General features: G+C 61.0%; 103 protein-coding genes, 3 tRNA genes and 1 pseudogene (2 of these 107 cut by a window edge). 51 read left to right on the top strand and 56 right to left on the bottom strand.

Annotated features, from left to right (window positions below; all coding sequences use genetic code 11):
* From fabZ to rpsB, 12 genes are all read right to left on the bottom strand, one after another.
* Positions 1-455 carry the 5' portion of a 3-hydroxyacyl-ACP dehydratase FabZ gene (gene fabZ / locus F506_RS11715; protein WP_053197646.1) on the bottom strand. The gene continues 10 nt to the left of window position 1, outside the view, so 455 of the gene's 465 nt are visible here — the first part of the coding sequence; it begins with the start codon at positions 453-455; its stop codon lies off the left edge, out of view.
* Positions 448-1,512: a UDP-3-O-(3-hydroxymyristoyl)glucosamine N-acyltransferase gene (gene lpxD, locus F506_RS11710; protein WP_053197644.1), complete on the bottom strand. Its 1,065-nt coding sequence runs from the start codon at positions 1,510-1,512 to the stop codon at positions 448-450. The genes fabZ and lpxD overlap by 8 nt, the downstream gene beginning before the upstream one ends.
* A 117-nt stretch (positions 1,513-1,629) precedes the next feature.
* Positions 1,630-2,151: an OmpH family outer membrane protein gene (locus F506_RS11705; protein WP_407638182.1), complete on the bottom strand. Its 522-nt coding sequence runs from the start codon at positions 2,149-2,151 to the stop codon at positions 1,630-1,632.
* A 45-nt stretch (positions 2,152-2,196) separates the two neighbouring features.
* Positions 2,197-4,569 (bottom strand): outer membrane protein assembly factor BamA, encoded by a 2,373-nt coding sequence (gene bamA / locus F506_RS11700; RefSeq protein WP_053197642.1) that lies wholly within the window; start codon positions 4,567-4,569, stop codon positions 2,197-2,199.
* 113 nt (positions 4,570-4,682) lie between these two features.
* A complete protein-coding gene (gene rseP, locus F506_RS11695; protein ID WP_053197640.1) occupies positions 4,683-6,041 on the bottom strand; it encodes an RIP metalloprotease RseP in 1,359 nt (452 codons plus the stop codon).
* 10 nt (positions 6,042-6,051) lie between these two features.
* The gene (ispC, locus tag F506_RS11690; protein WP_053197638.1) at positions 6,052-7,224 is read right to left on the bottom strand and encodes a 1-deoxy-D-xylulose-5-phosphate reductoisomerase; all 1,173 of its coding nucleotides are present in this window, start codon (positions 7,222-7,224) and stop codon (positions 6,052-6,054) included.
* Between the two features lie 7 nt (positions 7,225-7,231).
* Complete coding sequence (locus tag F506_RS11685; RefSeq protein WP_053197636.1) at positions 7,232-8,047, bottom strand: phosphatidate cytidylyltransferase; 816 nt, start codon at positions 8,045-8,047, stop codon at positions 7,232-7,234.
* The gene (uppS, locus tag F506_RS11680) at positions 8,047-8,805 is read right to left on the bottom strand and encodes a polyprenyl diphosphate synthase (RefSeq protein ID WP_083457787.1); all 759 of its coding nucleotides are present in this window, start codon (positions 8,803-8,805) and stop codon (positions 8,047-8,049) included. Before uppS ends, F506_RS11685 begins: the two co-directional genes overlap by 1 nt.
* A gap of 93 nt (positions 8,806-8,898) precedes the next feature.
* Positions 8,899-9,459, bottom strand: a complete 561-nt coding sequence (frr, locus tag F506_RS11675) for a ribosome recycling factor (RefSeq protein WP_053197634.1) — start codon at positions 9,457-9,459, stop codon at positions 8,899-8,901.
* Positions 9,460-9,509: 50 nt separating this feature from the next.
* The gene (gene pyrH, locus F506_RS11670; protein ID WP_053197633.1) at positions 9,510-10,226 is read right to left on the bottom strand and encodes a UMP kinase; all 717 of its coding nucleotides are present in this window, start codon (positions 10,224-10,226) and stop codon (positions 9,510-9,512) included.
* Positions 10,227-10,455: 229 nt separating this feature from the next.
* On the bottom strand, positions 10,456-11,340 hold the full coding sequence (gene tsf, locus F506_RS11665; RefSeq protein ID WP_053197630.1) for a translation elongation factor Ts: 885 nt from the start codon (positions 11,338-11,340) through the stop codon (positions 10,456-10,458).
* A 155-nt stretch (positions 11,341-11,495) separates the two neighbouring features.
* Positions 11,496-12,245: a 30S ribosomal protein S2 gene (gene rpsB, locus F506_RS11660; protein ID WP_053197629.1), complete on the bottom strand. Its 750-nt coding sequence runs from the start codon at positions 12,243-12,245 to the stop codon at positions 11,496-11,498.
* A gap of 388 nt (positions 12,246-12,633) precedes the next feature.
* On the opposite strand from rpsB, the gene map reads away from it, so the two are divergent.
* The 3 genes from map (at position 12,634) to F506_RS11645 (ending at position 16,880) form a co-directional block, all read left to right on the top strand.
* On the top strand, positions 12,634-13,458 hold the full coding sequence (gene map / locus F506_RS11655; RefSeq protein WP_053197627.1) for a type I methionyl aminopeptidase: 825 nt from the start codon (positions 12,634-12,636) through the stop codon (positions 13,456-13,458).
* Between the two features lie 35 nt (positions 13,459-13,493).
* Entirely contained in the window at positions 13,494-16,046 is a 2,553-nt protein-coding gene (locus F506_RS11650; RefSeq protein WP_053197625.1) for a [protein-PII] uridylyltransferase, read from the top strand.
* An 87-nt stretch (positions 16,047-16,133) separates the two neighbouring features.
* Positions 16,134-16,880: a pseudouridine synthase gene (locus F506_RS11645; RefSeq protein ID WP_053197623.1), complete on the top strand. Its 747-nt coding sequence runs from the start codon at positions 16,134-16,136 to the stop codon at positions 16,878-16,880.
* Between the two features lie 69 nt (positions 16,881-16,949).
* Here F506_RS11645 and F506_RS11640 read toward each other — a convergent pair whose 3' ends face one another.
* The gene (locus F506_RS11640; protein ID WP_053197621.1) at positions 16,950-17,441 is read right to left on the bottom strand and encodes a cyanophycin metabolism-associated DUF1854 family protein; all 492 of its coding nucleotides are present in this window, start codon (positions 17,439-17,441) and stop codon (positions 16,950-16,952) included.
* Complete coding sequence (locus tag F506_RS11635) at positions 17,438-19,711, bottom strand: cyanophycin metabolism-associated ABC transporter (protein ID WP_053197620.1); 2,274 nt, start codon at positions 19,709-19,711, stop codon at positions 17,438-17,440. The genes F506_RS11640 and F506_RS11635 overlap by 4 nt, the downstream gene beginning before the upstream one ends.
* A gap of 423 nt (positions 19,712-20,134) precedes the next feature.
* On the opposite strand from F506_RS11635, the gene F506_RS11630 reads away from it, so the two are divergent.
* Together F506_RS11630 and cphA are read left to right on the top strand one after the other, a co-directional pair.
* Positions 20,135-22,333, top strand: coding sequence for a cyanophycin synthetase (locus F506_RS11630; RefSeq protein WP_053197618.1), 2,199 nt, complete (start codon positions 20,135-20,137; stop codon positions 22,331-22,333).
* A gap of 100 nt (positions 22,334-22,433) precedes the next feature.
* Entirely contained in the window at positions 22,434-25,004 is a 2,571-nt protein-coding gene (cphA, locus tag F506_RS11625; RefSeq protein WP_053197616.1) for a cyanophycin synthetase, read from the top strand.
* A gap of 125 nt (positions 25,005-25,129) precedes the next feature.
* Here the strand turns inward: cphA and def are convergent, their stop codons facing one another.
* The 7 genes from def to F506_RS11595 form a co-directional block, all read right to left on the bottom strand.
* Positions 25,130-25,666 (bottom strand): peptide deformylase, encoded by a 537-nt coding sequence (gene def, locus F506_RS11620; protein WP_053197614.1) that lies wholly within the window; start codon positions 25,664-25,666, stop codon positions 25,130-25,132.
* 25 nt (positions 25,667-25,691) lie between these two features.
* Complete coding sequence (gene galU / locus F506_RS11615; RefSeq protein WP_053197612.1) at positions 25,692-26,579, bottom strand: UTP--glucose-1-phosphate uridylyltransferase GalU; 888 nt, start codon at positions 26,577-26,579, stop codon at positions 25,692-25,694.
* Positions 26,580-26,669: 90 nt separating this feature from the next.
* Positions 26,670-28,751, bottom strand: coding sequence for an NAD-dependent DNA ligase LigA (gene ligA, locus F506_RS11610; RefSeq protein ID WP_053197609.1), 2,082 nt, complete (start codon positions 28,749-28,751; stop codon positions 26,670-26,672).
* A gap of 31 nt (positions 28,752-28,782) precedes the next feature.
* Entirely contained in the window at positions 28,783-30,141 is a 1,359-nt protein-coding gene (locus F506_RS11605; protein ID WP_053197607.1) for a cell division protein ZipA C-terminal FtsZ-binding domain-containing protein, read from the bottom strand.
* A complete protein-coding gene (locus F506_RS23410; RefSeq protein ID WP_158443129.1) occupies positions 30,138-30,311 on the bottom strand; it encodes a hypothetical protein in 174 nt (57 codons plus the stop codon). The genes F506_RS11605 and F506_RS23410 overlap by 4 nt, the downstream gene beginning before the upstream one ends.
* Before the next feature lie 285 nt (positions 30,312-30,596).
* Positions 30,597-34,124, bottom strand: coding sequence for a chromosome segregation protein SMC (gene smc / locus F506_RS11600; RefSeq protein ID WP_083458260.1), 3,528 nt, complete (start codon positions 34,122-34,124; stop codon positions 30,597-30,599).
* Between the two features lie 252 nt (positions 34,125-34,376).
* Positions 34,377-36,110, bottom strand: coding sequence for a methyl-accepting chemotaxis protein (locus F506_RS11595; RefSeq protein WP_053197605.1), 1,734 nt, complete (start codon positions 36,108-36,110; stop codon positions 34,377-34,379).
* Between the two features lie 235 nt (positions 36,111-36,345).
* On the opposite strand from F506_RS11595, the gene dapC reads away from it, so the two are divergent.
* From dapC to F506_RS11555, 8 genes are all read left to right on the top strand, one after another.
* A complete protein-coding gene (dapC, locus tag F506_RS11590; RefSeq protein ID WP_053197603.1) occupies positions 36,346-37,554 on the top strand; it encodes a succinyldiaminopimelate transaminase in 1,209 nt (402 codons plus the stop codon).
* 102 nt (positions 37,555-37,656) lie between these two features.
* Positions 37,657-38,493, top strand: a complete 837-nt coding sequence (gene dapD, locus F506_RS11585; protein WP_007875794.1) for a 2,3,4,5-tetrahydropyridine-2,6-dicarboxylate N-succinyltransferase — start codon at positions 37,657-37,659, stop codon at positions 38,491-38,493.
* A 122-nt stretch (positions 38,494-38,615) separates the two neighbouring features.
* The gene (locus F506_RS11580) at positions 38,616-38,978 is read left to right on the top strand and encodes an ArsC family reductase (protein ID WP_053197601.1); all 363 of its coding nucleotides are present in this window, start codon (positions 38,616-38,618) and stop codon (positions 38,976-38,978) included.
* 15 nt (positions 38,979-38,993) lie between these two features.
* Positions 38,994-40,121, top strand: a complete 1,128-nt coding sequence (dapE, locus tag F506_RS11575; RefSeq protein WP_053197599.1) for a succinyl-diaminopimelate desuccinylase — start codon at positions 38,994-38,996, stop codon at positions 40,119-40,121.
* Between the two features lie 61 nt (positions 40,122-40,182).
* Positions 40,183-41,076, top strand: a complete 894-nt coding sequence (gene prmB / locus F506_RS11570) for a 50S ribosomal protein L3 N(5)-glutamine methyltransferase (protein WP_053197597.1) — start codon at positions 40,183-40,185, stop codon at positions 41,074-41,076.
* Positions 41,077-41,147: 71 nt separating this feature from the next.
* Positions 41,148-43,163 (top strand): ATP-binding cassette domain-containing protein, encoded by a 2,016-nt coding sequence (locus F506_RS11565; protein ID WP_053197595.1) that lies wholly within the window; start codon positions 41,148-41,150, stop codon positions 43,161-43,163.
* A 163-nt stretch (positions 43,164-43,326) separates the two neighbouring features.
* The gene (locus tag F506_RS11560) at positions 43,327-44,142 is read left to right on the top strand and encodes a cystine ABC transporter substrate-binding protein (RefSeq protein ID WP_053197593.1); all 816 of its coding nucleotides are present in this window, start codon (positions 43,327-43,329) and stop codon (positions 44,140-44,142) included.
* Between the two features lie 66 nt (positions 44,143-44,208).
* Positions 44,209-44,868 carry an amino acid ABC transporter permease gene (locus F506_RS11555; protein WP_053197591.1) on the top strand — a complete coding sequence of 220 codons (660 nt, stop codon included), beginning with the start codon at positions 44,209-44,211 and terminating at the stop codon, positions 44,866-44,868.
* A gap of 93 nt (positions 44,869-44,961) precedes the next feature.
* Here the strand turns inward: F506_RS11555 and F506_RS11550 are convergent, their stop codons facing one another.
* Positions 44,962-45,291 carry a hypothetical protein gene (locus tag F506_RS11550; RefSeq protein WP_235471135.1) on the bottom strand — a complete coding sequence of 110 codons (330 nt, stop codon included), beginning with the start codon at positions 45,289-45,291 and terminating at the stop codon, positions 44,962-44,964.
* 124 nt (positions 45,292-45,415) lie between these two features.
* On the opposite strand from F506_RS11550, the gene ompR reads away from it, so the two are divergent.
* The 3 genes from ompR to F506_RS11535 are packed head-to-tail and all read left to right on the top strand — an operon-like array spanning position 45,416 to position 48,128.
* Positions 45,416-46,171 carry an osmolarity response regulator transcription factor OmpR gene (gene ompR, locus F506_RS11545; RefSeq protein WP_029363066.1) on the top strand — a complete coding sequence of 252 codons (756 nt, stop codon included), beginning with the start codon at positions 45,416-45,418 and terminating at the stop codon, positions 46,169-46,171.
* A complete protein-coding gene (locus F506_RS11540) occupies positions 46,171-47,580 on the top strand; it encodes a sensor histidine kinase (RefSeq protein WP_235471134.1) in 1,410 nt (469 codons plus the stop codon). The genes ompR and F506_RS11540 overlap by 1 nt, the downstream gene beginning before the upstream one ends.
* Before the next feature lie 2 nt (positions 47,581-47,582).
* Entirely contained in the window at positions 47,583-48,128 is a 546-nt protein-coding gene (locus F506_RS11535; protein WP_144424041.1) for a flagellar protein FlhE, read from the top strand.
* A gap of 42 nt (positions 48,129-48,170) precedes the next feature.
* On the opposite strand, the gene radA is transcribed toward F506_RS11535, so the two are convergent.
* Together radA and alr are read right to left on the bottom strand one after the other, a co-directional pair.
* Positions 48,171-49,547, bottom strand: coding sequence for a DNA repair protein RadA (gene radA / locus F506_RS11530; RefSeq protein ID WP_053197587.1), 1,377 nt, complete (start codon positions 49,545-49,547; stop codon positions 48,171-48,173).
* A gap of 1 nt (position 49,548) precedes the next feature.
* Positions 49,549-50,637 (bottom strand): alanine racemase, encoded by a 1,089-nt coding sequence (gene alr, locus F506_RS11525; RefSeq protein ID WP_053197585.1) that lies wholly within the window; start codon positions 50,635-50,637, stop codon positions 49,549-49,551.
* A 279-nt stretch (positions 50,638-50,916) separates the two neighbouring features.
* Between alr and lplT the strand changes: the two genes are divergently transcribed.
* A complete protein-coding gene (lplT, locus tag F506_RS11520) occupies positions 50,917-52,185 on the top strand; it encodes a lysophospholipid transporter LplT (RefSeq protein WP_053197583.1) in 1,269 nt (422 codons plus the stop codon).
* A gap of 75 nt (positions 52,186-52,260) precedes the next feature.
* Here the strand turns inward: lplT and F506_RS11515 are convergent, their stop codons facing one another.
* Genes F506_RS11515 through tsaB form a run of 4 tightly spaced genes read right to left on the bottom strand, consistent with a single transcriptional unit; the run spans position 52,261 to position 55,373 of the window.
* On the bottom strand, positions 52,261-53,274 hold the full coding sequence (locus F506_RS11515; protein WP_053197581.1) for a DUF1853 family protein: 1,014 nt from the start codon (positions 53,272-53,274) through the stop codon (positions 52,261-52,263).
* Positions 53,255-54,178 (bottom strand): uracil-DNA glycosylase, encoded by a 924-nt coding sequence (locus F506_RS11510; RefSeq protein ID WP_053197579.1) that lies wholly within the window; start codon positions 54,176-54,178, stop codon positions 53,255-53,257. Before F506_RS11510 ends, F506_RS11515 begins: the two co-directional genes overlap by 20 nt.
* Positions 54,175-54,666 (bottom strand): ribosomal protein S18-alanine N-acetyltransferase, encoded by a 492-nt coding sequence (gene rimI, locus F506_RS11505; protein ID WP_053197577.1) that lies wholly within the window; start codon positions 54,664-54,666, stop codon positions 54,175-54,177. The genes F506_RS11510 and rimI overlap by 4 nt, the downstream gene beginning before the upstream one ends.
* A complete protein-coding gene (gene tsaB / locus F506_RS11500; protein WP_053197575.1) occupies positions 54,663-55,373 on the bottom strand; it encodes a tRNA (adenosine(37)-N6)-threonylcarbamoyltransferase complex dimerization subunit type 1 TsaB in 711 nt (236 codons plus the stop codon). Before tsaB ends, rimI begins: the two co-directional genes overlap by 4 nt.
* Positions 55,374-55,492: 119 nt before the next feature.
* On the opposite strand from tsaB, the gene F506_RS11495 reads away from it, so the two are divergent.
* A complete protein-coding gene (locus F506_RS11495; protein WP_053197573.1) occupies positions 55,493-55,924 on the top strand; it encodes a thioredoxin family protein in 432 nt (143 codons plus the stop codon).
* 15 nt (positions 55,925-55,939) lie between these two features.
* Here F506_RS11495 and F506_RS11490 read toward each other — a convergent pair whose 3' ends face one another.
* Positions 55,940-56,848: a LysR family transcriptional regulator gene (locus F506_RS11490; protein ID WP_053197571.1), complete on the bottom strand. Its 909-nt coding sequence runs from the start codon at positions 56,846-56,848 to the stop codon at positions 55,940-55,942.
* A gap of 174 nt (positions 56,849-57,022) precedes the next feature.
* Here F506_RS11490 and F506_RS11485 point away from each other — a divergent pair, with 174 nt between their 5' ends.
* From F506_RS11485 to F506_RS11475, 3 genes are all read left to right on the top strand, one after another.
* Entirely contained in the window at positions 57,023-57,295 is a 273-nt protein-coding gene (locus tag F506_RS11485) for a DUF4148 domain-containing protein (protein ID WP_053197569.1), read from the top strand.
* 360 nt (positions 57,296-57,655) lie between these two features.
* Positions 57,656-58,909: an aspartate kinase gene (locus tag F506_RS11480; RefSeq protein WP_053197567.1), complete on the top strand. Its 1,254-nt coding sequence runs from the start codon at positions 57,656-57,658 to the stop codon at positions 58,907-58,909.
* 134 nt (positions 58,910-59,043) lie between these two features.
* Positions 59,044-59,137 (top strand) — tRNA-Ser (locus tag F506_RS11475).
* Between the two features lie 294 nt (positions 59,138-59,431).
* Here the strand turns inward: F506_RS11475 and F506_RS11470 are convergent.
* Positions 59,432-60,706 (bottom strand): amidohydrolase family protein, encoded by a 1,275-nt coding sequence (locus F506_RS11470; RefSeq protein WP_053197565.1) that lies wholly within the window; start codon positions 60,704-60,706, stop codon positions 59,432-59,434.
* A 126-nt stretch (positions 60,707-60,832) separates the two neighbouring features.
* Between F506_RS11470 and F506_RS11465 the strand changes: the two genes are divergently transcribed.
* Positions 60,833-61,903, top strand: a complete 1,071-nt coding sequence (locus tag F506_RS11465) for an extracellular catalytic domain type 1 short-chain-length polyhydroxyalkanoate depolymerase (RefSeq protein ID WP_083457784.1) — start codon at positions 60,833-60,835, stop codon at positions 61,901-61,903.
* A gap of 46 nt (positions 61,904-61,949) precedes the next feature.
* Here the strand turns inward: F506_RS11465 and F506_RS11460 are convergent, their stop codons facing one another.
* The 5 genes from F506_RS11460 to F506_RS11440 form a co-directional block, all read right to left on the bottom strand.
* A complete protein-coding gene (locus F506_RS11460; RefSeq protein WP_053197564.1) occupies positions 61,950-62,933 on the bottom strand; it encodes a bile acid:sodium symporter family protein in 984 nt (327 codons plus the stop codon).
* A gap of 104 nt (positions 62,934-63,037) precedes the next feature.
* Positions 63,038-64,378 carry a 4Fe-4S binding protein gene (locus F506_RS11455; protein ID WP_053201503.1) on the bottom strand — a complete coding sequence of 447 codons (1,341 nt, stop codon included), beginning with the start codon at positions 64,376-64,378 and terminating at the stop codon, positions 63,038-63,040.
* Between the two features lie 57 nt (positions 64,379-64,435).
* Positions 64,436-65,308 carry an FTR1 family iron permease gene (locus F506_RS11450; RefSeq protein ID WP_053197562.1) on the bottom strand — a complete coding sequence of 291 codons (873 nt, stop codon included), beginning with the start codon at positions 65,306-65,308 and terminating at the stop codon, positions 64,436-64,438.
* Positions 65,309-65,362: 54 nt separating this feature from the next.
* Positions 65,363-65,719 carry a cupredoxin domain-containing protein gene (locus F506_RS11445; RefSeq protein WP_053197560.1) on the bottom strand — a complete coding sequence of 119 codons (357 nt, stop codon included), beginning with the start codon at positions 65,717-65,719 and terminating at the stop codon, positions 65,363-65,365.
* A 104-nt stretch (positions 65,720-65,823) separates the two neighbouring features.
* Entirely contained in the window at positions 65,824-66,366 is a 543-nt protein-coding gene (locus tag F506_RS11440; RefSeq protein WP_053197557.1) for an iron transporter, read from the bottom strand.
* A gap of 427 nt (positions 66,367-66,793) precedes the next feature.
* Between F506_RS11440 and F506_RS11435 the strand changes: the two genes are divergently transcribed.
* The 3 genes from F506_RS11435 to F506_RS11425 all read left to right on the top strand — a co-directional run bounded on the left by F506_RS11435 (position 66,794) and on the right by F506_RS11425 (position 69,922).
* Positions 66,794-67,360, top strand: coding sequence for a phosphonate degradation HD-domain oxygenase (locus F506_RS11435; protein WP_053201501.1), 567 nt, complete (start codon positions 66,794-66,796; stop codon positions 67,358-67,360).
* A gap of 17 nt (positions 67,361-67,377) precedes the next feature.
* Positions 67,378-68,196 carry an inositol monophosphatase family protein gene (locus tag F506_RS11430; protein ID WP_053197555.1) on the top strand — a complete coding sequence of 273 codons (819 nt, stop codon included), beginning with the start codon at positions 67,378-67,380 and terminating at the stop codon, positions 68,194-68,196.
* A gap of 151 nt (positions 68,197-68,347) precedes the next feature.
* Positions 68,348-69,922 (top strand): methyl-accepting chemotaxis protein, encoded by a 1,575-nt coding sequence (locus tag F506_RS11425; protein WP_053197554.1) that lies wholly within the window; start codon positions 68,348-68,350, stop codon positions 69,920-69,922.
* Positions 69,923-69,945: 23 nt separating this feature from the next.
* Here the strand turns inward: F506_RS11425 and F506_RS11420 are convergent, their stop codons facing one another.
* From F506_RS11420 to F506_RS11390, 7 genes are all read right to left on the bottom strand, one after another.
* Positions 69,946-70,176 (bottom strand): hypothetical protein, encoded by a 231-nt coding sequence (locus F506_RS11420; protein WP_053197551.1) that lies wholly within the window; start codon positions 70,174-70,176, stop codon positions 69,946-69,948.
* A 69-nt stretch (positions 70,177-70,245) separates the two neighbouring features.
* Positions 70,246-70,322 (bottom strand) — tRNA-Arg (locus F506_RS11415).
* Between the two features lie 69 nt (positions 70,323-70,391).
* Positions 70,392-70,817, bottom strand: a complete 426-nt coding sequence (locus F506_RS11410; RefSeq protein WP_053197549.1) for a CopD family protein — start codon at positions 70,815-70,817, stop codon at positions 70,392-70,394.
* Positions 70,817-71,167 carry a DUF3817 domain-containing protein gene (locus tag F506_RS11405; RefSeq protein WP_053197547.1) on the bottom strand — a complete coding sequence of 117 codons (351 nt, stop codon included), beginning with the start codon at positions 71,165-71,167 and terminating at the stop codon, positions 70,817-70,819. Before F506_RS11405 ends, F506_RS11410 begins: the two co-directional genes overlap by 1 nt.
* Before the next feature lie 17 nt (positions 71,168-71,184).
* Positions 71,185-71,445, bottom strand: coding sequence for a hypothetical protein (locus F506_RS11400; protein ID WP_053197546.1), 261 nt, complete (start codon positions 71,443-71,445; stop codon positions 71,185-71,187).
* 11 nt (positions 71,446-71,456) lie between these two features.
* Entirely contained in the window at positions 71,457-71,807 is a 351-nt protein-coding gene (locus F506_RS11395) for an ArsR/SmtB family transcription factor (protein ID WP_053197544.1), read from the bottom strand.
* Between the two features lie 171 nt (positions 71,808-71,978).
* Positions 71,979-72,055 (bottom strand) — tRNA-Arg (locus tag F506_RS11390).
* A 217-nt stretch (positions 72,056-72,272) separates the two neighbouring features.
* Between F506_RS11390 and F506_RS11385 the strand changes: the two genes are divergently transcribed.
* From F506_RS11385 to F506_RS11375, 3 genes are all read left to right on the top strand, one after another.
* Positions 72,273-72,962 carry a sensor histidine kinase gene (locus F506_RS11385; protein WP_053197541.1) on the top strand — a complete coding sequence of 230 codons (690 nt, stop codon included), beginning with the start codon at positions 72,273-72,275 and terminating at the stop codon, positions 72,960-72,962.
* A gap of 33 nt (positions 72,963-72,995) precedes the next feature.
* Positions 72,996-73,655 carry a response regulator gene (locus F506_RS11380; RefSeq protein WP_200907667.1) on the top strand — a complete coding sequence of 220 codons (660 nt, stop codon included), beginning with the start codon at positions 72,996-72,998 and terminating at the stop codon, positions 73,653-73,655.
* 225 nt (positions 73,656-73,880) lie between these two features.
* Positions 73,881-75,446 (top strand): GGDEF domain-containing protein, encoded by a 1,566-nt coding sequence (locus F506_RS11375; RefSeq protein WP_053197539.1) that lies wholly within the window; start codon positions 73,881-73,883, stop codon positions 75,444-75,446.
* A 19-nt stretch (positions 75,447-75,465) separates the two neighbouring features.
* Here the strand turns inward: F506_RS11375 and pnuC are convergent, their stop codons facing one another.
* Positions 75,466-76,107, bottom strand: a complete 642-nt coding sequence (gene pnuC, locus F506_RS11370; protein WP_235471133.1) for a nicotinamide riboside transporter PnuC — start codon at positions 76,105-76,107, stop codon at positions 75,466-75,468.
* A 257-nt stretch (positions 76,108-76,364) separates the two neighbouring features.
* Here pnuC and F506_RS11365 point away from each other — a divergent pair, with 257 nt between their 5' ends.
* Positions 76,365-77,333, top strand: coding sequence for a sugar-binding transcriptional regulator (locus F506_RS11365; RefSeq protein ID WP_053194934.1), 969 nt, complete (start codon positions 76,365-76,367; stop codon positions 77,331-77,333).
* Between the two features lie 53 nt (positions 77,334-77,386).
* Positions 77,387-78,289: a carbohydrate kinase family protein gene (locus F506_RS11360; RefSeq protein ID WP_053194933.1), complete on the top strand. Its 903-nt coding sequence runs from the start codon at positions 77,387-77,389 to the stop codon at positions 78,287-78,289.
* A gap of 696 nt (positions 78,290-78,985) precedes the next feature.
* On the opposite strand, the gene F506_RS11355 is transcribed toward F506_RS11360, so the two are convergent.
* Positions 78,986-79,504, bottom strand: coding sequence for a cell division protein FtsI (locus tag F506_RS11355; RefSeq protein ID WP_407638181.1), 519 nt, complete (start codon positions 79,502-79,504; stop codon positions 78,986-78,988).
* Positions 79,505-79,731: 227 nt separating this feature from the next.
* On the opposite strand from F506_RS11355, the gene F506_RS11350 reads away from it, so the two are divergent.
* The gene (locus F506_RS11350; RefSeq protein WP_053197535.1) at positions 79,732-80,169 is read left to right on the top strand and encodes a hypothetical protein; all 438 of its coding nucleotides are present in this window, start codon (positions 79,732-79,734) and stop codon (positions 80,167-80,169) included.
* Here the strand turns inward: F506_RS11350 and F506_RS11345 are convergent, their stop codons facing one another.
* Together F506_RS11345 and F506_RS11340 are read right to left on the bottom strand one after the other, a co-directional pair.
* The gene (locus tag F506_RS11345; RefSeq protein WP_053197533.1) at positions 80,170-81,438 is read right to left on the bottom strand and encodes a D-amino acid dehydrogenase; all 1,269 of its coding nucleotides are present in this window, start codon (positions 81,436-81,438) and stop codon (positions 80,170-80,172) included.
* A gap of 122 nt (positions 81,439-81,560) precedes the next feature.
* Entirely contained in the window at positions 81,561-82,328 is a 768-nt protein-coding gene (locus F506_RS11340) for an SDR family NAD(P)-dependent oxidoreductase (protein WP_053197531.1), read from the bottom strand.
* Between the two features lie 312 nt (positions 82,329-82,640).
* Between F506_RS11340 and F506_RS11335 the strand changes: the two genes are divergently transcribed.
* The 3 genes from F506_RS11335 to F506_RS11325 are packed head-to-tail and all read left to right on the top strand — an operon-like array spanning position 82,641 to position 84,562.
* Entirely contained in the window at positions 82,641-83,309 is a 669-nt protein-coding gene (locus F506_RS11335) for an amino acid ABC transporter permease (RefSeq protein ID WP_053197528.1), read from the top strand.
* 4 nt (positions 83,310-83,313) lie between these two features.
* A complete protein-coding gene (locus F506_RS11330; RefSeq protein ID WP_053197527.1) occupies positions 83,314-84,087 on the top strand; it encodes an amino acid ABC transporter ATP-binding protein in 774 nt (257 codons plus the stop codon).
* A gap of 28 nt (positions 84,088-84,115) precedes the next feature.
* Positions 84,116-84,562 (top strand): Lrp/AsnC family transcriptional regulator, encoded by a 447-nt coding sequence (locus tag F506_RS11325; RefSeq protein WP_053197525.1) that lies wholly within the window; start codon positions 84,116-84,118, stop codon positions 84,560-84,562.
* 101 nt (positions 84,563-84,663) lie between these two features.
* On the opposite strand, the gene F506_RS11320 is transcribed toward F506_RS11325, so the two are convergent.
* The gene (locus F506_RS11320; RefSeq protein WP_053197522.1) at positions 84,664-85,506 is read right to left on the bottom strand and encodes a transporter substrate-binding domain-containing protein; all 843 of its coding nucleotides are present in this window, start codon (positions 85,504-85,506) and stop codon (positions 84,664-84,666) included.
* 391 nt (positions 85,507-85,897) lie between these two features.
* Here F506_RS11320 and F506_RS11315 point away from each other — a divergent pair, with 391 nt between their 5' ends.
* The 3 genes from F506_RS11315 to F506_RS11305 all read left to right on the top strand — a co-directional run bounded on the left by F506_RS11315 (position 85,898) and on the right by F506_RS11305 (position 88,197).
* Positions 85,898-87,046 carry a saccharopine dehydrogenase family protein gene (locus F506_RS11315; RefSeq protein WP_083457781.1) on the top strand — a complete coding sequence of 383 codons (1,149 nt, stop codon included), beginning with the start codon at positions 85,898-85,900 and terminating at the stop codon, positions 87,044-87,046.
* A 122-nt stretch (positions 87,047-87,168) separates the two neighbouring features.
* Positions 87,169-87,534, top strand: a complete 366-nt coding sequence (locus F506_RS11310; protein ID WP_053197520.1) for a hypothetical protein — start codon at positions 87,169-87,171, stop codon at positions 87,532-87,534.
* Positions 87,535-87,666: 132 nt separating this feature from the next.
* Positions 87,667-88,197 (top strand): ankyrin repeat domain-containing protein, encoded by a 531-nt coding sequence (locus tag F506_RS11305; protein WP_053201495.1) that lies wholly within the window; start codon positions 87,667-87,669, stop codon positions 88,195-88,197.
* A gap of 2 nt (positions 88,198-88,199) precedes the next feature.
* Here the strand turns inward: F506_RS11305 and F506_RS11300 are convergent, their stop codons facing one another.
* The 6 genes from F506_RS11300 to F506_RS11275 all read right to left on the bottom strand — a co-directional run bounded on the left by F506_RS11300 (position 88,200) and on the right by F506_RS11275 (position 94,802).
* Positions 88,200-89,441, bottom strand: coding sequence for a DUF2863 family protein (locus F506_RS11300; RefSeq protein ID WP_053197517.1), 1,242 nt, complete (start codon positions 89,439-89,441; stop codon positions 88,200-88,202).
* A gap of 72 nt (positions 89,442-89,513) precedes the next feature.
* The gene (locus F506_RS11295; protein WP_053201493.1) at positions 89,514-90,824 is read right to left on the bottom strand and encodes an MFS transporter; all 1,311 of its coding nucleotides are present in this window, start codon (positions 90,822-90,824) and stop codon (positions 89,514-89,516) included.
* Between the two features lie 102 nt (positions 90,825-90,926).
* Positions 90,927-92,288: a glucarate dehydratase gene (gudD, locus tag F506_RS11290; RefSeq protein ID WP_053197516.1), complete on the bottom strand. Its 1,362-nt coding sequence runs from the start codon at positions 92,286-92,288 to the stop codon at positions 90,927-90,929.
* A 171-nt stretch (positions 92,289-92,459) separates the two neighbouring features.
* A complete protein-coding gene (locus F506_RS23650) occupies positions 92,460-93,164 on the bottom strand; it encodes a substrate-binding domain-containing protein (RefSeq protein ID WP_083457778.1) in 705 nt (234 codons plus the stop codon).
* Between the two features lie 19 nt (positions 93,165-93,183).
* Positions 93,184-94,509, bottom strand: coding sequence for a type II toxin-antitoxin system HipA family toxin (locus F506_RS11280; protein ID WP_053197514.1), 1,326 nt, complete (start codon positions 94,507-94,509; stop codon positions 93,184-93,186).
* Positions 94,506-94,802: a helix-turn-helix transcriptional regulator gene (locus F506_RS11275; protein ID WP_053197512.1), complete on the bottom strand. Its 297-nt coding sequence runs from the start codon at positions 94,800-94,802 to the stop codon at positions 94,506-94,508. Before F506_RS11275 ends, F506_RS11280 begins: the two co-directional genes overlap by 4 nt.
* A gap of 154 nt (positions 94,803-94,956) precedes the next feature.
* On the opposite strand from F506_RS11275, the pseudogene F506_RS11270 reads away from it, so the two are divergent.
* The 7 genes and pseudogenes from F506_RS11270 to F506_RS11240 form a co-directional block, all read left to right on the top strand.
* A pseudogene (locus tag F506_RS11270) lies at positions 94,957-95,145 on the top strand (hypothetical protein); the annotation flags it as partial.
* Positions 95,146-95,410: 265 nt separating this feature from the next.
* Positions 95,411-96,286 (top strand): fumarylacetoacetate hydrolase family protein, encoded by an 876-nt coding sequence (locus F506_RS11265; RefSeq protein WP_053197510.1) that lies wholly within the window; start codon positions 95,411-95,413, stop codon positions 96,284-96,286.
* A gap of 73 nt (positions 96,287-96,359) precedes the next feature.
* Positions 96,360-97,412 carry a gentisate 1,2-dioxygenase gene (gene gtdA / locus F506_RS11260; protein ID WP_053197508.1) on the top strand — a complete coding sequence of 351 codons (1,053 nt, stop codon included), beginning with the start codon at positions 96,360-96,362 and terminating at the stop codon, positions 97,410-97,412.
* 81 nt (positions 97,413-97,493) lie between these two features.
* Positions 97,494-98,699, top strand: coding sequence for an FAD-dependent oxidoreductase (locus F506_RS11255; protein ID WP_053197506.1), 1,206 nt, complete (start codon positions 97,494-97,496; stop codon positions 98,697-98,699).
* 129 nt (positions 98,700-98,828) lie between these two features.
* The gene (locus tag F506_RS11250; RefSeq protein WP_053197504.1) at positions 98,829-99,929 is read left to right on the top strand and encodes a porin; all 1,101 of its coding nucleotides are present in this window, start codon (positions 98,829-98,831) and stop codon (positions 99,927-99,929) included.
* A 103-nt stretch (positions 99,930-100,032) separates the two neighbouring features.
* A complete protein-coding gene (locus F506_RS11245; protein ID WP_083457772.1) occupies positions 100,033-101,394 on the top strand; it encodes an MFS transporter in 1,362 nt (453 codons plus the stop codon).
* Positions 101,395-101,488: 94 nt separating this feature from the next.
* Positions 101,489-103,192 (top strand): methyl-accepting chemotaxis protein, encoded by a 1,704-nt coding sequence (locus F506_RS11240; protein WP_144424039.1) that lies wholly within the window; start codon positions 101,489-101,491, stop codon positions 103,190-103,192.
* Positions 103,193-103,243: 51 nt separating this feature from the next.
* Here the strand turns inward: F506_RS11240 and F506_RS11235 are convergent, their stop codons facing one another.
* Positions 103,244-103,954 carry a TetR/AcrR family transcriptional regulator gene (locus tag F506_RS11235; RefSeq protein ID WP_053197501.1) on the bottom strand — a complete coding sequence of 237 codons (711 nt, stop codon included), beginning with the start codon at positions 103,952-103,954 and terminating at the stop codon, positions 103,244-103,246.
* A gap of 425 nt (positions 103,955-104,379) precedes the next feature.
* Between F506_RS11235 and F506_RS11230 the strand changes: the two genes are divergently transcribed.
* Complete coding sequence (locus tag F506_RS11230; RefSeq protein WP_053197499.1) at positions 104,380-105,534, top strand: branched-chain amino acid ABC transporter substrate-binding protein; 1,155 nt, start codon at positions 104,380-104,382, stop codon at positions 105,532-105,534.
* 105 nt (positions 105,535-105,639) lie between these two features.
* Complete coding sequence (locus F506_RS11225; protein WP_053197497.1) at positions 105,640-106,884, top strand: ABC transporter substrate-binding protein; 1,245 nt, start codon at positions 105,640-105,642, stop codon at positions 106,882-106,884.
* Positions 106,885-106,917: 33 nt separating this feature from the next.
* On the opposite strand, the gene F506_RS11220 is transcribed toward F506_RS11225, so the two are convergent.
* A complete protein-coding gene (locus F506_RS11220; protein ID WP_053201490.1) occupies positions 106,918-108,141 on the bottom strand; it encodes a GGDEF domain-containing protein in 1,224 nt (407 codons plus the stop codon).
* A 354-nt stretch (positions 108,142-108,495) separates the two neighbouring features.
* Here F506_RS11220 and F506_RS11215 point away from each other — a divergent pair, with 354 nt between their 5' ends.
* The 5 genes from F506_RS11215 (at position 108,496) to F506_RS11195 (ending at position 113,015) form a co-directional block, all read left to right on the top strand.
* Positions 108,496-108,912, top strand: a complete 417-nt coding sequence (locus F506_RS11215; RefSeq protein ID WP_053197495.1) for a DUF4148 domain-containing protein — start codon at positions 108,496-108,498, stop codon at positions 108,910-108,912.
* Positions 108,913-109,022: 110 nt separating this feature from the next.
* Positions 109,023-109,265, top strand: coding sequence for a hypothetical protein (locus F506_RS11210; RefSeq protein WP_053197493.1), 243 nt, complete (start codon positions 109,023-109,025; stop codon positions 109,263-109,265).
* The gene (locus tag F506_RS11205) at positions 109,262-109,516 is read left to right on the top strand and encodes a type II toxin-antitoxin system YoeB family toxin (RefSeq protein WP_053197490.1); all 255 of its coding nucleotides are present in this window, start codon (positions 109,262-109,264) and stop codon (positions 109,514-109,516) included. The genes F506_RS11210 and F506_RS11205 overlap by 4 nt, the downstream gene beginning before the upstream one ends.
* Positions 109,517-109,786: 270 nt before the next feature.
* Complete coding sequence (locus F506_RS11200) at positions 109,787-110,992, top strand: porin (protein WP_053197488.1); 1,206 nt, start codon at positions 109,787-109,789, stop codon at positions 110,990-110,992.
* 325 nt (positions 110,993-111,317) lie between these two features.
* Positions 111,318-113,015: a methyl-accepting chemotaxis protein gene (locus F506_RS11195; RefSeq protein ID WP_053197486.1), complete on the top strand. Its 1,698-nt coding sequence runs from the start codon at positions 111,318-111,320 to the stop codon at positions 113,013-113,015.
* A gap of 109 nt (positions 113,016-113,124) precedes the next feature.
* Here the strand turns inward: F506_RS11195 and F506_RS11190 are convergent, their stop codons facing one another.
* A protein-coding gene (locus F506_RS11190) for an HlyD family efflux transporter periplasmic adaptor subunit (RefSeq protein WP_083457766.1) crosses the window boundary here: on the bottom strand, positions 113,125-114,006 show its 3' portion. The gene runs 1,221 nt beyond the window's last position; 882 of the gene's 2,103 nt are visible here — the last part of the coding sequence; its start codon lies off the right edge, out of view — the gene reads right to left on this strand; the stop codon is at positions 113,125-113,127.

The following is a 114,006-nucleotide window of genomic DNA, read 5'->3' as shown; positions in this document are numbered from 1 at the left end:
TGGCTGGCGTCGTTGGCGTTACGCATGGTACACATCAGGTCGCCTTCGACGGCCACCTGGCCGTCGACGGTCGCGACAGCCCTGTATTTCCAGATACCACGTGCACGACGCGTGATCTCCACGTGCATCTTCAACTGGTCGCCCGGTTCAACCGGACGCTTGAAGCGCGCATTGTCGATACCGACGAAATACACTACGGTGCTGGCGTCCGGCTTGCGGCCTTCGGTCAGAAACGACAGCAGCGCGGCGGTCTGTGCCAGCGCTTCGATCATCAGCACGCCCGGCATCACCGGCTTGTGGGGGAAATGGCCGTTGAAGAACTCTTCGTTCACGGTCACGTTCTTGATGGCGGTAATGTCCTTGCCGCTTTCCCATTCGAGGACGCGGTCCACCAGCAACATGGGATAGCGGTGCGGGAGGTATTCTTTGATTTGATTGATGTCGAGACTAGTCATTTTTTTGCTCAGTAGGCTGCGCTGTAAGCGATTTGATCGTTTTTTCCAACGCACGGATTTTCTCACGCATTGTGCCCAGATTGCGCACCAATGCTGCTGATTTTTCCCATTCTCCGTGCTTGGCGATGGGATAGAAGCCGGTATATTGTCCCGGCTCCAGAATGGAACGCAATGCCAGCGTGCCGGCCGACACATGCACCCGGTCGGCAATGGTGATGTGACCGTGGATCATGGCAGCACCGCCGATCGAGCAATATTTGCCGATTTTGGCGCTGCCGGCGATGCCGGCGCAAGCCGCAATCGCCGTATGCGCGCCGATATGGCAGTTGTGCGCAATCTGGATCTGGTTGTCGAGCTTGACGCCGTCTTCCAGCACCGTATCGGACAAGGCGCCGCGGTCGATGGTGGTGTTGGCGCCGATTTCGACGTCATTGCCGATCACTACTCTGCCCACTTGCGGAATCTTGACCCAGACGCCGCTCTCGTTGGCGAAGCCGAAGCCGTCGGCGCCGATCACGGCGCCGGAATGGACAATGCCGCGTTCGCCGATTTCGCAATCGGAATGGAAGGTCACGCGCGCATAGAAATGCGTATCGGCGCCGATACGCGCATTGCGGCCGATGTAGCTACCGGCGTCAATGACAGCGCGCTCGCCGATCACGGCGCCGGCTTCGATGACGACCTGCGGACCGATCACGGCGCTCGCCGCCACCCTGGCGTCAGGATCAACGCAAGCGCTGGAGTGGATTCCGGCTGCAACCGGAATCGCAGCCTGGGCCGCAAACAGCTGAGCCGCCTTGGCGAAATACGCGTAAGGATTCCTGGTGACGATGCGCGCGCCCTGATAGGCGACAATGGCTTCATCGTCCGCTTCGGACAAAATCAGTACCGCAGCCTGCGTCTGCTCTGCCTGTGCGCGAAACTTGGGATTGGAGAGGAACGTCATGTGCGACGATGTCGCGGCGTCCAGAGGAGCAATGCCGCCGACCTCGATCTGCGCATTGCCTTTAAGCTGGCCACCCAAGCGTTCGACCAACTGTTCTAGCCGAATACTCATGCTGGCCTTCGTAGATTATTCCGTTACCTGCTCAGGCAACGCAGATTGAAGAGATCTTCTCGGTACAATCTGCGCGCCTGGGGTGAACATGTGATGAATTGCGTTCGAATTACGGTATTACTTCGACAGTTCTTTCAGAACCTTGTCAGTAATGTCGATGCGCTTGCTGGCATAGACAGCTTCCTGGAACACGATGTCGTACTTTTCTGCTTCAGCGATCTGGCGGATCACCTTGTTCGTACGCTCCAGGACCACCGACAACTCTTCGTTACGGCGCTGGTTCAGATCTTCGCGGAATTCACGCTGCTTGCGCTGGAATTCCTTGTCCAGGTCGCCCAGGTCGCGCTGACGTTTTACACGGTCCGATTCAGACAGGATTGCAGCGTCCTTGTCGAGCTTGTCAGACTGCGCCTTCAAACGTGCAGCCATGTCGGCGATATCCTTTTCGCGCTTGGCGAATTCGGCTTCCAGTTTGGTTTGCGCCGCCTTGGCAGGCACTGCTTCGCGGAAAATACGCTCGGTACTGACGAACGCGATTTTCGACTCCTGGGCTTGCACGTTTGCAAACGACAGCACGCCAGCGACCAGCGTCGCAGCCTGCATCGACAACAATGATTTGGTAATAAACTTCAAGGTCATTCTCCGTAATACAGATTTCAATTATGCCACTGACTGATCCTGCGATCAGAAACCGGTGCCGAGCTGGAACTGGAAGTTCTGGGACTTGTCACCCTGCTTCAAGTTCAACGGCTTGCCATAGCTCAACTTCAATGGACCGATCGGCGAGATCCAGCTGATGCCCAAACCTGTCGAATAGCGCAGATCGTTGATCTTGATGCGTTCACGGTCTGCAAATACGTTACCGCCGTCAAGGAAGGTGAACCAGCGCAGGCTGCGATCCTGACCCGAACCAGGGAACGGGAATTGCAATTCTACGCTACCGATGAGCCGCGAGGCGCCACCCATCGAATCGCCGTACTGGTCTTTCAGGTTACCCAGCGATGACGCTTCGTAGCCACGTACAGTACCGATACCACCGGCATAGTAATTCTTGAAGATAGGATAAGGCTTGCCGCCAATGCCCTTGCCGTAATCAACTTCGCCGTTGAACGCAATCGTTGCGGCGTTCGCCCAGAAAGGCTGGAAGTACTGGTGCTGGTAGCTGGCGCGATAGTACTTCAAGGTACCGACGGCGGACAACTCCAGATTGGCACGCTGGTAACGCCCCTTGGTCGGCACCAATGCGCTGTCGCGGCTGTCGCGCTGCCACGCTGCAGTCAGCGGGAAGCTGGTGGTCGACGCAGTACCCACGCCGCAGGAGCCGTCGTTCACGACATCGCAGCCCGCCACGCCACCGGCGCCGAAGTCGCGCACGTATTGGCGGTACAGACTCGGGCTGGTGCTGTCGGTATCAACCTTGGTATTTTCGATACCAACGCCGAAGAAGATGCGGTCCAATTCGGAGAACGGCACGCCGAACTTGACGTTGCCGCCGATCGTCTTCACGCGATAATCGCCGGTGGTGTACGCGGAAGGACGAATCGTACGCAGGAATACTTCGTACGTGCGGCTGACGCCGTCATCGGTAAAGTAAGGATTCGTCTGCGACACGGCGATCGTACGATAGCGCGAGCTGGTATTGACTTCGATACCGACTGTGTTGCCGCTGCCGAAGGCATTTTCCTGCGAAATCGAACCGGTCAGGCTCAGCTTGTCGGTTTGCGAGAAGCCGGCGCCGATCATGATGTTGCCGGTCGGCTTTTCTTCGACCTTCATGTTGACGTCAATCTGATCGCTGCTGTTCGGTACTTCCGGCGTCTCGATGGTGACTTCCTTGAAATAGCCGAGACGGTCGACGCGATCGCGCGACAGCTTGATCTTTTCGCCGTCGTACCACGAGTCTTCAAACTGGCGGAATTCGCGGCGGATCACTTCGTCGCGGGTCTTGGTGTTGCCGGCGATGTTGATATGGCGCACGTAGACGCGCTTGCCCGGATCGACCATGATCGTGAAGGCGACTTCCTTCTTCTCGCGATCGACGTTCGGATTGGCGTTGACGTTGGCGAAGGCGTAGCCGAAGTTGCCGAGGCGTTCGCTGATTTTCTTGGTGCTGTCGGTCAGTTTGGAACCGGAATAGATATCGCCCTTCTTCAACTGTACCAGCCCGGCCAGATCGCCTTCCATGCCGAACATTTCACCATCGAGCTTGATGTCGGAGACGGTGTACTTCTCGCCTTCGTTGATATTGATGGTGATGTAGATGTCTTTCTTGTCGGGCGTGATCGAGACCTGGGTCGATTCGATCTGCATTTCAAGATAGCCGCGGTCCAGATAGTAAGAACGCAGCGATTCGATATCGCCGGCGAGCTTCTGCTTGGAATATTGATCGGCCTTGGTGTACCAGGTGAACCAGCCTGGTGTGGTCAGCTTGAGCTGATCACGCAGCGTGCCGTCCGAGAACGCCTTGTTGCCGACCACGTTGATTTGCTTGATGCGCGACACGTCGCCTTCGTCCACTGCAAACGTGACGGCGACGCGATTGCGCTCGACCGGCGTGATGGTGGTGGTGACCTTGGCGCCATACAAGCCGCGCGACAGGTATTGACGCTTCAGCTCCTGTTCGGCGCGATCCACTTGCGACTTGTCGAAAATGCGTGACTCCGCGACGCCGATTTCCTTCAGCGCCTTGGTCAATTGTTCCTTGTCGAATTCCTTGATGCCGGAGAAGTCGACGCTGGCGATGGCCGGACGTTCTTCAACTTGCACCACCAGCACGTCGCCTTCTGCTTCGACGCGCACATCCTTGAAGAATCCGGTGGCGTACAGCGCCTTGATCGCGGCAGTACCCTTTTCATCCGTGAACGTGTCCCCTACCCGCACCGGCAGATAGCTGAAAACGGTGCCTGCTTCAGTACGCTGAATGCCTTCGACACGAATGTCTTTGACCACGAACGGCTCGACGGCAAACGCCTGGCCTGTACAAAGGGTCAACGCTGCGGCGGCGATCAGGCTACGGGAAAAGATCGGTGCAGGGAAATGCGCGGAATGTAATTTCATTAGCTATCTTATGAACTATGTTTTTTGCCGGTCGCTTCACGAAGCGCTGAAATGACCGAACATATGTAAAGTCAAAAGCCATCCGGGCGACCCGGACGGCTTGGAACGAACCCTTAAAACATCAGACGCACAATGTCGTTGAATGCGGCCACGAGCATCAGCATCATCAGAATACCCATACCGGCGCGTTGAGCAATTTCCCCAAAGCGCTCAGAAACAGGACGGCCGGTCAAAATCTCCAGCGAATAATACAGCAAATGCCCGCCATCTAAAACCGGGATGGGCAGCAGGTTCATCACTCCCAGACTGATGCTGATGAACGCTATGAAGCTCAGGTAGCTGACCAGGCCGACTTTGGCGGTCTGGCCGGCGTAATCTGCTATGGTAATCGGGCCGGTGATATTTTTCCATGAAACTTGCCCGACGATCATTTTTCCGATCATCTTGAGCGTCATGGCGCTGGTGTCCCAGGTCTTTTCCGCCCCCTTGGTAATGGCCGTCCAGGGTGGATCGCTGACTACCGTCATTTCGGGAGCCAGCGGTACTTCGACCTTGATGCGGCCGATGGTCTGGCCATTGTCGGTGAGCGTATCGGGCGTCACCGTGACATGGAATTCGCTCTGGCCGCGCAGGCCATGCAGCGCCAGCGGCTTGCCCGGGGAAGCGCGCACCAGCTCGACCAGCGCCAGGCCATCTTTGACCGGCGCACCGTTCACGGCGAGGATCAGGTCACCCTTTTGCAGACCGGCCTGCATGGCCGGACCGTCCATGATCTTGCCCAGGATCGCCTTCGGACGCGCCAGCGACAAGCCCAGCTTGGCCAGGAAGTCGCCTTCCAGATCTTCGGTGGATATGCCGTCGAGCGGCAACCTGACGGTATTGATCAGCTTGCCGCCGTTTGGAGCATCGCTTTCGACGTCGAGACGCGCCGGCGTCTTTTCCAGCACGTGCTGCATCAATTGCCAGCGCACTTCGGTCCACGCGTGTACCGGCTCGCCATTGACTGCGGTAATGGTTTCGCCGCCACGCAAGCCCGCCTGGTAAGCAGCACTCTGCTCCGCCATGGCGCGCAATTTGGGAAGAGGTTCCGGAATACCGTGCATGAACAGTCCGGCGAACAACAGGATGGCGAGGATGAAATTGGCCAACGGACCCGCAGCGACGATAGCGATGCGGCGCCAGACGGATTGGCGCGTGAATTCGCGCTTGAGATCTTCCGGCGCCATCTCGCTGACATCCTGCTCGCGCGCGTCGAGCATCTTGACATAGCCGCCCAGCGGCAGGATGGACAAGGCCCATTCGGTCTGGTCCGGGCCAAAACGCCGCGACCACACAATACGTCCCATGCCCACCGAAAAACGCAGGACCTTGACCCCGCAAAGCCGCGCCACCCAATAGTGGCCGAGCTCATGGACAACTACCAGTGTGCCGAGTGCAACAACAAAAGCCAGCAAGGTGTGCAACAGGTTCATGACGTAGAAATCATAGAGTCAGGCAGGATTGCGCCACGGAACGCGCGATCTTGTCCTGCTCGATCAGCGCATCGATATCGGTGACCGGACCGTGGGGCAGCTTATCCATGACACGAGCGATCACTTGATCGATCATGCGGAAGCCGATTTCCTGATTCAGGAATGCCTCCACGGCAACTTCGTTGGCGGCGTTGAGGATCGCCGCCGAGCTGCCACCGGCGTGCAGTGCATCATACGCCAGTTTGAGACACGGAAAACGCGCCAGGTCGGGACGTTCGAAAAATAGTTGGCCGATCTGCGCCAGATCCAGCTGGGCCACCCCGGAGGCGATGCGTTCCGGGTAGGCCATGGCATTGGCGATGGGCGTACGCATGTCGGGATTGCCCAGTTGCGCCAGCACCGAGCCGTCGATGTAGGACACCATCGAATGGATCACGCTCTGCGGATGAATCATGACTTCGATCCGGTCTGCCGGCGCACCGAACAGCCAGTGCGCCTCGATGACCTCCAGCCCCTTGTTCATCATGGTCGCGGAGTCGACCGAGATCTTGCGGCCCATGACCCACTTCGGATGTGCCACCGCCTCGTCCGGCGTGACGCTGTCGAGCGTTTCGACCGCCCGCTTGAGGAAAGGTCCGCCGGATGCCGTCAACAGGATCTTGGCGATGCCGCCATCGTCCAGCGAACGCCTGAAATCGTGCGGCAGGCACTGGAAAATCGCGTTGTGCTCGCTGTCGATCGGCAGCAGCGTGGCCTTGTGTTCGGCCACCGTGTCGATCAGTAGCTGGCCCGACATGACCAGCGCTTCCTTGTTGGCGAGGAGAATTTTTTTGCCGGCGCGTGCTGCAGCCAGCGTCGAAGCCAGGCCGGCAGCACCGACGATCGCCGCCATGACCATGTCGCAGCCGGCTGCGCCGGCGACATCGCACAGCGCCTGCGGGCCGTAAGCGACCTCGGTACGCAGCCCTTGCGCACGCAGTTTTTGCTGCAGCCGGGCGGCGGCTTCGGCAGTGCCGACTACGGCAACCTGCGGATCGAAGCGCAGGCATTGCGCCGCCAGTTCGTCAACGCGCGAATGCGCAGTCAATGCATACACCCGATAACGCTCAGGGTGACGCCCGACCACGTCCAGGGTCGAAACGCCGATGGAACCAGTGGAGCCGAGAACGGAAATTGCCTGCATGAAACTCCTACAACCAGAGATCGATCAACGCCGCCAGCGGCAGGACGGGGATCAGCGCATCGATCCGGTCCAGCACGCCGCCATGTCCCGGCAGCAAATTGCTGCTGTCCTTGAAGCCGGCGCGACGCTTGAGCTGCGATTCGAACAGGTCGCCGACGACGCTGGCAGCCACCAGCACGCTCATGACGGCGATGAAACCGAGCCAGCCGAAACGCTCGTACAGCCGTCCGGAGAAGGTGTCGCCGTCCAGGTACATCACCGTCGCCGCAGCCGCAACCAGCACCGCCAGCCAGCCGCCGACCGCGCCTTCCCAGGACTTGCCCGGAGAAATCGACGGCGCCAGCTTGTGGCGGCCGAAGCCTTTCCCGGCGAAATACGCACCGATGTCGGCAATCCAGACAATCGCCATGACCGACAGCAAATACAGCGGAGAATGTTGAAACAGGGAAACGATGGCAATGAAGCAACCCAGCAAGGCCAGCGTATAGGTAATGCTGAGCAGGCGATTGGCGGGCGTCTTCAGTGGCGGCAAGCCCAATTTCAGCGCGGGAACAAAACGGATCACCCACAGTGCCACGCACACCGCGAACAGGCTGCGTACGCTTGGCAAGCCGCTGACGAACACCACCACGGCGTAGCCGACCGTCCAGAAACCGGCCCACAGCTCAGCGCGCGAATAGCGGAACAGCCGCAAGCTTTCCCAGGCGCCGGCAGCGAAGAACGCCACCGTGACGGTAGCAAAAGCAAAAAAATTATTCAGGAAGAGTACAGGCAATAAGATTGCCAGGAGAACCAACGCCGTGATGACACGCGTTTTTAGCATCAGGAAGCCTTTTTCTGCTCGACCAATTGCTCGCTGGTCCGACCGAAGCGCCGCTCGCGCTGGCGATACGACTCGATCGCCTTGTCCAGCTCGGCCCCATCGAAATCGGGCCAGTACGTTTCGGTGAAATACAGTTCGCTATAGGCCAGTTGCCACAGTAGGAAATTGGAAATGCGCTCTTCGCCACCGGTGCGGACGAACAGATCCGGTTCGGGCGCGTAAGCCATCGCCAGATGGGGAGTCAACTGCTCTTCGGAAAAATCGGTCGCGCCGGGCTGCTCGCGAAGCATCTTGCCGACCGCCTGCATGATGTCCCAGCGGCCGCCGTAATTGGCGCAGATGGTCAGCGTCAGACGCGTGTTGCCGGCGGTCTGCGCCTCGGCCTTGGCCACCATGTCCTGCAGCTTGGCGTCAAAACGGCTGAGGTCGCCGACTACGCGCAGACGAATGCCGTTGGCGTGCATCTTGCTGACCTCGCGCTCCAGCGCCGTCATGAACAGGCGCATCAGCAGCGATACTTCATCGGCCGGACGGCGCCAGTTCTCGGAGCTGAAGGCAAACAGCGTCAGGTATTCGATGCCGCGCTGGGAACATGCCTCGACGATGTCGCGCACGGCATCGACGCCCTTGACATGCCCCGCCACACGCGGCAGGAAGCGTTTGGTCGCCCAACGTCCATTGCCATCCATGATGATGGCGACGTGGCGCGGCACCGATGAAACCTGGGGCACCGCCTGGGTTGAGCTTTTATGAGTCATACAGTGTAAAAATCCAGATGCGCGATGATGTCGACATCAGCCCGAAACGCAGCCGATCCCTTCATCATCGCATAAACAACAGCGATAACGCGCTTACACCGTCAACACTTCTTTTTCTTTTTCGACCACTAGCTTGTCGACTTCGGCGACGAACTTGTCGGTCAGTTTCTGGATATCTTCCTGACCACGGCGCTCGTCGTCTTCGGAGCAAACTTTGTCCTTGACGAGCTTCTTCAGGCTTTCGTTCGCGTCGCGACGGATGTTGCGGATCGAGATCTTGGTGTCTTCGGCTTCGCCCTTGACCAGCTTGACCATTTCCTTGCGGCGTTCTTCGGTCAGCGCCGGTGTCGGCACACGGATCAAATCGCCCTGAGTCGCCGGATTGAGGCCCAGGTCGGCTTCACGGATAGCCTTCTCGATGACGGCCAGCATCTTCTTGTCAAACGGCTGGACGCCGATGGTACGGGCGTCGATCAGCGTCAGATTGGCGACTTGCGACAGTTGCGTCGGCGAGCCGTAGTACTCCACCTGGACGTGATCCAGGATGCCCGTGTGGGCGCGACCGGTACGCACCTTGGCCAGGTCGGCGCGCAGCGAGTCGATCGACTTGCTCATTTTTTGTTCGGTGTTTTTCTTGACGTCAGCGATGGTCATGCTGCTCTCCTATCTAAAACCAATTTGTAACAGTGTTCGGAAACGTGAATTTATACGTGGACCAGCGTGCCTTCATCCTCGCCCAGGACTACGCGCTTGAGCGCACCGGGCTTGACGATGGAAAACACCTTGATCGGCAGTTTCTGGTCGCGGCACAACGCGAATGCGGTGGCGTCCATGACCTGCAGGTGCTTGGAAATCGCTTCGTCGAAGGTGATGGTGCTGTAGCGTGTGGCAGCCGGATCCTTCTTGGGATCGGCGGTGTAGACGCCGTCGACCTTGGTGGCCTTCAGCACGATCTGGGCGCCGATTTCCGAGCCGCGCAACGCCGCTGCGGTATCGGTGGTGAAGAATGGGTTGCCTGTGCCGGCGGCGAACACCACGACCTTGCCTTCTTCGAGGTATTGCAGCGCCTTGGGGCGAACGTAAGGCTCGACCACCTGTTCGATGGCGATTGCGGACATGACGCGTGCCGTGAGGCCGGCCTGGCGCATGGCGTCGGCCAGCGCGAGCGAGTTCATGACCGTTGCCAGCATGCCCATGTAATCGGCCGTGGCGCGGTCCATGCCCTGCGCTCCAGGTGCGACGCCGCGGAAGATATTGCCGCCGCCGATCACGATCGCCAGTTCGACGCCCAATTGGGTTACTTCCGCCACGTCGGCGACCATGCGCTCGATGGTGGCGCGGTTGATGCCGTAGGCATCGTCGCCCATGAGGGCTTCGCCGGAAAGTTTGAGGAGTACGCGCTTGTAAGCTGGTGTCGTCATGTGCTGGGCTCCGTTTGCTATCCGATTGACTTGTAATTCCGTGCGCCTTGCCTCTTGCTGCTGTAAGGAAAGGACGCCATTGTATGCTGCCGTACTCTGCTGCCGGGATTTGGTTACATGTTGAAATGCCTGGCCATCGACCTGACAAATCTTATCCAAAGTCCCTGAAACCAGTCGAAAGTTCCGACAGGCTTAAAAAAACGGGCCTCTCGGCCCGCTTCCTTGTTGCTTACTGCGCTTGCTTGGCGGCAGCAACCTGGGCTGCCACCTCGGCTGCGAAGTCATCCTGTTTCTTCTCGATGCCTTCACCAACCACGAACATGCTGAACGACTTGACGGAGGTATTCGCCGCCTTGAGCATTTGTTCAACGGTTTGCTTGTCGTTCTTCACGAACGACTGGTTGAACAGCGATACTTCCTTCAGGTACTTCTGCACCGAGCCGTCCACCATCTTGGCGACGATATCGGCCGGCTTGCCAGATTCGGCAGCCTTCAGGGAAGCAACCGAACGCTCTTTTTCGATCAGATCTGCAGGCACCTGATCCGACGACAGCGCAACCGGCTTCATCGCGGCGATGTGCATGGCGACGTCCTTGCCGACTTGCTCGTCGGCGCCGTCGAACTCGACGACCACACCGATGCGTGTGCCGTGCAGGTAAGACACCAGCTTGCCGGTTGTCTCGAAGCGTTGGAAGCGACGGATCGACATGTTTTCGCCGATGCGACCGATCAGCTCGGTACGTGTTTCTTCAACTGTCTTGTCGCCCAGTGGCAGTGCAGCCAATGCGGCCAGATCGGCAGGATTCTTTTCTGCGATCACTTTGGCAACAGCGTTTGCCAGAGCGATAAATTCATCGTTCTTGGTGACGAAGTCGGTTTCGCAGTTGATTTCCACCAGGGCGCCGACGCCGCCGGCGATATACGTTGCGACAACGCCTTCCGAAGTGATGCGGGAAGAAGCCTTGGATGCCTTGCTGCCCAGTTTTACGCGCAGGATTTCTTCAGCGCGGACCATGTCGCCTTCGGCTTCGGTCAGTGCCTTCTTGCATTCCATCATCGGCGCGTCGGTCTTCGCGCGCAGTTCGCCTACCAGTGCTGCGGTAATTGCCGCCATATGTTTCTCCTAACTAAGTTGACATGCCGTCATCGGGACGTCACATCGGGAATTCGATCAATTTACTCAAAAAAAAGGGGCGAACTGCGCTAACTCTCGCTGTTACCCCTTTTCTTTTCGCCCGCAGATGAGTCTCCACGGGCGCTGCAGGCAAATTAAGCCTGTTCGTTCACTTCGACGAATTCGTCGCCGCCGTTTTTGACGGCTTCGACAACTTCGTTCACTGCATTGGCACGGCCTTCCAGGATCGCGTCAGCAACACCGCGAGCGTACAGAGCGATTGCCTTGGCGGAATCGTCGTTACCTGGAATGATGTAAGTCACGCCTTCCGGGGAGTGGTTGGTATCGACCACGCCGATGACCGGGATGCCCAGCTTGGCGGCTTCGGTGATGGCGCCCTTGTGGTAGCCGACGTCGATCACGAAGATGGCGTCAGGAATGCCGCCCATATCCTTGATGCCGCCGATTGCCTTTTGCAGCTTTTCTTGTTCGCGGCTGAACAGCAGTGCTTCCTTCTTGCTCAGCTTTTCGTTGGAACCGTCGGCGATGGCGGCTTCCATGTCCTTCAGACGCTTGATCGATGTCTTGATGGTCTTGAAGTTGGTCAGCATGCCGCCCAACCAACGTTGGTCGACGTAAGGAACGCCTGCGCGTTGTGCTTCAGCTGCGATGGTGTCGCGTGCTTGACGCTTGGTGCCGACAAACAGGATAGTGCCGCGGTTGGACGACAGTTGGCGCACGTACTTCAGCGCTTCCTGATACATGCCCAGGGTCTTTTCCAGGTTGACGATATGAATCTTGTTGCGATGACCGAAGATAAACGGGGCCATCTTTGGGTTCCAGAAGCGTGTTTGGTGACCGAAGTGGACACCTGCTTCCAGCATTTCGCGCATAGTTACGGACATAAATTTCTCCAGGGTTAGGTCTGGAATCCATTCGGCCATCCGGGAGGACAGATCAACTGTTGCCCGGACACCCTTTGCGAACGGATTCGCGATTCAAAATTAACAACAACTTATTTATTTCACTACTTATTTCACCAAAGCAAGATCTGCATCAACCACCTGCATCAAACGGCGCAAACAGCCGAAATTGCTGCAAAAACTCGCTTTCCAACCTGAGTGACTCAAGTTAGCCGAGCATTCTACCTCATCCGGAGAATCCATTCAAGCGCCGAAAGCATTGTTTTCATTAGCTTTTGCCCGCGCCGCGCGGCCAATCCGCGCCGACAGAACCGCCTGCCCTCGTCTATAATCTCCACTTAACGATTTTTAGCGAATTGCGACAAACTTTATGGGCTCCATCTCCATCAAAACCGCCGAAGACATCGAAGGCATGCGCGTGGCCGGCAAACTGGCCGCCGAAGTGCTCGATTACATTGCGCCCTTCGTCAAGGCTGGCACCACCACCGGCGAACTTGACCGCCTGTGCCACGAGTACATGACCAATGTGCAGGACACCATTCCGGCGCCGCTGAACTACTGTCCGCCAGGCTATACGCCGTACCCGAAGGCGATCTGCACGTCGCTCAACGACATCATTTGCCACGGCATTCCCGGTGACAAGGTCATGAAGAACGGCGACGTCCTGAACATCGACATCACCGTGATCAAGAACGGTTACCACGGCGACACCAGCCGCATGTTCTTCATCGGCGAACCATCGATCCTGGCGCGCCGCCTGACCGAAATCACCTACGAGTGCATGTGGCTCGGCATTTCCAAGATCAAGGCCGGAGCACATCTGGGCGACATCGGCCACGTGATCCAGCAGCATGCGGAAAAAGCCGGCTACAGCGTGGTGCGCGAGTTCTGCGGCCACGGCATCGGCAAGGTTTTCCACGAAGAACCGCAAGTGCTGCATTACGGCCGCCCCGGCACACTGGAGAAACTCGAAGCCGGGATGATCTTCACGGTAGAACCGATGATCAACGCCGGCCGCCGCGAAATCCGCGAGATGGGCGACGGCTGGACTATCAAGACCAAGGATCGCAGCCTGTCGGCGCAATGGGAACACACCGTGCTGGTGACCGAGACCGGATTCGAAGTACTGACGGTATCGCCCGGCATGCCCGCGCCACCGGCCTTCATCCTGCAAGCGGCCCCTGCCCTCGCCTGATCCGCCTCCCTGCCTGATCCATCGACCGGATTTCTATGCCCTCCCTTGCCGTCACCTTAAAAAAGCAACTCAAAGCAAAGCGCCAGGAAGCGATTGAAGCCTTCCAGGCTGACGGCAAGACCGACCACCTGTTGACGCAACTGCGCCGCAATGTCGACGCTGCACTCACCGAAGCCTGGGAAAAATGCGACTTGCCGCGCGACATCGCCCTGGTCGCGGTCGGCGGCTACGGACGTGGCGAACTGTTTCCGCATTCCGACGTCGACGTCCTGATCCTGCTCGACGAAACGCCCGGCAAGGCCATGCAGGAAAAGCTGGAATCGCTGGTGCAGCTATTCTGGGACATCGGCCTTGAGATCGGCCACAGCATCCGCACCATCGACGAATGCATGAGCGAATCGGCCGCCGACATCACGGTGCAGACCAGCCTGCTGGAAGCGCGCCTGGTGACCGGCAACAAGACCTTGTTCCAGCTGCTGCAGGTGAAGTGCCAGGCGGCCATGGATCCGCGCGCCTTCTTTCTGGCGAAAACCCTGGAACTGCGCCAGCGCCACGTCAAATACGAAGACACGCCCTACAGCCTGGAACCGAACTGCAAGGAAAGCCCGGGCGGCCTGCGCGACCTGCAGGTGATCCTGTGGGTGGCCAAGGCGGCAGGCCTGGGTGACTCCTGGAGCAAGCTGGCCCAGCGCGGCCTGCTGACCGCAACCGAAGCGCGCCAGCTGACGCAGAAGGAACGCGCCTTCAAGGACATCCGGATACGCCTGCACATCTACACCAACCGCCGCGAAGACAGGCTGGTGTTTGATATCCAGACGCCGATCGCCGAGAGTTTCGGCTTCAAGAGCACCGACACGCGCCGCGCCAGCGAATACCTGATGCAGCGCTATTACTGGGCCGCCAAGGCGGTCACGCAGCTCAATACCATCCTGCTGCAAAACATCGAAGCGCAACTGTTCCCGCAGGACGTCATCCCGCAAAAGATCAACGAGCGCTTCAACGAACTCAACGGCTTCCTCGACATCGCCCACGACAACGTCTTCGAAGACACGCCGTCGGCCATGCTGGAAGTCTTCCTGGTGCTGGCCCAGCACCAGGAACTCAAGGACATGTCGGCGCGCACCATGCGCGCGCTGTGGCATGCTCGCTTCAAGATCGACAACGCCTTCCGCGCCGATCCGGCCAACCATGCGCTGTTCATGCAGATCCTGCAGGGCAAGCGCGGCATCATGCACGCGCTGCGCCGGATGAACCAGACCAGCGTGCTGGGCCGTTACCTGCCCAACTTCCGCCGTATCGTCGGCCAGATGCAGCACGACCTGTTCCACGTCTACACGGTCGACCAGCACATCCTGATGGTGGTGCGCAACGTGCGCCGCTTCACGATGAGCGAACACGCGCACGAATACCCGTTCTGCAGCCAGTTGATGGCCAACTTCGCACAGCCATGGATCTTGTACGTGGCTGCGCTGTTCCATGACATCGCCAAAGGCCGTGGCGGCGACCACTCCAAACTGGGCATGGCCGATGCGCGTCAATTCTGTGTGCAGCACGGCATTTCGGAAGCGAACACCGAACTCGTGGTGTTCCTGGTCGAGCACCACCTGACCATGTCGCAAGTTGCGCAAAAACAGGACTTGTCGGACCCTGACGTGATCCAGCAATTCGCCGACTCGGTCAAGGACGAACGCCACCTGACCGCCTTGTACTTGCTGACCGTGGCCGATATCCGCGGCACCAGCCCGAAGGTCTGGAACGCCTGGAAAGGCAAGCTGCTGGAAGACCTGTACCGCATGACCTTGCGCGTGCTGGGCGGCGAAGCGCCCTCCGCCGACCGCGAGCTCAAGAACACACAGCAGGAAGCGATCAAGACGCTGCGCCTGTACGGCCTGCCGGCAGACGCCCATGAAAACTTCTGGCGCCAGCTCGATGTCGCCTATTTCCTGCGCCTCGACGCGTCCGACATCGCCTGGCAGACGCGCTCGTTCTACGACAAGATGGACAGCAAGGTGCCGCTCGTCAAATGCCGCCTGGCGCCGATCGGCGAAGGCGTGCAGGTCGCGGTATACACGCCTGACCAGCCCGATCTGTTCGCGCGCATCTGCAGCTATTTCGACGAAAAGAATTTCAGCATTCTGGACGCCAAGATCCACACCACCAAGACCAATTACGCGCTCGATGCCTTCCTCATCAGCGCGCCGGTGTTCGCCAAGAATTACCGCGACATCATCAACCTGATCGAGCATGAACTGGCGCACCTGCTGCAATCCGACAGCCCGCTGCCGGCACCGGCGAAGGGTCGCTTGTCGCGCCTGTCGCGCACCTTCCCGATCAATCCGTCGGTCGACCTGCGTCCCGATGAACGCGGCCAGTATTACCTGCTGTCGGTGTCCGCCAACGATCGCAACGGCCTGCTCTACACGATTTCCAACATCCTCGCCAAGTACAAGATCAACTTGCACACGGCCAAGGTGATGACGCTCGGGGAACGGGTCGAAGACGTGTTCCTGGTCGACGGTGCGGCGCTCAACCATCCGCGCAACCAGATCATGCTGGAAACCGATTTGCTCAAGGCGCTGCGTATCTGACATTGTGACCTTGCGCGCTTTTTTTCCTGCTTTTTTCTGCTTTTTTTCTACTTTTACTTAACCAGATTTTTACCCTGCTTATCCATCATGACTGAACCCGTACGCCTGTCCAAACGCATGTCCGAACTCGGCCTCTGTTCGCGCCGGGAGGCCGACGAATGGATAGAAAAAGGCTGGGTCCGCGTCGACGGACAGGTGGTCTCGGTGCTCGGCAGCAAAGTGTTGCCGCACCAGCGCGTGAGCGTCGAGCGCCAGGCTGCTGCGGAACAATCCAAGCGCGTCACCATCCTGATCAACAAGCCGATGGGCTTCGTCAGCGGCCAGGCCGAAGACGGATACAAACCTGCGGTAGCCCTGGTGGAGTCCGCCACGCGCTGGAAGGAAGACCACGTCGACACGCAATTCCATCCGACGCAGTTGCGCAGCCTGGTGCCGGCCGGTCGCCTGGACATCGACTCGGTCGGCTTGCTGGTGCTGACGCAGGACGGTCGCATCGCCAAGCAACTGATCGGCGAAGACAGCAGCGTCGACAAGGAATACCTGGTGCGCGTGCAATACACCAAGCCGGGCAAGCTGCCCGACAGCGACCTCAAACGCCTCAATCACGGCCTGTCGCTGGACGGCAAGGCGCTCAAACCGGCAAAGGTGCGCTGGCAAAACGACGATCAGCTCAGCTTCATCCTCAATGAAGGCAAGAAGCGTCAGATCCGCCGCATGTGCGAGCTGGTCGGCCTGAAAGTCGTCGGCCTCAAGCGCGTGCGCATCGGCGGCGTCAAGCTCGGCGATTTGCCTACGGGGGAATGGCGTTACCTGCGTCCTGACGAGCAATTCTGACGAACACGCGCACATAAAAAAACGGCTGCAACCGATACGGAAGCAGCCGTTTTTTGTTGCGTGCCGGATTTACAGGAAGCGATCCAGAATCTTGCGCCCGTGCTTGTCCAGTGCCTTGGTATCCCGGATCAGGAACTGGATGCCGTGGCTGTCGGCGATCAGCAATGCCGAGTTGGGCAGACGGCGGATATCTTCTTCGCCCTTGAGCGTGAACGAGGTATTGCCCCGATTGGTTTCCACTTCCCAGATGCTTGGCGTGGCGAAGCTGGAGACGCCGACGATGCGGCTGATCTGCGGCATGAATTCGCGCGCGGCCAGTTCTTCTTCGATGATGCTGCGAAGTTCCACGGAGATGTCCGACCATTGGTCGATCCAGGCCAGTTCATGCCCCTCCGCGCTGACCAGGGCGATGCCTTCATCAGGCGCACCGATCGGAAAAGCACGCACGGGAATCGCGCCTTCATGCGCGACGCCTTCCGCGTCGACGAAGACCAGGCGGCCGAAACTGTTGCGGCGCAGGGTGAAATTGTGGGCGGCGGCGCCGTTGTGCGTGGTCATCATTCGTCATCCTTCTCTTCGCTGCCCGACACCTCGGCTTCGGGATTACGCGCCTGCGCCTGATACAGGCGGTAGTAGGCGCCCTGCTTGGCCATCAATTCTTCGTGCGGACCGACTTCGACCACCTGGCCCCGGTCAAGAACGACAAGACGATCGGCTTTGCGCAAGGTCGACAGACGATGGGCAATCGCAATGGTAGTGCGGCCTTGCACAAGATTGTCGAGCGCCTTCTGGATTTCCTTTTCGGTAGTCGTGTCGACCGAGGACGTCGCTTCGTCGAGGATCAGGAAACGCGGATCGATCAGCAGCGCGCGCGCAATCGAAATACGCTGGCGCTCGCCGCCCGACAGCGCCTGTCCGCGCTCGCCCACCAGCGAATCGTAGCCTTGCGGCAGACGCAGGATGAATTCATGCGCATGCGCGGCACGGGCCGCGGCGATAATCTCGGCGCGCGTGGCCTCGGGCTTGCCGTAAGCGATGTTCTCGGCAATCGTGCCGAAGAAAAGGAAGGGTTCCTGCAAGACCAGGCCGATGTTGCGCCGATATTCGGAGATCGGCAGCGAACGGATATCAACGCCGTCAATGCGGATCGAACCTTCCGAGACGTCGTAGAAACGGCAGATCAGATTGACCATGGTGCTCTTGCCGGAACCGCTGTGGCCGACCAGGCCGATCATTTCGCCCGGTGCGATCGACAGATCGACGCCGCGCATGACCGAGCGATTGCCGTAGCGGAAACCGACATTGCGCAGCTCGATGGCGCCCTTCACTTTTTCGATGTGCACCGGATTGGCCGGCTCCGGCACGCTCGACACGTGGTCGAGGATGTCGAAGATCCGCTTGGCGCCGGCGGCGGCCTTTTGCGTCACCGACACGATGCGGCTCATTGAATCCAGGCGCGTGTAGAAACGGCTGATGTAGGCCAGGAACGCCGTCAGCACACCGACCGTGATCTGGTTGTGCGACACCTGCCAGATGCCGAAGACCCATACCACCAGCAGGCCGATTTCGGTCAGCATGGTCACGGTCGGCGTGAACAGCGACCAGATCTTGTTGACGCGATCGTTGACCACCAGGTTATGGCGATTGGCTTCCTTGAAGCGGGCCGCTTCACGCTTTTCCTGGGCGAAGGCCTTGACCACGCGGATGCCGGGGATGGTATCGGCCAGCACGTTGGTCACTTCCGACCAGATGCGGTCAATCTTTTCAAAGCCATGGCGCAGGCGATCGCGCACCACGTGGATCATCCAGGCGATGAACGGCAACGGCAGCAAAGTCACCAGCGCCAGCCACGGATTGATCGAAATCAGGATCACGGCCGTCATGATGATCATCAAGACGTCGATGATGAAATCCAGCAAATGCAGCGACAGGAACACGCAGATGCGGTCGGTCTCCGAACCGATGCGCGCCATCAGATCGCCGGTGCGCTTGCCGCCGAAGTATTCCTGCGACAGCCGCAGCAGATGTTCATAGGTCGATGTGCGCAGGTCGGCGCCGATGCGCTCGCTCACCAGCGCGAGGATGTAGGTGCGGGCCCAGCCGAGTATCCAGGCCACCATGGCCGAACCCAGCAAACCGCTCAGGTACAGGCCGGCCAGACGAGAATCCAGCGGCGCACCGTTCTGGAACGGAATCAGCACGTTGTCCATCAACGGCATCGTCATGTACGGCGGCACCAGCGTGGCAGCGGTCGATGCCAGCGTCAGCAGGAAACCCAGCAGCAAGGAACCCTTGTAAGGTTTGGCGAAGCGCGTCAGGCGGAACAGCGCCCAGGTCGATGGCGGTGCCTCCTTGGCTTCCGGACAGATGGCGCAGGCTTCCTGGCCCTGCGGGATCGGCGCCTTACACTGCGGACACACGTCGAGTGCTTCTTCCACCGCCGCCTGGCCGGACGCCTGGGCGTCACGCTGCTGGTCGAACTGGTTGATCAGGCGCAGCGCCTGCGGATTTTGCGCCAGCGTGTAACGCCAGAAAGCCAGCCGCGATTGCCCATCCTGCAACTCCAGGCTGCCGACACCGGCGTGGTCATGGTGCTTCAATGCCAGGCCGGCACGGTATTCCCAGGTGCTCCAGCCCTGGTTCTCGCTGTTTTTGGCGAGCAAGCGGCGGTCGGTCGCGACGATCAGCCCGCTGCTGAATTTCAGCGCGGTGTCTAAATCGAGTTCGAGCCAGGTAACGATCTTTTCGTCGGGCGCCAGCTGGGCTTGCGCTTCCGCGCGCCACGGCGCGGGCAAATTGGAGGAGCTTGGGATGAGGGATTCTCTATTCATCTGAACGGCATGTTTGTCCTGTGCGGACAGTGAGGAATGGTTTTGCTGGCAACTTTTTGCCGACAATCTATGCCGCGCATATTATATCGCAAGGGTTTGCCACACCGACAACGCGCAGCCCTCCCCTTGCGATGACAAACAAGCGCCGGTTTGACGGCAAATCCTGACGATTCCCTGATCTTTTTGCATGCAAGACGGCAAACAGTCTGAGACAATATCGTTACATATTGTGTATTCCGGCAACTTATGGGAAGGGGCTGGGACAAATATGGGACGAAGAACAAGAAAATCCTGCAAAAACATTCGCAGGCCGATGGTAGCGCTCGCATTTTGTTGATGTGAAGTAAACCAATCGGCGCTTAATGCGTTATTCATGCTTGGATCGACAGAACGCACAACGCTTAGCGGCACAACTGCTTACTCATGAAAAATATAGAATTTCTCCGTATCCTCCCGTTGCACGGCCCCAATATCTGGACCTATCGCCCTGCGCTGGAGGTCTGGATCGACATCGGAGAACTGGAAGACTTTCCGTCGAATATCATTCCCGGCTTCAATGAACGCTTGACCAGCTGGCTGCCGTCGCTGGTCGAACACCGATGCAGCTACGGCGAGCGCGGCGGTTTCCTGCAGCGCCTGAAAGAAGGCACCTGGCCCGGCCACATCATGGAACACGTCACGCTTGAGCTGCAAAACCTGGCCGGTCTGCCCGGCGGTTTCGGCAAGGCGCGCGAAACCTCAGTGCGCGGCGTCTATAAAGTCGTCGTCCGCGCCCGCCACGAACAAGTCACCCGCGCCGCCCTCTACGCCGGTCGCGACCTCGTCATGGCCGCGATCGAAGACAAGCCTTTCGACGTCGAGGCGACCGTCGAAAAACTGCGCGACATGGTCGACTCGCTGTGTCTCGGCCCCAGCACCGCCTGCATCGTGGACGCCGCCGATGAGCGCCGCATCCCGTCGATCCGCCTGTCGGAAGGGAATCTGGTGCAACTCGGCCACGGCTGCAAGCAGCGCCGCATCTGGACCGCAGAAACCGACCAGACCAGCGCCATCGCCGAAAGCATTTCGCGCGACAAGGACCTGACCAAGACATTGCTGCAATCCTGCGGCGTCGCCATTCCCGAAGGCCGCATCGTCGACAGCCCGGCCGATGCCTGGGAAGCCGCCGAAGACATCGGCCTGCCGGTGGTCGTCAAGCCGTCCGACGCCAACCACGGCCGCGGCGTCTTCATCGATCTGAACACGCAAGCCGAAGTTGAAACCGCCTATAAGGCTGCGCTGGAAGAAGGCAGCAGCGTGCTGGTCGAGCGCTTCATCCGCGGCAACGAGCATCGCCTGCTGATCGTCGGCGGCAAGCTGGCCGCGGCTGCGCGCGGGGAACCGATCTTCGTCGTCGGCGACGGCAAGTCCACCATTTCGCAACTGATTGACGTAGTCAATCAGGACCCGCGCCGCGGCGATCTGGAAGAGCACCCGCTGAACCCGGTTATCCTTGACCGCGAACCGGCCGCCCGTCTCGAACTGGAACGCCAGGGCCTGACTGCGGACTCGGTGCCGCCAAACGGAAAAAAAGTTCTGCTGCTGCGCAATGGCAACGTTGCCATCGACGTCACCGATCAGGTCCACCCCAGCGTCGCCGCGACGGCAGCGCTGGCGGCGCGCGTGGTCGGCCTCGACATCGCCGGCGTCGATCTGGTGGCCGAAGACATTTCGCGTCCGCTCGACGAACAGCGCGGCGCCATCGTTGAAGTCAATGCCGGTCCCGGCTTGCTGATGCACCTGAAACCGTCCGAAGGCACGCCGCGTCCGGTCGGCCAGGCTATCGTCGAACACCTGTTCAAGCCGGAAGACACCGGCCGCATTCCCATCGTCGGCATCACCGGCACCCACGGCAAGACCACCATCGCCCGCCTGGTCGCGCGCATCATCGACCTCAGCGGCAAGCATGTCGGCTTGGCTTGCGGCGACGGCCTTTACCTCGGCCAGCGCCTGGTCGAAAAAGGCAATCGCGCCAATTGGGGCGCCGCACACCGTGTGTTGCTCAACCGCGCCGTCGAAGCCGCCGTGTTTGAAAACGGCAGCGTTTCGATTCTCTCTGAAGGCCTCGCCTACGACCGCTGCCAGGTCGGCGTGGTCACCAACATCGATCCGGCCGACAGCCTGCCCGAGTACGACATCGACAATGCCGAGCAACTGGCCACCAAGGTCAAGCGCACCCAGGTCGACGTCGTGCTGCCGGACGGCGTCGCCGTACTCAACGCCGAAGATCCGCTGGTCGCCGACATGGCCGGCCTGTGCGACGGAGAAGTGATTTTCTTCGCCGTCGACAGTCAGGCGCCGGTCATGACCGAACACTTGAAACAAGGCAAGCGCGGCGTCTTTGTGCGCAACGGCGACGTCATCCAGGCGACCGGCGACAAGGAAGTCCGCGTCAGCACCGTGACCGCGATCCCGATTACCGGCGGCGGCGCCGTCGGCTTCCAGATCGAGAACGTGCTGGCCGCAGTCGCCGCGACCTGGGCGCTTGGCATCACAGCCGACCTGATCCGCGCGGGCATCGAATTGTTCGGCACCGAACAGGCCGAAGAGCAAGGCAAGAAGCGCAAGGCGCAGACGGCCTGAAGCGGATCTGACGCGGATCATTTCACAGCACCCCAAAGCAAGGCCGGGCTCTGGTCCCGGTCAAGAAACTTAAAACAGACACATTCAGGAAGACTCGTTGATGGACGTTTCACGTATTCGCGTACTGCGCGGCCCTAACCTCTGGAGCAGGCACACTGCGATCGAAGCCATCGTCTCGTGCCCCGAGGTCGAGCGCGCCATCGAAGGCATGCCGGGATTTGAAGTGCGCCTGCGCGCGCGCTTCCCGCACATCGGCTTCCTGCAACCGGCCGGTGAAGTCAAGGCCGTCTCCATGGCGCACGCGTTGCAAGCCGCCGCGCTGGGCCTGCAGTCGCAAGCCGGTTGCCCGGTGACCTTCAGCCGCACCGTCCCCACCGTCGAAGCCGGCGTCTATCAGGTCATCGTGGAATACAGCGAAGAAGCCGTCGGCCGCCTCGCCTTCGAACTGGCGCAGAAGCTGTGCAACGCCGCCGTCGACGACAAGCCGTTCGACCTGGCCGACGCACTGGCGCGCCTGCGTGAACTGGATGAAGACGTGCGTCTCGGCCCCAGCACCGGCGCCATCGTCGCTGCCGCGGTCAAACGCGGCATCCCGTTCCGTCGCCTGACCGACGGCAGCATGGTGCAGTTCGGCTGGGGCAGCCGCCAGAAACGCATCCAGGCCGCCGAGACCAGCAACACCAGCGCCATCGCCGAATCGATCGCGCAGGACAAGGAACTGACCAAGATGCTGCTCAACGCCGCCGGCGTGCCGGTGCCGAACGGGCGCGTGGTGGAGACCGTCGAGGATGCCTGGGCCGCCGCACAGGAAATCGCTGCGCCGGTGGTCATCAAGCCGCGTGACGGCAATCAGGGCAAAGGCGTCGCCGTCAACATCAGCAGCCATGAACAAATCGTCGCCGCCTTCAACGCCGCAGTCAAAATCAGCGACGAAATCATCGTCGAACGCTACCTGCCCGGCCACGACTACCGCCTGCTGGTGATCGGCAAGACCCTGGTCGCCGCCGCCCGCCGCGACCCGCCGCAAGTCATCGGCGACGGCGTGCACACCATCCGTCAACTGGTCGACACGGTCAACAGCGATCCGCTGCGCGGCGACGGTCACGCCACCTCGCTGACCAAGATCCGTTTTGACGACATTGCATTGGCCACGCTGTCCAAACAGAATTACGACGCCGAGTCGATCCCGCCACAAGGCGCGCGCATCGTCCTGCGCAACAATGCCAACCTGTCCACCGGCGGCACCGCCACCGACGTGACCGACGACGTCCATCCGGAACTGGCTGCGCGCGCAGTCGCCGCAGCGCAAATGGTCGGCCTCGACATCTGCGGCGTCGACATCGTCTGCAACACCGTACACGCTCCGCTGGAAGAACAGGAAGGCGGCATTGTCGAAGTCAACGCCGCACCCGGCCTGCGCATGCATCTTTCGCCGTCCTACGGCAAGGGCCGCGCGGTCGGCGACGCCATCATCTCGACCATGTTCGCCGACGGCGACGATGCCCGCATCCCGGTCGTCGCAGTGGCCGGCACCAATGGCAAAACCACCACCGTGCGCCTGATCACGCACCTGCTGGCGCAAAAGGGCCTGCGCGTCGGCATGACCAATACCGACGGCGTCTACATCGACAATCAGCGCACCGACACCGGCGACTGCAGCGGTCCGCGCAGCGCCCGCAACGTGCTGTTCCATCCCGACGTCGACGCTGCCGTGCTGGAAACCGCGCGTGGCGGCGTATTGCGCGAAGGCCTGGGTTTCGACCGCTGCAACGTTGCCGTCGTCACCAACATCGGCATGGGCGACCATCTCGGCCTCAGCTACATCAGCACGGTCGAAGACCTGGCCGTGGTCAAGCGCGTGATCGTCGAAAACGTCGCATCGACCGGCTACGCAGTGCTCAATGCCGCCGACGCGATGGTATCGAGCATGGCGCCATCCTGCCCCGGTGCAGTGATCTTCTTCGCACTCGACCCGACCCATCCGATCATGGCGACGCATCGCGCGCAGGGCCACCGTGTGGTCTTCCGCGATGGCGACGACATCGTGGCGGCACAAGGCGAGCAGGAAGTTCGCCTCGCACTCAAAGACATTCCGTTGACCCGCAACGGCGGCATCGGCTTCCAGGTGGAGAACACCATGGCGTCGGTCGGCGCAGCATGGGCCCTGAGTCTTGACTGGAATATCGTGCGCGCAGGCTTGCGCACCTTCATCAGCGACGTCGGCACCGCACCGGGCCGCTTCAACATGTTCGATTATCGCGGCGCCACCGTGATCGCCGACTACGGCCACAATCCGGACGCCATCAATGCGCTGGTCAAGGCCATCGAAAGCATTCCCGCCAAGCGTCGCTCGGTAGTGATCAGCGGCGCCGGAGATCGTCGCGACATCGACATCCGCCAGCAAACCGAAATCCTCGGCGATGCCTTCGACGAAGTCGTGCTGTATCAGGATCAATGCCAGCGCGGTCGCGCCGACGGCGAAGTGCTGGCGCTGCTGCGGCAGGGCCTGGCCAACGCACGCCGCACGACCGTCACCAAGGAAGTCTACGGCGAGTTCCTGGCCATCGATACGGCGCTGGCTTCGCTCAAGGAAGGCGAACTGTGCCTGATCCTGATCGACCAGATCGAAGAAGCGCTGGCGCATATCGGCAAGCGCGTGGCGGAAGGCTAAGGCTGAATTGCGTCTTGCACGCTTGCTGTAACCTGCAATGAAAAATCGCGTATGAAGTCAGGCTTCATACGCGATTTTCTTTGGGTCGAAGACAATGATCCGACTTGACCGATTGCTTGAGCAACTCAATCGTCGTCGTTCGGGTCCAGTTCGGGAAACAGGATTTCGGTGAAGCCGAAGCGCGTAAAGTCCTTGATCCGCATCGGATACAGCACACCGATAAGATGATCGCACTCGTGCTGCACAACGCGCGCATGGAAACCATCGACAGTGCGGTCAATGCGATTGCCCTTCTCGTCCACGCCTTCGTAACGCAAGCGGCTCCAGCGCGGCACCACGCCGCGCAGACCCGGCACCGACAAACAACCTTCCCAACCCTCGTCCTGCTCGTCGCTCAGCGGCGTCAGGGTCGGATTGATCAGTACCGTCTCTGGTACTTCGGGCGCATCCGGATAGCGCTGGTTCTTCTTGAAACCGAAAATCACCAATTGCAGGTTGACGCCGATTTGCGGCGCCGCCAGGCCCGCACCGTTGACTGCACGCATGGTCTCGAACATGTCGGCAATCAGCACGTCCATCTCGGGCGTGCCGAATTGCTGCACCGGCTCGGCCTGGCGCAGCAGGCGCGGATCGCCCATTTTCAGAATTTCACGAATCGCCATATCGGTCCTCTCGCCCTGCTCTGCTTCAGGAATTGACGCCGAGCTGTTTCAGGTACTCGGTAAATGCGGGGCCGGTCTCCGCATGCTTCATGCCCATCGCGACCGTCGCCTTGAGATAGCCCAGCTTGGAACCGCAATCGTAGCGCTGGCCTTCGTAGCGATACGCCAGCACGGTTTGTGCGTGCATCAGCGCCGCGATGCCGTCGGTCAGCTGGATCTCGCCTCCGGCACCCTTGCCGATGGTTTCGAGGTACTCGAAAATACGGTTGTTGAGCACGTAGCGGCCGACCACTGCCAGCGTCGACGGCGCCACATCCGGAGCCGGTTTTTCGACGATGCCGTTGACGCGTTCCAGATTGGTCTGGTACGCAGTGGCGCTGACGATGCCGTATTGCTTGGTATCACTGCGTGGTACGTCCTGCACCGCCAGCAGGCTCAGGCCCTCGCGTTCGTAAACTTCGGTCATCTGCGCCATGACCGGCTTCTGGCCGGGACCGACGTCCATGAAATCGTCCGCCAGCAGCACCGCGAAAGGCTCGTCGCCGACCACCGGACGTGCGCACAGTACCGCGTGCCCCAGACCCAGCGGAGCGGATTGGCGAATGAAGATGCAGGTGACGTTCTTGGGAATCACGTTCTGGACAATATCCAGCAATTGCTGCTTGCCGGCGGCTTCAAGTTCGGCTTCCAGTTCATAGGCCTTGTCGAAATGGTCTTCGATGGCGCGCTTGTTGCGGCCGGTGATGAACACCATCTCGGTGATGCCCGCCGCGACCGCTTCTTCCACTGCGTAATGGATCAGCGGCTTGTCGACGATGGGCAACATCTCCTTCGGCTGCGCCTTAGTAGCCGGCAGGAAGCGGCTGCCCAGGCCGGCGACAGGAAATACGGCTTTCTTGATTCTCTTGCTCATTGCAACTCCCGATAACATATTGAGTGTATTCACGTGGCGCCGGACGCCTGGCCCATGATGCATGGCGCCATTATCGTCCAGTATCGCCGATTATTCTGCGGCTGCCGTTTCCGGAGCATCCTGAGGGCCGGTTTTGATCAATGCCTGCAGGCCGTCCTCGTCGAGGATGGCGATGCCCAACTCTTCGGCTTTCGCCAGTTTGCTGCCGGCATCGGCGCCGGCCACCACATAGCCGGTTTTCTTCGACACTGAACCGCTGACCTTGCCGCCGGCAGCTTCGATCATGTGTGCCGCCTCGTCGCGCGTCAGCGTCGGCAAGGTGCCGGTCAGGACAAACGTCTTGCCGGCCAGCGTCTTGGCCTGGATCTCGATGCCTGCGCCTTCGCTCCAATGGATGCCGGCTGCGCGCAACTGATTCACCAGTTCGACATTCAGACTATCGGAAAAAAAGCTGACGATGGAACGCGCCACCACCGGACCGACGTCGGCCACCTCCAGCAACTGTTCCTCGTTCGCCGCCAGCACCGCATCCATGTTGCCGAAATGGCGCGCCAGCTCCTTTGCGGTGGCTTCGCCGACGTGGCGGATGCCGAGACTGTAGATGAAACGCGCCAGCGTGGTCGACTTGGATTTTTCCAGTGCATCGAGCACATTCTGCGCCGACTTCTCGGCCATGCGGTCGAGCTCGGCCAGCGCAGTCAAGCCAAGCCGATACAAGTCCGCCGCCGTGGTGATGACGTTCTTGTCGACCAGTTGTTCGATCAGCTGATCGCCCAGGCCTTCGATGTCCATTGCGCGGCGCGAAGCAAAATGCTGCAGGCCGCCCTTGCGCTGTGCCGAACACTTGACCCAGCCGCCCGAACAGCGTGCGATCGCCTCATCGTCAAGACGGATGATTTCGGAACCGCACACCGGGCACGTCTTCGGCATGTCGAACAGCCTGGCATCGGCCGGCCGCGACTCGGGTACGTAAGTGACCACTTCCGGGATCACGTCGCCGGCGCGGCGCACGATCACGGTGTCACCGATCCGGATGTCCTTGCGGCGCACTTCGTCTTCGTTATGCAGCGTTGCATTCGTGACGGTCACGCCGCCGACGAATACCGGCGCCAGCCGCGCCACCGGCGTGATGGCGCCGGTACGTCCGACCTGCACTTCGATGCCTTGCACCACGGTCAGCGCTTCCTGCGCCGGGAATTTATGCGCGAGCGCAAACCGCGGCGCACGCGACACGAAACCGAGCTGCTGTTGCTGATCGAGGCGATCGACCTTGTAGACCACGCCATCGATTTCATAAGGCAACTCGGCGCGCTTGGCGCCGATGCCGTGGTAGAACTTCAGCAAGCCATCGGCGCCTTGCACCACCGCACGCTCCTTGCAGACCGGCAGACCGAGTTCGGAATACCAGTCGAGCAGCGCCGAATGCGACGCCGGCATGGCCGTACCTTCCAGTACACCGATGCCGTAGGCAAAAAAGCGCAAGGTGCGCTGCGCCGTGATCCGAGAGTCGAGCTGGCGCAGGCTGCCCGCCGCGGCATTGCGCGGGTTAGCGAATTCCTTCTGGCCGGCATCGCGCTGGCGCTGGTTGAGCCGGGCGAAATCATTTTTGTACATCAGCACTTCGCCGCGCACTTCCAGCACCTGCGGCGCCTTGTCGCCATGCAGACGCAAGGGAATGGCGCGTACGGTGCGGATATTGGCCGTGACATTCTCACCGGTAGTGCCGTCACCGCGCGTGGCGGCGCCGACCAGCACGCCGTCTTCATAACGCAGGCTAATGGCGAGACCGTCGAATTTCAGTTCGGTGGCGTAAGCAATGTCTGCCTCAGAAGACAAGCCGTCCTTGACGCGCTTGTCGAACGCGATGATGTCTTCATCATCGAAGCCGTTGCCCAGCGACAGCATCGGGATCGCGTGACGCACCTGCTCGAATTGCGGCAACGGCGCACCGCCCACACGTTGGGTGGGCGAATCGCTGGTGACCAGTTCGGGATGTTCCGTTTCCAGCGCCTGCAGCTCGTGGAACAGCTTGTCGTATTCGGCGTCGGGAATGCTGGGATTGTCGAGGACGTAGTAGGCGTGGTTGTGACGGTCCAAGGCCGCCTTGAGCCAAGCCGCCCGCGCGCGCCAGTCGCCTGGCGCCGCGGGTGCTGAATGTGAATCTGGATGCATGGTAGGAGCGCTCAAAGAATAGCGCGCAAGCTTAACTGAAGAGGCGCATCGCGCGCTTGGAGCCGGCCGGGATTTCTGCAGATTCCATGGCGCTGTAGAACGCGCCGACCTGCTCGGCGATATCGCTCAGCGCGGCGTCCGACAGCAACTGGTCGCTGTCGTCGACCACGGTGCCGCCCAGCCGCATGGCCAGCGAACGCGCGCAAGCGATCATGGCGCCGTAGCCGTCACGAGCCGGACCGACGCGCGGAACATCCAGCAACAGCGTAAGGCGATCGGTAGTCTCGGCTGCGCCGGTGACGTTGGTCGACATCGAGAACAGCACTTCGCCTTCGCCGTCCTGCATCACCAGATGACCGTCGGTACGGCGATCGAAACCCTGGCGGGTCAACGCCGCAAGCAAGGTGGTGACGTTCCACGGCGCACCGTTGGAACGAACGTTGACGCCCAGCTGGACGTCGTGATCCATGATGAACTGATGCAACGCTTGCGCCGTCTTCATCACGTCGATCATGTCGGGGATTTCGGGCTCTGCACCGACCGCGTCGGTGAATTCGCGCAAACGCACAATCAGCTCGGAATATTCAAGCTCATTGAGCGCATTGTTGCGATTGGCCAGCTGCACGCCGGCCAGCAAGGCATTGTAGGAACTGCCGTGGCCGATCGGCTCCCATTCGCCTTCCGTCGTGCGGCCGACGAAATTCACGGTCTTGTTGCCGACATGGCGCAGGTTCTGCACGCCCGGCAACAGCTTCTCGCCGCGCACGGCGACTTCCAGCGCAATCGGGATGATGCAGTCGACCAGTTCGTCGACCGGCAATTCGCGCTGCGGCGCCGCCGGCGCCTGCGCCACTTGCTCGCCGGCAAACATCTCGGTGTCGTTGAGTGTGGCTTCGACATGACTCAGGTCGGAGTTGAGATTGTCCACATTCATCGGATCAGCCAGATAGTCGTCATGGCTGTCCAGCGGTGTATCGATCGACAGGTAGGGCTCGACCGGCGTGTCCAGATCGGCTTCGGTAACCGGCGGCGTAATCGGCTGCTGCGCGGGCGCCGGCACTTGCGGACGGCGCTCGGGCATCTGGTAAAGCTCGGGCTCGACGCGGTCATCGTCGTCGTACATCGACAGCGGCGACTTCGCAGCGGGCGCCGATTGCACAGGAGCAGGTGCAGCCTGGAACGACGGCGGCACGGCGGCGGCCGGCGCGCTCCTGGGCGTGGAAAGCGGCTGCGCCGCACTGTCGGCGTTCATCAGCACATCGTCGTGATCGGACGCAAACGCACGTTCGACGGTCTTGCGCGTCTTGTGCTCCTGCCATTTATTGTAGGAAATCACGCCCACGACGATCACGCCGCCGATGACGATCAGGCTGGTCTGGAGGTCTGTCATGCCGAATGCACCCTGGAATTTTTCTTGGAAGCGAGGCGCACTGCGGCATTGCCGGCGCCGGCCTTCACTGCGGTGGTTGAGAGAGTCGCAGCTGCTGCTACCGCTGCGGCCATGCCCTGACGGGCGGCGCGGCGGACATCAACTGTGTTCAGTTCGATAAAACTGGTCATAACTGGTCTTCGTGGATTCCTGAGAGTCGGCGGAACAAGATGTTCAATTGCTTCCTGAATATATCCGTACAGCAGCAAAAGTACGCCTGGTCCACCATTACCGTCTTGTTATTCTTTGTCTGGATCGCTTTGCATCAGCAGCGCTGAAGCCCGCTAAAGCCCTTGTATGACAAGCCGTTCAGGGTAGTGTTCCCCCTTGGGCTTGTCAAGCTGTCCGGCCTTTGAAAAACGGCGCATCAGCACCGAAATTCGCAGCTCGCGCACGGCATGCAAACGCCGGACGGCCTAAGCCGCCTGCACCTCCGACGTGAAGTTGGCCGCCGCTTCCATGTCGACCGCCACGATACGCGACACGCCCTGCTCCTGCATGGTCACGCCGATCAGCTGGTTGGCCATTTCCATCGCGATCTTGTTATGCGAGATGAACAGGAACTGGGTGTTCGACGACATGCGCTTGACCATATTGCAGAAGCGCTCGGTGTTGGCATCGTCGAGCGGCGCATCCACTTCGTCCAGCAGGCAGAACGGCGCAGGGTTCAGCTGGAACATCGAGAACACCAGCGCGGTCGCGGTCAGCGCTTTTTCGCCGCCGGACAACAGGTGAATCGTGGCGTTCTTCTTTCCCGGCGGTTGCGCCATGACTTGCACGCCGGAATCGAGGATCTCGTCGCCGGTCATGGTCAGCCTTGCCTGGCCGCCGCCGAACAGGATCGGGAACAGTTCTGCAAAGTGGCCGTTGACCTTGTCGAAAGTGTCCTGCAGCAAGCCGCGGGTTTCGATGTCGATCTTGTGGATGGCGTCCTGCAAGGTGGTGATCGCTTCGTTGAGGTCGACGTACTGTGCATCGAGGAAATTCTTGCGCTCGGAGGCAGTCGCCAGTTCATCCAGCGCGGCCAGATTGACTGCGCCCAGGGCGGCGATCGCATTGGTCAGACGGGTCACTTCGCCTTGCAGGTAGGAAGGACGCATGTCGTCGGTCAGCTTCTCGGCCAGCGCCGCTTCGTCGGCCTGGGTGTTGGCCAGCGCTTCAGTGAACTGCTCCTGATTCAGGCGCGCGGCCTGTTCCTTCAGTTGCAGTTCGGTGATGCGATCGCGCTGCGGCTGCAGGCTGCGCTCGGCTTGCAAGCGCGCTTCTTCGTGATGGCGCAACTGTTGCGACAGCTGGTCGAGTTCGTGACGGGCGTCGGCCAGCGCACGCTCCTGGTCGGTGCGCTTGTCCAGCAAGGACTGCAAACCGGCTTGCGCGGCCTGGTCGTCGAGGCTTTCCAGTTCCAGGCTGCCCTGTTGCATGCTGGCAAACAATTGCGCGGCCTGCTCCAGCGCAGTGGCGATGCTGCGCTTGAGTTCGTCGATCTTGTTGCGTTGCGACTTCTCGGAGAACTCGGCTTCCTGCGCGGCGCGTTCCAGTTCGCGCAGGCGCTGGCGCGCATCGTTGAGTTGCTGTTCCTTGCTGAGGTAATCGGTCTGGCCGTTTTCGTGCGACTCCTGCAGCTCGGCCAGCTCGATGTCGAGCTGCTCGAACTTGGCCTCGGATTCGGCCTTGATCTGTTGCTGCTCGACTTCCTGCATTTCGATTTCGGCGAGGTCGGCGACGATCTGCGTGCTGCGCTGATTGAAGCGCTCCTGCACTTCCGACAGCTTCATCACTTCGATCTGCAGGCTGTGCACCGCCTGGGTCAGGCCGGCGACGCGCTGGCGCAATTCCTGCAGACGCTGGGTGGCGGCGGTCATGGCGGCGTCGGCGCGCACCGCGCGCGATTTGGCTTCTTCAGCCAGCATGTATTGGGCGCGCTGCTGCTTGGTCAGGTTTTCGATTTCCTGCTGGCGCGCCAGCATGCCGTCCTGCTCCGAATCGGAAGCATAGAAACGCACGCTCGACTGGCTCACCACGTGGCCTTGCTTGGTCACGAAGCAAGCGCCGGCCGGCAGCTTGCTGCGATCGACGAACGCGCTGGCGGTGTCGTCGGCAATAAAGACGTTGTGCAGCCAGTCCTGCATCAGTGAGCGCAAACCCGGATCGTTGAGTTGCAGCAGATTGATGAATGGCTTGAGTCCGTTCGGTGCCGGCTCGGCGGGAGCGGCTGCCGGGTTCGGCGCGAACAGCGCCAGCTTGGCCGGCGGCGCATCGTTGAAGAAGGCCTTGGCCCAGTCGAGGTTCGACACTTCCAGCGCCGACATGCGCTCGCGCAACACCGACTCCAGCGAGGTTTCCCAACCGGCGTCGATATGCAGCTTCTGCCACAGGCGCGGCAGGTTGGCCAATTCATGCTTTTCCAGCCACGGCTGTACCTTGCCCTGGGTCTGCACGCTTTCCTGCAATTGCTTGAGGGCCGACTGGCGCGCTTCCAGCTGCGCCAGGTCGGAGGTTTCCTTGCTGACCAGTTCCTGCGCGGTGCGGCGTTCTTCTTCCAGCTTCGGCTGCTGTTCCTGCGCCTCTTCGAGGTACATGGATGCTTCTTCCAGCGCGGCTTGCTTTTCTTCCAGCTGCAACTTGAGGTTGGACAAGTGCGCGTCGTCGGGCATGTTCAGGCCGCTCTTTTCCTGCGCCAGGCGTTCCCGGCGCACCGCCAGGCCGGACAGGATGTTGGAGGCATTGCGTTGATGCGCCGACTCCAGTTCGATCTGCTGCTGGATCTGCATGATCTTGCCGCGCGATTCGGTCGTCTTGAGCTGCGCTTCGCGCCATGCCTGCTCCAGCGTCGGCACCTTGTCGTTGCCGTCCTGCACAGCTTGCTGCGCCTGCTCGACGCGCATGCCCTGCTCTTCAAGCTGGATCTCGGCTTCCGCCAAATCGTCCTGGTGCTGCGTGCCCTGGCGTTGCCACTGGTCGCGCTGCGCAGTGAGCGAATTGAGTTGCGATTGCAGCCGGTTGCGCGACTCGATGACGAACTTGATCTGCGCTTCCAGGCTGCCGATTTCGGAGTTGGTCTGGTACAGATGGCCTTGCGCCGTATGCAGGCGATCGCCGGCGCCGTAATGGGCCTGGCGCATGTGTTCCAGCTCGGCCTCGACGTGGCGCAGCTTGGCGGTCTGTTCTTCCAGATCGATTTGCGCGCGTTCGATTTCGCGGAAGAATTTTTCCTGCTCGGCCTTGGCTTCGTTCTTGCGCAACAGCCACAGAAGCTTTTGCTTCTCTTCCTGGTCGCTGGTGAGTTCGTTGAACTTCTTGGCGACGGCGGCCTGCGCTTCCAGCTTTTCGAGATTGGTGTTGAGCTCGCGCAGGATGTCTTCCAGGCGGGTGAGGTTCTCGCGCGTGTCGTGCAGGCGGTTTTCGGTTTCGCGGCGGCGTTCTTTGTACTTCGACACGCCGGCAGCTTCTTCGAGGAAGATGCGCAGCTCTTCCGGGCGCGCTTCAATGATGCGCGAAATCATGCCCTGGCCGATGATCGCGTAAGCGCGCGGGCCGAGGCCGGTGCCGAGGAAGATGTCCTGGATGTCGCGGCGGCGCACCGCCTGGTTGTTGATGTAGTACGAGGAGGTGCCGTCGCGCGTGAGCGTGCGCTTGACGGCGATTTCGGCGTATTGGCCCCATTGGCCCGCAGCCTTGCCCATGGCGTTGTCGAACACCAGTTCGACGGAAGCGCGCCCGGCCGGCTTGCGGTTGGTGGAGCCGTTGAAAATGACGTCCTGCATGGACTCGCCGCGCAGTTCGGAGGCTTTCGATTCACCCAGCACCCAGCGCACGGCGTCAATGATGTTGGATTTGCCGCAACCGTTGGGACCCACCACGCCCACCAGCTGTCCCGGCACCTGGAAATTCATCGGATCGACGAAAGACTTGAATCCTGACAATTTAATGGAATTTAAGCGCACGTTATCTACAATTTCACAGAGTTTGACGGAGGCAGGCAAATTCGCCCGCAATAGCCCGGTATCATAACATTCCGAGAGGGAAAACCGCTCAATTCACGGCTTGCAAAAGGAATCGCCGTTGCCGCCAAAACAAACGGCCTGCCCGATTGCTCGGACAAGCCGTTTATCGCGGCGACCTGAAACCCCTCTCAATTTGGCTCCGCACCACGGGCCATCGGCGAACGACTCCTCGCCAAGGATCGGAACGGGTTCTTAAAAGGTTTCCCAATCGCCGTCATCCGCCGGGGACGACTTGGCGGGCGCGGATTTCGGCGCAGCAGGCAGGCCAGCTGCCGCCTTGCGCGGCGCGGCGGCGGGAGCTTTCGGCGCGACCCGCGGCGCAGACGCAGGCGCGGCGGCGCGAACGACCGGCGCCGCTGCAACGGCAGTAGCGGCAACACTTTCAGCCTGGAAGAACGCCACGGCATCCTTGAGGCGGCGCGCCTGCTCTTCCAGCGAACCGGCTGCAGCCGCAGCCTGCTCCACCAGCGCAGCGTTCTGCTGCGTGGCCTGATCCATTTGCGTAATCGCCAGATTGATCTGGCCGATGCCGCTGCTTTGCTCTTCGGTCGCCGAGGAGATTTCACCCATGATGTCGGTCACGCGCTGGACCGCGTCGACCACTTCGCCCATGGTCTGTCCGGCGCGCTGCACCAGCTCCGACCCGCTGTCGACGCGCGTTACCGAATCGTCGATCAGGTGCTTGATTTCCTTGGCGGCCTGCGCGCTGCGCTGCGCCAGGCTGCGCACTTCGGAAGCCACCACCGCGAAGCCGCGGCCCTGCTCACCGGCCCGCGCGGCCTCCACCGCCGCATTCAAAGCGAGGATATTCGTCTGGAACGCGATACCGTCGATCACGCCGATGATGTCGGCGATCTTGCGCGAGCTTTCCGTGATGCCTTGCATGGTGTCGACCACCTGCCCGACCACGTCGCCGCCGCGGCGCGCGATGTCGGATGCCGTGTTGGCCAGCTGGCCTGCCTGGCGCGCATTGTCGGCGTTCTGCTTCACGGTCGAGGTAAGTTCTTCCATGCTGGACGCGGTTTCCTCCAGCGACGCCGCCTGCTGTTCGGTGCGCGAGGACAGATCCATGTTGCCGGCGGCGATTTCCTTGGCGCCGGTGTCGATGGAATCGGTGCCGGTGCGGATGCCGCCGATCACCGACGACAATCGCTCGCGCATCACGCTCATTTCATACAGCAGGCTAGTCTTGTCTCCCGCCCGCGTCTTGATCGCCATGGTCAGGTCGCCGGACGCAATGCGCGACGCCACGCCGACCGCATACGCCGGTTCGCCGCCGAGGCTGCGCGTGATGTTGCGGATGATCGCCAGCATCATCGCGGATACCGCAACGCCGATCACGATCAGGATGCCCGCCAGCTTCAGCAGGTTCTTGTAGAAATCGCTTTCCACGTCATTGAGGAAAACGCCCGACACCAGCAGCCAGTCCCACGGCTGGTAGTAGATCAGGTAGCTGACTTTCTGCGTGCGGTTGGTGTCGTCGGCGCCCGGCAGGCGCCCCATGTAATTGACGTAGCCGCGCTGCTGCGCCTTGCCGACCTTGACCATTTCGACGTAGTACAGCTTGCCGTCGCTGTCCTTGCGATCGCCGACATTCTTGCCGACCACGCTCTTGTTGGTCGGATGCATCAGCACCACCGGCTTGGAGTCGAAGACGAAGATGTAGTTGTCGTTGTCGTAACGCATCGCGGCGATGCGTTCCAGCGCCTGCTTCTGGGCATCTGCCAATGTGGTCTTGCCGGCGGCGACTTCGGCTGCATAACTTTTGAGGATGCCTTCGGCGGTTTCAACGACGCGCTTGAGGCCGGCCTCGCGCTCGTTGATCATGTTTTGCCGGGTGTTGAGCGCCGACCATGCCGCCAGCACCAGCAGGCCGATCCACATGACGACCAGCGCCAGCAGCAATTTCGCTCTTAATGTTTTCATACTTGCAACTCCGTTCGTTCCAGATGTGGGGAGATTTATTCTTGAACTGCGCACGATAACTTACTTCGCGGCAAGCACATCACGCGAATAGCGCGGTTTCCCGCCTTCGATTGTTCGATTTGCTGCACTGCCACAGCACCGGCGCGGTCAGCGCCAAAGGTCCGGACCACCTGCCGCTTGTTCAGTATAATGTCGCCCTATCCCACCCCTAGCTACGCGCCTCCGTGAATCCATCGTGAACCCATTACTCGACAAGCTGCAGCCCTACCCCTTCGAAAAACTGAAGAACCTGTTTTCCGACGTCACGCCCAATCCCGACTATCGCCACATCAGCCTCGGTATCGGAGAACCCAAGCATCCGACGCCGGCGTTCATCAAACAAGCGCTGACCGACAACCTGGCCGGCTTGGCGACCTATCCCACCACGATCGGCTCGGAAGCGCTGCGCAGCGCTATCGCCGGCTGGCTGGAGCGCCGCTACGGCTTGCCGAAAATCGATCCGGCCACGCAGGTGCTGCCGGTCAACGGTTCGCGCGAAGCCCTGTTCTCGCTGACGCAAACCGTGGTCGATCCATCGCAAAAAGATGCGCTGGTGATCTGTCCGAATCCGTTCTATCAAATTTATGAAGGCTCGGCCTATTTGTCGGGTGCGCAGCCTTATTTCGTCAACTCCGATCCGGCGCGCAATTTCGCGCCAGACTTCAGCCAGGTTCCGGCCGATGTCTGGCCGCGCGTCAAGCTGCTGTTCCTGTGCTCGCCGGGCAACCCGACCGGCGCCGTGCTGTCGCTCGATGACTGGAAGAAACTGTTTGAACTGTCCGATCGCTACGGCTTCGTGATCGCCTCCGATGAATGCTATTCGGAAATCTATTTCAAGGAAGAAGCCCCGCTGGGCGGCCTCGAAGCCGCCCACAAGCTGGGCCGCGGCTATGATCGACTGATTGCTTTCTCCAGCCTGTCGAAGCGCTCCAACGTTCCCGGCATGCGCTCGGGCTTCGTCGCCGGCGACGCCGCGATCCTGAAGAAATTCCTGCTGTACCGCACCTATCACGGCGGCGCCATGAGCCCATCCATCCAGAACGCCTCGATTGCCGCCTGGAACGACGAGACCCATGTGCAGGAAAACCGCGCCAAATACATCAAAAAATTCAGCCAGGTGACGCCGCTGCTGCAGGAAGTGCTGGATGTATCCCTGCCGGATGCCGGCTTCTATCTGTGGGCAAAGGTCGATAAACTGGCCTCGATCACCGATACGGAATACGCCAAGCGCCTCTATGCCGAATATAATGTCACGGTATTGCCCGGCAGTTACCTGGCGCGCGAAGCCGACGGCGTCAATCCGGGCCAGCAACGCATCCGCATGGCGCTGGTCGCCGAAGTGGAAGAATGCCTGGAAGCGGCGCAACGCATTGTCGCTTTCACACGCAAGCTGGCGGCTGCCTGAGTTTCTTCCGGATCTGCCGCCACCCGAGGTTCCGCATAAAGCATGGACGCATTGACGCAGCGAGCCTCGGTTTTTATTCATTTTCAACCTAGATAAAACAAGATGACCCAATCTATCCAGCAAATCATCGATCAGGCGTGGGAAGACCGCGCCAGCCTGTCGCCGAAGACTGCACCTGCCGATATCCGCAACGCCGTGGCGGAAGTCATCGCCGGCCTGAATGAAGGCACCCTGCGCGTGGCCGATCGCCAAAGCGTCGGCCAATGGCAAGTCAACCAATGGGTCAAGAAAGCCATCCTGCTGTCGTTCCGCCTGGAAGACAACGTCCCGGTCGGCTCCGGCATTCCCGGCTATCCGCAGTTCTACGACAAGGTCCCGACCAAGTTCGCCAACTACACCGCTGAAGATTTCGCCAAGGGCGGCTTCCGCGTGGTGCCGCCTGCCGTTGCGCGTCACGGCTCCTTCATCGGCAAGAACGTCGTGCTGATGCCGTCCTACGTCAACATCGGCGCTTATGTCGATGAAGGCGCAATGGTCGATACATGGGCCACCGTCGGTTCCGCCGCACAGATCGGCAAGAACGTCCACCTGTCCGGCGGCGTCGGCATCGGCGGCGTGCTCGAGCCTGTGCAAGCCGGTCCGGTCATCATCGAAGACAACTGCTTCATCGGCGCCCGTTCGGAAGTCGTCGAAGGCGTGATCATCGAAGAAAACTCAGTGCTGTCGATGGGCGTGTACATTGGCCAGTCGACCAAGATTTACGATCGCGAAACCGGCGAAGTGCATTACGGCCGCGTGCCTGCCGGCTCCGTCGTGGTGCCGGGCAATCTGCCGTCGAAGGACGGCAAGTACAGCCTGTACGCTGCGATCATCGTCAAGAAGGTCGATGCGCAAACCCGTTCGAAGACGTCGATCAACGAACTGCTGCGCGGCGCTTAAGCCGCATCACGGCGCCACGAATTGCCGGCGCGTGCCGGCAATTTCGTTTGCAGCAAACCAAGAGATATGGCCGGCATGCATGACGCCGGCCTTCACTTTTTGTAAAACAGGATGTTGATTTCATGAGCAAGCAAGTCACTCTCTACGGCATTCCCAATTGCGACACGGTCAAGAAGGCGCGCACCTGGCTCGATGCCAACGGCGTTGCGTACACCTTCCACGATTTCAAGAAAGCCGGTCTCGATGCCGGCCTGGTGAAGACCTGGCTCAAGGACATCCCCTGGGACACGCTGATCAATCGCAAAGGCACGACCTGGCGCGGCCTGCCCGAGGAACGCAAGGCCGGCATCACCGACAACGCCAGCGCCACCGCGCTCATCGTCGAGTTGCCGTCCATCGTCAAGCGTCCGGTGCTGGAGACCGGCAGCGCACCGACGCACGTCGGTTTTACCGCAGACCTTTATCAACAGATTTTCAAGAACTGATTTCAAGAATCCATCATGAGCAAAACCCTTGCCCTGACCCAGGAACTGATTGCCCTCTCCTCCGTGACGCCGGAAGACAAGGGCTGCCAGGCGCGCCTGGCTGAACTGCTGGCGCCGCTCGGTTTCGTCTGCGAAACCATCCAGTCCGGCGACGTCACCAACCTGTGGGCACGCAAGGGTACGGCGCAGCCGCTGCTGGCCTTTGCCGGGCACACCGACGTGGTGCCGACCGGCCCGGCCGACAAGTGGCAATCGCCGCCGTTCGTGCCGACGCAGCGCGACGGCAAACTGTTCGGCCGCGGCGCCTCCGACATGAAGACCTCGATTGCGGCGATGGTTGTCGCCGTCGAGGAGTTCGTCGTCGCGCATCCCGATCACAAGGGCTCGATCGGCTTCCTGATCACCAGCGACGAAGAAGGTCCGGCCACCGACGGCACCGTGATCGTCTGCAACCAGCTCAAGGCGCGCGGCGAGCAGCTGGACTACTGCATCGTCGGCGAACCGACATCGGCGAAGCAACTGGGCGACATGATCAAGAACGGCCGCCGCGGCACCATGTCCGGCAAGCTCACCGTCAAGGGCATCCAGGGCCATATCGCCTATCCTCAACTGGCGAAAAACCCGATCCACCTGGCGGCGCCGGCGCTGGCCGAACTCGTCGCAGAGAAATGGGACGCCGGCAACGAATACTATCTGCCGACTTCGTGGCAGATGTCGAACATCCACGGCGGCACCGGGGCATCGAACGTGATCCCGGGCGACGTCGTCATCGACTTCAATTTCCGTTTCTCGACCGCCAGCACGGTTGAAGGCCTGCAACAGCGCGTGCATGCGATCCTCGACAAGCACGGCTTCGATTACGACCTGAAATGGACCGTCGGCGGCCTGCCGTTCCTGACGCCGCGCGGCAATCTGAGCGACGCATTGTCGCTGGCAATCAAGGCCGAGACCGGCATCGATACAGAACTGTCGACCACCGGCGGCACCTCCGACGGACGCTTCATCGCGCAGATCTGCCCGCAGGTCATCGAGTTCGGGCCGCCCAACGACAGCATCCACAAGATCGACGAATACATCGAGGTGCGCTACATCGATCCGCTGAAAAACATTTATCGCCGCACCATGGAAAACCTGTTGCTGTAGTTCCGCAGCGTATCCAGCCAGCCTAGCCCTATTCATTATGTACAGACCGAGAATATCGATCATGACGCCAAACAATTTCGCCACCGTGCGCGACATCCTGCGCTACGCCATCACCAGCTTCAATACCGAGAAGCTGTTCTTCGGCCACGGCACCAACAACGCCTTCGATGAAGCCGCCTACCTGATCCTGCACACGCTCAAGCTGCCGCTGGACCAGCTCGAGCCTTTCCTCGATGCGCGCCTGCTGCAAGGCGAAATCGACAATCTGCTGCGCGTGATCATGCGCCGTACCGAAGACCGCGTGCCGGCCGCCTACATCACCAACGAGGCCTGGCTGGGCGGCTATCGCTTCTTCGTCGATGAACGCGTGATCGTGCCGCGTTCGTTCATCGCAGAACTGATTCCGGAACACTTTTCGCCGTGGGTGCAGGATCCTGCGCAAGTCGAGAACATCCTCGACCTGTGCACCGGCTCCGGCTGCCTGCCTATCCTGATGGCCGATGCCTTCCCGCAGGCGCGCGTCGAAGCTGTCGACATTTCACCGGAAGCGCTGCAAGTGGCGCGCCGCAACGTCGACGACTACGACCTGGGGGATCGCATCAACCTGGTCGAGTCCGATCTCTATGCCAAACTGCCCGCACGCAAGTACGACCTGATCATCAGCAATCCGCCCTACGTCAATTCGGACTCCATGAGCAAGCTGCCGCAGGAATACCTGCAGGAGCCGCAGATCGCGCTGGCCGGCGGCAAGGACGGCATGGACCTGGTGCGCAAGATCGTCAAGGGCGCAGCCCAGCGCCTGACGCCGAACGGCGTGCTGATCGTCGAAATCGGCAACGAACGCGCCTATGCCGAAGCCGCCTTCCCCGACCTCGAATTGACCTGGGTCACGACCAGCGCCGGTGACGACATGGTGTTCCTGCTGACGGCGGATCAATTGCAGCATCTGGCCTGATCTGCCGCTTCAGGCCCCGTTTCTCCACTTCGTTCCAACCTGATTTTTTCTTCTTTGATTGCAGTTTCACGATGATTCGTTTTCAGCAAGTTACCCTGGCCCGCGGCGTTAAACCCTTGCTGGAGAATGTCGACGTCACGCTCAACCCGGGCGACAAGATCGGCCTCATCGGCGCCAACGGCGCCGGCAAATCCAGCCTGTTCGCCATGTTGCGCGGCGAACTGCATGCCGACCAGGGCAACATCGACTATCCGGCCAAATGGCGCGTTGCCTACGTCGCCCAGGAGACCCCGGCGCTCGAGCGTCCCGCGGTCGAATACGCGATTGACGGCGACGTCGCCTTGCGTCGCCTGGAAGCCCAGCTGGCCGCCGCCGAAGCCGAACCGGAAAGCGCCGAAAACGGCATCCGCATCGCTGAACTGTACGGCGCCCTGGCCGACGCCGATGTCTACACGGTGCGTTCGCGCGCCGAGCAACTGTTGCTCGGCCTGGGCTTCACGCTGGAGCAGATGGAGCGTCCGGTGGCAAGTTTTTCCGGCGGCTGGCGCATGCGCCTGAATCTGGCGCAGGCGCTGATGTGTCCGTCCGATTTGCTGCTGCTCGATGAACCGACCAATCACCTGGATCTGGACGCCATCATCTGGCTGGAAGACTGGCTCAAACGCTATGCAGGCACCCTGATCATCATTTCCCATGATCGCGACTTCCTCGACGGCGTGGTCAACGTGATCGTGCATATCGACGAGCGCAAGCTGAAACGCTATTCCGGCAACTACTCCGCCTTCGAACGCCAGCGCGCCGCCCAACTCGAACTCGCGGCCGGCATGATCGAGAAGCAGATGCGCCAGCGCGCGCATTTGCACTCGTTCATCGATCGCTTCAAGGCGAAGGCAAGCAAGGCAAGGCAAGCCCAAAGCCGCATGAAGGCGCTGGCGAAGATGGAAGAGCTGGCGCCCTTGCGCGCTGCCGCCGAGTTTTCATTTGAATTCCGCGAACCGTTGTCGGCGCCGAATCCATTGCTGGTGATGGAAAAGGTCAACGCCGGCTATCGCAGCGAAGATCCTGAAACCTACGAAACCACCGAGAAAGTGATCGTCGGCGGCATCGACTTCTCGCTGCAGACCGGCCAGCGCATCGGCCTGCTCGGCGTCAACGGCGCCGGCAAATCGACGCTGATCAAGACCATCGCCAACGAGCTGTCGCCGATCGCCGGCACTGCCCAGTTCGGCAAGGGCCTGGTCATCGGTTACTTCGCCCAGCATCAGGTCGAAATGCTGCGTCACGACGAATCGCCGCTATGGCATCTGGCGCGCATCGCGCCGGACGTGCGCGAGCAGGAACTGCGCAACTTCCTCGGCAGCTTCAACTTCAACGGCAACATGGCATCGTCGAGCATCGCGCCGTTTTCCGGCGGTGAAAAGGCGCGCCTCGCGCTCGCGCTGATCGTCTGGCAACGCCCCAACCTGCTGCTGCTCGATGAACCGACCAACCATCTGGACCTGGAAACGCGGGAAGCGCTGACCATGGCGCTGGCGCAATTCGAGGGCACGCTCGTTTTGGTCTCCCATGATAGACATCTGCTGCGCGCCACCACCGACCAGTTCCTGATCGTCGCCGACGGCAAGCTGCAACCCTTCGACGGCGATCTCGACGATTACCGCGATTGGCTGTTCAAGACCAAGCTGGCCGCCAAGAACAGCGCAACGGAAGCGGCCCAAGCTGCTGCGGCGAAGCCGAAAGCCGAACCGAAGGTCGAGCGGAAAGCGGCGGAACCGGTCGTGGCCGCAGCGCCTGCCGGCGACCGGCGCGAACAAAAGCGTCTCGACGCCGGCGAACGCCAGCGCCTCGCTGGCTTGAAAAAGCCGATCGAATCGCGCATCAAGCGCCTGGAAGAACAGATTGCCAAATGCAATGAAAAGAAGACCGCCATCGACGCCCGCCTTGCGGCGCCCGATATCTACGACGCCGCCAACAAGGAAGAACTGAAGAAGCTGATCGCCGACCAGGCCTATTGCAGCAAGGAACTGGAACAACTGGAAGAAGACTGGCTGGGGCAGCAGGAAGCGCTGGAACAGCTGGTCGCCTGAAGGGTCTGCTGAAGACGCGGAGAAACGCGACGCCAGATCGTCTTTATCCAGCCTCTCCATATAAACTTCTTACGTAGATGTCTTTGGGCTAAGATTGAAAAACGATTAAGCTGCTCGCATATCGGGTTTCCACCGATCAATACAGATTATCAAAGGAACAGACATGGCATTCGCTCAATTCCGCAAATTGTCCCCCTTGCTGGCCGGCCTGCTACTTGCCGTTACAGCCAGCGCCACTGTCGGCGCCCATGCAGCCGACCTGCTCGACACGGTCAAGGCGCGCGGCACGCTGAAGGTAGCGCTGGAAGGCAACTATCCGCCGTTCAATTTCAAGGACCCGAAGACCAGTGAACTGACCGGTTTTGAAGTCGACGTCGCCAAGTTGCTGGCCGCCAAGCTGGGCCTCAAGCCTGAATTCACCACCACCGAGTGGAGCGGTATCCTGGCAGGCCTGGGTGCCGGCAAGTATGACGTCATCATCAATCAGGTCGGCATCACGGACGAGCGCCAGAAGGCGTTCGACTTCTCCGATCCGTACACCCTGTCGAGCGCACAGCTGATCGTGCGCAAGGACGAGAAGCGCGAATTCAAGAGCCTGGAAGACCTGAAGGGCAAGAAACTTGGCCTGGGCCAGGGCACCAACTTCGAACAGAAGGCCAAGTCCGTCCCCGGCATCGACGTCAAGACTTATCCGGGCTCGCCTGAGTACCTGGCCGATCTGGCCAGCGGCCGCATCGACGCCGCACTCAACGACAGCCTGCTGGTCAGTTACCTGCTGAAGTCCTCGAACCTGCCGCTCAAGGGCGGTTCGCCGATCGGCGCCGTCGACAAGATCGGTATCCCCTTCCAGAAGGGCAATCCGCAATTCAAGGCAGCGCTGAACAAAGCCCTGGCCGATATCCTGAAAGACGGCAGCTTCAAGCAGGTGTCGATAAAATGGTTCGGCATTGACGTGAGCAAGCCGCCGACCGCACAATAAGCTCCGGATTCACTTTAAAACCGATATCCCCGCACTGTTGCGGGGATATTTTTATTTGCCGACAAAATGGAAATTTGGGATTTGCTGCACCAGGCGGCGCCGATCATGCTCAGAGGCGCCGGCTATACCCTGCTGTTCGCGTTGTCCTCGATGCTGGGCGGGCTGGTGCTCGGTTTCGTGCTGGCGGTGGCGCGCATCGTGCCGTGGAAGTTCGTGCACTGGCCGGCAGCGGTCTACGTCAGCCTGATGCGCGGCACGCCCCTGCTGGTGCAGATTTTCGTGGTCTATTACGGCCTGCCCAGCGTCGGCATCGAATTCTCGCCGCTCATGGCGGGTGTACTGACGCTGAGCCTGAATGCCGGCGCGTATTTGTCGGAGAGCCTGCGCGGCGCCATCCTCGGCGTCACCCGCGGCCAGTGGAGCGCCAGTTACAGCCTCGGCCTGACCTATCCGCAAACGCTGCGCTACGTCGTGGTGCCGCAAGCGGTTCGCATCGCCGTGCCCTCGATGAGCAACACCCTGATCAGCCTGATCAAGGACACTTCGCTGGTGTCGGTCATCACCGTGACCGAACTGATGCTGTCGACCAAGGAAATCATCGCAGTGACCTTCCGTCCGCTGCCTTTGTATATCGCGGCAGCGATGGTGTACTGGTTCCTGAGCATCTGCTTCGAAGCCTTGCAGCATCGGCTGGAGAAGAAACTGGAACGCGCCCATCAGACCTGACCGCGCTACAGCACCTGCTCCCGGAAATGCCTCGCCCATGAAAAAGCCCGGACTGGAAAGCCCGGGCTTTTTGTTGTCTTCCATGTCGCGTCGTCAGCGCTTGACGCGATAAATATCCTGTCCGGCCTCGTCGATCTGGCGGCGCAGCTCACGCCGTTCGTCGGGGCTCAGCTTGCCGCGGCGCTGGTTGGCATCCTGCTCTTGCTGCTGAGGCCGATTGCCTCCGTTGCCGAAATTATTGCCGCCCTGATGACGGAAATCGGCCGACTGCCCCGGCCCGCCGCGCGGTCCTTCAGGAGGGCGCGCCAGCGCGCCGGCAGTGCTCAACGCAAGCATGACTGCAGCAATACCTATCCTCTTAGTTACGGCAATATTCATAGCGGCATTTTTCCACATTTCCAAGCCATCGACAAAGTGCTTCATCAATGGAGCCAGTGTAGTTTGCCCGGCCGGATGGTATAAGATGATTAAGGTAAGGTATGTAACAGTTTGTAATCTTTGGGCTGTTACATATTGCCGATCGCCGCGAAGACGCTACCATAACGCCATGAATACGACCAACACAAGCACAACAGCCACTCCCGCCCACCAATCGAAAATCCTGGTGGTGGATGACGACATCCGTTTGCGCGACCTGCTGCGCCGTTACCTGACCGAGCAAGGCTTCAACGTCGTCACGGCGGAAAACGCCCAGGCCATGAACAAGCTGTGGATCCGCGAGCGCTACGACCTGCTCGTGCTGGACCTGATGCTGCCCGGTGAAGACGGCCTCGCCATCTGCCGCCGCCTACGCGGCGCCGGCGACCAGACGCCGATTATCATGCTGACCGCCAAGGGCGAAGACGTGGATCGCATCATCGGTCTCGAAATGGGCGCCGACGATTACCTGCCCAAGCCATTCAATCCCCGCGAACTGGTGGCGCGCATCAACGCGGTCCTGCGCCGCAAGGGTCCGGACGAATTGCCGGGCGCGCCTTCGGAGTCGCCCGAGTCGTTCGAATTCGGTGAATTCGTCCTCGATCTCGGCACGCGCACCCTGAAGAAAAAAGGCGAGACTGTGCCGCTGACCACCGGTGAATTCTCGGTGCTGAAAGTATTTGCCCGCAATGCGCGCCAGCCGCTGTCGCGTGAAAAACTCATGGAAATGGCCCGCGGCCGGGAATATGAAGTCTTCGATCGCAGCCTCGACGTGCAGATCTCGCGCCTGCGCAAACTGATCGAACCCGATCCGGCCAACCCGCTTTACATCCAGACCGTATGGGGCCTTGGTTACGTCTTCATCCCCGAGGGCAAGCCGCGCTGATGCGCCTACCCAATCCGGCCACCGGCATTCACAACATGAGCTATCAAGCGCGCCAACGATGGTTCAGCAACGGTCTGTTCTGGCGCACCTTCTTTTTGCTGACCTTCCTGATCACCGCCAGCATGGTGGCGTGGGTGGCCAGCTTCCGCATGGTCGAACGCGGTCCGCGCGCCGAGCAGCTCGCCGCGCAGATCGTGTCCGTCGTCACCATCACGCGCGCCGCCCTCACCCATTCTGCGCCGGAAATGCGCCGCGAATTGCTGTTCGACCTGGCCAGCAACGAAGGCATCCGCATCTATCCGCTCGAAAAAACCGACAAGATCACACCGCCCGACGATTCGCCGGTGTTGCCGGAACTGGAGTTTTACGTCAAACAGGCAATGGGCGACGATACCCAGTTCGCGTCGGGCGTCAATGACGTTGACGGTTTCTGGATCAGTTTCAAGATCGATGAAGACGCATACTGGCTGATGCTGGACCGCGGCCGGCTGGATCGCACCTCGAGCCTGCAATGGCTGGGCTGGGGCTCGATTGCGCTGGTGCTGTCGCTGATCGGCGCGGTGTTCATCTCCACACTGATCAACCAGCCACTGGCGCGATTGACCGCTGCCGCACGCGCCATCGCCAAGGGCAAGCAGCCCGATCCGCTGCCCGAATCGGGTCCGACCGAAATCCGCGAAGCCAACCTCAGCTTCAACCAGATGGTGGCCGACCTGGACCGCATCGAATCCGACCGCGCCGTCATCCTGGCAGGCATTTCGCACGATCTGCGCACCCCGCTGGCGCGCATGCAGCTGGAAGTCGAGATGGCCAGGCTGTCCGACGAAGCGCGCGACGGCATGCATTCCGACCTGGCGCAGATGGACGCCATCATCGGCCAGTTCCTCGACTACGCCAAACCGTTCGATAGCAGCAGCTTTACGCCGGTGGATTTGTCCGGCCTGCTGGAAGACGCCGCCAACAACACCAAGCGCCTGAGCGACGTCATGGTCAGCACGGCGATCTCGCCCGGCATCGACATCATGGGCAACACGGTCGAGCTCGAACGCATCATCAGCAATCTCATCGAAAACGCACGTCGCTACGGCAAGACTGCCGGCACCGACGTCGCCAACATCGACATCCTGTGCAAGGTCGAAGACCGCCACGTCAAGGTGGAAATTTCCGACCATGGTCCGGGCGCGCCGGACAGCGAACTGGAACATCTGCTGCGCCCGTTTACGCGGCTCGATACAGCGCGCGGCCAGGCCAACGGTTCAGGACTCGGGCTGGCGATCGTCAATCGCATCGTCATTCGTCACAACGGCAAGCTGGCCTTGCGCAATCGCGATGGCGGCGGCCTCGTGGTGCAGATGATGTTCCCGACGGTCCCGGCTCGCAGCGGCAACCCGCGCAAACAGGCGGTTTAATCGTGGCGCTGCTGCGTATTTTTCCGGCGATGACGCTTGCTCTTGCCGGCGCAGTCTCCGCACAAACCCGCGTCGATCGCACGCTGAGCATTCCGGCTGCCGGCTCTCCCGCCATCGCTTCGCCGCATGCAGCCGTCATTGCACCGCCACCGCAAAACATGCCGCCTCCACCTCCAGCTTCTCGCGGACCGAGCGGGTCTTACGCGGCTGATGCAATGGGCGCCACCATCGTGGCGAAAAACGCGGATTACGAGACCACCTTCGCCATCGGCGCGCCGGTTCCTCCGGGCGCATCGATCAGCAATGTGTCATGGAAGTACGGCTTGTCGGAAAAGCCTGTCGGATTTGAAGCGATCTTGTGCTGGAATAACCGCGAGCGCTGCTGGAACGTGACCAACAACGCCAGCGGCAGCACTGCCGCTTTCAACGGCAAGGACGCCGCGCGGCCTTTCACGCTGCACTATCGCGTCAAGGGTGGCGGCCAGCTCGGACCGCCGGCGCGCGGCGAAATGAATCAGGTCATCGTCACTTACGACCTGCCGGGCTGAATCGGATTCAGGCGCCCGGCCCCCGATCATTCGGTCATTCGATCATTCGTCAATGTCGCGAATCTTCTGCAATGCCTCGTCGATGCGCTCGACGGCAACCACTTTCAATCCTTCGATCTCCTGCTTGGGTGCATTGGCCTTCGGGATCATCGCAATGGAGAATCCCAGCTTGGCCGCTTCACGCAAACGCTCCTGACCGCGCGGCGCGGGACGGATCTCGCCGGCCAGGCCGACTTCGCCGAACACCACCAGCCCGCGCGGCAACGGCTTGTTGCGCATCGAGGAATTGATCGCCAGCAGCACTGCAAGATCGGCGGCCGGTTCGGTGATCTTGACGCCGCCGACGGCATTGATGAAAACGTCCTGATCGAAAGCGGCGATGCCCGCATGGCGATGCAATACCGCCAGCAACATCGCCAGACGGTTTTGCTCAAGGCCGACAGACAAGCGGCGTGCGTTGGGCACGTGGGAGCTGTCGACCAACGCCTGGATTTCCACCAGCAAGGGACGCGTTCCTTCCTGCGTGACCATCACGCAGGAACCCGGCACCTGGCTGTCATGCTGCGACAGGAACAGCGCGGAAGGATTCGACACGCCCTTCAGGCCCTTCTCGGTCATGGCGAAGACGCCCAGTTCATTGACTGCGCCGAAGCGGTTCTTGAACGCGCGCACCAGACGGAAACTGGAATGGGTATCGCCTTCGAAATACAGGACGGTGTCGACGATGTGCTCCAGCACGCGCGGACCGGCCAGCGCGCCTTCCTTGGTGACGTGGCCGACCATGATGATGGTCGTATCGGAAGTTTTGGCGAAACGCGTCAGTTGCGCCGCGCATTCGCGTACCTGCGCCACCGAGCCAGGGGCCGAGGACAGCGCATCCGAATAGAGGGTCTGGATCGAATCGATCACGGCAACATCGGGCTTGTGTTCCGCCAGCGTCGAGAGGATTTTCTCCAGCTGGATTTCGGCCTGCAGCTTGAGGTCTTTGGCGTCCACCGCCAGGCGTTTCGCGCGCAAGGCGATCTGCGAACCCGACTCTTCGCCGCTGACGTACAGCACCTGCTTGAGCTTGGAAATGTTGCCCAGCGCCTGCAGCAGCAGGGTTGACTTGCCGATGCCCGGGTCGCCGCCGATCAGCACGACGCCGCCCGGTACCAGCCCACCGCCAAGCACCCGGTCAAACTCTTCGATACCGGTGCCGAAACGCGGCACGTCGATCGCTTCGATATCGACCAGCGACAATACCGGCGCGGTCTGCGCCAGCCCCTGGGGCTGATTGGAATAGCGATTGACGCCGGCCGTTTCGATCAGGGTCTCCACCAGCGTATTCCACTGGCCGCAGGCAGGACATTGCCCTGCCCACTTGTTGCTGACGCCACCGCATTCGGTACACGTGTAATTCGTTTTGGCCTTTGCCATATCAGATCTTCTCTTGCACGGTGACGCGCGGCGCCAGTGCGCACATCAATTCATAGCCGATCGTGCCTGCTGCAAATGCGACCTCGTCGATCGGAAGTTCTTCGCCCCACAGCACCACGCGGCTGCCCACTCCGGCGTCTGGAATATCGCTCAGGTCGACCGTCAGCATGTCCATCGATACGCGCCCGATGGTGCCGGTGCGCACGCCGTCGACAATCACCGGCGTGTTGTTGGGCGCATGGCGGGGATAGCCATCCGCGTAACCGCAGGCGACGATGCCGATCTTCATGTCCTTGTCGGCGACAAAACGGCTGCCGTAGCCAACCGCATCGCCGGGACCGATTTCCTGCACGCCGATAATCCGGCTCTCCAGCGTCATCGCCGGGCGCAAACCGAATTCCTTCGCAGTGCCGCCGCCCGGTGTGCCGCCGTAGAGCATCACGCCCGCGCGCACCCATTCGTAAGCCAGGTCGGCATGCATCAAATCAGCCGCCGAATTGGCCGCGCTGTGGGCTCCTGCCAGCCCTGCGGTGGCGGCATTGAAGCGCCTGACCTGCTCGGCCAGCGGCAGGTCGGGATTGGCCGGATCGTCGGCGTTGGCGAAATGCGTGATCATGGTGATGCTGCGCACGCAATCCAGCTTCTGCAGGCGTTCGTAGGCGGCGCGATAGACTTCCGGCTTGAAGCCGAGGCGGTTCATGCCGCTGTTCATCTTGAGATGGACATCGAATCGGGCTGTCTGCGCGTCGAGTCCCGCCGCTTCCAGCAAGGCGATCTGCTCGTCGCAATGCACCGCGAACTGCAAGCCGTGCTGCGCCAGCACCGGGATATCGTCGGCGTCGAAGAAGCCCTCCAGCAGCAAGATGGGCTTGGTCCAGCCGAGCTCGCGCAACTGCACCGCATAATTGACCTCGACCAGCGCCAGGCCGTCGGCTTCGGCGAAGGCACGTATGGCGCGTCCCAGGCCGTGCCCGTATGCCTGCGCCTTGACCACGGCCCAGGCCTTGGCATGCGGCGCGTGCGATTTGGCGACGGCGAGATTATGTTGTAGCGCGGAAATATCAATAGTGGCAACGATTGGTCTGGGCATAAGCGCTCATGAAATACTGGCAAACTGAATACCGGTCCGAAAGCCGGACCGAAAGCCTGCAAAGCAGATGAAAATGGGAGAAATGCCGGGAATCAGGCCAAATCCCCCGCTTCGGGAACAAGCTGCCATTTTACCGGACCAACTTGTTTCGAAGAAGCGGGAAAGAGCTTGCTCAAAACGCGCCGGCCATGCATTTTCCCTCATCATACTTATCACTGGCATGTCATCTTTTCATGGTATAAAGCAAGCCGGAGATAATTTGTCACATCTTGGATACGGATGAATCGCGGCTTTTACACCATCATGGCGGCGCAGTTTTTTTCGTCGCTTGCCGATAATGCACTGCTGATCGCAGCTATTGCACTCCTCTCGGAGATGCACTCTCCGGCATGGATGACGCCGCTGCTGAAATTGTTCTTCGTGCTCTCGTACGTGCTGCTGGCGGCGTTCGTCGGCGCCTTTGCGGATGCGTTCCCCAAGGGCAAGGTGATGTTCATCACCAACCTGATCAAGGTGGTCGGTTGCGCCCTCATGTTCTTTACCGTTCATCCGCTGATCGCCTATGCCGTGGTCGGCTTCGGCGCTGCGGCGTACTCGCCGGCAAAATACGGCATCCTGACCGAACTGTTGCCGCCCGAGAAGCTCGTGGCGGCCAACGGCTGGATCGAAGGACTGACGGTCGGCTCCATCATCTTCGGCACGGTCTTAGGCGGTGCGCTGGTCAATCCGCACATTGCCTCCACCTTGCTGGCCTTCGATTTCCCGGTGCTCGACTTCAACATCAACACCCCTACCGAAGCCGCACTCTGCATCATCACCGTCATTTACATCGTGGCGGCAATCTTCAACCTTAACATCCCCGACACCGGCGCCCGTTACGCCCACCAGCAGCACAATCCCGTCAAACTGATCGCCGACTTCGGAAACTGCTTCATCACCCTGTGGAAAGACAAGCTCGGCCAGATTTCACTGGCGGTCACGACGCTGTTCTGGGGTGCCGGCGCCACGCTGCAGTTCATCGTCCTGAAATGGGCGGAAAAATCTTTGCACATGCCACTCGACAAAGCCGCCATCCTGCAAGGCGTGGTTGCGCTTGGCGTCGCACTGGGAGCGGTCGGGGCCGCCCGTTTCGTACCGCTCAAGAAATCGCTGTCGGTGATGCCGCTGGGTATCATCATGGGCCTGGTCGTGATGGCCATGACCATGGTGACGTCGATCTGGGTCGCTTACCCGCTGCTGATCGTCATCGGCGCCTTGTCCGGCTACTTCGTGGTGCCGATGAATGCATTGCTGCAGCACCGCGGCCACGTGCTGATGAGCGCCGGCCATTCGATCGCGGTGCAGAACTTCAATGAAAATCTCTCGGTGCTGACCATGCTGGTGCTGTACGCCGTCATGGTGCGCCTCAATCTTGACGTCAACATTGTCATCCTGATCTTCGGCGTCTTCGTCGCCAGCATCATGTACTTGATCATGCGCCGTCACGCGACCAACCAGCGCGATCATGATTCGCTGGCGCTGATCGGCGAACACAAGCACGACGAATAAAAAAAGCGTACGGCAAATCCGTACGCTTTTTTATTGTGCATCTAGTGTGCATCTAGTGCAGCCCCGTCCGCTTCCCTAAATCCGTACCACCGCATGCTGCACGCGTTGCGCAGCCTTGCCGCGCCAATCGTCCGGCACCAGAAAGCCGCGCCGACGCTCCAGCGCCACTTCACCATCACCGTCAACGTCGCACACGGCGATCATGACCGGCGCCAGCGTCTCGTTGAACAGCAAGCGGACCGCTTCGAGCAACTGGGCTCCGGACAAGGTTTTATCCGTTGCGGCTCGCGCCGGCGCCAGCCATTCGAGACGCGGCAACACCAGATAGCGTTCGCTGTCGCTGACTTCCAGCGCCGACAGTTCGCACCAGAATCCACGGCAGTGCTGTCCTGAAATACCCAGTGCCGCCGGCAGTGCAACGTCCTCCATCGTCTCGCCGTAGAACAGCCATCCCTTGACCAGCGCCTGCGCACGCGTGACAGGTTGCGGCAGGTATTGCGCGGCCGCCGGATGCGCCGACAGCATCAGTTGCTGCTGCATGATCTTGTCCATCTTGGCGCCGAGCGAGTCAGCCAGGTTCGGACCGACGAAGGCGTCGGCCTGCATGTGGTCGCGATGCGATTCAAGCAGATAAAACTTGGTCGCGAATTCCCAATGCACGGCGCCCGCTTGCACCGGGTCGCGCACCAGGAAATCGAATTCGCCGATGGTGTCGTTGGGGCCGTTGCGCACCTGGACATTATGCGCAATCAGCCGGCCGGTCTGCTGCAGGTAAAACGTCATCAGCTTTTCGGCATAGCGCCCGAGGCGCGCAGATGGTTGCGCATTGATCAGCAGGTACAGCTCGCGCGGATTCTTGTCGAGCGCCTGCAGCCAGGTGATGTCCATTTCGCTGAGCACTCCCAGCGAGGCAATGCGCCCGTTCCAGCGCGGCGCCTGCGCGTCGAGCAGGTCCGGCGCATCCAGCAGCCATGCCAGCGCCCGCACGTGCGGGTCGCGCAGCGACGACCAGCGCCGGTGGAATTGCTGCTGAAAGGACAAGACCGGCGCGGTCTGCGTATCAGTCTGATCAGTCTGAAGTGTCGGCATAAGTGGTCATCGCAAGGCAGAGATCGGCCCAGGCCTTGCTCTTGTCGCCAAGCTGCCGCAACAGATAAGCCGGGTGGTAAGTCACGACCAGCGGCAGGTCCTGATAGCGATGTACGGTGCCGCGCAATTTGGAAACGGGGGTGGCGGGATCCAGGCCGAGCAGCGACAGTGCGGCCGTCTTACCGAGCGCCACCAACACGGTCGGCTGGATCAGTGCGATCTGGCGCTGCAGGTACGGCAGGCAGGACGCCACTTCTTGCGGCGATGGCGGACGATCCTTGCCGCCTTCGTCGGTGGGACGGCATTTGACGATGTTGGCGATATAAGCATTCTCGCCGCGCTTGAGGCCCATGGCGACCAGCATGTTGTCGAGCAGTTTGCCGGCCGGACCGACGAATGGTTCACCCTGTGCATCCTCGTTGCGCCCCGGGCCTTCGCCGATGAACAGCCACCTGGCCTTTTCATCGCCGACGCCGAAGACGGTCTTCTTGCGTCCGTTGCACAAGCCGCACTGGCGGCACTCCGCAACGGTTTCCTTGAGCTTGCTCCAATCCATCGTGGCGATGGCCGGATTGATTCTGACGGCGGGTTCGTCGTCCTCCTCGTCATAGGGCATGAAACCGGGGGGCGCCATGTCGGCTTCATTCATTTCGCTCAGCCAGGGCGGCAAGCCGTCGTCTTGCGCCGGCACGGGACGGGAAGCCGGCGCCGGATGTGCATCCGGTTGCGCAGGTTTCGGCTGAGCCAATGCAGGTGCCGGGGCCTGTGCGGGCGCCGATGCAGCCGCGGCGACTTCGGCTTCCGGCTCGGCGGCCTCGACGGCAAGGTGGCGCCGGACCCAGACCGGACCGACGCCGATTTCTTCCAGGACTCGGGCCGAAGCGGCAAATGTACTCTGACTCATAGCGGTAGGCTCATCACGATCGCGTCTTCGCGCGTATGTTGATTGACGGGATAGTAATTCTTGCGGCGTCCGATTTCGACGAAACCGTAACGCCGATATACATGCAGCGCACGCAGGTTCGACACGCGCACCTCCAGCAGCATGAGCGTCATCCGGTGCTTGCGCGCCAGGTCGACGGCGTAGTCCAGCAGCAAGTGACCGAAGCCTTCCCCCTGCGCGTCTGCGGCAACGCTGATGTTGAGCAGGTGGGCTTCATCCACCGCTTCCATCACCAGGAAATAACCGAGCAGGCGCCCCGAGCGGTCGCGCATGGTCAGCGTCTGGTAACCGCTGTACAGCGAATCGAGGAAATTGCCGCGCGTCCACGGATGCGGATAAACGCTATTCTCGATCGACACCACCTCGTCCACGTCGTCGACCTTCATGGCGGCAAACGCCAGCGCGCCAAACTTGCTCTCCAGCGTATGCAGCAAAGCGTCGTGGTTCACGCCGCACCTTTGGCGAGATCGCGCACCTGGCGTTCGGCCGTGGTCAGCGCGACCTTGTTGCGCAGGTACAGCGGTTGCGCTTCCAGCAGCGAGACCGTCTTTCCTTGTGCGGCCATGCGCCGGCCCAGCGTAGCTACCTGCGCGGCATGCGGCATCAGTTGCGCCAGCGCAGCGGCGGCGAACGGCTGCGGCGCGAAATCCTGCGCATATGCCGCCAGACCATTGCCGCAGGCCTGCACATGCCCTTGCGGCGCAACGGCGGCGGCCGAGGACAGGCTTGGCGCGAGCACGACGTCCCAACCGTCGGCGCCATGACGATACTGCGCCCAGTAGACCTCGCCCATGCGCGCGTCCAGCACCGCCAGCACATCGTTGGCGACGCCTTGCGTGGTTTCGAGGCAGGCTTGCGCCATTGCCTCCAGCGTCACCACCGGCGCTACCGGCAAATCACTGCCGAACGCCAGCCCCTGGACTACACCGCATGCCGTACGCACGCCGGTGAACGAGCCCGGTCCGACACCGAAGGCGATCGCGTCGCAACGCGACAGCGCAATACCGGCCTGCGCCAGCAATTGCTGGACCATCGGCAAAATGGTTTCGGAATGGGTCTGCACGCCCATCGATTCGCGGAAGATCAGTTCGTCGCCGTGCAACAGGGCAGCGGAGGCAAGTTCGGTGGAAGTTTCGATGGCAAGAATGATAGACATCCCGCTATTTTACCGCGCCGCGCCCTCCTCGCTCCTGTCGGGGAACGACTATTCGGGGATAACGGAGTCGCAGCCTGTTTGCGCCGGTTTTGCGCTTCCGGAGTAGAATAGGCCGCCTTATGTCCTATCAGATCTTCTCCGCCAGCAACCGCGACGAACTTGCTGCCGCCCTCGCCGGCGACAAATGGGTCGTGGCCTGCCTGTGCGCCGCCTGGTGCGGCAGTTGCCGCGACTATGCGACCAACTTCGCGAGCTGGGCCGAGCGCCGCCCGGAACATCATTTCGTCTGGATCGACATCGAAGACCAGGCCGACCTGGTGGGCGACCTCGACGTCGACAATTTCCCTACGCTACTGATGCAACGCGGCTCCACCGTCGCCTTTTTCGGTCCCATGGAACCCGACACGCGCCAGGCAGAACGATTGCTGCAAGCACTGTCCGAAACCAGCCAGCAGGAACTGGAACGGGAAGCCGGCAGCACCGCGCAACGCCGTACCTGGCAGGAATGTGATCTCAGGAAGCGACTCAACAGCCTGTCGGACGCCGCCTGACCGGTCTTCTTGCCGTCACACCCACGGATCGGTTTCCGGATGCGGGAAACGCTCGGAGATGAAATCCACAAAACTGCGGACCTTGGCCGACAGCAAACGCCGGCTCGGATACGCCATCATCACGGAAACTTGCCCCATATCGAAATCGGCCAGCACGCGTCGCAGCTTGCCGCAGCGCAGATCGTCGCCCAGGCTGAACGATGGCCGCATCGTGATGCCCATGCCGGCCAGCGCGAAATCGCGCAACAGCAATGCGCTGTTGGAGACCACCTGGCTGGTGATAGGGATGTCGCGCACACCTTCTTCGGTCCTCACATGCCAGTAATGGCGTAAATGTTCGTGCGAAAAATTGAGGCAGGCATGCCGACTCAGTTCGTCCGGCGTCTGCGGCGCACCGTGCTTTTCCAGATAGGACGGAGAAGCGCACAAAACCACTTCGGCCACGCCGACCTTGCGCACCACCATGCTGGCGTCGAATTTTTGCAGGCTGCTGAAAAATCCGATGTCCATTCCCTCTTCCACCAGATCCATGGCGCGTTCCGATATCGACACGTCGAGCACCACGTCGGGATAGGCCGCGGAATAGTCGGCCAACAGCTTGCCGAGCTGGCCCTGGCCGAAACCCACGTGTGAATACAGCGACAAGGTCCCGCCCGGCTTTTTGGTAGCCATCGCAACGATGGCTTCGGCCTCTTCGATCTCCGGCAGGATATGCCGGACCCGCTCCAGAAAAGCCTGGCCCGACTCGGTCAGCGACAAGCGGCGCGTGGAGCGATTGAGCAAGCGCGTGCCGAGATGGTTCTCCAGATCGACGATGTAGCGCGTCACCACGGCGTTCGACAGCGACATGATTTCCGCCGCGCGCACGAAACTGCCCTGTTCCACCACCTTCGCAAACACCTTCATTGAGTGCAGACGATCCATTTTTCAAGCCCTTGATTGTTTCTATAATCGAAATAGTGCATTGCCATTAGACCTATTTTTCTCGCACGAGGCAATGGCTAAACTGTGCTTCATCGATGGCGAGCAAGCAGCCACAAGCCAACCGCCCGCGCATCGACGTGTACTTTCATTTACCGTCCTTTTGGGAGAATTACCATGAACACCAAGCAAATCACTGCCGCTATCGTCCTGTTTGCCGCTGTCGGCGCCGCCATGGCTGAATCGCCATTTCCACCAGAAACCAAGTTCGTGTCGACCAAGACCCGCGCCGAAGTTGTTTCCGAACTGCAACAAGCCCAAGCTCAAGGCCTGATCACCAACGGCAACAACTACCCTATCGTGATTCAAGCGCGCAGCCCGCTGACCCGCAGCGAAGTCGTCAGCCAATCGAAGCCGGCCGGCGACAGCAGCACCTACGCCGGTGCTTAAGTTGCACTGAGCCACTGCTCTGAACGCTTCACGCATTACCAGCAGCAAGCACTATTGCGGCTCCGCCCGCAACCACCGTCTACCTTGGTCGGCCTGCCATTCGGCAGCACCATGGTGGATGGCGTGTCAGCCCCCTCCCGCACATTTCCCCTCTGCATCGAATCATGCAAAACCAGCCAGAAATGGACTGAAAAACGCATGAAAAACCCGCTTTTTGCCTGCTTTTGCTTGTGATTTTGGCCTGCGCCCTGTACAGTCGAGGGTTTGTTTCCTCCGGCCTTTACGCAGTTTTTTCGCGACCCGGCAACAAATAGCAGTACCCAAGAGCAGCACTCAGTTACGCAATCAGACCTACTTCCTATGGCTTTATACGTTCACAAATACGGCGGCACTTCGATGGGCTCCACCGAGCGCATCAAGAATGTCGCCAAGCGCGTTGCCAAGTGGCACGACGCAGGCCACCAGATCGTTGTCGTTCCTTCCGCAATGTCTGGTGAAACCAACCGTTTGCTGGGTCTGGCCAAGGAAATCATGGCCCAACCCGACACCCGCGAGCTGGACATGCTGGCGTCGACCGGCGAACAAGTTTCCGTCGCCTTGCTGGCCATGGCGCTGAAGGCGATCGGCAAAGAGGCCGTCTCCTACGCCGGCTGGCAAGTGCCGATCAAGACCGATTCGGCCTTCACCAAGGCGCGCATCCGTTCGATCGACGACGCCAAGGTGCGCAAGGACCTCAATGCCGGCCGTATCGTGATCATCACCGGCTTCCAGGGCGTTGACGCCGACGGCAACATCACCACGCTGGGACGCGGCGGTTCCGATACCTCCGCCGTGGCCGTGGCTGCTGCCATCAAGGCGGCGGAATGCCTGATCTACACCGACGTCGACGGCGTCTACACGACCGACCCGCGCGTGGTCACCGAAGCGCGCCGCCTGAACACCGTGACGTTTGAAGAAATGCTCGAAATGGCCTCGCTGGGCTCCAAGGTCCTGCAGATCCGTTCGGTGGAATTCGCCGGCAACTACAAGATGCCGACACGCGTACTGTCGTCGCTGACCGACCCACTAATGTCGCTGGAAGAAGAAACCAAATCCGGCACACTGATTTCGTTTGAGGAAGACACCAAGATGGAACAAGCAACCATTACCGGCATCGCATTCAGCCGCGATGAAGCCAAGATTACCGTGCTCGGCGTACCAGATCGCCCAGGTATCGCCTATCAGATCCTCGGCCCGATTGCCGACGCCAACATCGAAGTGGACATGATCATCCAGAATCAGTCCGTCGAAGGCAAGACCGACTTCACCTTCACCGTGCCGCGCGCCGAATACGCCAAGGCCGTTGAAGTCCTGAACGCCAGCGTCAAGGCCCACATCGGCGCCGCCAGCATCGTCGGCGACACCAAGGTATCGAAGGTGTCCGTGGTCGGCGTCGGCATGCGCAGCCATGTCGGCATCGCGTCGCAGATGTTCCGCACGCTGTCGGAAGAAGGCGTCAACATCCAGATGATTTCCACGTCCGAAATCAAGATCTCGGTCCTGATCGACGAAAAATACATGGAACTGGCCGTGCGCGCATTGCACAAGGCATTCGACCTGGAAAACGGCAAGTAATCCGCACGGTGCTTTGAAGCTCGCCGAATGGAAAATATTCCATTCAAAACAGCAGAGTTTCATTGACCAAATCCGCATGAAAAGATATTATGCGGGCTTCTTTGCTGAGGCAGCGCATCATCTGCCTACAGCGTGGAGACGTGGCCGAGTGGTCGAAGGCACTTCCCTGCTAAGGAAGCATATGGGCTTAAACCTGTATCGAGGGTTCGAATCCCTCCGTCTCCGCCAGAATACAAACACCCGCCTCGGCGGGTGTTTTTATTTGTATTTCCATTTTGTTTGCGCAGCAAACCCCCTATGCGGAGACGAGTAAGGCGCCTGCGCGGCTTACGCGAGGGATTCGAAGGGAATCGCTTGCAAGCGATTCAGCGGCCTGCGGAACGTAGGCGAATCCCTCCGTCTCCGCCAGAATACGAACGCCCGCTTTTGCGGGCGTTTTTATTTGGTTTTTCATTTTGTTCGCCCGGCAAACCCTGGCAGCCTCGCTATCGCTATCGCGATCGCTGTCGATCAAAGCGTCATCTATCTTCCCAGCCTGAAATCAACGTTACCCGGCCGTCCCGGCAAGCTGAGCCGCGCATGCGCCGGTGGCGCCTGGCTGATGACGGTGCCGCGACGAATCACGAAGCGGCGCGCCGCGCGCAGGCGAATCGCTTCGATGGGGTCGCTCGCGTCTAACACCACCAGGTCGGCATGGCAACCGGCCTGCAAACCATAGCTTTCCAATCCCAGAATACGCGCCGGCGTTTCCGTCACGGCGCGGAAACAGTCGCGCATGGCGTCCTGCCCGGTCATTTGCGCTACGTGCAAACCCATGTGCGCCACTTCAAGCATGTCGCCCGAGCCGAGGCTGTACCACGGATCCATGACGCAGTCATGGCCGAAGGCGACATCGATGCCGGCGGCCAGCAGTTCCGGCACGCGCGTCATGCCGCGCCGCTTCGGATAGGTGTCATGGCGCCCTTGCAGCGTGATGTTGATCAGGGGATTGGCGATTGCCGCGACACCGGCTTCGCGAATCAACGGCAACAATTTGCTGACATAGTAGTTGTCCATCGAATGCATCGAGGTCAGGTGCGATCCGGCTACCCTGCCCTGCAAACCGAGCCGCTGCGCATGGTAAGCCAAGGTTTCGATATGCCGAGACATCGGGTCGTCGGATTCATCGCAATGTATGTCGACGCGCAATCCCTTTTCCGCTGCGAACTCACATAGCAGCCTGACCGACTCTGCGCCGTCGGCCATGGTCCGTTCGAAATGCGGGATGCCGCCGACCACGTCAACACCCATGGCGATTGCGCGCTTCAGATTGGAGAAGGCAGTCGGACTGCGCAGCAGGCCATCCTGCGGAAACGCCACCAGTTGCAGATCGAGATAAGACGCGACCGATCTCTTCACGTGCAGCAAGGCCTCCACCGCCAGCAAACGATCGTCGCAGATATCGACATGAGAACGGATCGCCAGCAGACCGCGTGCGACCGCCCAGTCGCAATACTGCAGCGCGCGCTCGACCAGTGCCTGCTGCGTCAGCTCCGGTTTCAGCTCGCCCCACAGCGCAATGCCTTCGAGCAGCGTGCCTGAAGCGTTCACGCGCGGCAGGCCGTAGCTCAGCGTCGCGTCCATGTGGAAATGCGCATCGACGAACGGCGGCGTCACCAGGTCGCCGGCGACATCGATTTCCTCTGCTCCCTTGAGATTCAGGGCCGTCCCGATTGCCGCAATGCGGCCTGCTTCAATGGCGATATCTGCTTGCTGCCGGCCATCAGGCAGCGTGGCGTTACGTAAGACCAGATCCATGTGACATCTCCTTCATCCGCGCAGTCTCCAGATTAACGCAGCACAGCATTTTGGTTGAACATTATTGCGTTCACGCCGTCTTCCTTGTGTCGCACTCACCCGGACACTCACTCTTGACGGATCGACATGCTCAAAAAACTGAACCGAATGTGGCTGAGCAGCCTTAAAAAGGCCGGCAAGGCGCAGCAGAGGCAAGCCGGCAAGGTACTCAAGGCGATATTGACCAAGCCAAAGGCGACACGCAAGCCTGTGGCCCCAAAGCCGCGGGCGCAGAAAGAAGGCCCATCCGGCGAATGGATCAGTTCGTCCTGCGTCAGTACCGGGTTGCCTGCACGCCGCATGCACTATCGCTTGTTTCTTCCGTCCCGCGCGCCCGGGCTCGACGATTCGATTCCATTGATCGTCATGCTGCACGGATGCGAACAAACCGCCGCCGATTTCGCTGCCGGCACACGCATGAACCGGCTGGCCGCCGCCAGGGACTACGCGGTGCTGTATCCCGAACAGTCGCTGCGCACGCATCCCAATCGCTGCTGGAAATGGTATGACGCGGCGACTCAGCGCGGCGGCGGCGACATTGCCGTCATCGCACACATGATCGGCAAGATCGTTGAAGAACATGCGATTGATCGCAGCCGCATTTATGCCTGCGGCATCTCCGCCGGGGCGGCCATGGCGCAGATCCTGGCACTGACCCACCCGCGACTGATCGCTGCCGTCGGCATGCATTCCGCCCCGGTATTGAGCGCAAGCCGCACGGCTGTCGGCGCTTACGGCGTGATGCAGCATGGCAGCACTCAGGCTTTGGCGCCGATAGAAAAACTGCTGCTCAAGAGTCCTGATTTTCCGGGCATGCCGGCGATTCTGATTACCGGCGACGACGACAAGATCGTGCGTCCGGTCAATCAATTGCAGTTGGCCAGGCAATTCCTGCTGCTCAACCACGCTGCCGCCCCTGCCCCGCAGCCGCCGGTGACGAAGGCCTTCGGAAGGACGTCAAAGCAATTTCCTCGCAAAAACACAATGACGGTCCACGACTTTGCAGCCGGTTCGAAGGTCCTGCTCCGGTCGGTGCACATCGCACGTCTCGGGCATGCATGGAGCGGCGGCGACGAGACGTTTCCATTCAACGCCAGGGGTCCTGACGCCGGCAAGCTGATGCTGGCCTTCTTCTCCCGGCATCGGCGCAGGCAATGAAAAAGCCCGCGCGCAGCGGGCTTTTTTTGAACGGCGGCAGTACTGCTCAGCCAGCGGGCTTCGCCTGGTCCGGACGACTGCCGTAACGCTGCGCCAATATCGCGCACACCATCAATTGAATCTGATGGAACAACATCAGCGGCAACAGGACCATGCCGACGGTCTGGCTGGCGAACAAGACCTTGGCCATGGGAACGCCGCTGGCAAGGCTTTTTTTCGAGCCGCAGAAGACGATGGTGATTTCATCTTCCTTGTTGAAGCCGAGACGACGGCTGCCGAACGTGGTGATCGCCATGATGATCGCCAGCAGCAAGGCGCTGATGACGATCAGACTGATCAGCATGACCGGCGGCACCTGGCGCCACAAGCCCTGATTGACGGCTTCGCTGAACGCCACGTACACGACCAGCAGGACGGAACTCTGGTCGACCCAGCGCAGCCAGGACTTGTTGCGGTCCATCCAGGCGCCGATCCAGGGACGGGCGATCTGGCCTGCCACGAACGGCAACAGCAACTGATAGACGATCTTCAGGATGGAATCCAGCGAGGAATGCCCGGCGCTGTGCGCCACGATGATGACGCCGACTATGAGCGGCGTCAGGAAGATTCCCAGCAAATTGGAGGCCGACGCGGCGCAGATGGCCGCCGGCACGTTGCCGCGCGCGACCGAAGTGAAAGCGATCGAGGACTGCACCGTCGACGGCAGCACGCACAGGAACAGGATGCCGAGATACAGATCCGGCGTGATCACCAGCAGCAAGGCAGGCTTGAGGACCAGGCCGAGCAAGGGGAACACGGCGAAGGTGCAGAGCAGCACCGTCACGTGCAAACGCCAGTGCACCATGCCGGCGATCACCGCCTGGCGCGACAACTTGGCGCCGTGCATAAAAAACAGCAGGCCGATCATGAATGTGGTCAGCCAGTCGAAGCCGACGGCGACCACGCCGGTACAGGGAAAAATGCTGGCGGTGAGAACCACCGCAAACAGCATCAGCGTCAGATTGTCGGGAAGGAAACGGGGGCGCGCCATAAGAATCTTTGCAGGTTGGTTCCAAAAACGAGGTCCTGTCGGACCAAACCCGCTATTTTACGCGAGTCCTGCAAAGCGGCGAAACGGGGGAAATCCGGTAGAAATCACCAGATCCAGAACATCAGCAGCCACGCATAGTTGACCAGCGCGAGCGCACCGATCACGGGCAGCATGGCAAGCACGCGGCGCGAGAACGCCTCGGTGTGCTGGCCGACGACTTTCCATGCCAGCAGCACGCTCCACAAGGTCATGACGGTGAGCAAGGCAGCGCGTACGTCATTGGCCCAGTCCACCGGCCAATGTTCCGCACGCAGCAGGCTGATGGTAGTTGCCGACAAGCCGACGAACACGCCACAGCCGGCCAGCGGAATCGCCGCCTGCACCAGGTGATTGAAACGGGAGCGGCTCCATGGACCGAGCACGAGATTGCTGATCGCGAACAAGGCGGTCAGCGCGGTGCCGAGCACGGCGGCGGTGGCCAGGATGTAAGACACCACGAGGCCGCCGTCGAGCCAGGAAAACACGTCGCTTTGTTGCGGATAATTGGTGAGCAGCCACCATGGCGCGTTGGTCGCAAACGGCCACATGATGTCGCGATCGATGAGCCAGGTAGCGATGAATTGCTTGGCCTCGACGAACCAGGGGCTGGCGCTCCAGTGGAACGCTCCGATGGCGATGCCGAACAGGCCGTACAGCGCCAGCGCGCTTTCCCACAGGTTGTTGTTGGTGCGGCCGACCTTGACGATTTCGACGGTCGGTGCGCGCCATGTCAGCGCGATCGCATCGCGATGGCCGCTGCAACGACCGCACATGTGGCAATCGGAAGCGCCCTTCATGTTGCGCAAGGGAACCAGCGGCGCGCAATTGACGGCGATGGTCTTCTTGCCGTGGGTGTCGTAGGAAGCGCGCCAGGCGTCTTCGTTGACTTTGTAATGGAATGGCGCCAGCTTGGCGAGCAGGCCGAACACGCCGTTGACCGGGCACAGGTATTTGCACCAGACGCGCTTTTCGCGGCCGTACAGATAACCGACGATCATGGCGCCGAGCGTCGATCCTCCCAACACCAGCAATACTGCCTTGGGATATTGGTAGACGCTGACCATCTGGCCGTAAATCGTGGTGAGTGCAAACGCGACAAAGGGCCAGCCGCCCCAGCGCATCCAGTGCGGGATGGTACGGCCTTTGCCGAACTTGCTGGCGAACTCGGTCAATGCACCTTCGGGACACAGCACGCCGCACCAGACACGGCCCATCAGCACCATGCTGACCAACACGAACGGCCACCAGATGCCCCAGAAGCAGAACTGCGCAATCAGGGTCAGGTTGGACCAGATATGCGCGGTTTCGTCCGGTAACGGCAGGAAAATGGGGACCAGGATGAGCACGGCGTACACCAGGACGACGATCCATTGAATACCGCGGATCAATGCGCCGTTGCGGCGCATCCAGTCACCCGTCCGCGCCAGACGGGTATTGGGAAGCGTACTGGTGCTCATATCGCCTTATGCTGCTTGCTTATTATTAACTTGTGTCGATTTCGACTTGCCAAGCGCGGAGGATACCACAAGCCAATATATGACATAAATGGCAACACTCATCAGCGCCGGGCGGGCGCGATAGCCCGTCAGCGTCGACACCAGGCTGCCTGCAGTGCTCGAATCATCCAGCAGCCAGCTGGTGTCCCAGACGGGCGCAGTCAGGCTCGAGACGAAGCCGAGCGAGGCGAACCAGTCGGAGCTCTCCAGTAGCAGGTCCAGCAGCTTTTCGACCCCGGTCAGCAACAACCCGGCCGCCAGCAGCAACAGGATGATTTCGGTCACCTGGAAGAAACGGCGCCATGAGAAAACCTTGCCGCCCAATTGCAGCAGATAGAAGGTCAGGAACGCCAGGCCGAAACCGAGCGCGCCGGCGAAAATCAGCGCGCCACGGCTGGCATCCTGCTCGCCCATGCCGATTCCGTAGAGGAACACAGCAGTCTCGCTGCCCTCGCGTGCAATCGCCAGCGCCACCAGCAGGAACACACCCCACCAGTTGCCGGTGGCATAGTTCGCTTTCAGCGAGCTTTCCATGTCTCGCTTGAGAGTACGGCCGTGCTTGCGCATCCAGAACACCATTTGCACGATCAGCACCGCGGCAACCAGCACCATGCCGATCTGGAAATACGTCTGGGCGTCACCGGACAGGAGTTCGCTGAAACCGAGCAAGGCGGCCCCCAGCGCCAGTGCAGCCACAACGCCTGCCGCCACGCCGCCCCACAGATACGGCAGGCCGCGACGTGCGGCGGCATCGCCGTTATTGAGCCAGGCATACAGAATCCCGACCACCAGCAAGGCCTCGACGCTTTCACGCCAGACGATAAATAACACCTGCCCCATTACATCCCTTTCAATTGCATATTGCCGGTCACCGCGATCACCGCCCCACGCCGCTTATTTGGCGACGATGGCGCCTTGCGGCATGTTCAGATGGAAATCGTCGAAAAACTTGTACTCGCCCGGACGCAGGGGAGCGATCACGACGAAGGACTGCGCGCCCGGCGCCAGGACTTTTTCCTTGCGCAGTTCCACGCTTTCGAATTCGGCGGCGGTTTTGCCGACGTTGTGGATTTCGATCTTGATGCGCTGTCCTGCAGGGACTTCGATGCGCGCAGGATTGAATTTGCCGTCCGCCATCTCAAGCTTGAATGTCAGCAGATCAGAAGCAAATGCGGTGGCGGCGGACAACGAGCAGGCCAGGCCGATCAAGGTCGCCAAAATTCGTGAAGGTTGCGATTTACGCAAGGACATCCAGTGCTCCCAAACTACTTGGCCTTGCGCAAGGCAAGGCCGGTCAATTCGGCATGCGCAATGAGGCTGCGCATGCGCTCTCGCTAAAACAGCTCAGTCGCTGATTAGTAGCCGCCCTTCTTGCCGACGCCGGCGAAGGTGAAATCGTAGGTCAGTTCAAACGGCTTGAACCAGGCGCCGACACCGGTTTCCTTGTCGACGTGACGGCCAAAGTGAGCATGCGCGTTGGCAGATGGCGGCGAGATGGTCAGCTTCAGCTTGTACTTGCCCGGACCGTCGAGCTTGACGTTGTCGCCGTAGTGCGGACCGTCGCTGGCCACCATCGGCATCATGTCGCCCTTGATGACCTTGGTCGAACCGGCCTTGGCCAGTTCGAACTTGATGACCAGATACGGCATCCAGTCGCCTTCGGCAAAGCCGTTCGGATTCTTGGCGACGGCGCGGATATCGGCTTCCAGGTGGACGTCCGACTCCTCTGCCTTGCGCATCATGCCGTCCGGTTCCATCTTGATCGGTTGCAGGTAGACCGCGCTGACTTCCATGCCGTTCTGAATCTGTGGTTTGCCGATAGGATATTCGGCGGCGCTGGCAGCCGAGAAGGCTGCGAACATGGCGGCGGCTACTGCGATTTTCTTGATACCGATCATAAGATTTTTCTCCCACGCATTAGATGATAATGATTACCATTAAATTATAGCATCATATGGGAGTATGTATCAGCGCCAGACGGGAAATTCATGAGGGAGCGCGCGCGAAATCGCCGGCAAAAACCGACCGGGCAATAAAAAACCCGCGCCTTGCGGCGCGGGTTAAATCTAATTCAGGGGGGTGAATTAGAGGGGGGAGTTCGTAAGATATACCCCGTACCACCCTGCATCTACCGCTATTACAAACTGTTACGGTTATTAACAAGTCTTCACGCAGCATCGCGAACACGCGCCTGTCTGCCCTGTATCCGCACGGGCTTCATGCGGTCATGGAATTGTCACAATAAGGCCGCCTCGCGCCGCTATCATGTGGGCTTCATGCCCCCTGCCTTTCCCGATCGCCACATCCGTCCCGCACATCCACATCATGTCCCTGACGCTCCCCGACATTGAACGGCTCTTTCTCCGCCACGGCCACGCCCAGTACACCGGCGAACCCGTGACACAACTCGAACATGCCTTGCAAACCGCCGCGCTGGCCGAGCGTGAGAATGCCTCGCCCGCGCTGATCTCCGCCGCGCTCCTGCATGACCTCGGGCACATGCTGGAAAACGCCGCCGCCGGCTACGACATCCACGACACGCCGACGGCCAGCGGCATCGACGATCTGCACCAATACCGCATCCTGCCCTTCCTGCGCGCCATCTTCGGCGAAGAGGTGCTGGCGCCGATACGTCTGCACGTCGACGCCAAGCGCTATCTGTGCGCGGTGGAGCCGGCGTACTTTTCATCCCTGTCGGCGGACTCCGTACGCAGCCTGCAGCTGCAAGGCGGGGTCTTCGACCGGCAGCAGGCGGAAGACTTCATCGCCATGCCGCATGCAGTGGATGCCACCCGCTTGCGGCGCTGGGACGACCTCGCCAAGACTGCCGACCTGGCGACGCCGGACTATGCCCATTTCTCGCGCTACCTGACACTGTGCGCCCACGCCTGAATTTCCCCGAGATCGCCATGCCTGATTTTCTGTCGCCCGCCCCGTTGTTCACCAAATCCATCGACGCCGCGCAGTTGCAGGAATTCAGCGCTTTCATCGGCGAGCTCTGCTCGATCAGCGGCGCCATCATCCGCAGCCACTACCTCAGCGGCATCGAAGTCGAATCCAAGTCCGATCACTCGCCGGTCACCGCTGCCGACCGCGACACCGAACTCGCCCTGCGCAGCGCGATCATGGCGCGCTATCCGCAGCACGGCATCATCGGCGAAGAGCACGGTGCCTATCGGGAAGACGCCGACTACTGCTGGGTGCTCGATCCCATCGACGGCACCAAGGCCTTCGTCTCCAACTGCTATATTTTCGGCACGCTGATTTCGCTGATGCACCAGGGTCGTCCGATCATCGGCGCACTGCACAGCCCGCTGATGGAACACCTGCTGATTGGCAGCGCCGGCGGCACCACGCTCAACGGCAAGCCGGTCGGCATGCGCGCCTGCGCCGACGTCGGCGACGCCATGCTGCTGGCGACGGATCACTGGGACATCTTCACGCATCACAACGGCCCCGCTTTTGAAAAACTCTCGCGCGAAGCGCGCCTGTATCGCGGCTGGGGCGATTGCCACGGCTACTTCCAGCTGGCCACCGGCGGCGCCGACATCATGCTCGACCCGGTGCTGAAAATCTGGGACATCATGGCCATCGTCCCCATCATCGAAGGCGCCGGAGGCCGCATCACGGATTGGCAGGGCAACAACCCGCTGACAGCCACCGCCATCGTCGCGACGGCCGGCGGCGTGCACGACAAGGTAATTCGCGCGCTCAACCCGGCGTCATGACAGAAGAGAAACTTTTCTCCCGATTTTGATATTGCTTTCCAGTTATTTTTCATTATTCCGGATCATTCTCCGGTGCTAGCATCCTCGGCAATCCAATATCGTCCGGCGCGGCCCATCGGGCTCGGCGCCGGCACAAAATAACGAGAGACGCATGAAGAACTGGAAAGTCGGGACGCGCTTCGCCGCGGGCTTCGGGGTCGTGTTGCTGATGATGGCGGTCGTTGCCGCAATGGGGATATGGCGCCTGCAATCGGTGGCCGAAGCAACCAACGCCATGATGCAGATGCCGCTGGCCAAGGAACGCCTGATCAGCGATTGGTATTCGAACATTTCCACCTCGATCACGCGCACCACCGCGATCGCCCGCAGCACCGACCTGAGTCTTGCGGGGTATTTTGAAAGCGCGACCAGCGACGCGGCAAAGAACGCCTCCGCCCTGCAGGCGAAAGTGCAGCGCCTCCTGAACACGCCCGAAGAACAAAAACTGTTCGCCGACATCGATGCCAATCGCAAGGCCTATCACGAAGCCGGCGACAGCATCCTCGCGCTGCGCGCCGAAGGCAAGCTGTTCCAGGCCAAAAACGCCTTCGAGAAAAATTACCTGCCGAGCGCCACCCGCTACCAGGCCTCGGTGGACAAGCTGCTGCGCCTGCAGCGCCAGGGTATCGACGGCGTCGCCGGCAGCATTGACGCCACGTATCGCTCAAGCCGGCTGGTGTTGCTGGCGCTGAGCGCCGCCGCCGTATTGTTCGGCATCGCCGCCGCCATCGTGCTCACGCGCAGCCTGCTGCGCCAGCTCGGCGGCGAACCCGGCTATGCCGTGCGTGTCGCCGACCGTATCGCCGCGGGCGATTTGACGGAATCGATCCTCCTCGCCGACAACGATGAAAACAGCCTCATGCGTGCGATGAAAACCATGCAAGGCAATCTTGCCCGTTCAGTCGATCACATCAAGCAATCGGCCGAAACCATCGGCACTGCGTCCAAGGAAATTTCCGTCGGCAATCTCAACCTGTCGTCGCGTACCGAACGGCAAGCCGGCTCGCTGCAAGAGACCGCCTCGGTCATGCAGCAACTCACCTCGGCCGTCAAGAAAAATGCCGAGAGCGCCCTGCACGCCAACCAGCTCGCCGCCTCGGCCTCGCAGGTGGCGATCGCCGGCGGCAACGCCGTCAATCAGATGGTGGGAACCATGGCGACCATCAATGAATCGTCGCGCAAGATCGTCGACATCATTTCGGTCATCAACGGCATCGCCTTCCAGACCAACATCCTGGCGTTGAACGCCGCGGTGGAAGCTGCGCGCGCCGGTGAACAGGGACGCGGTTTCGCCGTAGTCGCGACGGAAGTGCGCGCACTGGCACAACGCTCGGCCGGCGCAGCAAAAGAGATCAAGAGCCTGATCGACGACTCGGTCGGCAAGATCGTTTCGGGAAGAACATTGGTAGAGGAAGCCGGCGCCACCATCGGCCAGGTGGTCGACAGCATCAGGACGCTCAGCGATTTCGTCGCCGACATCAGCAACGCCAGCCTGGAACAAAGCACCGGCATCGAGCAAGTCAACCAGGCCATCATGCAGATGGACGACGTCACGCAGCATAACGCCGCGCTGGTGGAAGAAGCCGCGGCGGCGGCGCAATCGCTGCTGGATCAGGCCGGCTCGCTGGTGACGGTGGTGAATACCTTCAAACTGTCATCGTCGCGCGAACTGGTATTGAACGCATAGATACCGTCAATACCGATGTACCGTTACAGCGGATTCTGATCAATCCATTCAGCGGAAAAATCGAGGATGTAGGCGACGGCGTCGTCTTCATTGGAGAATTCGGTGGTCGGCAGTTCGCGCACGTAGCGAACTTCGCCGCTCTCGTCGTAACCTGCGCGGATGACGAAGCAGGCGGCGTATTGCCCGTTGTCCTGCAGCGTCACCTGCGGATAGACGGCTTGTCCCTTGTAGGGAAATTTGCTGGTTGCGCTCATGAATGCTCCACGGTCTGGGAATACGATCAAAAACAAAAGGGCCCGTCTTTCGACGGACCCTTTTCATTTTGGTGCGGCTGGCAGGAATCGAACCCACGACCCCTTGGTTCGTAGCCAAGTACTCTATCCAGCTGAGCTACAGCCGCAAGAGGCGCGATTATATAGGGATTTTCAAATAGTGCAACAGTTTTTGCGCGATGACAATCTCTTGGCGATCAAAACGGCTTTGCCACCACCATCAAGGCAATGATCACGACCGCCGCAATCGTCAGCGCGCCGGAGTTTTTCAGCAGCGCCGAAGCCTCTTGCTCCGGCGCGTCCGCCAGGCGCCGCACGTAGCCGGACTGGATGCCGTGCAGTGCCGACAGCAGCAAGACGAACACCAGCTTCACCACCAGCCATCCCGCCGCATGCCAGCCGCCGAAATAGACCAACGCCACGCCCAGCACCCACGCCAGCCCCATTGCCGGCGACGTCACGCGCTGGTCCCAGCGGCGTACTGCTTTCAGCAAGCGCAGTTCCGCCGCAGAACGTTCCAGTGTCGCCTTCTGCAAGGTTTGCAGCGCCAACGCCATGATCAGCATGCCGCCGATCCATGTCACGACGGAGGCGACGTGAAACGCCTTGATCCAGAGATACATCACGCGGTCTCTCCCTGCGCGAGCAGAACTGACTGCTTGCGCTTCAAATGACGCTCATTGACGAAGGCGCCGAAGGGGATCACGGCGGCGATGACCAGCCTGACGATTTCGCTGCGCGACCAGCCTCCCGTCGCCAGCATGCGCGCCATGCAATACACGTACAGCAGGAACGCCAGGCCGTGGATCGGGCCGATCACCGCGCTCGCCGCCGGATAACCCGCCACATGTTTGAGCGGTACGCCCACGCAGACGAGCAGCAACAAGGTGCTGCCTTCCAGCAGCGACACCCGGCGCATCCAGTGGAGTTGGGACAACTGTTCGGCGTGACGCCGTTTGCTTGCGCTGATCATGGCCTATTCCCTATTTCCTATTCCACTTCGCGCAGGATTTTTTCGATGCGCGCCAGCCGCGCATTCATGTCGCCGACGTCATGCTCCAGCGCCCCGAGCTTGCTGGTGCTGGCGCCTTGCAGCGTCGCCAGTTTTTCCGCCAGCTCGCGATAGTTGTTGGCGTAGGCGATCTGCATGTCGGCACGGCGTGCCGCCGACCAGTATTTCATCGCGAAGACCAGCAAGACGGTCAGCAGCATCAGAACGGACAGCAGGAAAAACGTACTCGAATGCGACATGCGGATCCTCTTCAATCTGATTTTGTGGTTGATGCACTCAGGCTTTGTACCGCCTCCGCGATCATTTGCGGATTCAGCGACAACGAAAAATCGACAAGCTCGAAGTAGTTGAGCGCCTTGCCGTCCTCAGACAGCTCGCGCGCGCTGCGCACCAGTCCGGCCTCTTCCAGCTTCTGCAGATGCAGATGCAGCAATGGCCGGCTGATGCCGAGGTCGCGCGCCAGCTGGCTGATGTAGTTGCGCCCCTGCCCATGCAGCGCCGCCAGGATGCGCAGGCGGTGCGGGTTGTCGAGCGCCGTCAGCAGTTGCAGCAGCCGGTCGCCGCTGAAGGCGGAAAGACTTTTTCTGATGGTCGACTTCATATGTCAGAAAAATATTACATATGAAAATATTTTCTGTCAAATCAACGTAAAACGATCCCGAACGGAGCCAAACGGCCTGACGGAAGGAAAACGTAGGGGGAGAAGGAATTTGGCGGGATTTGGTGAAGCAGAAAGACAAAAGGGCCCATCTTGCGATGGACCCTTTATATCTGGTGCGGCTGGCAGGAATCGAACCCACGACCCCTTGGTTCGTAGCCAAGTACTCTATCCAGCTGAGCTACAGCCGCGAAAGACGAGATTATAGCACCGCTTTTGGGCGAAATGGAAGCCTTTGCGCCAAAAAACTTCCATACCGCGTCCGGACTCGCTTGCAGGCCCATTAATCCCCCTTTGCCCGGCGTTTAATCGCCATTTTGTTGCATTGACGGACCGATATCTGCTGATTTGCGCTTCATCTGCCTTATGATTGCCGCTTGATTCCCTGCTCCTCCCTACTACTGCACCATGAGCGACACTCCTGCCGCCCTCCCGGCCCCGACTGCCGAACGCATCAAGGAAGCCGAACGCCGGCGCATCGCCAAAGACCTGCATGACGAACTCGGCAGCCATCTGACCGCGCTCAAGATGGCGCTGGCCCAACTCGCCGGGCAGCTTCCCGCTGACAACGCCACCCTGCTCGACCAGGCGCGCCATGCCGACGGCTTGATCGACGGCGCCCTCGACGCCATGCACGACATCATTGACGACTTGCATCCGGCAATACTTGATCTGGGCCTGCAAGCTGCGCTGGAATGGCTGGCGCGCAGTTTCGCACGCGACACCAGCGTGCCGCACCACCTGCACGTCGACGTCGCCGACGGCGAGTTGCCCCCGGCGTTGCTCGATGCATTCCAGAGCGTCAGCCTGTACCGGATCGCGCGCGAGGCGCTGCACAACGCCGGCCGCCATGCAGCGGCGCGCAACGTCGACATCTGGCTGCGCCATGATGGCCGGACGCTGACACTGATCATCGCCGATGATGGCGTCGGCCTGCCGCAGGACGCCGGCACGCGAGCGCAATCATCCGGACTGCGCGGCATGCGCGAACGCGCCATGCTGGCCGGCGCCACGCTGGAGCTGTTGCCCGCCGAGAACGGCGGCACGCAATTGCGGCTGACGCTCCCTGTCCTATCCACCGCTAACCTTATAAAATAGCGCCACGTTCAGCCCGGAGACAGACAGCACCCCATGCCAATAACGAAAAAGAACAGTTCTGCCATCAAAGTGGCAATCGCCGACGATCACGCGATCGTACGTGAAGGCCTCCGGCAGATCTGCAGCGGCACCAAGGACATCATCGTCGTCGGCAACGCCGAGAACGGACTGGAAACCATCAAGCTGACCCGGCTGGGCAACTGCGACGTGCTGCTGCTGGACATCATCCTGCCGGATCGCACCGGCATCGACGTGCTCAAGCAGATCAAGAAGGAAATCCCCAAGCTGCCGGTGCTGATGCTGTCCATCCATCGCGAAGACCAGTACGCCATACGCGCTCTCAAGGCCGGCGCGGCCGGCTTCCTCAACAAACAGGCGGCGCCGTCCGAACTGATCAACGCGATTCGCCAGGTCGCCGCCGGGCGCAAGTACATCAGCCCGTCGCTGGCGCAGGAGCTTGCCAACCAGATCGGTTTCGACCATGAAACGCCGCTGCACGAAACCCTGTCCGATCGCGAATACCAGACCATGGTGATGATCGCGTCCGGCAAGACCGTGAGCGATATCGCGGCCGAATTATTGCTCTCGGTCAAAACCATCAGCATGTATCGTTCGCGCGTCCTGGCCAAAATGAAATTGCGCCACAACGCCGAGCTCACGCACTATGCGCTGAAAAACAACTTAGTCGAATAAATGCGCAACCGGTTCGCCGGTGTAAACCGCCAGACGGTAAAATGCGTTAAAAGACAGGTCTCGTCCTACGCGTTGTAATGTCGTAAAGAAACAACCAGTAAAACGACACAATACGCTCTGCACAGGTAGAGAGCGCCGGGGCGCCAGGATGTTATTCCGACATCTCCGGCGGGGAGCCACGAGACTTAGTCGCAATCCGTTTGAATAAGAAGCCGTCCAACAGGCATGTCAAAAAAGCCAGCTCAAAGTCCCGTCGATATCGCGCGAGAAGCCTTCCAGCAACTCGCAACACGCCGCATTGCCCCTACTCCCGACGCTTACCGCGAAGCCTACGAAGAAATCGTCGGTACCAAGAGCGACCTGAAACCGGAAGGCGTTCTTTCCGCGTTCGCCCAGCATCTGACGCAGCAGCCGGGCGACATCGGCAAGCTGGGACTGCGCCTGACGATGGCGATCAACGGCAGCGACTGGAAGGACTACAACGACGAGCTGGATAATTTTGTCGAACAGTATTTTCCTTCGCGCAACCTGGTCCCGCACGGCCAGCTCGTGCCGATCGATCCGGAACGCGAATTCATCCGCGATAGCAAGAAGGAAAAGATGCTGCGCGAGGTGCTGGCGCGCGTGCTGATCTTCAACATGGCGTCGCTGCTGATCGAAGCACCGGAACTGGCGAACGAATCGAAGTCGATCGGACTCGATCTCAAGACCGCATTCTCCGAGCAAGCCATGAACGAAGTCATCGGCCGCCTCAAGCAGATGAGCTTCCAGATCGAGCTCAAGAGCGAAGACATCGCCCTGCAGCAGGAATTGCTGATGCGCCTGTTCCAGCTGCTGCTGGAGAACATCCACGGCCTGCTGGAAAAAGGCTCATGGCTGAGCAGCCAGATCACTGCCGTGCAGGAGCTGATCAACGGCCCGATCAGCAAGACTTCGCTGGCCGATGCCACCAAGACCCTGAAGGAAGTCATCTTCAAGCAGGGCCTGCTCAAGAACACGCTGAGCGAAGAAAAGGTCACTGCCAAGAACATGATGCTGACCTTCGTCGATCGCCTCAGTGCGATGGTGTCGACGACCGACAACTATCACAAGACCATCACCAGTTTCTCGCAGCAGATCAGCCAGGCCTCCGACATCAGCGACCTCAACTCGGTGCTCAACGGCATCATGAACGCGACGAAGGAAGCCCAGGACGAAGCGCTGCGCTCGCGCGACGAAATGATCAATGCGCGCCAGGAAATGCAAAAGGCCGAGGCGCGCATCACCGCGCTGGAGTCCCAACTCGTCCATATGGGCGAACTGGTGCGCGAAGACCAGCTGACCGGCAGCCTCAACCGTCGCGGCATGGACGAATCGCTGGAGCGCGAGATCATCAACGCCGACCGTCTCGGCGCGCCACTGTGTATCGCCCTGCTCGACCTCGATGATTTCAAGCGCATCAACGACACGCACGGTCACGCCACCGGCGACGAAGTGCTGGTGCATCTGGTGAGCGTGGTCAAGGAAACGCTACGCAAGCTGGACGTGATCGCGCGTTTCGGCGGCGAAGAATTCCTGGTGCTGTTGCCGGAAACCGAACCGGCCGAAGCGATGCAGATCATCACCCGCGTGCAGCGCGAACTGACCAAGCGCATTTTCATGCATAACAGCCAGCGCCTGCTGATCACCTTTAGCGGCGGCGTTGCCTATCGCGCTCCGGGTGAAAGCCAGGCGGACCTGATCAAGCGTGCCGACGTGGCGCTGTACAAGGCCAAGAACGCCGGCAAGAACCGCGTCATCCTGGCCGACTGAAACCGAAAGTTGCCGACACCTACGATGCGGTCGGCGGCGCCTGCCGCCAGGCTCGCCATCCGGCGATCGCCAGCAGCACGAACAATCCATACAGAATGGCCGTCAGCGTCAGGTGCTTGTAGAGATACAGCCCGACGTAGAGCACATCGACCGCGATCCAGACCAGCCAGTTTTCAATCTTCTTGCGCGACAGCAGGAATTGCCCGACCAGGCTGCCTGCCGTGAGGAAGCCGTCCATGTGCGGCACGTCGGTATCCGTGAAATGACGCAGGAACACCGATAGCACGGCGAAGCCGGCCAGCCAGGCCAGTCCCGACCACAGCACGCCACGGCGCGACAGCGCCGATGCCTTCAGCGGCAAATGCTCCTCGCCGCCGCGCAGCCATTGATACCAGCCCCACACCGACACCGCCACGAACACACATTGCAGGCCGGCGTCGCCGTACAGGCGCGCCTCGACGAACACCACGCCGTACAAGGCGGAAGACAAAATGGAAAATAGCCAGGCCCAGTGATTCTGGCGGATATTGAGCGCGACCGTGATGATCGCCAGCAGAAAAGAGATCAGCTCAAGCGGCGTCGTGACGAGACCGGCGAAACCGAATACGGCGATAGCGGCAGCAAGGCGTGCCAAGGGAAATGCGGGGGCGCGAAGTTTCATGCTTGTCTCCATTGTGTACGGGCTGAGGATGAGCGTTGCCGCCTTCCTCGCCTCGATGTAGTTTTCTGAGCAAAAAATCTGTTTGCGAGCAAATAATCAAACATTGACGAAAGATTGTCAAGCATTTGCTTTTTTGTTGAGCAAATGTTCAATTTTGATAATAATGACGTCTGACGTCCCGCAGGAACAGGCGCTCAAAGTCCGTACAATGCCGGATCGGCCAGCGCGACGCGGCAGGTTCACAACAAGGAAAACCGATGTCATCCAGCCCATCCAAACTCGATCTGGCGGCGCGCGCCGCATGGATGTATTACGTCGCCGGCAACACCCAGAATGAAATCGCCGAGCGCCTCGGCATTTCGCGCCAGATGGCGCAGCGCATGGTGGCCTACGCCGGCGCGTCGAACCTGGTCAAGGTCCAGATCGCCCATCCGATCTCGTCCTGCCTGGAACTTGCGCAGGGCCTGCAACAGCGCTACGGATTGGACGTCTGCCGCGTGGTGCCCGGCAACACGGGCAATGACGCCGCGGCCGGGGATGATGCACACGGTGTGCAACAGATGCTGGCGGTCGCCGGCGCCGAGTTGATGGAACAATACCTGCGGCAGGAAGAACCGCTGATCGTCAACGTCGGCTCGGGTCGCACGCTCAAGGCCGCAATTGAAAAGATCAGCGACATGGAACGCCCGCAGCACCAGATCGTCTCGATGATCGGCGCCTTCGCTTCCGACGGTTCCGCCAACCGCTACGACGTCGCCCTGCTCGCCGCTGAAAAAATGCAGAGCCGCTTTTACCTCTTGCCGGCGCCGCGCGTGGCGGAAAGCGAAGCCGACCGCAAGCAGTGGTGCAACCATCGCGCCTACCAGATCGTCACCGGCCTGGCGCAACGCGCCGACGTCACCTTCCTCGGCATCGGCACGATTGCATTGCAAGGCGCGATGCATGAAGACGGCTTCATCGACGACGACGAAGTCGCGCAGCTGCAAAATCAAGGCGCGGTCGGCGAACTGATCTGCCACGCCTTCGACGCCGCCGGCAACATGCTCCGTTCGCCGCTGGCCGCGCGCATCACCACCCCGCCGCTCACCTCGCCGCCGCCCAAGCCGGTCATCGCGCTGGCAGGCGGTCGCAAGAAAGCCGAAGCGGTGCGCGGCGCCTTGCGCGGCGGCTGGCTGACGGGTCTCGTCACCGACGAGTACTGCGCGCAATTTGCGTTGCAGGATTAAATTCCGCGCAGCGCCAGAACAACAATTTCAGCATCAGCATTACGGAGACATTTATGCCGCATCCCATCGAATTCGTCGTCTTCGGCGAAGCCCTGACCGACTTCATTCGCCAGCCCGGCGGCGAGTGGCGCGCCCTGCCCGGAGGCGCCTGCTGGAACGTCGCGCGCGTCGGCGCGCGTCTTGGCGCGGCGACCGGTTATGCCGGCAGCGTCAGCAGCGACGTCTTCGGCGAAGAATTGCGCGTGCTCACGCAAGAGGCGGGACTCGACATGCGCTACCTCCAGCAAGTCGACAAATCGCCGCTGCTGGCCATGGTGACGTCAACCACGCCGCCCGATTATTTCTTCGTCGGCGACGACAGCGCCGACCTGCATTTCGATCCGAGCAAGTTGCCTTCCGGCTGGATGGATGAAGCGCGCATATTGCACTTCGGCTGCATCAGCCTGACGCGCGAACCATTGGCGTCTCGCCTGCTTGCGATTGCCGCCGAAGGCGCGCAACGCGGCAAGCGCATTGCCTTCGATCCGAACTGGCGCAAGCTGATGGATCAGCCCGGCTATCACGTGCTGATGCGCAAGCTGCTGGCGTTATCGCATTACGTGAAGGTGTCGGACGAAGATCTGGAGAAATTATTCCCTGACGATGCGCAGCCGATGGCGACGCTGAAGTCGCTGGCGCCGCAGGCGGAGATCCTGTTCACGCGTGGAGCCGATGGGCTGTCCTGGATCAAGGGAGAGAGCGTTGTCGATCAAGCGGCTTATCGGGTGGAGGTGATTGATACCGTCGGTTGCGGCGATGCTTCCATGGGAGGCTGGATCGCCAGCATCTTGCGTCAGGCGGATGCGCCGGTGGTGACGCATTTGCAGTGTGCTGCTGCGGCGGCGGCGTTGTCGGCGGCGCGGGCGGGGGCTTATGCGGCGACCTGGGATGAGGTGCAGGAGCTGGTTAATCGCTGAGCGCTTTTTTGTTTTGTTCCGACTGGTGGTTCTTCGGTAATTTGGATTTTTTTCTTCGATCAACCCTTCGCCGGGGGTAGCCCGGCAGCTACTCACTTTTCTTGTCTCGCCAAGAAAAGTAAGCAAAAGAAGCGACCGCTGGTTCGTAGCCCCCTGCCGGGGGTTCCCGGCGTCGTCAGGCGCAAATCGGGAGGGGAAACAAACTCGCTGCGCTCAGACAAGTTTCCCCTCTTTATCCGATTTGCACCTGCCGCCACCGGCTACTCGCAAGCGGACGGCCAGACTGGCTCGCTGCGCGTCGCCAGGGGATGGAGGTGGAGTGAAAGCCACAGTTCTCCGCTATCAATCAAACCAAAGATGGCAATCACGATGCCGAAGGCGAGCCCCCCCAAGGCAATGCGAAGCGAGCCGAGAAAGAAGTTCCGCTTATGAGTCGCCGTTGGTGCCGTACTCAAATCGGATAAAGAAGGGAAACTTGTCTGAGCGCAGCGAGTTTGTTTCCCTTCCCGATTTGAGTACGGCACCAACGGGTACCCCGAAGGGGCGGCGAATCGCGGTCGCCTTTCTTTGCTTACTTTCTTTGGCGAAGCAAAGAAAGTGAGCGGCTGCCGGGCCGCCCCCGGCAACCACGGTCGTCCGAAGAACAAACCGTATTCATCAACGCACAGCAAGCCAGTCGAAACAACCGACAAAGATTCAAGACCCCCCAAACACAACCGGCGTACCGACATTGTTGGTCGCCTCCACCACAGGATTGCTAATCAGCAAAGCATCCACCACCGGCCCCAGCTTGCTCCCGGTAGAAGACCACTTGTCCTGCGCCATCTCCCCCATCTTGTAAGACGCGCTACCCACCACCCTCCCCTCCTTGCGCAAGGTCACCGAAGCAAACGTCAGGTAAGGCGCGTAAGCATTGCTGAACGTCTTCATGTCCCATTTGACGAAGGCGGCGTAAGCCAACGTCATGGGGCAGCTGCCGGGCTGCGTACCGGCGTCGTACACGCGGCTCGGCACGCCGTGCCGTTGCAGTTCGCTTTGCAGGCTGGGGACGAAATCGCTGAGCGCCACCGCGCCGTTCCACTCGATGCAGATTTCCTTGATCGGCGCGTGCGCGAAGACGATGGGATTCTGCGGCGTGGCCGGCGTCATCGACGACACGCCGGAGATGGCGGAGCCAAGCAGATTGGCGGCTTCCACGATCGGACTGGGCGACATGACGACGCAGCCTGACATGGATGCAGCGCAAACGGAGGCGAAGAAAAATTTGATCATGGCGGCGACCGGTTCGACGATGAGTGAAATTCATCATATCCGCCGATGTTCCCCGCCTCGCGCGCTTTTACCCTGATTTACGCCATGCCGAACGCGGCTTTACACTCGCCGGTTTTCTGCCGGCCGCCGCAGTGGCACAATGAGCGATCCGATTTTTCAGGAGAAGCGCCATGCGCACCTTGCTGTCCACCATCGCGGTCACGCTGCTCGCCGCAACCACCTTCACCGCCCGCGCCGACACGCTCAAAAGCGAAGCCGAAGTGCGCCAGCTCGCCGACAAGGTCATGGCCGCCGCTGGCAAGGGCCAGACCGACGACGCCTACGCCGCCATGACGCCGTACACGCTGACCGACGTCAACACGCTCGACCGCGCGCGGCTCACCGCACGCACGTCGCGCATGCAGCTGGAGCAAACCATCGGCGGGTCGGTGGGCTACGAATTCATCCGCAGCGAGAAGGTGGGCGAATCGCTGCTCAAGCTGGTCTATATAGAGAAGGCCGAAAAGCAGGCGATTCCCTGGCAGTTCATTTTCTACAAGACCGCTTCGGGCTGGGCGCTGAGCAACTTCAGTAACGGCGACAATATCAACAGCCTGTTTACCCGTTGACTATTGGAACGCTCGCAGCGGACTTAAATCGTCGCTGACGATTTCCGTGTTGACGCCGGCAATCTTGTCGGCGATCAGCCGGCTCGAACCGCAGGCCGTGGTCCAGCCGTTGGAACCGTGGCCGGCGTTGAGCCAGAGATTGGAAAACGCAGTCGCGCCGATCAGCGGCGCGCCGTCCGGCGTCATCGGCCGCAGGCCGGCCCAGTAGCTGATGCCGCTCATGTCGGCGCCGCCCGGGAACAGCGAGCTGAGCGACTTGATCGCGGTGGCGCAATCGCGCGGCGTCACCTTCGTATCCCAGCTGCCGATCTCGGCCGTGCCGGCGGCGCGGATGTGGGAACCCATGCGCGTGATCGCCACCTTGTAGTACTCATCCATCACGCCGCTCTTCGGCGCCGCCGTGGCGTCGCTGACCGGCACGGTGATTGCGTAGCCCTTGACCGGATACACCGGCAACCGCAAACCCAGCGGCTTGACCAGGGCCACCGATGCGCTGGCGCAGGCCACCACGTAGGCGTCGGCCGTCAACATGCCGTTGGCGGTGCGCAGGCCGGTGACGGCGCCGCCGGCGTATTCGATCTGCTGTACGGAAGTACCGAGCACGAAGCTGACGCCCTGCGATTGCAGCCAGTCGGCCAGCGCGCGGGCGAACAGCGGGCAATTGCCGGTTTCATCTTGCGGCAGCAGCATGCCGCCGACCAGTTGATCGCGTGCGGCGCGCAGCGCCGGGTCGAAGGCGACGCAGGCGTCGGCGTCGAGCAGCTCATAAGCGACGCCCGCTTCCGCCAGCACGCGCGCGGCGAGGCCGGCGTTGTCCATGCCCTCCTGCGTGCGGAACAGCTGCAGGTTGCCGACCGTGGTTTGTTCGTACTCGATGCCGAGGCGTTCGCGAATATCTTTCAGCTGCGTGTGGCTGTAGCGCGCCAGGCGTCCCATGCGCGCCTTGTTGACGGCGTAGCGCCCGGCGTTGCACTGCGACAGGAACTGGCCGAGCCAGCGCCATTGGTCCCGGTCCAGGCGCGGCGTGAAACGCAGCGCCGACTCCATGCCCAGCCAGCTTTGCAGCGACCATTTGAGCGACTTGCCCTTCATGCCGGGCGCGGCCCACGGCGTGGCGTAGGACGGACAGACATGGCCGGCGTTGCCGACGCTGGTTTCGGCCGCGACTTCCGGCTGGCGGTCGACCACCGTAACGGTGTAGCCTTTCTCGTGCAGGAAATAGGCGGTGGTTACGCCGACGATGCCGGCGCCGATGACGATGATGTGCATGGTGAGTTATTTCAAATAATAATGAGGCTAGTGAAAAGCGCCGATGGCAAGGCGTGCCGTCGCAGACAGTGCGAATGCACGGCAAGACGGCGCAACGCAGCCAGCGGTGTTTTTCACCAGCCTCATAAAGTGAGGCCGCCGTCGATGTGCCATACCTGGCCGGTGACATAAGACGCGGCGGGGCTCAGCAGGAAGCCGATGACGTTGGCGATTTCCTGCGGCTGGCCGAGACGTTGCATGGGGATGCGCTCCAGCGCAGCGGCCCAGGCGGCCGGATCGATGGCGGATTTGTTGGGGTCGGATTTTTGCACGTAGCCTGGCGCCACGGCGTTGACGGTGGCGCCCGATTGCGCCAGCTGCACCGCCAGCGATTTCACCAGCGCTTCGATGCCGGCCTTGGCCGCAGCCGACGCCGGGAAACCCGATTCGCCGAGGCGGTACACGTGCGCGACGAAGGAGCTGACCGCCACCACGCGGCCGGCCGGCGCCTGCTGCAAGGCATCCTTGCAGGCGGTAACCAGTTGGAAGAAGCCGCCCAGCAGCGCGTCGATGGAGCGCGACCAGTCTTGCGTATTGAGCTCGCCGATACGCTTGCGGTCGGCGAAACCGGCGTTGGCGACCAGCGCGTCGAGGCGGCCGTAGCTGTTCAGCGCGACGTCGCGCAAGGCCGCCGCCGTACCCGTATCGGCCAGGTCGCCGAAGGCCGTCACGCAATGCGCGCCGCGCTCGCGGCAAGCCGCGACGGCCTGCTGCAATTCGGGAGAATCGGCGCGCGCATGCAGCACCATGCGGGTATCGGCGGCGGCCACGGTTTTCGCGGTGGCCGCGCCGATGCCGCGTGCAGCGCCGGTAATCAGGATCACGCGCTGCACGCTGGGAGATGGATTCATGGGTAACGAGGAAACGATATGAGGAATCGGGATGGCCGGAGCGGCCGTGCGCTATTTTAACCAATAAGCTAGCGGCGGGCCGCAGCCGCCGTCAGCCCGCCGTCAAAAACCCGCCGCAAAAGCACTGCACAACAGCTTCCGCTACATCCCGGGCGGTATTCTCCATTACAATTGCGGGGTTTTCGGGGGAGGAAAATTGGTCAGACCGGCCGCCTTTTCTGCTTCGACTGGCACGCTTCATGCTGCCTCGCCTGCGCACCGTGCAGGCAACCGGAAATTCAGACACCAAAGAGTAAAAGAAAAGGAAACACGATGTATCACTGGGACTTCGCCGCACTCTGGCAATTCCGCAACGTCATTGCGGTGGGCTTCGGCTACACGCTGGCCTACACGGTCGCCTGTGTTTTGCTGGGCCTGTTGCTGGGCTTGCTGGTCGGGCTTGGCCGCCTGTCGACCAACCCGTTCATCTCGGGCCCGCTGCGCGCCTACGTCGAAGTGTTCCGCTGCACGCCGGTGCTGGTGCAACTGGTGTGGTTCTATTACGCGCTGCCGGTGCTGGTCGGCATCGAGATGTCCGCAGGCACGTCGGCCCTGCTGGCGCTGGCCTTGTACGGCGGCGCCTTCTATTCGGAAATCATCCGCGGCGGCATCGTCTCGATCGACGTCGGCCAGAGCGAAGCGGGCTGCGCCCTGGGCATGACGCGCTTCCAGCTGATGCGCCGCGTGATCCTGCCGCAGGCGTTCAAGCGCATGACGCCGCCGCTGGTGAGCCAGTCCATCATGCAGTTGAAGAATACCTCGCTGCTGTCGGTGCTGGCGGTGCCGGACCTGTTGTACCAGGGCCAGATCATCGCGCATGAAACTTACCGCCCGCTGGAAATCTACACCATGGTTGCGGTGATCTATTTCCTCATCCTGCTGCCGGCGACGATCTGGGCCAAGCGCCTGGAAAACCGCCTGACTGCGCAACAGGGGGCATAAGAACATGAGTCACGCTACGAATGAAGTCATGATTGAAATCAAGAATCTGAAGAAAGCCTTCGGCGAGCACGTCGTGCTGAAAGACATCTCGCTGCAGGTCAACAAGGGCAGCGTGGTCGCGATGATCGGTCCGTCCGGTTCCGGCAAGTCGACGCTGCTGCGCTGTATCAACCTGCTGACCGTGCCCGAGCATGGCAGCATCCGTGTCGGTGCGCAGGATTTCACGTTCGGCTCGAAGGCCTCCAAGCCGCTCAAGGACCGCGAGCTGGCCAAATTCCGCACCAACACCGGCATGGTGTTCCAGCACTTCAACCTGTTCCCGCACATGACGGCGCTCGAGAACGTCATGGAAGGCATGCTCACCGTGCTGCGCAAACCGAAGGCGGAAGCGCGCGCCTACGCACTGGAACTGCTGCAGAAAGTCGGCCTGTCCGACCGCGCCGACATCTATCCGCAACGCCTGTCCGGCGGCCAGAAGCAACGCGTGGCGATTGCCCGCGCGCTGGCGATGCGCCCGGGCGTGATGCTGTTCGATGAAGCCACCTCGGCGCTGGATCCGGAGCTGGTGGGCGAAGTGCTCAACGTGATCCGCTCGCTGGCCGCCGACGGCATGACCATGATCCTGGTCACGCACGAAATCGCCTTCGCCCGCGAAGTCGCCGATCAGGTGATCTTCATGCGCGACGGCGTGGTGGTGGAAGCCGGACCGCCGTCGCAGGTGATCGACAATCCGCAGGAAGCGGCGACGCAATCCTTCCTGAGCCGCTTCAACGGCTGAACGCTTAATCCCACCCTCGCCCGCATCCATGAAAGCCCGCCTCGACCTGCTCGATGACACCGACCGCAAGCTGATCTCGCTGCTGCAGATGTCGGCGCGGGAAAGCGTCGCCAATCTGGCGCGCCAACTCGGCGTGGCGCGCACCACCGTGGTGGCGCGGCTGGCGCGGCTGGAAAAGAACCAGATCATCGTCGGCTATACCGTCAAGCTCGGCCAGGAAGTCATGGACAGCGGCCTGCGCGCCTACGTCGGCATCACGGTCGAAGCCAAGACCGCGCGCGACGTCCTCAAGCGCTTTCGCCGCATCCCGGAAATCGAGCAGCTCTGCTCGGTCAGCGGCGAGTTCGATTACGTTGCCTGGCTGCGCGCCAGCTCGGCCGAACAGCTCGACAAACTGCTCGATGAAATCGGCGAAATCGACGGCGTCATCAAGACCACGACGTCGATCGTGCTGTCGCGCAAGATCGACCGCTAATACCTGACAAACCAGGCGCAAACAACAACGCCGCCGTTCCGATCTTCATCGAAACGGCGGCGTTTGCTTTGAAACTTCCGGCGAAATAGCTGCCGGCGAAATTACAGAGGAATTTGCGGCGGCACGTCTTCCGGACGCACGCCCGACAGCTTCTGCAGGTTTTCCAGCACGGTGGACTTGACCTTGCCGGCGGCGCGCTCCTGCACGATCCACTTGTTGATGTATTCCAGCCAGGCCTTGTCGTCTTCCTTCGGCACGCCGATATTGGTCGAGGTGGCTTCGAGCGGCATCGGCACGATCATGGTGCCCAGGCTCGGGTTTTTCTTCAGCACGTTCAGCGCCAGCAGCCACACCAGAACTTGCACGTCGACGCGGCCGGTTTGCAGGGCCAGGGTGGCGTCGTCGGCTTTTTCCAGGCGCACGATGGTGGCTTTGGGACAGACGCGGCTGATCATGGCGTCGTGCGAGGAGCCGATGTCGACGCCGATCTTGACTTCAGGCTTGTTGAGCTCTTCCCAGGTCTTCGGTGCGAAACCCTTTTTGGAGACGATGGTGAAGGCGTTGTTGAACAGCGGCTCGGAGAAGCCCACGGTTTCGCGGCGCGCCGGAGTCGGGTTGAGGCCGAAGAAGACGTCGATCTTGCGCGTCTGCAGATCCAGCACCGAGTTGCCCCAGGTGGTTTCCAGCACTTCCAGCTTGACGTTCAGGCTGGCGGCCAGGTTCTTGGCGAAGTCGATCATGAAGCCGACCCATTCGCCGCTGGCAAGGTCCTTGTTGTAATAAGGAGCCTGACCGCGTACACCACCAATGCGCAGCACTTTGGTCCGCTTGATGCGGGCGAAGGTGGATTCGCCGGCCGGTGCGCTCTGCGCGAAGGCGCCGGGCAGATAGCTGGCGGCGGCGAGGCCGGCGACGTTGGTGATGAAACTGCGACGATTCTGCATTGCTTCTCTCCCTGATGAATTGAGAGCCGCTCACAAAACACCATTGGCGGCGTGTTGTCAGCGGCTCCAAATGGCACAAATATGGCCGTTGTTTTGGTTGGCTCGCGTGCCGCCCGGACTTCTGGCCCGGACGGCATCCGGCAATTTTAATACCAAGCGGTATGTGTTGCGCGGCATATTGCACATTCTCGCTTGTCGGGAACGCCGCCGGAGACGGCTTGCGTGGATGCTTTTTCGGCATGGACGTCTATTCGCATCGCTGATCGCTACAAAATGACGAAATTATCGTCATACACGCATCAATCTTGGTCTTTTTATCGTGACGGCTGTTTCCTACAATGAAGGCATCCGCCGGCCATCACGGCTGCAACCCGATCACAAGGAGCACATCATGAAAATCGTCCTGCTCGGCACCGGCCATATCGGCCTGGCCATCGCCCGTCTCCTGCACCTGCATGCCGACGGCGACTACAAGGTGCTCGCCGCCGACCGTGACGCCGCTGCGCTGGCGGCGATGCGCGCCCTCGGCGTGGAAACCGCGCAGGTCGACTTCAACGACCATGACGCGCTGTGCAGCCTGCTGTCGGGCCGCGACGCCTGCCTCAACGCGCTGCCGTACCACATGGCGACCGCCGTGGCGAAAGCGGCCAGGCTGAGCGGCGTGCATTATTTCGACCTGACCGAAGACGTGCGCGCCACCCGCGCCATCGCCAAGCTGGCGGCCGGCGCGGATACCGCCTTCATGCCGCAATGCGGGTTGGCGCCGGGCTTCATCGGCATCGCCGCGCATTCGCTGACGAGCAGCTTCGACGAGATCCACGAGGTCAAGATGCGCGTCGGTGCGCTGCCGGAGTTTCCCACCAATGCGCTGAAATACAACCTGACCTGGAGCGTCGACGGCCTGGTCAACGAGTACTGCCATCCCTGCGAAGCGATCCGCGACGGCAAGATGCAGGACATCCAGCCGCTGGAAGGACTGGAGCATTTTTCACTGGACGGCGTCGAGTACGAAGCCTTCAATACCTCCGGCGGACTTGGCACGCTATGCAGCACGCTGGCCGGCCAGGTGCGCAACCTGGACTACAAATCGGTGCGCTATCCGGGCCACCGCGACCTGGTGAAATTCCTGCTGGAAGAACTGCGCCTGCGCGACGACCAGGAGCAGCTCAAGGGCATTCTGCGCAAGTCGGTGCCGACCACCATGCAGGACGTGGTGCTGGTGTTCGTGACGGTGAGCGGCATGCGCGACGGCCTGCACGTACAGGAAGTGTTCTCGCGCAAGATCTTCGCCGCCACCCGCGACGGCGTGCATGAGAGCGCGATCCAGATCACCACCGCAGCCGGCATCTGCACTGCGCTGGATCTGTTCCGGCTGGGCAAGCTGCCGGCGCACGGCTTCATCCGGCAAGAGCAGATCGCGCTGGCGGATTTCCTCGCCAATCGATTCGGCCGGGTGTATGCGCAGGGTGCGCAGGGAGCAAACCCGCATGCGCCGTACCTGTCGCGCCAGGTGAATCAGGAGGCCGCAGTCGCGGTCTAGCGCATCATCGGATTTGCCCGGCTCTTGACGATTTTGAACACAGGTAAAGTTGAATCAGGATGATGTAATAGTTTTCCGCACGGTCCTACACTGGCTGCGTGATCAATCAGTGCAGGACCTCCATGCATCCCTCCGTGATTTCCCGAGCTGCGACTTTACTTGCATCCTGGCTCGCCGCATGCGTGCTGGGCGGCTGCGCCAACTTCAGCGAGGTGGTGTCGGTCGACGGCGGCGACAACTACAACCTCACCGCCACCGGCATCAGCTACACCATGTCGATGTCCCGGCTGACCAATGCCAGCCGTGAAAAAGCCGTGGCCTGGTGCGCCGTCCAGGGCCGCGACATGCAGTTGCGCCAGCAGGCCCGCAGCTGGCAGCCGCTGCAGGTGGAGCTCGACTTCCGTTGCCTGCCGCGCGAGGCCGGCACATCGGAGAGCGGGCTGAACGCGCTGTCGCTGACTCGCTTGCAAATGATTACAAAGAACTGATTTCATCAGCGCGCGTGGGAAGCGGTCGCCGGGCGAGCGCCTGAAGCCGGCCGGGTTGTTTGCTATGATCGGCGACAGTCGCCGGTCATGCCTGCAGCCTGGCCGGCTTTCACGTTTTTGAAAGAAATCGCCATGACCTCTTCCTCACCCAACGATCCGGGCGCGCTCGACGACGCCACGCTGGATTTCGCCGCCAAGATGTTCGACCTGGCGCGTCACGGCAACGCCGATGAGCTCGAGGCTTACCTGGCCAAGGGCCTGCCGCCCAACCTGCGCGACCACAAAGGCGACAGCCTGCTGATGCTGGCCGCATACCACGGCCATGATGCGGCGGTGTGCGTCTTGCTGCAGCACAAGGCCGATGCCGGCTTGCGCAACGACAATGGCCAGACGCCGATTGCCGGTGCGGCATTCAAGGGACATGTGGCGGTGGTGCAGGCATTGCTCGACGGCGGCGCCGATGTCGAAGGCGCCTCGCCCGACGGCAAGACCGCGCTGATGATTGCGGCGATGTTCAATCGCCTGGAGATCGTGGAGTTGTTGCTGGCGCACGGCGCCGACATCAAGGCCCGCAGCGCGAATGGCGCGACGGCGCTGGAAGCGGCGCGTGCCATGGGTGCGCCGGACACGGTGGCGCTGCTGGAGCGCCGCCTGGCTGACTGAAATTACCCCACAGCCCCGTCGGCGTATGGCTGCACATTGACGGCCTTGCCGGCGGCATCGAATTCTTCCGCCAGCGCCACCGATTGCACGCCCATGGTCAGCAGCGCGTCGCAGGTGTCGTCGAGCTCGATCTGCAAATCGCCGCCGCCGTCGAGCGGCTTTTCAGCGGTGGCAACGACGGTCTCGCCGTTGTAGATATTCACGCGCAGCAGCACGTCGCCTTCGGTATGCACCGGTCCCATGATGGCGTGGGTCCGCTGCGCATCCACGCCGCTTTCCTGCAGGCCGTGGTCCAGTTCAGACATCATTTGCAGCATGAAGTATTCGGCGATGCCGCGTTCCTTGCCGCCGTGGAACAGGTCCTGATACAGGAAATGCACGTCGAACTGGCGGCCATCGGTGACCAGGCAGCGCTGCACCAGCGGCACGACCTTTTCGCTCCAGGCCTGGAAGCGCTGGGCGCGCACCGCGAAGTAGGCATCCATCGCCGCTTCGTCTTTTGGAATCGTGTAAAACGGATCGTCCGCAGTCTTGAGCGCAAAGCCGAGCAGGAAGCGCAGCTCCACTGCCGTGTCTTCGGCGCCGAAACGGTTGGCCGGCCAGTTGCTCATGCTGCGGTCGATGGCGGGCGTGGAGGTCAGCTTCTTGTCGGTCATGGCGGCGTAGGCATCGCGCACCATGGCTTCGAGATGGCTGTAGGTGATCGCGTCGATTTCGTCGAGGTGATAGGCGTAGCTGACCAGCACCACCTTGGCGTCGGCGCTTTCGAGCTGGGCTTCCTTGATGCTGGCGGTCAGTTCGGTGAAGGCGTCGGCGTCGCGGAAGTTCTGTTCCGCATCGAGGCCGCCGACGGTGCGCACGAACATCGGGATGACGAAGGCGTTGACTTCATAGCTGCGCTCGTTGCGGGAGAAGAAGACCGTCTCGGCAGCTTCCTCGATCTTTTCGCGCAGGTAGGGATAGGCCTCGGCTTCCTGGTCGCGCGCGCGTTCCAGCGCTTCGTACAGCACGTCGTCCTGCTGCTGGCGCAAACTCTTGGTGATGATGCGGTGCAGGTCGCGTTGCTTGGCCGGCAAGTCGGGCGAGGCCTCGTCCTCGGTCGCCAGTTCAACCGCCAGGTTGGCCAGCTTGTCGACCAGGGCTTCGTCGAGTTCGTATTCGGCCGGAATCAGGAAAGAATCCGCGGACGCGGAAGGAGCGGAGGTATTGGCGGCTTTGCCGGCGGGACGCTTGCTTTTGGACATGGCTGGAATGCTTGTGGAGAGAAGAGGCGGACATTGTAACAAGTCCGCTCTCCCGTGCCGGCCGGTGTCGCGTCAGGCGGCCTTCCTGCCCGAGGTCCTCGCCAGGAACACCAGCCCGGCGGCAATCACCGAGGCCACCGCCAGAGCGTACAAGCCGCCCTGGATCGAACCGGTCTTTTGCTCCAGGTAACCGAAGGTCGCCGGCGCAAAGAAGCCGCCGAGGTTGCCGATGGAATTGACCAGCGCAATCACGGCAGCGGCGATGCGCGCGTCGAGATAGGCTTGCGGAATCGGCCAGAACAGCGACGAGGCCGCTTTGAAGCCGATGCCGGCGAAGCAGATCGCGACGAAGGCGAACACCGGACCGCCGGTGGTCGAGGCGAACATGCCGGCCGCGGCGATGATCAGCGTTGCCGCCACCCACGCCTGCTGGTGGCGGAAGCGTGCGGCCAGGCTGGCGAAGATGTACATCGCGACGATCGAGATGATCCACGGGATGGAGTTGAACAGGCCGACCTGGAAGTCATTGAAGTGGCCCATCTTCTTGATGATGCTGGGCAGCCAGAAGGTCGCGCCGTAGATCGTCAGCTGGATGGCGAAATAGATGAAGCAGAACAGCAGGATCTGCGGATCCTTGAGCAGGCTCCACGACGAGACGTGTACCGGCTTGCTGGCCTGGCGTTCGCGTTGTTCGTGCGCGATGATGGTGGTCAGGCTGTGGCGTTCGTCGTCGCTGAGCCACCTGGCGTCTTGCGGCGTCGAGTCGAGACGGCGCCAGACCACGAAGCACAGCAGCACCGATGCCAGGCCTTCGATGATGAACATCCATTGCCAGCCGTGCAGGCCGCCGCCTTCGATCTGTAACAGCGCACCCGAGATCGGGCCGGACAGGATGGATGCAATGGCCGAGCCGCTGAGGAATACCGCCATCGCTTTGCCGCGTTCGCTGTTGGGCAGCCATTGCGTGAAGTAGTACACCACGCCCGGGAAGAAACCGGCCTCGGCCACGCCCAGCAAGAAACGCAGGATGTAGAACGAGGTCTCGTTGTGCACGAAGGCCATCGACGTCGCCACCACGCCCCAGGTCAGCATGATGCGCGTGAGCCAGGCCTTGGCGCCGAACTTTTGCAGCAGCATGTTGGACGGCACTTCGAAGATTGCGTAGCCGATGAAGAACAATCCCGCGCCGAGGCCGAACGCCGCCGAACCGATGCCGAGATCGGTCGCCAGGTGCGAGCGCACGAAGCCGATGTTGACGCGGTCGATGTAGTTGGCGATGAACATGATCACGAACAGCGGCAGGATGCGCCATTTGACCTTGTCGATGGCGCTGGCCAGCGGGCCGCTAGCCTTGCCGTCCGGATGCGCAGCGTAAGCCGCAATGGTTTGCTTGGTTGCGTGGTCACTCACTTGCTATCTCCTTGAGGTTGTCGCTGCGGCCGTCGTTGCGGCCCGTGCGATCTTTATTGTTGCGTTGGTATTGGCTTACCTGACCAGGCAGGGTTTCTTGTTGTCGAACTTCCAGCCGGGGATCAGGTATTGCATGGCGATGGCGTCGTCGCGCGCACCGAGGCCCTTGGCTTTGTAAAGCGCGTTGGCGGCCATCACCTGCTCCATGTCGATCTCGACGCCGAGGCCCGGCGCGGTCGGGACGTCGACCATGCCGCCGACGATACGGAACGGTTCGCGCGTGAGGCGCTGGCCGTCCTGCCAGATCCAGTGCGTGTCGATGGCGGTGATCTTGCCGGGCGCGGCGGCCGCCACTTGCGTGAACATGGCCAGCGAGATGTCGAAGTGGTTGTTGGAATGCGAACCCCAGGTCAGGCCCCACGCGTCGCACAGCTGCGCCACGCGGATCGAGCCCTGCATGGTCCAGAAATGCGGATCGGCCAGCGGGATGTCGACCGATTGCAGCTGGATGGCGTGGCCCATTTCGCGCCAGTCGGTGGCGATCATGTTGGTGGCGGTCTGCAAGCCGGTGGCGCGGCGGAATTCGGCCATCACTTCGCGTCCCGAGTAGCCGTTTTCAGCGCCGCAGGGATCTTCGGCATAGGCCAGCACATCGTGCTGGTCGCGGCATAGGCGGATCGCGTCCTTGAGCAGCCAGCCGCCGTTGGGATCGAGCGTGATGCGCGCCTGCGGAAAGCGTTCGTGCAGCGCCGTGACGGCTTCGATTTCGTCCTCGCCGCGCAGCACGCCGCCCTTGAGCTTGAAGTCGTTGAAACCGTAACGCTGATACGCCGCCTCGGCCAGTCGCACGATGGCGTCCGCGTCCATGGCTTTTTCGTGGCGCAGGCGCTGCCAGTCGTCGGCATTGTCGGGTTCGCTGTGATAGTCGAGATCGGTGGCGTTGCGGTCGCCGACGTAGAACAGGTAACCGAGCATTTCCACCTTGTCGCGCTGCTGGCCTTCGCCGAGCAAGGCCGCCACCGGCACGCCGAGGAATTTGCCGAGCAGGTCGAGCAGCGCCGCTTCCACCGCCGTGACGGCGTGGATGGTGATGCGCAGGTCGAAGGTCTGCAGGCCGCGGCCGCCGGCGTCGCGGTCGCTGAAGGTCTGGCGCATGCGGTTGAGCACGGCGTGGTAGTTGGCGATCGACTGGCCGACAACCAGCTCGCACGCGTCTTCCAGCGTCTGGCGGATGCGCTCGCCGCCCGGTACTTCGCCGACCCCGGTGTTGCCGGCGCTGTCGGTCAGGATGACGATGTTGCGCGTGAAGTAAGGACCGTGCGCACCGCTCAGGTTGAGCAGCATGCCGTCGCGGCCGGCGACCGGGATGACCTGCATGGCGGTGACGACGGGAGCGGACGAGCCGGAGGAATTCGACAGCGGGGACGTGTTGGACATGATGAGCCTTGTACTGAGATCGGGGAATGCACGAGGTTGAAATTGGTACCGCTACCAATTCCGATTAACGCAAATGGTAGCGGTACCGTTTCAGGCTGTCAATCGGTTTGCCGCGACGTTGTCAAATGGGAAATATTGGAAGAAAGCGGGAAGATCGGGCGGCAGGAGCGCTTACACGCTTTGCCGCTCAATGATGGTGAACCCGATGTCGTGCACGCGTTCCGGCACCTCCCGGCCTTCAGCTCGCTCGATGATGAAGCGCGCGGCGGTCTTGCCGATGCCGGTGCCGTCGATGCGCACCGTCGTCAGTTGCGGATGCAGGTCGCGCGAGAAGCTGAGGTCGCCGAAGCCCATCACCGCCAGTTGCGACGGAATCGCAATGCCGCGCACCTGGGCTTCGATCATGACCCCCATGGCGAGAATGTCGGAGCTGCAAAACACGCCGTCGATGGCGCCGTCCTGCGCCAGCAGGTCGGCCAGGCCGGTTTTCTTTTTCAGGCGCACCAGCAGGCTTTCGTGCAGGAAACGGCCGGTCGGAATCACCGGCACGAAATGCGGCTTGTCGACCACCAGCAGATGCTCGTCCTGATGCAGGATCTGTTCGGTGAAAGGAATCGGCGTTTCGCTGCCTTCCAGGTCGCGGTAGTAAAAGATGCAATCGCCGCGCCGATAAGGCGATGCCGGCGTCAGCGCGACGCCATCCTGATTGACCACTTCGCCGCGCGCCATGCGCTGACGCCAGGCCTCTTCCGTCACGCCGGGAAAGCGCGCCGTCAGGAAGTCCAGCATGTTGCTCCACAAGTCCGCGGCCTCCTGCAGCCACAGGTAACTCGGCGCGACGCCATCCTTGAGCGGCAAAGGCGCTGTCGGTTTCATGTCCGCTCCTTCTCCCTCGTCACGCCTTGCCGCTGATCTTGCGGGCGGCGCGACGCTGCCAGGCAATCACGCTGGGGTTGTTGTCCAGATGCGCCCTGATGCGGCTGCGCTGGGTGTCGCTGAGCGGCAGGCTTTGCAATAACTCCGGCCAACTCTGCATCGCGCGCTCGACGGTATCGACCAGCACCATTTGCAGCTTGGGTTCGGGAATGCGCCAGATATTGGCGAGTTCGCGCAGCACCGCCGGCGTCAGCAGTTGCCGCGCCTTTTCTCCGGGCGCAAACGCCAATGCGTGGCCATGGCCGGCGAGGTAAGCCGAATACGCGACAATGTCATAGGCCGGCGACAGCTCGGCCGCTTGCGGCGTGCGATACAGCATGCTGAAGTTCTTGAGGTGGGCGTCGAAATTGCCGAGCAGCTCGTTCACCTTGATCCGGCGCAGCAGCTCGAACAGATCTTCCTCGCCCTTGACGCTGCGCTCCAGCAGCACCACGCCGAGCGCTGCGTAGGTGCCTGCGTATTTGGCGGCGGCCGGAGTGCCGGTGATCTGGGCGAAGTCTTCCATGTGCAGCCGTCCGGTCGCCGTGCCGGCATCGCGGTCGAAGCGATGGATCAGCAGGAAATTCTCGGCGTCGCTGCGCAAACCGAACGGCAACCGGTCGGCAATCGCCGTCAGCGGCACCAGTTCGTGCTCGCACACCTGCACACCGGCAGCGCGCGCCAGCGCCAGCGACGAGAATTCCACTTCCGGCATCTGAGGATAATCCGACGCCGGCAGCTTGCCGATGAAATGCGCGCCGCGCGCATCCTTGGAACGCATCACGTAACGCCCGCCCGCTGCGCGCACCAGGCCGATCTTGGGCTGCACGCCGGAGATCGATTCGCCGTCAGGCGTGGGCAACTGGCCGGCGCTCATTTCGTAGCTGTCGCGGCCCTGGCCGATCAGGCGACCGAGATGCCTGTCATCGAGTGTTTCCGACAAGGCCGATACGTCGCCGGGCAAATCCTTGCCGCAATAGGCCAGCAGGCCGAACTCGTCGTCGGGAGCAAGACCGGCGCGCTCGATCAGATGCTTGCGCAACTGGCCTTCCGGCAGCAGGTTCTGGAAAAATGCCGGCAAACCACCCTTGCCGTCGCCGCGATTGGCTTCCAGCGCGGGATTGAGCAATTGGGCGACGGTGCGCTCCTCGGTCGAGCCGCGATACAGCTGTGACAGCACCGGCCGGTCCGGGTCAACGGCGTAGGCGTCGTCGAAACGGAAATACACGCGCCCGTCGTCGAGCGCAAACAGCGAACCGACCTCGGTGACGCCGAGCCGGATGCGCAGGGATCGCAACATGCTCATGCGCCGTTCCTCATCAAGGTATGCAGACGCTCGGACAATTCGGTGCGCGCGCCCTCGCCGCCCTGTTCGGCGGCGCGCTGCGCCGAGACTTCCTGCGGCACCAGCAACAGCTCCAGCCCCAGCTCGGCACAGATCGACAGCAATTTGCTGAGTTCGATATTGCCCTTGCCGGTTTCCAGCGCCTGCAGGGTGTTGCGATGAATGCCGCTGCGCTCGGCCAGACTGGTCGAACTCAGTTGCCGGGCTTTACGGGCGCTGCGGATCTGACTGCCGAGAGCGAGAAGTGATTGCATAATAAAGTGTGTTGATGGGCTTAATGTCCATTTTATTATGCATTTGTGGAAAAGCAAGAAATTGCATAACAAATTAGTCAAAAATACAAAATGACTAATTTATTATGCAAATCGTTTGCAGTGTACGGAATCTGCTCCGCAAACAAAAAATCGCCCGGGAGGGCGTTTCGATAAGCACAAGGCCGGCATCCAGTCCAACCGCTACGTGCGCGACTTCGGTCTGCGCCTGTTGCCCACACTCTACGAGATGTATAACCCGATGCCTTACGACGGCGCGCGCGACATGGAGGTCGAGCTGGCTATCGGCTTGCGTGAAGCGGGCTATGGCGTCTGGCAAGCCTGATCCGCGCCCTTCGGCCGTTTTCCCTCGCAATATTCGCCTTCCCTGAACCGCATCGCGCTCCGCTCGCGCAGCCAATCCACACGCATTTTCTATTTTTGTATCTTGCTCAAAATTATATTGACTTATAAAAATTGAAGAATAATAATGATCGAAATCAAAAATGAGCGCGTTATATTTTTAATTGAAAAATAACTTGCGCATGCCGTCGGCCTCGACGGATGCATAAAAACTTGCGGCGAGAGTGCCTGCTACTTTGGAGATAAAAATGAGAATCTGCCGGTTCAACGACAACCGTATCGGCCTGGTCGAAGGCGATCAGGTATTCGATGTCACCGCGATCGCTGCGGAACTGCCCGCGCTGGCCTGGCCGCTGACGCCCGGAGATCAGCTGATCGCGCTGCTGCCGCAACTGAAGGACAAAATGCTGGCGCTCAAGACGCAGGCCGCGCGTCTGCCTCTGAGCGGCGTCAAGCTGCTGAGCCCGGTAGCGAATCCTTCCAAGATCATCGCTGCGCCGCTGAACTATCATGCGCACGTCGCCGAATCGGCCGCCGACAAACAAATCCACAACGGCGTGCATTTGCCGGGCTACGACGGCTTCGACTCGCCGGTGGCCAAGTTCGGCGTCTTCCTGAAATCCCCATCCTCCATCGTCGGCGCCGGCGAGGGTGTGCGCATTGCCTATCCGGGTCGCCGCAACGACCACGAAGTCGAACTGGCCGTCATCATCGGCAAGCAATGCAAGGACGTTTCGGCGAAGAACGCCTTCGACGTCGTCGCCGGCTACGCCATCGGCCTCGACATGACCGTGCGCGGTCCCGAAGACCGCAGCTATCGCAAATCGGCCGACACCTACAGCGTGCTCGGTCCGTATCTGGTCACGCGCGATGAAATCGACAATCCGGACGACCTCGACTTCTCCATTACCGTCAACGGCGAGCCGCGCCAATCCGCGAATACGCGCGACCTGATCACCGGCGTCGCCGACCTGATCGAGGTGGCCTCGCACGCCTACACGCTATACCCGGGGGACATCATCATGACCGGCACGCCGGAAGGCGTCGGCACCATCGTGCCAGGCGACGTCATGCATGCGCGCATTGCCGCCATCGGCGAGATGGATGTGGCGATCCGCGCCTGATCCTGACGAAACTGAAAAAGCCGCCGGACGATCTCTTCATCCGCATCACCGCCGGCCCATATCGGAGACAACCATGTCCACCAGCAATGCTGCAGCGATAGTCGATACAAAAGCGACACGCCGCGATTTCTACAGCAGGATCGATCCGGCCAACCTTGCGCCGTTGTGGGAACAGTTGCACAACCTCGTGACCAGGACGCCGGCATCGGCGTGCCGGGCGGTGCATTGGCCGTATCGCCAGGTGCGCGAATACCTGCGCGAAGCGGGAGAGCTGATCACTGCGGAAGAAGCCATCCGGCGCGTGCTGATCCTGGAAAATCCCGGCTTGCGCGGGCAGGCGGCCGCCACGACATCGTTGTATGCGGGCCTCCAGCTGATCTTGCCGGGCGAGATCGCTCCGCCGCATCGCCACACACAATCGGCGCTCCGCCTAATTCTCGAAGGCGAGGGCGCCTACACCTCGGTGGAAGGCGAAAAAACGCCGATGAAGCGCGGCGACTTCGTCATCACGCCGTCGTGGACCTGGCACGAACACGGCAACGAAACCGACCAGCCGATGGTCTGGCTCGACGGTCTCGACGTACCGCTGGTTGCCATGCTGGACGCCAGCTTTGCCGAAAACACCGGCGATCAGAAAGCGCCGTCGCCGCAGAAAAGCGCAGGCGACAGCAAGGCCCGTTACGGCAGCAATCTGCTGCCGGTGGACTATGTCGCGCCGACGCCGGCCTCGCCCTTGTTCAGCTATCCCTACGCCGACACGCTGGCGGCGCTGCGCACGCTGGCCGCCGGTGACGCACCCGACGCCTGTCATGGCCACAAGCTGCGCTACGCCAATCCGGTTACCGGCGGTCATCCGATGCCCACCATCGGCGCGTATATCCAGCTGCTTCCCGACGTTTTTTCGACAGCGCCGTATCGCTGCTCGGCAGGTACCGTGTTCGCCGTGATCGATGGCGCCGTCACGGTGACACTGGACGACCGTACGTTCACTGCACAGCCGAACGACGTCTTCGTGATTCCAAGCTGGGCGAAGCATCACTTCGAAGCGCACGGCGAAACAACGCTATTCAGTTTTTCTGATCGTCCCGTGCAGGAAGTGCTCGGCCTGTGGCGCGAGCAGCGCTGAAGACAAGCCCGGCAACGACAACGACAACAACTTCATCAACGCCGGCGTCGCCATGCGCGCCGGCAGACCCGGAACAGAAACATGCAAAGAAATCCCGTAGTAGTCGCAGGCGGCGGTCCGGTCGGACTGGTCACCACGCTTGCCCTGGCGCGCCAGGGCGTCGACGTCATCCTGCTGGAAGGCGAAGAATCCATTCCCCGCGATCTGCGCGCCGGCACCTTCCATCCGCCGACCGTCGAAATGCTCGATGCGCTCGGCCTCGGCGAAGCGCTGCTGAAAGAAGGCATCAAGGTTCCCGAGTGGCAGATCCGCGATCGACGCCACGGCGTGGTCGCGCAGTTCGATCTCGGCATCATCTCCGATCAGACGCGCTATCCGTTTCGCCTGCATTGCGAACAGCACAAGCTGTCGCACATCGCCCACGAAGCCTTGCAGCAATACCCGAATGCGCGCGTGCTGTTCTCGCATCGCTGCACCGGTTTTACGCAAGATGCCGACGGCGTCACGGTCAACGTGGAGACGCCTGCCGGCGCCGAAGAAATTCGCGCTTCCTATCTGATCGGCGCCGACGGCGTGCGCAGCACAGTGCGCAAAGGGATGGATATCGAGTTCGAAGGCTTTACCTGGCCGGAACGCTTCCTGGTGTTTGCCACGCCGTACGACTTGCGCGAACAAGGCTTCACCGGCAATGCGTATATTGCCGATCCCGACGAATGGTGCGCCATCTTCATCCAGCCGCATCAGGGACCGCCGGGCATCTGGCGCATTGCTTTCCCGACGCTGCCGGAGATGGACGAGGAACAAATCCTGTCGGACGAATTCGTGCAAAGCCGTATCCAGGGTTTCCTGTCGCCGGATCAGACTTATGACATCGCCTACCGCAGCGTGTACCGGGTGCATCAACGCGTGGCGTCGACTTTCCGCGTCGGTCGCGTGCTGCTGGCGGGAGATTCCGCGCACGTCAACAACCCGCTTGGCGGCATGGGACTTAACAGCGGCATTCACGATGCCGTCAATCTGACCGAGAAGCTGGTCGCCGTGCTGGCCGATCCGCAGCGCGGGGACGATCTGGATCTGTACGTGCGGCAGCGCCGGCAAACCAACATCGAGTATGTACAGGCCATCACCATCCGCAACAAACGCCTGCTCGAAGAACGCGATCCCGACATACGGCGCAAGCATCTGGACGAGATGCGGGACATTGCCGCCGACAAGGACCAGGCGCGCGGCTACCTGCTCAACTCGTCGATGATCGCCAGCGTCCGGCGGGCGCAGCAAATCCAATAAGCAGTTCGGCAAGTAAGCAGTTCGGCAAGCCAACACATGGCCGGGCAGGCGATGGAAGCAAGTGGGAAAAGAACGGCCTAAGAATGGATGTCCAAGCATCCGCATAACTATTCATCAGGAGGAGCACGCATGAAAACAACAGGGATCAGGCTGGCGGCGATAGCGCTGGCAGCGAGCGGCGCGGCAAGCGCCCAGGAAAACGTCACCGTCTACGGCAGCGTTGACGCCGGTGTCAGCTACGTCAGCAACCAGCGCGGCGGCAGCAGTGTGCGGGAGGATGCCGGCAACCGTTCGCCGGATCGCATCGGCTTTCGCGGCGCGGAAGATCTGGGCAGTGGTTACAAGGCGCTGTTCGTGGTGGAAAGCGGATTCAATCTCGACGACGGCTCGATGAAGCGTGCCGGCGTCTTGTTCAATCGCTACTCGGTCGTGGGTTTGTCGACGCCCGCCGGCACCGTGACCATGGGCCACATGCCGGATTTCATGTATGAATACCTGCGCTTCCAGAGCAACGGCAACTTGGGGTCGGCCTATTTTTTCCATCCGGGCAATCTGGACAACATGGCCAATCAGTTCCAGCTCGACAATGCCGTCAAATACGAATCGCCGAATTTCGGCGGCTTTACGTTTGGTGCAATGAACGGCTTCGGCGAGCAGGCCGGCTCGTTCAACAAAGCGCGCACTTACAGCTTCGGCGCCAAGTACATCGGCAGCGCGCTCAATGCAGGCCTGGCTTATACCGTCTCGCATGACCGCGCCATCAACATTGGCGGCACCCTCGGCGTCGGCCGCCTGCTTGGCCAGACACTGAGCGCCAACCCGGTCGCCCCGGATGCGGTGTATGCCAACTTCAATGCCGATCTGACGACCAGCATGGGTATCAACGCTTCGTACAAGATCGGCGATTTCATGCCGCATGCCATGTACTCCCGCGTCAAGCTGGAGAACAAGGTTGGTTCGGCGGCGCAAGCCAACTATGAAATCGGCACCGACTACAACCTGTCGGTCGCGGACACCGTCGGCGTTTCGGTATCACGCAGCACCTTCCAGAACATCCGGTGGAATCAGTTCAATTTGATTAACATGTACCGTCTTTCGAAGCGGACCACGCTGTATGTCGCCGGCGCGTACCAGAAAGCCTCCGGCGGCTACGCAGTCATCAACGGCTTCCTCCCTTCGAACAGTCAGTCGCAGGCGGTCTACCGCGTGGGCATCCATCACCTCTTCTGAGTTGGGGGAGCCGAGGCGCGATGCAAGCGTTCTTGCCTCGCGCCGACTACCCGGCGTTTGTTACCTGCGCAATGGCGCCAACAGAGCCCGAAGAGGATAGAGGATGAACACAGGACTTAAAAAAATCGATGTTGTCGGTTTGCTCGACAATTCGAAAATCACCAAATTTCACGTACAGCTGATTTTCTGGTCATTTTTGATCATGGTGGTCGATGGCTTCGATCTGCAAGCCATCGGCTATGTTGCGCCGTCGCTGATCAAGGCCTGGCAAGTCAGCCGCGCATCGTTCGGTACCGCATTCAGTGCCGGCCTGGTTGGCATGATGATCGGTGCCACCCAGGGCGGCACGCTGGGCGACCGCTGGGGTCGCAAGCGCACTGTACTGGCCGGTGCGGTCTGCTTCGGTCTGTTTACCTTGGTGACGGCATTTGCCACCGGTCTGAACGGGTTGATTGCGCTGCGCTTCCTGGCAGGTATCGGTCTGGGATGCGCGGTACCGAACGCGATCGCGCTCAACACCGAATACGCACCGAAAAAATATCGCGCTACGCTGGTGACGGTCATGTTCCTCGGCTACACCATCGGCGCTGCGATGGGCGGCGCCGCGGCATTGCTGATCCCGCGCTTCGGCTGGCAATCGGTATTCGTGATCGGCGGCATCGCGCCGTTGGTAGTGGCATTGCTGTGTTATTTCTTCCTGCCCGAGTCGGTGCGCTTCCAGGTGCTGCGCCAAGGCGCCATCGAGCAGGCGCGTGCGCAAATGCGCAAATGGTTTCCGCATGCCGGGATCACCGACGAGAGCGTACTGGAAGTGAAGGAAGAGGTGCGTTCCGGCATGTCGTTGCCGCATCTGTTCAAAGAAAAACGCGCGCCTTTCACCGTCCTGCTGTGGATCTGCTTCATCGCCAATCTGATCACGCTGCATTTCATCGCCAACTGGCTGCCGACCGTCATCGAAAGCACCGGTGTGCCGCTGCAGCGCGCCGTGATCGTCACATCGCTGTTCCAGGTCGGCGGCACCTTCGGCGGCATCATCATCAGCCGCCTGCTGGATCGCGGCAGCCTCAAGCCGCTGGTGGCTTTCTTCGGATTGGCGGCAGTGACGATTGCCTCCATCGGCAAGTTCAGCAACAGCGAAGTCATGCTGGAAGTGATCGTGTTCGCGGCAGGATTGTTTGTGGTCGGCACGCAGTTTGGCCTCAACGCCCTGGCCGGCAGTTCGTATCCGACGTTCATCCGCGCCACCGGCGTCGGCTGGGCATTGGGCATCGGCCGCATCGGTTCGATTCTGGGCCCGGTGATCGGCGGAATCCTGATCGCGCTGAAGTTGCCCCTGCCGCAGATCTTTCTGTATGGCGCCATTCCCATGCTGGTGGGTTGCATGTCAGCCTTCCTCTTGCTGCGATTGCGCAGCGAGGCGATACGGCGAGGGGAAAATCTCACCGTGGTGGCCGGTTCTCACTAAGAAAGTTTTCACCACGACGCACGATCATCTGATCGTGCGTCTTGCATTTGAAGTTGTGATTTGGCAAAACAACAAGAGAGGGAAGGAGAGCAAGATGAGGATCGCTGACATCAAGATAGGACGCCGGCTCGGCCTGGGGTTCACTGCATTGCTGTTGCTGATGGCGGCAATGTCTGCTGTCGGCATTCTGCGTCTGCGCGAAGTCGGCAACGCTACCGAAATCATGGTCAATGACGCGCTGGCAAAAGAACGGCTGGCGACGGAATGGATGAAGATCATCGAGGGCAACGGCATCCGTACGCTGGCGCGCATCAAGAGCGCTGACCCGGTCGCGCAGAAATATTTCGCGCAACAGATTGGCGCCCAGACCGGTCGCGCCAACGAGATCTTCAAACAGCTCGAGGCCAGTACGACTGCCGGCGACAAATTCCTTATTGACGTCAAGACGCAGCTGGAACGTTACAAGAACGTGCGCGACGCCGTTCTCAAACTCAAGGAAAGCGGCGACGAAGACGGCGTGCGTAGTGTCACCGAGCAGCAGTTCATTCCAGCCATGCTCTCCTACAACGATTCCGTATCGCGTTTCGTCAACGCGCAGAAGGACTTCATCAACGCTTCGGCGGCCACGATCGCCACCCACTACAATACCGGCCTGCTGGTGATGTCGTCGCTGGCGGTCATCGCACTGGCCGTCGGCGCGTTACTGTCGGTGTTGCTGTCTCGCAGTATCGTCCGGCCGCTGAAGCATGCGGTGGACATCGCCAAGACAGTGGCGTCCGGAGATCTGGGCGCGCGCATCACGGTCTTGGCGAAAGACGAAACCGGGCAGTTGTTGCAGGCGCTCAAGGAAATGAACGGCAACTTGCTCAACACCGTCACCGAAGTGCGCGACGGCGCCATCAGCATCGCCGGTGCATCCGGCCAGATCGCCACCGGCAATCTGGATCTGTCGGCGCGCACCGAACAGCAGGCCGGCGCGTTGCAGCAAACCGCATCGGCAATGGAAGAGTTGACCTCGACCGTGAAGCAGAACGCCGACAATGCACGCCAGGCCAATCAATTGGCGCGGTCTGCTTCCGCCGTGGCGGTCGACGGCGGCGCGGTCGTATCTCAGGTGGTGGCCACCATGGGTTCGATCAATGAGTCGTCGAAGAAGATCGTTGACATCATCAGCGTGATTGACGGCATCGCTTTCCAGACCAATATCCTCGCCTTGAATGCCGCCGTGGAAGCGGCCCGCGCCGGCGAACAGGGCCGCGGCTTTGCCGTCGTGGCGTCCGAGGTGCGCAGCCTGGCGCAGCGCTCGGCCGCAGCGGCAAAAGAGATCAAGCAGCTCATCGATGATTCGGTCGACAAGGTCGGGCAGGGCAGCAGGCTGGTCAACCAGGCCGGCGCCACCATGACCGAGATCGTTGCCAGCGTCAAACGCGTGACGGATATCGTCGGTGAAATCAGCGTCGCCAGCCAGGAGCAGAGCGAAGGCATCGGGCAAGTGAATCTCGCCATCACGCAGATGGATGAAGGCACGCAGCAGAACGCCGCGCTGGTGGAGGAAGCCGCCGCCGCCGCGCAATCGCTGCAGGATCAGGCGGCGCGGCTGGAGCGCGTGGTTGGATTTTTCAAATTGGGAAATCAGGTGGTGGTGAAGCCGGCCGCATCGGCTGTATCAGTTGCCGCCAGGCCGGCGGCAGTCGTACGAAACGCAGTGATAGCGAGGGCAATGGCGACGCCAGCTACCGACGAAATCGATTTGCGCCTGCGCAGCCGCGGCAGCGAAGAGCAGTGGGAACAGTTCTGAGCGGCGGGGAAGAAATCGCAAGCGAAAAAAACGGCAGCGCGATGAAGACGGTCAGATGTCGGCTTCGCCGGCTGCGGGTTTGACGCCGCACAAGGCCAGTGCCATCAGTTTGCGCAGATGGGCTATGCCGGTTTCAACTTGCGGATGTTCGTCGCTGAGCCAGCGCCGCACCTCGGTCAGGTAGATGGTCATGAACAAGGACGCGATTTCTTCCGGGCTGTAGTCGGTGCAGATTTTTTTCTCGGCCTGCTTGTTCTTGATGATGGCCGACAACAGGTCGACGATGCGGCCCCGGCGTGCATAGAAGCGCACAGTTTCCGGCCCCTTGCCCGTTGAACCGGACAGGAAGTCGAAGGTCTCCTGCACCGCAGGACGCGACAGGCGCGGTTCGCTGGCCCAGTACTGATAGCGTTTGCGGAAGAACTCCGTAAGCTGGTCGATCAGCGTGCCGGTCTGCACGGTCTCGACCAGGGTCTGGTTCAACTGGTCGAGATCGTCATTGATGATCATCATCAGCAAGTCGCGCTTGTCCTTGGCGTAGACGAACAAGGTGCCGATGGCGACGTCGGCGCGTTCGGCGATCTCGCGGGTGGTGGCGTCGTCGTAGCCCTTCTCAAGGAATACATCGCGCGCCGCCTGCCGGATGCGTCGCCGCTTTTCCAGCTTGCCGCGTTCGCGCAAGCCGAGTTTGGCAGGCGCGGCTTCGGTTTCAGATGCGGATGAGGATGCGATCGGCGATGTTGACAGTGTGGATTGGCGCATGAGTGACGGCAGGATTGATCAGTAACCAGGCCGCTCGGAGCGCGGCCAGGCAGCCAGATTATAGCCTGCGGATGCACATGAATATAGTTTGATCAAAATTGATCGCGGTTTATTTTTCTGCCGAATATGACGCTCCGCGTGGTTTTGGTGTCACGTGGAAACATTCGGCCGGTCTTGCAGAAATTTTCCAGGGCAATTGCTACAAGAACGGTCTGTTGCCGGTCACGCTCGGCGACGATGGATGCCGCAATTGTTCGACCGGAACTCAGCTTGATGCCTTTTCATCAACATCTCACAATGAGAGGGAAATCACCGGTTTTATGCTTCATTTTTGCCTTATGGCACGCCCGGTCGGAGTGATATAACTATCGGCGTCGCGCACTCATCACAACTACATCAGCGCGATGTCGAAAGGACAGGGACATATGGAGAAGCAAGGCAAACGCAGCATGGTGCTGCTGGCCATGGCGGTACTGCTCGGATGGCAGTTTCCGGCGGCGGCCGCCGACAAGAACGTCTCCATCGGATTCGCCGGACCGCTCAGCGGCCTGAGCAGTGCCAGCGGGACCAGCATGCTCAATGCGGTCAAGATGGCGGTCGATGAAATCAACGGCGCCGAGATGCGCGTGGGCGGCGACCGGATGGTGCTCAAGCTGCAGGTGCAGGACGACAAATCCAATCCGCGCATCGCCGAAATCGCCGCGCGCTATTTCGCCAAGAACGATACGGCCGGGGTAGTCGGCATTTTCAACAGCGCGGTCGCGGTCAGCTCGTCGGCGATCTACCAGAAGGCCGGGATTCCACATTTCGCCATTTCCGGTACGCGGCGCTTCACTCAGCAGGGCCATGACAGCGCCTTCCGCATCGCCGCCTACGACGAGCAGCGCGCGACCGTGCTGGCCTCTTACGTCGTGCAGGAAATGCACAAGACCCGCATCGCCATCGTACATGACGACAGCGTGTTCGGGCGCGACTACAAGGAAAAATTCGAGAGCGCCTTCACCAAGCTCGGCGGCAAGATCGTCAGCGTCAATTCGGTCAGCGCCACGACCTACGACTTCAACGACATCCTCAAGGCGATCCGGGTCGGCAAGGCGGACGCGATATTCTTCGGCGGGCTGGCATCGCAGAGTGCGATGCTGGCGCAAAACATGTACCGCCTGGGTATCGAGGCATCATTGGTGACGGCAGCATCGCTGGTCGGTCCGATGTACCTGCAGACCGCCGGTCCCGGCGCGGAGGGCACGGTGTCGATCATGCCCGGCGCGCATCAACGCAAGTCCAAGCAGCTCGAGGCATTCGAGAAGAACTACCAGCAGCGCTACAACGCCGCGCCCGGCGCCTACTCGGCGGTGGCGTACGACCAGGTGCAGGTGCTGGCCGCGGCGATCGTGCGCGCCGGCTCGGCCAATCCGCGCAAGGTGACGGCAGCCTTGCATGCGATCAAATATAACGGCCTGACCGGCACGATTTCATTCGACGCCCACGGCGATCTGCGCGATGCAAGCTTCTCGACCTACCAGGTCAGGAATTCGGTGTGGACCATGTACAAGCAATACCACGTCGGTATCGGTAACTGAAACTTCAAACGCTGTGCGACCCGGTTTTGCTTTCTGCAACCGGGCGCGTGCAGGTGGAAATTCCCGGCGCTCGTTATACTTGTCGTCTTTACCGGGAAGGACACCATGAATTCGCGACTTCGTTTTAAGTTCCGCCTCACGCATGCATTGCAGTTCGCCGCCGTTACGGCGGTGCTGGCCACCGTAGGTTTTTCCGGCAGCGCTACAGCCCAGGCCGCCCAGGCCACGATCAGGATCGGCGAGATCAACAGCTACAAGGCGCAGCCGGCTTTCCTTGAGCCATACCGCCAGGGCTGGGAAATGGCGCTGGAAGAAATCAACGCCGCAGGCGGCGTGCTCGGCAAAAAACTCGAAGTCATTTCGCGCGACGACAACGGCAATCCCGGCGACTCGGTACGTGTGGCCGAAGAACTGGTCAAGCGTGAACAGGTGTCGCTGCTGTTCGGCGGCTTCCTGTCCAACACCGGCCTGGCGCTGACCGATTACGCCCGGCAGCGCAAGATTTTCTTCCTCGCGGCCGAGCCGCTGACCGACAAGATCGTCTGGCACAACGGCAACAAGTACACCTATCGCCTGCGCCCGTCGACCTACATGCTGGTGGCGTCCCTGGTCAAGGATGCGGCGAAGCTGAAGAAGAAACGCTGGGCGATCGTCTATCCGAATTATGAATACGGCCAGTCCGCCGTCGCCAGTTTCAAGACGCTGATGAAGGCGGCGCAACCGGACATCGAATTTGTCGCCGAGCAGGCGGCGCCGCTGGGCAAGATCGACGCCGGCGCGGTCACGCAGGCCTTGGCCGACGCCAGGCCGGATGCGATCTTCAACGTGTTGTTCGCGACCGACCTTGGCAAGTTCGTCCGTGAGGGCAATACGCGCGGTCTGTTTGAGGGACGAGAAGTGGTGTCGCTGCTGTCGGGCGAGCCGGAGTACCTCGACCCGCTGCGCGCCGAAGCACCCGGCAACTGGCTCGTGACCGGCTATCCCTGGTACGCCATCAATACGCCCGAGCACAAGAAATTCGTGGACGCCTATCGCAAGAAGTTCAACGACTATCCCCGCAACGGCTCGCTGGTCGGCTACAGCGCGCTGATGTCGATTGCAGCTGGGCTGAAGAAGGCCGGCAGCGCCGATTCGGACAAACTGGCGGCGGCGTTTTCCGGGCTGAAGGTGGAGACGCCGGTGGCGACGATCACCTACCGCGCGCAGGATCACCAGTCGACGCTGGGCGCTTTCGTCGGCCGCACCGGCATCAAGGACGGCAAAGGCATCATGAGCAGTTTCGTGTATGTCGACGGCGCCGCCCTGCAGCCTTCGGATGCGGAAGTGAAGAAGCTGCGCGCGGCGGATTGACCGGATTGATCTTCCGGCTTCAGGCCTGAACGATCAGGCCTGCGCACTATTCCTGCCGGCTTTTGCCGGCAGTTCCATTTCCATTTCCATTTCCGTTTCCAGCTTCGGCAGGGTCTCCTCCGACGCCACGCGATTGCGGCCGCTGTTCTTGGCGGCGTACAAGGCGCGGTCGGCGCGCGCATTGAAGCGGTCCGGACTGTCTTCCCAATGCGCAGTGGCGATGCCGATGCTGATGCTGTAGCGGCAGGAGCCGAACTCGCCGGACACGACCTGACCCTCCGCCTGCGCCCGCAGCGACTCCGCCATGGCGGCGGCATCGGCTGCTGTAGTGGCGGGGAGCAGCAGGCCGAATTCTTCTCCGCCCAGACGACCAAGCGCATCGCCCGGCCGCACGAAGTCGCCGGCCATCTGCACGAACGCGCGCAGCACTTCGTCGCCGCCGGCGTGGCCGTGAGTATCGTTGATGCGCTTGAAATGATCGAGGTCGATCAGCAGCAGCACCAGCGGCCGCGCCGGCTGCGCTGCTGCGAGCAGGTCACGGGTGATGCTCTCGAAGCGCTTGCGCGTGAGTGCGCCGGTGAGGTGGTCATGGTTGAGCGCGTGCTCGACCTTGGCCAGCATGGCGTCATGCACCATCATCACCGCGATCATGGTGAGCGTCGGCATGACCACCGCGCCGACGGTCAGCAGGCTGATGTTCCAGACGCTATTGAGCATGGCGAGCGACTCGTCCGGCGCCAGCGTCATGAAGTACAGGCCGCGCACCATTTGCGTCCCCGCGAACAGAAACGCCATCAGCGCCGCGAACCAGAAGTTGTAAGGACTGCGGTCGCGTGGGCGACGGCGCAGCAGGATCACGCCGATGGCGGTGCAGACGATGGTGTTGAAGGTGGTGGAGGCCACTACGCGCATCGGCAGGTTGGCGTCGACGTAGCGCCATACGATCATGGCGATGCCGATCAGCGCTACGCCTGCCAGCATGCGCACCCAAGGCACCGGACGACCAAGGAAACGCGCGCAGCCGGCGTAATAGAACGCGCCCGCCAGCGACATGACGACGTTGGCGACGACGATGGAAATGAAATCGGGAATTGCGGTGCGCAAGGCCAGCAGCGGCAGCGACACCACCATCGCCAGGTTGGCGAAAAACCATTCGCGCACGCCCGCCACCGGCGAGCGCAGCAAAGACCCCAGCACCAGCAGCATCGCCAAGCTGAACAGAGCGGTTGTGGTGAGAATCGAGACTACGGTCAGCATGGCGCGCAATGGAAATCAAACAGGCACGTATTGTAATGCGCAAGCTGCGGCAAGTTGCGGCCGCTGTGTTCTCGGCACCGTGTCTCCGGCCAGACCGGTACGCCGGGCGAAGGAGTTGGCGCGCCCGTGCGTATACCCGAAATCGCGTCATTATATTATTTCTATATTCGCAATAACGTTTTTCTTTTGGTATTGTTTATTCTCTTATGGGCAAGGATTAAAGTCTCTCCATCGATGAATGCAGTGCAGTTCGCAGCAGTATCTGCACTGCCGTGCTCCCTCATCGAGAGGCGGTCCGGCGGGTGTTCATGTCCCCGGATCGCCGCCTCTTTAATCACTACCGAAAGAAAAAAAATGGCTATCAATCAATTGGCGGCCGCTCTTGTTTTGACCGTTCTCAGCGGTTCTGTACTAGCAAACGCGCCTACCGCAACAACTTCAGCATCCTCCGCTTCTTCCGTTTCTTCCGCTTCTTCTCCCAAGACCCGCGCCCAGGTCATCGCTGAACTCGAGCAAGCGCGCGCCAACGGCGAACTCAACGTCGGCGACGCCGACTATCCCTACCAGCAGAAATTCGTCTCCACCAAGACGCGCGCCGAAGTCGTCGCCGAACTGGTCCGGGCCCGCGCCAGCGGTGAGCTCAGCGTCGGCGACGCCGCCTACCCGCACCTGCCTGCATTCGTGTCCACCAAGACCAGCGCCCAAGTGCAGGCCGAGCTGGTCGAATACAACAAGCACCCCGACCCGCAAGGTCTGTATCGCGGCTATTGATCCTGTCAGAGGCATCGCGCCGGGCGCAGCTGCGCCGCGACGATGCCCGGAGGAGAGCCGGCGGAGACAAGAATTCCACCCCGTTCAAGTCAAAAAACATCGAGGCAAGCATGTATTCCCTGAGTTCGCACTACCTGACCACGCACATCGACGAAGTGCTCGAACTGGCCGGTTCCGATGAAGTGCTGGTGACGCAGGACGCCTGCGACAATTTGATCATCCTGAAGGAATCCAGCTGGCGCGCGCTGCAGGACATCGTTCATCTGTTCGCCACCTCGGTCAACGCCGAGCGCCTGCAGGAAAGTCTGCAGCAGGTGCGCGCGGAGTTCCTCACCGAGGCATGTGTCGAATGAAGCTGCTGCTCACGCCGGGCGCAGCCGAAGACCTCGACTACTGGCAAGCCAACGATGCCGTTTTTGCCGACCGGATCCGCCAGATCCTGCTCAGGCTGAAACAGGGCGACGCCTTGCCCAGCCAGCAGGTCACGGAGCTGCCGCTGGCGTTCAAGGGCCTCAGCGCGGTGCGCATTTCAGCCGAGCACCGCATCGTATTCGAGCGCCTGCACGGCAACATCATCGTGCATCAGTGCCGCTTCCACTACTGAGCCGGCAGCATTCCTGCCAGCCCTGCCTTGCGAGGCGGGGCGTTGTCGTTTGGATAAGCGGCTTCCCGGCGGGCGCAGTTGTATAAAAGATACAAATTCCAATTTCAGAGAGAGAATTAAAAATAATTCTTTGTTTTAAATTCCATTATTTGTTTAAATAAATAAAGTCTTCTTGTAATTTCCATCGAGAAGCATCGATTGTGAAGCGTTTTCGCAACATCGCATCGATCCATTTTGGATGTCATTCAAACAATCATTGGAGTTCTGAAAATGAGAAAGTCTCTCCTGGCACTGGCGGTAATCGGCTCGTTCGCGAGCGTCGCCCATGCACAAAGCTCGGTCACGATCTACGGCATCATCGATGCCAGCGTGGCCTACAACAGCAAGGTCGCCACCGGCGTCGGTTCCGCCACCGGCAGCCGCGCCGGTGTGGATTCGGGTGCGATCAAGGGTTCGCGCCTCGGCTTCAAGGGCAGCGAAGATCTGGGTGGCGGCCTGAAGGCGCTGTTCAACCTGGAAAACGGCTTCAACGTCGACACCGGCGCCGCCGCACAAAATGGCACGCTGTTCGGCCGCACCGCCACCGTCGGCCTGTCGGGCAACTTCGGCGCCGTGCTGCTGGGCCGCCAAAAGGACTTCCTTGACGACATCGCGGCCTTCACCACGGTCGACGACCTCGGCGGCATGGTCAGCAATGTCCACGCCAAAGATCTGGATCGCACCAACGGCGAACGCGTCAACAACTCGATCCGCTACAACACGCCCAACGTCAACGGCTTCTATGGCAGCGTGATCTACGGCTTCGGCGAGAACGCCGGCTCCGCTTCCACCGGTCAGTCCTACGGCATCGGCGGTGCCTACGCCAACGGTCCGTTCGGCGTCGGCCTGGCTTACTTCCAGGCCAAGAAGGCCGGCACCGCAGCGGGCTCGATCGCCGGCAGCGACGTCAACTCCTCGGCCGCGACGACATGCTCCACCGGCGCCGCCAACATCGGTTCGACCTGCCTGAAGACCTGGACCCTGGCCGCCAGCTACCAGCTCGGCGCCGCCAAGCTGCACGGCTCGTGGTCGCAAGTGAAGCTGCCGCTGGCGCAAGCCAGCAGCGCGGTATCGTTCTCCGCCGCGTCGGCCGCCAGCTTCACGGCTGACAGCACCGCGCAATTCGCCGTCGGCGGCGTCAACAACGACAAGACCAACATCTTCGACGTCGGCGTCAACTACGCGCTGACGCCGGCCCTGTCGTTGCTGGCCAGCGTGCAATACGCCCGTGTCGGCTTCGTCAATGCCGGCGACGGCAAGATGACCCAGCTCAACCTGGGTGCGAAATACGCCTTGTCCAAGCGCACCTCGCTGTACGGCGTTTATCGCAACCTGCGCGCGTCCGACGTGTATAACGTCGGCGTCAACAGCAGCAGCGTGCCTGGTTCCGACAGCAGCCAGAACGCCGTCAACGTCGGCGTGATCCACTACTTCTGATAGCAGCACGGTTCAGAGCGGGGTCACCCGCAAAGCGCCGGCTACTTCAGGTAGCCGGCGCTTTTTTTCGTTTTCCGGCCGGAGTTCCGGTTATTCCTGCCGTGGCAAGGTGGTTTCCACGTGGAAATCCGGCGCCGGGCCGCAGCCATCAAGGAGTGTATAAAAGCTATCGGATTGATGAAAACTATCAATTTTTGCCAAACATTGATTTCGCCTAAGATTGCGTCAGCCGGCAGTTGTTGTGCACCGCAAGATACGGACAGCCGCCCAAAAAAAGACCACAAGCGCCGACTCCGGACGGCGTGCAACCTCAGGGAGCCTCACCATGAATCAATCGCCACGGCCTGCCATCAGCGTCGCAGCCCGCCTCGGAATCAGTTTCGCCATCGTGCTGGCCATGATGGTCGCGCTCACCGCACTCAGCATCATGAAGGTCAACGCCATCGAAGGCAGCCTCAGCACCATCAGCGACGACAACAACGTCAAGCAGCGTTACGCCATCAACTTCCGCGGCAGCGTGCATGACCGCGCGATCGCACTGCGCGACCTGACCCTGGTGGGCGACACCGAGGTCAAGGACGTCATCGGCCTGATCAGCAAACTGGACAGCGACTACCAGCAATCGGCGCAACCGCTCGACGCCATCTTCTCCGGTGAAAAGGGCAAGAACATCCGCGCCGAAGAACGCACCGACCTCGCCGCCATCAAGGCCATCGAAGCGCGCACCATGCCGCTGGTGCAACGCGTGATCGCGGCCCGCACCTCGGGCGACACCGACGGCGCACGCCAGATCATGCTGCAGCAAGGCAAGCCTGCCTTCGTCGAATGGCTGGCATCGATCAACAAATTCATCGACCTGCAGGAACAGATGACCCAGGCCGAATCGGCCCACGCACGCAGCCTGGCGCACGGCTTCCAGGCGCTGATGCTGGTGCTGCTGGCGATCGCCATGGCTACCGGCGTCGTGCTGGCGACATTGATCACCCGCCACATCCGCCGCGCACTTGGCGCCGAACCGGCGCAAGTCAAGGAACTGGCCTTCGCCGTCGATCGCGGCGAGCTGTACCACGCCATCGAGCAGGACAAGGATCTCGGCAAGGGTCGCGAAAGCATCATGGCCGCACTGTCGGAAATGAGCAGCAATCTGCGCCGTACCGTCACCGAAGTGCGCGACGCCGCCAGCGACGTTACCGAGATCAGCGCCCAGATCGCCGAAGGCAATCGCGATCTCGCCGCCCGCACCGAAGATCAGGCCGCCTCGCTGGAAGAAACCGCCTCGGCGATGGAGCAGCTGACGTCCACCGTCAAGCAGAACGACGACAACGCCAAGCAAGCCAACCAGCTGGCGCGCAACGCCTCCGCGATCGCCATCCAGGGCGGCGCCATCGTCGGCCAAGTGGTGCATACCATGGACTCCATCAATACTTCCTCGCGCAAGATCGTCGACATCATCGGCGTGATTGACGGCATCGCCTTCCAGACCAACATCCTGGCTCTGAACGCCGCAGTCGAAGCGGCGCGTGCCGGCGAACAAGGCCGCGGCTTTGCCGTGGTCGCCACCGAAGTGCGCAGCCTGGCGCAGCGCAGCTCGGCCGCCGCCAAGGAAATCAAGTCGCTCATCGATGACTCGGTGGAGAAGGTCGACACCGGCGCCAAGCTGGTCGGCCAGGCCGGCGAAACGATGGAACAGATCGTCGCCAGCGTGAAGCACGTCACCGACGTCGTCGGCGAAATCTCCGCCGCCAGCCACGAGCAAAGCATCGGCATCGAAGAAGTGCACCGCGCCATTGCATTGATGGACCAGGTCACGCAGCAGAACGCCGCACTGGTGGAGCAAGCCAGCGCCGCCGTCGGCACGTTGCAGGACCAGGCCGGCAGGCTCAATCAGGCCGTCGGCGTGTTCAGCCTGGAAGATCCGGCCCTGTCCAGCTCCGCCCGTATCCTGCCGCTGCGCCCGTTCGGCGCCGATGCCAAGGTGATCAATCCGGCTTTGCAGCTCAGGGATGAACGCCGCAGCGCCTGATCGTTCGCGGTAATCACGCACAAAAAAAAGCCCGCGCAAGCGGGCTTCATTTTGACGGGACTTGCTTCGACCTGCGCGGGCAAGCCGCCTGGCGATTTTACGGAGCCGGCTAGAAACCGGCTTCACGCCAGGCGACCGATGCCGCGGTACGCAAGAATCTCAATGCCGGCGCTTCCCACCGGCCTGCGATGGTGACGTGTCCGCGCCATTCCTGCTGCTCCGCCGGCAGCGCCCCGGCAACATTCAATACGACACGGAAGACGGCGTTTTCCGGATAGAGCACGCCGTTTTTTTCTCTCGCCAGTACGTCGCCGCCGAACAGATTCGCCAACTCAGGCTCTCCCATTGTGCGAGTGGCGTCGCGATCGATACTGGATACGGTCAGTCGCAACGACGGGCTTCCCAATCCATCGGCAATGAATAGCGCACGGTCGCCACGATCGATGCGATGCAGCGCATCTTCGTCGACATATACCACGACCTGCCATTGGCCGCCGGCCACCAGCGTGCCCAGATATTCCTGATTTTTTATCCACTGTCCCGGCCTCAGGTCCGGATCGACATCCACCAATACCCCGGCATACGGCGCGACCGGACGATAGCGCTGGAGGTCAACATTGACGGATGCCTGCTCGGCATCGGAAAAAGCCAGCTGATCATTCAGGAGTTGCCAGTCCTTGCGTGTGGCCGTGTCAAAGCCGGCCGCTGCGGATTGCCAGGACAAGGCTTCGTGGCGCGCATCCGCCTCGCCGATGCGCAGGTCCAGTTCAGGCGAGCTCAGGCGCAGCAGCGTCTGCCCGGCCTGTATCTTCTGTCCGCTTGCCACCGGCAGGGATTCGACCCTGGATTGTGGCGGCGCATACAACGCCATCCTGGTCTGCGGTTGCAGCATCCCGGAAGTACGTATTCGTCCCGGCCACGGAAGCAGGAACAGCAGACACAGCAAGGTTGCCAGCATCGCGGTGACACGGGCGCGAGGGCTGTGTTTCAA

Source organism: Herbaspirillum hiltneri N3 (assembly GCF_001267925.1).
In the GTDB taxonomy this organism is placed as follows: Bacteria; Pseudomonadota; Gammaproteobacteria; order Burkholderiales; family Burkholderiaceae_D; genus Herbaspirillum; species Herbaspirillum hiltneri.
This window is presented reverse-complemented; position numbering and strand designations above follow the sequence as displayed.

Excerpts from the sequence above, each read along its gene's own strand:
- bamA (WP_053197642.1), bottom strand. The coding sequence starts at position 4,569 with ATGAAATTACATTCCGCGCATTTCCCTGCACCGATCTTTTCCCGTAGC.
- def (WP_053197614.1), bottom strand. The coding sequence starts at position 25,666 with ATGGCGATTCGTGAAATTCTGAAAATGGGCGATCCGCGCCTGCTGCGC.
- F506_RS11640 (WP_053197621.1), bottom strand. The coding sequence starts at position 17,441 with ATGATGACCACGCACAACGGCGCCGCCGCCCACAATTTCACCCTGCGC.
- F506_RS11350 (WP_053197535.1), top strand. The coding sequence starts at position 79,732 with ATGCGCACCTTGCTGTCCACCATCGCGGTCACGCTGCTCGCCGCAACC.
- F506_RS11460 (WP_053197564.1), bottom strand. The coding sequence starts at position 62,933 with ATGGCGCGCCCCCGTTTCCTTCCCGACAATCTGACGCTGATGCTGTTT.
- F506_RS11335 (WP_053197528.1), top strand. The coding sequence starts at position 82,641 with ATGTATCACTGGGACTTCGCCGCACTCTGGCAATTCCGCAACGTCATT.
- dapD (WP_007875794.1), top strand. The coding sequence starts at position 37,657 with ATGACCCAATCTATCCAGCAAATCATCGATCAGGCGTGGGAAGACCGC.
- prmB (WP_053197597.1), top strand. The coding sequence starts at position 40,183 with ATGACGCCAAACAATTTCGCCACCGTGCGCGACATCCTGCGCTACGCC.
- gudD (WP_053197516.1), bottom strand. The coding sequence starts at position 92,288 with ATGTCCAACACGTCCCCGCTGTCGAATTCCTCCGGCTCGTCCGCTCCC.
- F506_RS11605 (WP_053197607.1), bottom strand. The coding sequence starts at position 30,141 with ATGACAGACCTCCAGACCAGCCTGATCGTCATCGGCGGCGTGATCGTC.
- F506_RS11365 (WP_053194934.1), top strand. The coding sequence starts at position 76,365 with ATGTCATCCAGCCCATCCAAACTCGATCTGGCGGCGCGCGCCGCATGG.
- F506_RS11400 (WP_053197546.1), bottom strand. The coding sequence starts at position 71,445 with ATGTCGCATTCGAGTACGTTTTTCCTGCTGTCCGTTCTGATGCTGCTG.
- F506_RS11435 (WP_053201501.1), top strand. The coding sequence starts at position 66,794 with ATGTCCCTGACGCTCCCCGACATTGAACGGCTCTTTCTCCGCCACGGC.
- F506_RS11430 (WP_053197555.1), top strand. The coding sequence starts at position 67,378 with ATGCCTGATTTTCTGTCGCCCGCCCCGTTGTTCACCAAATCCATCGAC.
- F506_RS11470 (WP_053197565.1), bottom strand. The coding sequence starts at position 60,706 with ATGGATCTGGTCTTACGTAACGCCACGCTGCCTGATGGCCGGCAGCAA.
- uppS (WP_083457787.1), bottom strand. The coding sequence starts at position 8,805 with ATGACTCATAAAAGCTCAACCCAGGCGGTGCCCCAGGTTTCATCGGTG.
- F506_RS11250 (WP_053197504.1), top strand. The coding sequence starts at position 98,829 with ATGAAAACAACAGGGATCAGGCTGGCGGCGATAGCGCTGGCAGCGAGC.
- F506_RS11205 (WP_053197490.1), top strand. The coding sequence starts at position 109,262 with ATGAAGCTGCTGCTCACGCCGGGCGCAGCCGAAGACCTCGACTACTGG.
- F506_RS11395 (WP_053197544.1), bottom strand. The coding sequence starts at position 71,807 with ATGAAGTCGACCATCAGAAAAAGTCTTTCCGCCTTCAGCGGCGACCGG.
- F506_RS11555 (WP_053197591.1), top strand. The coding sequence starts at position 44,209 with ATGGAAATTTGGGATTTGCTGCACCAGGCGGCGCCGATCATGCTCAGA.
- F506_RS11420 (WP_053197551.1), bottom strand. The coding sequence starts at position 70,176 with ATGAGCGCAACCAGCAAATTTCCCTACAAGGGACAAGCCGTCTATCCG.
- F506_RS11300 (WP_053197517.1), bottom strand. The coding sequence starts at position 89,441 with ATGTCCAAAAGCAAGCGTCCCGCCGGCAAAGCCGCCAATACCTCCGCT.
- lpxD (WP_053197644.1), bottom strand. The coding sequence starts at position 1,512 with ATGAGTATTCGGCTAGAACAGTTGGTCGAACGCTTGGGTGGCCAGCTT.
- tsaB (WP_053197575.1), bottom strand. The coding sequence starts at position 55,373 with ATGTCTATCATTCTTGCCATCGAAACTTCCACCGAACTTGCCTCCGCT.
- F506_RS11495 (WP_053197573.1), top strand. The coding sequence starts at position 55,493 with ATGTCCTATCAGATCTTCTCCGCCAGCAACCGCGACGAACTTGCTGCC.
- F506_RS11565 (WP_053197595.1), top strand. The coding sequence starts at position 41,148 with ATGATTCGTTTTCAGCAAGTTACCCTGGCCCGCGGCGTTAAACCCTTG.
- F506_RS11325 (WP_053197525.1), top strand. The coding sequence starts at position 84,116 with ATGAAAGCCCGCCTCGACCTGCTCGATGACACCGACCGCAAGCTGATC.
- F506_RS11480 (WP_053197567.1), top strand. The coding sequence starts at position 57,656 with ATGGCTTTATACGTTCACAAATACGGCGGCACTTCGATGGGCTCCACC.
- F506_RS11560 (WP_053197593.1), top strand. The coding sequence starts at position 43,327 with ATGGCATTCGCTCAATTCCGCAAATTGTCCCCCTTGCTGGCCGGCCTG.
- F506_RS11450 (WP_053197562.1), bottom strand. The coding sequence starts at position 65,308 with ATGGGGCAGGTGTTATTTATCGTCTGGCGTGAAAGCGTCGAGGCCTTG.
- F506_RS11445 (WP_053197560.1), bottom strand. The coding sequence starts at position 65,719 with ATGTCCTTGCGTAAATCGCAACCTTCACGAATTTTGGCGACCTTGATC.
- F506_RS11305 (WP_053201495.1), top strand. The coding sequence starts at position 87,667 with ATGACCTCTTCCTCACCCAACGATCCGGGCGCGCTCGACGACGCCACG.
- F506_RS11275 (WP_053197512.1), bottom strand. The coding sequence starts at position 94,802 with ATGCAATCACTTCTCGCTCTCGGCAGTCAGATCCGCAGCGCCCGTAAA.
- dapE (WP_053197599.1), top strand. The coding sequence starts at position 38,994 with ATGAGCAAAACCCTTGCCCTGACCCAGGAACTGATTGCCCTCTCCTCC.
- galU (WP_053197612.1), bottom strand. The coding sequence starts at position 26,579 with ATGAGCAAGAGAATCAAGAAAGCCGTATTTCCTGTCGCCGGCCTGGGC.
- F506_RS11510 (WP_053197579.1), bottom strand. The coding sequence starts at position 54,178 with ATGAGTCAGAGTACATTTGCCGCTTCGGCCCGAGTCCTGGAAGAAATC.
- F506_RS11230 (WP_053197499.1), top strand. The coding sequence starts at position 104,380 with ATGGAGAAGCAAGGCAAACGCAGCATGGTGCTGCTGGCCATGGCGGTA.
- F506_RS11320 (WP_053197522.1), bottom strand. The coding sequence starts at position 85,506 with ATGCAGAATCGTCGCAGTTTCATCACCAACGTCGCCGGCCTCGCCGCC.
- F506_RS11225 (WP_053197497.1), top strand. The coding sequence starts at position 105,640 with ATGAATTCGCGACTTCGTTTTAAGTTCCGCCTCACGCATGCATTGCAG.
- F506_RS11210 (WP_053197493.1), top strand. The coding sequence starts at position 109,023 with ATGTATTCCCTGAGTTCGCACTACCTGACCACGCACATCGACGAAGTG.
- F506_RS11310 (WP_053197520.1), top strand. The coding sequence starts at position 87,169 with ATGCATCCCTCCGTGATTTCCCGAGCTGCGACTTTACTTGCATCCTGG.
- F506_RS11455 (WP_053201503.1), bottom strand. The coding sequence starts at position 64,378 with ATGCGCCGCAACGGCGCATTGATCCGCGGTATTCAATGGATCGTCGTC.
- ompR (WP_029363066.1), top strand. The coding sequence starts at position 45,416 with ATGAATACGACCAACACAAGCACAACAGCCACTCCCGCCCACCAATCG.
- F506_RS11550 (WP_235471135.1), bottom strand. The coding sequence starts at position 45,291 with ATGAAGCACTTTGTCGATGGCTTGGAAATGTGGAAAAATGCCGCTATG.
- F506_RS11280 (WP_053197514.1), bottom strand. The coding sequence starts at position 94,509 with ATGAGCATGTTGCGATCCCTGCGCATCCGGCTCGGCGTCACCGAGGTC.
- F506_RS11540 (WP_235471134.1), top strand. The coding sequence starts at position 46,171 with ATGCGCCTACCCAATCCGGCCACCGGCATTCACAACATGAGCTATCAA.
- F506_RS11255 (WP_053197506.1), top strand. The coding sequence starts at position 97,494 with ATGCAAAGAAATCCCGTAGTAGTCGCAGGCGGCGGTCCGGTCGGACTG.
- F506_RS11200 (WP_053197488.1), top strand. The coding sequence starts at position 109,787 with ATGAGAAAGTCTCTCCTGGCACTGGCGGTAATCGGCTCGTTCGCGAGC.
- F506_RS11425 (WP_053197554.1), top strand. The coding sequence starts at position 68,348 with ATGAAGAACTGGAAAGTCGGGACGCGCTTCGCCGCGGGCTTCGGGGTC.
- radA (WP_053197587.1), bottom strand. The coding sequence starts at position 49,547 with ATGGCAAAGGCCAAAACGAATTACACGTGTACCGAATGCGGTGGCGTC.
- map (WP_053197627.1), top strand. The coding sequence starts at position 12,634 with ATGGGCTCCATCTCCATCAAAACCGCCGAAGACATCGAAGGCATGCGC.
- F506_RS11215 (WP_053197495.1), top strand. The coding sequence starts at position 108,496 with ATGGCTATCAATCAATTGGCGGCCGCTCTTGTTTTGACCGTTCTCAGC.
- F506_RS11405 (WP_053197547.1), bottom strand. The coding sequence starts at position 71,167 with ATGATCAGCGCAAGCAAACGGCGTCACGCCGAACAGTTGTCCCAACTC.
- F506_RS11485 (WP_053197569.1), top strand. The coding sequence starts at position 57,023 with ATGAACACCAAGCAAATCACTGCCGCTATCGTCCTGTTTGCCGCTGTC.
- F506_RS11490 (WP_053197571.1), bottom strand. The coding sequence starts at position 56,848 with ATGGATCGTCTGCACTCAATGAAGGTGTTTGCGAAGGTGGTGGAACAG.
- lplT (WP_053197583.1), top strand. The coding sequence starts at position 50,917 with ATGAATCGCGGCTTTTACACCATCATGGCGGCGCAGTTTTTTTCGTCG.
- F506_RS11580 (WP_053197601.1), top strand. The coding sequence starts at position 38,616 with ATGAGCAAGCAAGTCACTCTCTACGGCATTCCCAATTGCGACACGGTC.
- F506_RS11235 (WP_053197501.1), bottom strand. The coding sequence starts at position 103,954 with ATGCGCCAATCCACACTGTCAACATCGCCGATCGCATCCTCATCCGCA.
- F506_RS11685 (WP_053197636.1), bottom strand. The coding sequence starts at position 8,047 with ATGCTAAAAACGCGTGTCATCACGGCGTTGGTTCTCCTGGCAATCTTA.
- F506_RS11650 (WP_053197625.1), top strand. The coding sequence starts at position 13,494 with ATGCCCTCCCTTGCCGTCACCTTAAAAAAGCAACTCAAAGCAAAGCGC.
- F506_RS11705 (WP_407638182.1), bottom strand. The coding sequence starts at position 2,151 with ATGACCTTGAAGTTTATTACCAAATCATTGTTGTCGATGCAGGCTGCG.
- rpsB (WP_053197629.1), bottom strand. The coding sequence starts at position 12,245 with ATGTCCGTAACTATGCGCGAAATGCTGGAAGCAGGTGTCCACTTCGGT.
- F506_RS11355 (WP_407638181.1), bottom strand. The coding sequence starts at position 79,504 with ATGTCGCCCAGTCCGATCGTGGAAGCCGCCAATCTGCTTGGCTCCGCC.
- F506_RS11265 (WP_053197510.1), top strand. The coding sequence starts at position 95,411 with ATGAGAATCTGCCGGTTCAACGACAACCGTATCGGCCTGGTCGAAGGC.
- F506_RS23410 (WP_158443129.1), bottom strand. The coding sequence starts at position 30,311 with ATGACCAGTTTTATCGAACTGAACACAGTTGATGTCCGCCGCGCCGCC.
- F506_RS11635 (WP_053197620.1), bottom strand. The coding sequence starts at position 19,711 with ATGAATAGAGAATCCCTCATCCCAAGCTCCTCCAATTTGCCCGCGCCG.
- cphA (WP_053197616.1), top strand. The coding sequence starts at position 22,434 with ATGGACGTTTCACGTATTCGCGTACTGCGCGGCCCTAACCTCTGGAGC.
- F506_RS11195 (WP_053197486.1), top strand. The coding sequence starts at position 111,318 with ATGAATCAATCGCCACGGCCTGCCATCAGCGTCGCAGCCCGCCTCGGA.
- F506_RS11245 (WP_083457772.1), top strand. The coding sequence starts at position 100,033 with ATGAACACAGGACTTAAAAAAATCGATGTTGTCGGTTTGCTCGACAAT.
- pnuC (WP_235471133.1), bottom strand. The coding sequence starts at position 76,107 with ATGAAACTTCGCGCCCCCGCATTTCCCTTGGCACGCCTTGCTGCCGCT.
- pyrH (WP_053197633.1), bottom strand. The coding sequence starts at position 10,226 with ATGACGACACCAGCTTACAAGCGCGTACTCCTCAAACTTTCCGGCGAA.
- F506_RS11345 (WP_053197533.1), bottom strand. The coding sequence starts at position 81,438 with ATGCACATCATCGTCATCGGCGCCGGCATCGTCGGCGTAACCACCGCC.
- F506_RS11410 (WP_053197549.1), bottom strand. The coding sequence starts at position 70,817 with ATGTATCTCTGGATCAAGGCGTTTCACGTCGCCTCCGTCGTGACATGG.
- alr (WP_053197585.1), bottom strand. The coding sequence starts at position 50,637 with ATGCCCAGACCAATCGTTGCCACTATTGATATTTCCGCGCTACAACAT.
- F506_RS11645 (WP_053197623.1), top strand. The coding sequence starts at position 16,134 with ATGACTGAACCCGTACGCCTGTCCAAACGCATGTCCGAACTCGGCCTC.
- gtdA (WP_053197508.1), top strand. The coding sequence starts at position 96,360 with ATGTCCACCAGCAATGCTGCAGCGATAGTCGATACAAAAGCGACACGC.
- F506_RS11515 (WP_053197581.1), bottom strand. The coding sequence starts at position 53,274 with ATGCCGACACTTCAGACTGATCAGACTGATACGCAGACCGCGCCGGTC.
- F506_RS11385 (WP_053197541.1), top strand. The coding sequence starts at position 72,273 with ATGAGCGACACTCCTGCCGCCCTCCCGGCCCCGACTGCCGAACGCATC.
- tsf (WP_053197630.1), bottom strand. The coding sequence starts at position 11,340 with ATGGCGGCAATTACCGCAGCACTGGTAGGCGAACTGCGCGCGAAGACC.
- frr (WP_053197634.1), bottom strand. The coding sequence starts at position 9,459 with ATGACCATCGCTGACGTCAAGAAAAACACCGAACAAAAAATGAGCAAG.
- F506_RS11340 (WP_053197531.1), bottom strand. The coding sequence starts at position 82,328 with ATGAATCCATCTCCCAGCGTGCAGCGCGTGATCCTGATTACCGGCGCT.
- F506_RS11380 (WP_200907667.1), top strand. The coding sequence starts at position 72,996 with ATGCCAATAACGAAAAAGAACAGTTCTGCCATCAAAGTGGCAATCGCC.
- F506_RS11330 (WP_053197527.1), top strand. The coding sequence starts at position 83,314 with ATGAGTCACGCTACGAATGAAGTCATGATTGAAATCAAGAATCTGAAG.
- F506_RS11220 (WP_053201490.1), bottom strand. The coding sequence starts at position 108,141 with ATGCTGACCGTAGTCTCGATTCTCACCACAACCGCTCTGTTCAGCTTG.
- F506_RS11375 (WP_053197539.1), top strand. The coding sequence starts at position 73,881 with ATGTCAAAAAAGCCAGCTCAAAGTCCCGTCGATATCGCGCGAGAAGCC.
- F506_RS11360 (WP_053194933.1), top strand. The coding sequence starts at position 77,387 with ATGCCGCATCCCATCGAATTCGTCGTCTTCGGCGAAGCCCTGACCGAC.
- ispC (WP_053197638.1), bottom strand. The coding sequence starts at position 7,224 with ATGCAGGCAATTTCCGTTCTCGGCTCCACTGGTTCCATCGGCGTTTCG.
- ligA (WP_053197609.1), bottom strand. The coding sequence starts at position 28,751 with ATGCATCCAGATTCACATTCAGCACCCGCGGCGCCAGGCGACTGGCGC.
- F506_RS11595 (WP_053197605.1), bottom strand. The coding sequence starts at position 36,110 with ATGAAAACATTAAGAGCGAAATTGCTGCTGGCGCTGGTCGTCATGTGG.
- F506_RS11315 (WP_083457781.1), top strand. The coding sequence starts at position 85,898 with ATGAAAATCGTCCTGCTCGGCACCGGCCATATCGGCCTGGCCATCGCC.
- F506_RS11465 (WP_083457784.1), top strand. The coding sequence starts at position 60,833 with ATGCTCAAAAAACTGAACCGAATGTGGCTGAGCAGCCTTAAAAAGGCC.
- F506_RS11440 (WP_053197557.1), bottom strand. The coding sequence starts at position 66,366 with ATGATCGGTATCAAGAAAATCGCAGTAGCCGCCGCCATGTTCGCAGCC.
- F506_RS11240 (WP_144424039.1), top strand. The coding sequence starts at position 101,489 with ATGAGGATCGCTGACATCAAGATAGGACGCCGGCTCGGCCTGGGGTTC.
- F506_RS11630 (WP_053197618.1), top strand. The coding sequence starts at position 20,135 with ATGAAAAATATAGAATTTCTCCGTATCCTCCCGTTGCACGGCCCCAAT.
- rseP (WP_053197640.1), bottom strand. The coding sequence starts at position 6,041 with ATGAACCTGTTGCACACCTTGCTGGCTTTTGTTGTTGCACTCGGCACA.
- F506_RS23650 (WP_083457778.1), bottom strand. The coding sequence starts at position 93,164 with ATGAAACCGACAGCGCCTTTGCCGCTCAAGGATGGCGTCGCGCCGAGT.